General features: G+C 57.9%; 90 protein-coding genes and 1 pseudogene. 58 read left to right on the forward strand and 33 right to left on the reverse strand.

The window, feature by feature from the left end; all coding sequences use genetic code 11:
* The 9 genes from CO666_RS24150 to traI form a co-directional block, all read right to left on the reverse strand.
* The coding region (locus CO666_RS24150; protein WP_097614687.1) for a VirB8/TrbF family protein at positions 1-461 on the reverse strand (461 nt) is incomplete at its 3' end.
* 20 nt (positions 462-481) lie between these two features.
* Positions 482-1,663 (reverse strand): P-type conjugative transfer protein TrbL, encoded by a 1,182-nt coding sequence (trbL, locus tag CO666_RS24155; RefSeq protein ID WP_097614688.1) that lies wholly within the window; start codon positions 1,661-1,663, stop codon positions 482-484.
* The gene (trbK, locus tag CO666_RS24160) at positions 1,657-1,857 is read right to left on the reverse strand and encodes an entry exclusion protein TrbK (RefSeq protein ID WP_097614689.1); all 201 of its coding nucleotides are present in this window, start codon (positions 1,855-1,857) and stop codon (positions 1,657-1,659) included. The genes trbL and trbK overlap by 7 nt, the downstream gene beginning before the upstream one ends.
* Positions 1,854-2,654 (reverse strand): P-type conjugative transfer protein TrbJ, encoded by an 801-nt coding sequence (gene trbJ / locus CO666_RS24165; RefSeq protein WP_097614690.1) that lies wholly within the window; start codon positions 2,652-2,654, stop codon positions 1,854-1,856. Before trbJ ends, trbK begins: the two co-directional genes overlap by 4 nt.
* Positions 2,632-5,082 (reverse strand): conjugal transfer protein TrbE, encoded by a 2,451-nt coding sequence (locus tag CO666_RS24170; RefSeq protein ID WP_097614691.1) that lies wholly within the window; start codon positions 5,080-5,082, stop codon positions 2,632-2,634. Before CO666_RS24170 ends, trbJ begins: the two co-directional genes overlap by 23 nt.
* A gap of 10 nt (positions 5,083-5,092) precedes the next feature.
* A complete protein-coding gene (locus CO666_RS24175) occupies positions 5,093-5,392 on the reverse strand; it encodes a conjugal transfer protein TrbD (RefSeq protein ID WP_097614692.1) in 300 nt (99 codons plus the stop codon).
* Positions 5,385-5,768, reverse strand: coding sequence for a TrbC/VirB2 family protein (locus CO666_RS24180; RefSeq protein WP_097614693.1), 384 nt, complete (start codon positions 5,766-5,768; stop codon positions 5,385-5,387). Before CO666_RS24180 ends, CO666_RS24175 begins: the two co-directional genes overlap by 8 nt.
* On the reverse strand, positions 5,758-6,735 hold the full coding sequence (gene trbB, locus CO666_RS24185) for a P-type conjugative transfer ATPase TrbB (RefSeq protein ID WP_097614694.1): 978 nt from the start codon (positions 6,733-6,735) through the stop codon (positions 5,758-5,760). The genes CO666_RS24180 and trbB overlap by 11 nt, the downstream gene beginning before the upstream one ends.
* A gap of 10 nt (positions 6,736-6,745) precedes the next feature.
* Positions 6,746-7,369 carry an acyl-homoserine-lactone synthase gene (gene traI / locus CO666_RS24190; protein WP_126910758.1) on the reverse strand — a complete coding sequence of 208 codons (624 nt, stop codon included), beginning with the start codon at positions 7,367-7,369 and terminating at the stop codon, positions 6,746-6,748.
* A gap of 380 nt (positions 7,370-7,749) precedes the next feature.
* Here traI and repA point away from each other — a divergent pair, with 380 nt between their 5' ends.
* The 5 genes from repA to CO666_RS34255 all read left to right on the forward strand — a co-directional run bounded on the left by repA (position 7,750) and on the right by CO666_RS34255 (position 17,116).
* Entirely contained in the window at positions 7,750-8,946 is a 1,197-nt protein-coding gene (repA, locus tag CO666_RS24195; RefSeq protein ID WP_097614695.1) for a plasmid partitioning protein RepA, read from the forward strand.
* Between the two features lie 123 nt (positions 8,947-9,069).
* Complete coding sequence (gene repB, locus CO666_RS24200; protein ID WP_097614696.1) at positions 9,070-10,029, forward strand: plasmid partitioning protein RepB; 960 nt, start codon at positions 9,070-9,072, stop codon at positions 10,027-10,029.
* Between the two features lie 173 nt (positions 10,030-10,202).
* Positions 10,203-11,420 (forward strand): plasmid replication protein RepC, encoded by a 1,218-nt coding sequence (gene repC, locus CO666_RS24205; RefSeq protein WP_097614697.1) that lies wholly within the window; start codon positions 10,203-10,205, stop codon positions 11,418-11,420.
* 338 nt (positions 11,421-11,758) lie between these two features.
* Positions 11,759-13,126 (forward strand): hypothetical protein, encoded by a 1,368-nt coding sequence (locus CO666_RS24210; RefSeq protein WP_097614698.1) that lies wholly within the window; start codon positions 11,759-11,761, stop codon positions 13,124-13,126.
* A 192-nt stretch (positions 13,127-13,318) separates the two neighbouring features.
* Positions 13,319-17,116, forward strand: coding sequence for an nSTAND3 domain-containing NTPase (locus tag CO666_RS34255; protein WP_097614699.1), 3,798 nt, complete (start codon positions 13,319-13,321; stop codon positions 17,114-17,116).
* Between the two features lie 18 nt (positions 17,117-17,134).
* On the opposite strand, the gene CO666_RS24220 is transcribed toward CO666_RS34255, so the two are convergent.
* A complete protein-coding gene (locus tag CO666_RS24220) occupies positions 17,135-18,286 on the reverse strand; it encodes a site-specific integrase (RefSeq protein WP_425352433.1) in 1,152 nt (383 codons plus the stop codon).
* Positions 18,287-18,473: 187 nt separating this feature from the next.
* Between CO666_RS24220 and CO666_RS24225 the strand changes: the two genes are divergently transcribed.
* A complete protein-coding gene (locus CO666_RS24225; RefSeq protein WP_097614700.1) occupies positions 18,474-19,598 on the forward strand; it encodes an RHE_PE00001 family protein in 1,125 nt (374 codons plus the stop codon).
* A gap of 126 nt (positions 19,599-19,724) precedes the next feature.
* Here CO666_RS24225 and CO666_RS24230 read toward each other — a convergent pair whose 3' ends face one another.
* From CO666_RS24230 to CO666_RS24260, 7 genes are all read right to left on the reverse strand, one after another.
* Positions 19,725-20,462: a DCL family protein gene (locus tag CO666_RS24230; RefSeq protein WP_097614701.1), complete on the reverse strand. Its 738-nt coding sequence runs from the start codon at positions 20,460-20,462 to the stop codon at positions 19,725-19,727.
* Between the two features lie 2 nt (positions 20,463-20,464).
* On the reverse strand, positions 20,465-23,068 hold the full coding sequence (locus tag CO666_RS24235) for a DEAD/DEAH box helicase (RefSeq protein ID WP_097614702.1): 2,604 nt from the start codon (positions 23,066-23,068) through the stop codon (positions 20,465-20,467).
* The gene (locus CO666_RS24240) at positions 23,065-24,009 is read right to left on the reverse strand and encodes a HamA C-terminal domain-containing protein (protein ID WP_097614703.1); all 945 of its coding nucleotides are present in this window, start codon (positions 24,007-24,009) and stop codon (positions 23,065-23,067) included. Before CO666_RS24240 ends, CO666_RS24235 begins: the two co-directional genes overlap by 4 nt.
* Before the next feature lie 322 nt (positions 24,010-24,331).
* Positions 24,332-24,844 (reverse strand): hypothetical protein, encoded by a 513-nt coding sequence (locus tag CO666_RS24245; protein ID WP_097614704.1) that lies wholly within the window; start codon positions 24,842-24,844, stop codon positions 24,332-24,334.
* A 151-nt stretch (positions 24,845-24,995) separates the two neighbouring features.
* Complete coding sequence (locus CO666_RS24250) at positions 24,996-25,475, reverse strand: hypothetical protein (protein ID WP_097614705.1); 480 nt, start codon at positions 25,473-25,475, stop codon at positions 24,996-24,998.
* A 5-nt stretch (positions 25,476-25,480) separates the two neighbouring features.
* Entirely contained in the window at positions 25,481-26,386 is a 906-nt protein-coding gene (locus CO666_RS24255; RefSeq protein WP_097614706.1) for an ImmA/IrrE family metallo-endopeptidase, read from the reverse strand.
* A 1-nt stretch (position 26,387) separates the two neighbouring features.
* Entirely contained in the window at positions 26,388-26,711 is a 324-nt protein-coding gene (locus CO666_RS24260) for a helix-turn-helix domain-containing protein (protein ID WP_097614707.1), read from the reverse strand.
* 177 nt (positions 26,712-26,888) lie between these two features.
* Between CO666_RS24260 and CO666_RS24265 the strand changes: the two genes are divergently transcribed.
* The 8 genes and pseudogenes from CO666_RS24265 (at position 26,889) to CO666_RS24295 (ending at position 36,591) form a co-directional block, all read left to right on the forward strand.
* Complete coding sequence (locus tag CO666_RS24265; protein ID WP_097614708.1) at positions 26,889-28,085, forward strand: nucleotidyltransferase domain-containing protein; 1,197 nt, start codon at positions 26,889-26,891, stop codon at positions 28,083-28,085.
* A 3-nt stretch (positions 28,086-28,088) separates the two neighbouring features.
* Positions 28,089-28,580 (forward strand): type II CBASS E2 protein, encoded by a 492-nt coding sequence (locus CO666_RS24270; protein WP_097614709.1) that lies wholly within the window; start codon positions 28,089-28,091, stop codon positions 28,578-28,580.
* Entirely contained in the window at positions 28,581-29,132 is a 552-nt protein-coding gene (locus CO666_RS34620; RefSeq protein WP_245436842.1) for an HNH endonuclease signature motif containing protein, read from the forward strand. It abuts the gene before it with no gap.
* Positions 29,133-29,144: 12 nt separating this feature from the next.
* Positions 29,145-29,708: pseudogene (locus tag CO666_RS34625) on the forward strand (SAVED domain-containing protein); the annotation flags it as partial.
* Between the two features lie 102 nt (positions 29,709-29,810).
* Positions 29,811-30,983 (forward strand): DUF2235 domain-containing protein, encoded by a 1,173-nt coding sequence (locus CO666_RS24280; RefSeq protein WP_342588132.1) that lies wholly within the window; start codon positions 29,811-29,813, stop codon positions 30,981-30,983.
* A 152-nt stretch (positions 30,984-31,135) separates the two neighbouring features.
* Positions 31,136-32,527: an AAA family ATPase gene (locus tag CO666_RS24285; protein ID WP_097614710.1), complete on the forward strand. Its 1,392-nt coding sequence runs from the start codon at positions 31,136-31,138 to the stop codon at positions 32,525-32,527.
* The gene (locus tag CO666_RS24290) at positions 32,524-33,354 is read left to right on the forward strand and encodes an HNH endonuclease family protein (protein WP_097614711.1); all 831 of its coding nucleotides are present in this window, start codon (positions 32,524-32,526) and stop codon (positions 33,352-33,354) included. Before CO666_RS24285 ends, CO666_RS24290 begins: the two co-directional genes overlap by 4 nt.
* A 162-nt stretch (positions 33,355-33,516) precedes the next feature.
* On the forward strand, positions 33,517-36,591 hold the full coding sequence (locus CO666_RS24295; protein ID WP_245436843.1) for a DEAD/DEAH box helicase: 3,075 nt from the start codon (positions 33,517-33,519) through the stop codon (positions 36,589-36,591).
* A gap of 130 nt (positions 36,592-36,721) precedes the next feature.
* Here CO666_RS24295 and CO666_RS24300 read toward each other — a convergent pair whose 3' ends face one another.
* Together CO666_RS24300 and CO666_RS24305 are read right to left on the reverse strand one after the other, a co-directional pair.
* Complete coding sequence (locus CO666_RS24300) at positions 36,722-37,954, reverse strand: endonuclease/exonuclease/phosphatase family protein (RefSeq protein WP_097614712.1); 1,233 nt, start codon at positions 37,952-37,954, stop codon at positions 36,722-36,724.
* A gap of 144 nt (positions 37,955-38,098) precedes the next feature.
* Positions 38,099-38,689: an SOS response-associated peptidase gene (locus tag CO666_RS24305; protein ID WP_097614713.1), complete on the reverse strand. Its 591-nt coding sequence runs from the start codon at positions 38,687-38,689 to the stop codon at positions 38,099-38,101.
* Positions 38,690-38,745: 56 nt separating this feature from the next.
* Between CO666_RS24305 and CO666_RS24310 the strand changes: the two genes are divergently transcribed.
* Positions 38,746-39,243: an SOS response-associated peptidase family protein gene (locus CO666_RS24310; protein ID WP_164740518.1), complete on the forward strand. Its 498-nt coding sequence runs from the start codon at positions 38,746-38,748 to the stop codon at positions 39,241-39,243.
* Here CO666_RS24310 and dinB read toward each other — a convergent pair.
* Positions 39,240-40,328 carry a DNA polymerase IV gene (gene dinB, locus CO666_RS24315; RefSeq protein WP_097614767.1) on the reverse strand — a complete coding sequence of 363 codons (1,089 nt, stop codon included), beginning with the start codon at positions 40,326-40,328 and terminating at the stop codon, positions 39,240-39,242. The genes CO666_RS24310 and dinB overlap by 4 nt on opposite strands.
* A 178-nt stretch (positions 40,329-40,506) precedes the next feature.
* Between dinB and CO666_RS24320 the strand changes: the two genes are divergently transcribed.
* The 4 genes from CO666_RS24320 to CO666_RS24335 are packed head-to-tail and all read left to right on the forward strand — an operon-like array spanning position 40,507 to position 44,880.
* Positions 40,507-40,815 carry a hypothetical protein gene (locus CO666_RS24320; protein WP_097614714.1) on the forward strand — a complete coding sequence of 103 codons (309 nt, stop codon included), beginning with the start codon at positions 40,507-40,509 and terminating at the stop codon, positions 40,813-40,815.
* A 2-nt stretch (positions 40,816-40,817) separates the two neighbouring features.
* Positions 40,818-43,454 carry a DNA ligase D gene (gene ligD, locus CO666_RS24325; protein ID WP_097614715.1) on the forward strand — a complete coding sequence of 879 codons (2,637 nt, stop codon included), beginning with the start codon at positions 40,818-40,820 and terminating at the stop codon, positions 43,452-43,454.
* Positions 43,455-43,475: 21 nt separating this feature from the next.
* On the forward strand, positions 43,476-44,396 hold the full coding sequence (locus CO666_RS24330) for a hypothetical protein (RefSeq protein ID WP_097614716.1): 921 nt from the start codon (positions 43,476-43,478) through the stop codon (positions 44,394-44,396).
* A complete protein-coding gene (locus CO666_RS24335) occupies positions 44,371-44,880 on the forward strand; it encodes a DUF4334 domain-containing protein (protein WP_164740517.1) in 510 nt (169 codons plus the stop codon). Before CO666_RS24330 ends, CO666_RS24335 begins: the two co-directional genes overlap by 26 nt.
* 134 nt (positions 44,881-45,014) lie before the next feature.
* Here the strand turns inward: CO666_RS24335 and ligD (CO666_RS24340) are convergent, their stop codons facing one another.
* The 3 genes from ligD (CO666_RS24340) to ku (CO666_RS24350) are packed head-to-tail and all read right to left on the reverse strand — an operon-like array spanning position 45,015 to position 47,779.
* Positions 45,015-46,058, reverse strand: a complete 1,044-nt coding sequence (ligD, locus tag CO666_RS24340; RefSeq protein ID WP_097614717.1) for a non-homologous end-joining DNA ligase — start codon at positions 46,056-46,058, stop codon at positions 45,015-45,017.
* A complete protein-coding gene (ku, locus tag CO666_RS24345; RefSeq protein ID WP_097614718.1) occupies positions 46,055-46,864 on the reverse strand; it encodes a non-homologous end joining protein Ku in 810 nt (269 codons plus the stop codon). Before ku (CO666_RS24345) ends, ligD (CO666_RS24340) begins: the two co-directional genes overlap by 4 nt.
* 15 nt (positions 46,865-46,879) lie before the next feature.
* Positions 46,880-47,779: a non-homologous end joining protein Ku gene (gene ku / locus CO666_RS24350; RefSeq protein ID WP_097614719.1), complete on the reverse strand. Its 900-nt coding sequence runs from the start codon at positions 47,777-47,779 to the stop codon at positions 46,880-46,882.
* 199 nt (positions 47,780-47,978) lie between these two features.
* Between ku (CO666_RS24350) and CO666_RS24355 the strand changes: the two genes are divergently transcribed.
* The 4 genes from CO666_RS24355 (at position 47,979) to CO666_RS24370 (ending at position 53,859) form a co-directional block, all read left to right on the forward strand.
* Entirely contained in the window at positions 47,979-48,155 is a 177-nt protein-coding gene (locus CO666_RS24355) for a hypothetical protein (protein ID WP_097614720.1), read from the forward strand.
* Between the two features lie 244 nt (positions 48,156-48,399).
* Complete coding sequence (locus CO666_RS24360; RefSeq protein ID WP_097614721.1) at positions 48,400-49,161, forward strand: ImuA family protein; 762 nt, start codon at positions 48,400-48,402, stop codon at positions 49,159-49,161.
* Complete coding sequence (locus CO666_RS24365; RefSeq protein ID WP_164740516.1) at positions 49,082-50,596, forward strand: Y-family DNA polymerase; 1,515 nt, start codon at positions 49,082-49,084, stop codon at positions 50,594-50,596. The genes CO666_RS24360 and CO666_RS24365 overlap by 80 nt, the downstream gene beginning before the upstream one ends.
* The gene (locus CO666_RS24370) at positions 50,596-53,859 is read left to right on the forward strand and encodes an error-prone DNA polymerase (protein ID WP_097614722.1); all 3,264 of its coding nucleotides are present in this window, start codon (positions 50,596-50,598) and stop codon (positions 53,857-53,859) included. Before CO666_RS24365 ends, CO666_RS24370 begins: the two co-directional genes overlap by 1 nt.
* A gap of 90 nt (positions 53,860-53,949) precedes the next feature.
* On the opposite strand, the gene CO666_RS24375 is transcribed toward CO666_RS24370, so the two are convergent.
* Positions 53,950-54,753: an HpcH/HpaI aldolase/citrate lyase family protein gene (locus CO666_RS24375; RefSeq protein WP_097614723.1), complete on the reverse strand. Its 804-nt coding sequence runs from the start codon at positions 54,751-54,753 to the stop codon at positions 53,950-53,952.
* A 479-nt stretch (positions 54,754-55,232) separates the two neighbouring features.
* On the opposite strand from CO666_RS24375, the gene CO666_RS24380 reads away from it, so the two are divergent.
* A complete protein-coding gene (locus CO666_RS24380) occupies positions 55,233-56,402 on the forward strand; it encodes an ABC transporter substrate-binding protein (RefSeq protein WP_097614724.1) in 1,170 nt (389 codons plus the stop codon).
* Between the two features lie 45 nt (positions 56,403-56,447).
* On the opposite strand, the gene CO666_RS34915 is transcribed toward CO666_RS24380, so the two are convergent.
* Entirely contained in the window at positions 56,448-56,579 is a 132-nt protein-coding gene (locus CO666_RS34915) for a hypothetical protein (protein WP_280951824.1), read from the reverse strand.
* 268 nt (positions 56,580-56,847) lie between these two features.
* On the opposite strand from CO666_RS34915, the gene CO666_RS24385 reads away from it, so the two are divergent.
* The 5 genes from CO666_RS24385 to CO666_RS24405 all read left to right on the forward strand — a co-directional run bounded on the left by CO666_RS24385 (position 56,848) and on the right by CO666_RS24405 (position 62,915).
* Positions 56,848-58,305: an aldehyde dehydrogenase family protein gene (locus CO666_RS24385; RefSeq protein WP_097614725.1), complete on the forward strand. Its 1,458-nt coding sequence runs from the start codon at positions 56,848-56,850 to the stop codon at positions 58,303-58,305.
* Positions 58,306-58,488: 183 nt separating this feature from the next.
* A complete protein-coding gene (locus CO666_RS24390) occupies positions 58,489-59,445 on the forward strand; it encodes a LysR family transcriptional regulator (protein WP_097614726.1) in 957 nt (318 codons plus the stop codon).
* Between the two features lie 328 nt (positions 59,446-59,773).
* Positions 59,774-60,523: an SDR family oxidoreductase gene (locus CO666_RS24395; RefSeq protein WP_097614727.1), complete on the forward strand. Its 750-nt coding sequence runs from the start codon at positions 59,774-59,776 to the stop codon at positions 60,521-60,523.
* Positions 60,524-60,707: 184 nt separating this feature from the next.
* Entirely contained in the window at positions 60,708-62,423 is a 1,716-nt protein-coding gene (locus CO666_RS24400) for a GMC family oxidoreductase (RefSeq protein ID WP_210202065.1), read from the forward strand.
* A gap of 66 nt (positions 62,424-62,489) precedes the next feature.
* A complete protein-coding gene (locus CO666_RS24405) occupies positions 62,490-62,915 on the forward strand; it encodes a c-type cytochrome (RefSeq protein ID WP_097614771.1) in 426 nt (141 codons plus the stop codon).
* 87 nt (positions 62,916-63,002) lie between these two features.
* Here the strand turns inward: CO666_RS24405 and CO666_RS24410 are convergent, their stop codons facing one another.
* On the reverse strand, positions 63,003-64,514 hold the full coding sequence (locus CO666_RS24410) for a citrate lyase subunit alpha (RefSeq protein WP_097614728.1): 1,512 nt from the start codon (positions 64,512-64,514) through the stop codon (positions 63,003-63,005).
* Positions 64,515-64,793: 279 nt separating this feature from the next.
* Between CO666_RS24410 and CO666_RS24415 the strand changes: the two genes are divergently transcribed.
* A complete protein-coding gene (locus CO666_RS24415) occupies positions 64,794-66,248 on the forward strand; it encodes an aldehyde dehydrogenase family protein (protein ID WP_097614729.1) in 1,455 nt (484 codons plus the stop codon).
* A 109-nt stretch (positions 66,249-66,357) separates the two neighbouring features.
* Here the strand turns inward: CO666_RS24415 and CO666_RS24420 are convergent, their stop codons facing one another.
* On the reverse strand, positions 66,358-67,866 hold the full coding sequence (locus CO666_RS24420; protein WP_210202066.1) for a fumarate hydratase: 1,509 nt from the start codon (positions 67,864-67,866) through the stop codon (positions 66,358-66,360).
* 192 nt (positions 67,867-68,058) lie between these two features.
* Here CO666_RS24420 and CO666_RS24425 point away from each other — a divergent pair, with 192 nt between their 5' ends.
* Complete coding sequence (locus tag CO666_RS24425) at positions 68,059-69,204, forward strand: CaiB/BaiF CoA transferase family protein (RefSeq protein ID WP_097614730.1); 1,146 nt, start codon at positions 68,059-68,061, stop codon at positions 69,202-69,204.
* A gap of 277 nt (positions 69,205-69,481) precedes the next feature.
* Here the strand turns inward: CO666_RS24425 and CO666_RS24430 are convergent, their stop codons facing one another.
* The 5 genes from CO666_RS24430 to CO666_RS24450 all read right to left on the reverse strand — a co-directional run bounded on the left by CO666_RS24430 (position 69,482) and on the right by CO666_RS24450 (position 74,802).
* Positions 69,482-70,357, reverse strand: coding sequence for an N-acyl homoserine lactonase family protein (locus CO666_RS24430; protein WP_245436844.1), 876 nt, complete (start codon positions 70,355-70,357; stop codon positions 69,482-69,484).
* A 14-nt stretch (positions 70,358-70,371) separates the two neighbouring features.
* A complete protein-coding gene (locus CO666_RS24435) occupies positions 70,372-70,854 on the reverse strand; it encodes a hypothetical protein (protein WP_097614732.1) in 483 nt (160 codons plus the stop codon).
* On the reverse strand, positions 70,851-72,494 hold the full coding sequence (locus CO666_RS24440; protein WP_199287297.1) for a GMC family oxidoreductase: 1,644 nt from the start codon (positions 72,492-72,494) through the stop codon (positions 70,851-70,853). The genes CO666_RS24435 and CO666_RS24440 overlap by 4 nt, the downstream gene beginning before the upstream one ends.
* A gap of 101 nt (positions 72,495-72,595) precedes the next feature.
* Positions 72,596-73,702 carry an NAD(P)-dependent alcohol dehydrogenase gene (locus CO666_RS24445; RefSeq protein ID WP_097614734.1) on the reverse strand — a complete coding sequence of 369 codons (1,107 nt, stop codon included), beginning with the start codon at positions 73,700-73,702 and terminating at the stop codon, positions 72,596-72,598.
* A 473-nt stretch (positions 73,703-74,175) separates the two neighbouring features.
* Complete coding sequence (locus tag CO666_RS24450; RefSeq protein ID WP_097614735.1) at positions 74,176-74,802, reverse strand: 2,3-bisphosphoglycerate-dependent phosphoglycerate mutase; 627 nt, start codon at positions 74,800-74,802, stop codon at positions 74,176-74,178.
* Between the two features lie 274 nt (positions 74,803-75,076).
* Between CO666_RS24450 and CO666_RS24455 the strand changes: the two genes are divergently transcribed.
* The 22 genes from CO666_RS24455 (at position 75,077) to CO666_RS24565 (ending at position 102,625) form a co-directional block, all read left to right on the forward strand.
* Positions 75,077-76,165 carry a substrate-binding domain-containing protein gene (locus tag CO666_RS24455; RefSeq protein WP_097614736.1) on the forward strand — a complete coding sequence of 363 codons (1,089 nt, stop codon included), beginning with the start codon at positions 75,077-75,079 and terminating at the stop codon, positions 76,163-76,165.
* Between the two features lie 55 nt (positions 76,166-76,220).
* A complete protein-coding gene (locus tag CO666_RS24460; protein ID WP_179869753.1) occupies positions 76,221-77,750 on the forward strand; it encodes a sugar ABC transporter ATP-binding protein in 1,530 nt (509 codons plus the stop codon).
* Positions 77,751-77,760: 10 nt separating this feature from the next.
* Positions 77,761-78,702, forward strand: a complete 942-nt coding sequence (locus tag CO666_RS24465) for an ABC transporter permease (protein WP_097614738.1) — start codon at positions 77,761-77,763, stop codon at positions 78,700-78,702.
* A gap of 5 nt (positions 78,703-78,707) precedes the next feature.
* Entirely contained in the window at positions 78,708-79,706 is a 999-nt protein-coding gene (locus tag CO666_RS24470; protein ID WP_097614739.1) for an ABC transporter permease, read from the forward strand.
* Positions 79,707-79,770: 64 nt separating this feature from the next.
* Positions 79,771-80,874 (forward strand): NAD(P)-dependent alcohol dehydrogenase, encoded by a 1,104-nt coding sequence (locus tag CO666_RS24475; RefSeq protein WP_097614740.1) that lies wholly within the window; start codon positions 79,771-79,773, stop codon positions 80,872-80,874.
* Positions 80,875-80,886: 12 nt separating this feature from the next.
* Complete coding sequence (locus CO666_RS24480; RefSeq protein ID WP_097614741.1) at positions 80,887-81,195, forward strand: putative quinol monooxygenase; 309 nt, start codon at positions 80,887-80,889, stop codon at positions 81,193-81,195.
* Between the two features lie 205 nt (positions 81,196-81,400).
* Positions 81,401-82,666, forward strand: coding sequence for an NAD(P)/FAD-dependent oxidoreductase (locus tag CO666_RS24485; RefSeq protein ID WP_097614742.1), 1,266 nt, complete (start codon positions 81,401-81,403; stop codon positions 82,664-82,666).
* A gap of 285 nt (positions 82,667-82,951) precedes the next feature.
* Positions 82,952-83,629, forward strand: a complete 678-nt coding sequence (locus tag CO666_RS24490) for a GntR family transcriptional regulator (protein WP_097614743.1) — start codon at positions 82,952-82,954, stop codon at positions 83,627-83,629.
* A gap of 88 nt (positions 83,630-83,717) precedes the next feature.
* On the forward strand, positions 83,718-84,602 hold the full coding sequence (locus tag CO666_RS24495) for an NAD(P)-dependent oxidoreductase (RefSeq protein ID WP_280951825.1): 885 nt from the start codon (positions 83,718-83,720) through the stop codon (positions 84,600-84,602).
* Positions 84,603-84,691: 89 nt separating this feature from the next.
* Positions 84,692-85,120, forward strand: coding sequence for a carboxymuconolactone decarboxylase family protein (locus tag CO666_RS24500; protein ID WP_199287295.1), 429 nt, complete (start codon positions 84,692-84,694; stop codon positions 85,118-85,120).
* An 80-nt stretch (positions 85,121-85,200) separates the two neighbouring features.
* Entirely contained in the window at positions 85,201-85,584 is a 384-nt protein-coding gene (locus CO666_RS24505; protein WP_097614745.1) for a hypothetical protein, read from the forward strand.
* A complete protein-coding gene (locus tag CO666_RS24510; protein WP_097614746.1) occupies positions 85,581-86,477 on the forward strand; it encodes an alpha/beta fold hydrolase in 897 nt (298 codons plus the stop codon). Before CO666_RS24505 ends, CO666_RS24510 begins: the two co-directional genes overlap by 4 nt.
* Before the next feature lie 24 nt (positions 86,478-86,501).
* Positions 86,502-87,668 carry an ABC transporter substrate-binding protein gene (locus CO666_RS24515; RefSeq protein WP_097614747.1) on the forward strand — a complete coding sequence of 389 codons (1,167 nt, stop codon included), beginning with the start codon at positions 86,502-86,504 and terminating at the stop codon, positions 87,666-87,668.
* Positions 87,669-87,759: 91 nt separating this feature from the next.
* Positions 87,760-89,316, forward strand: a complete 1,557-nt coding sequence (locus CO666_RS24520; RefSeq protein WP_097614748.1) for a sugar ABC transporter ATP-binding protein — start codon at positions 87,760-87,762, stop codon at positions 89,314-89,316.
* Positions 89,316-90,287 (forward strand): ABC transporter permease, encoded by a 972-nt coding sequence (locus CO666_RS24525; RefSeq protein ID WP_179869754.1) that lies wholly within the window; start codon positions 89,316-89,318, stop codon positions 90,285-90,287. Before CO666_RS24520 ends, CO666_RS24525 begins: the two co-directional genes overlap by 1 nt.
* 13 nt (positions 90,288-90,300) lie before the next feature.
* Entirely contained in the window at positions 90,301-91,320 is a 1,020-nt protein-coding gene (locus tag CO666_RS24530; protein ID WP_097614750.1) for an ABC transporter permease, read from the forward strand.
* A 23-nt stretch (positions 91,321-91,343) separates the two neighbouring features.
* Entirely contained in the window at positions 91,344-92,831 is a 1,488-nt protein-coding gene (locus CO666_RS24535) for an NAD-dependent succinate-semialdehyde dehydrogenase (protein ID WP_097614751.1), read from the forward strand.
* A gap of 54 nt (positions 92,832-92,885) precedes the next feature.
* Positions 92,886-94,295, forward strand: a complete 1,410-nt coding sequence (locus tag CO666_RS24540) for a methyl-accepting chemotaxis protein (protein ID WP_126910755.1) — start codon at positions 92,886-92,888, stop codon at positions 94,293-94,295.
* 537 nt (positions 94,296-94,832) lie between these two features.
* Positions 94,833-95,594, forward strand: a complete 762-nt coding sequence (locus CO666_RS24550; RefSeq protein WP_164740515.1) for an SDR family oxidoreductase — start codon at positions 94,833-94,835, stop codon at positions 95,592-95,594.
* A 183-nt stretch (positions 95,595-95,777) separates the two neighbouring features.
* Positions 95,778-98,294 (forward strand): methyl-accepting chemotaxis protein, encoded by a 2,517-nt coding sequence (locus CO666_RS24555; protein WP_097614754.1) that lies wholly within the window; start codon positions 95,778-95,780, stop codon positions 98,292-98,294.
* 227 nt (positions 98,295-98,521) lie between these two features.
* Entirely contained in the window at positions 98,522-99,676 is a 1,155-nt protein-coding gene (locus CO666_RS24560; protein WP_245436850.1) for an ABC transporter substrate-binding protein, read from the forward strand.
* Between the two features lie 390 nt (positions 99,677-100,066).
* Positions 100,067-102,625, forward strand: a complete 2,559-nt coding sequence (locus CO666_RS24565; protein ID WP_097614756.1) for a sensor domain-containing protein — start codon at positions 100,067-100,069, stop codon at positions 102,623-102,625.
* Positions 102,626-103,049: 424 nt separating this feature from the next.
* Here CO666_RS24565 and CO666_RS24570 read toward each other — a convergent pair whose 3' ends face one another.
* On the reverse strand, positions 103,050-104,102 hold the full coding sequence (locus CO666_RS24570) for a helix-turn-helix transcriptional regulator (RefSeq protein WP_245436847.1): 1,053 nt from the start codon (positions 104,100-104,102) through the stop codon (positions 103,050-103,052).
* A gap of 144 nt (positions 104,103-104,246) precedes the next feature.
* On the opposite strand from CO666_RS24570, the gene CO666_RS24575 reads away from it, so the two are divergent.
* The 5 genes from CO666_RS24575 to CO666_RS24595 all read left to right on the forward strand — a co-directional run bounded on the left by CO666_RS24575 (position 104,247) and on the right by CO666_RS24595 (position 109,248).
* On the forward strand, positions 104,247-105,140 hold the full coding sequence (locus tag CO666_RS24575; RefSeq protein ID WP_097614758.1) for an MBL fold metallo-hydrolase: 894 nt from the start codon (positions 104,247-104,249) through the stop codon (positions 105,138-105,140).
* A 13-nt stretch (positions 105,141-105,153) separates the two neighbouring features.
* Positions 105,154-106,281, forward strand: a complete 1,128-nt coding sequence (locus CO666_RS24580; protein ID WP_097614759.1) for a zinc-dependent alcohol dehydrogenase family protein — start codon at positions 105,154-105,156, stop codon at positions 106,279-106,281.
* A complete protein-coding gene (locus CO666_RS24585) occupies positions 106,281-107,075 on the forward strand; it encodes an N-acyl homoserine lactonase family protein (protein WP_097614760.1) in 795 nt (264 codons plus the stop codon). Before CO666_RS24580 ends, CO666_RS24585 begins: the two co-directional genes overlap by 1 nt.
* 120 nt (positions 107,076-107,195) lie before the next feature.
* The gene (locus tag CO666_RS24590; RefSeq protein ID WP_097614761.1) at positions 107,196-107,885 is read left to right on the forward strand and encodes a GntR family transcriptional regulator; all 690 of its coding nucleotides are present in this window, start codon (positions 107,196-107,198) and stop codon (positions 107,883-107,885) included.
* Positions 107,886-108,015: 130 nt separating this feature from the next.
* Positions 108,016-109,248 (forward strand): alpha/beta fold hydrolase, encoded by a 1,233-nt coding sequence (locus tag CO666_RS24595; protein WP_097614762.1) that lies wholly within the window; start codon positions 108,016-108,018, stop codon positions 109,246-109,248.
* Positions 109,249-109,486 lie beyond the last annotated feature (238 nt).

Genomic DNA, 109,486 nt, shown 5'->3' on the forward strand with positions numbered 1-109,486 from the left:
TTTACCTCAATCGCAATCGTCGAAGACTTCGCCTTTTCGAACGGTGAATTACCTCGGAACCAAGCGTTGACCTTCTCGGTCGACGGATCGGAGGTGCGAAGAAGCGCATAGGTGCGGTCGATATATTGCTTCTGCACCACCGCATCCGGCGTGATCGAGCGAAAGCTGGTGACGAAATTGCCGAGTGTGGCGCGAACCACGCGGACATCGGCATATTCGATCTGTTCCGGGAAGCCCGCCGTGACCGCCGTCCCTAGCTTGTCGACCTCAACGATATAAGGCACGAGCTTGACCTGCGTGCTCAGGTACATCGCGTAGCTGAAGCCGATGACGGCCATCGCCAAGCCGAGAATGCCGACGATCCGCCATGCGGAAGCAGCCTTCACATAGGTGCCGTAGCGCTCGTTCCATTCCTGACGGGCGGCAAGATACGGATTATCAGGGGCGCGGTTCGCTGCCATTTATTCTTCCCTTGTCTCGATTACGGTGTGTCGTTGCGTTCCGGAGGAGGCTTCGGTCCGCTATGACCGCTGCGCTGTTCATCGAGCTTGGCGTTGGCCAGTCCAAGAATGGACCCCGCATAGGCACCGGGAGAGCCGATTGCCTTTTCCTTGACGGCCGATCCGGCTGCTTGCGCGCCGGAACTGAAGCTTGCGCCTATTCCCCGCAGGGCAGCACCGGCGACGGATGAACCGCCGGCGCGTGCGGCTTGGGCCGCCGCAAAACCCGCGCCGGCAGCGCCGGCGGCGAGGAAGCCGGCGCCTGCGGCGAATGACGCCGCCTGTCCGCCGTGGCGGATCGCTTCCATGCCACCGGTGACGGAGGCACCCTGCACGACACCCTGGATAATGTTCGGCACATACATGGCGATGATGAAGACCACGACGGAAATACCGGCGATGGCCAAGGTGGTGACAAACTGGTCGGAGGATGCCGTCGGAGCATTGGCCAGACCCAATAGGACCTGTGACCCAATCTTTGCGATCATCACCAGCGCCATCAGTTTCATGCCGACGCCGAAGGCGTAGACAAGATAGCGAACAGCAAAGTCTTTGGTGAAGGAGGAACCGCCCAGGCCGAGCATGATCATGCCGGCGAGCAGGCCGACATACATCTCAACCATCACCGAAACAAAAATCGCCGCAACCAGTGAAAAGCAGATGACGACGACACCCATTGCCAGCACCGCGGCAATCGCCAGCGTATTGTCCTCGAATACGCCGAACTGCGCCTGTTGCGACATTTGCGAGGCGACGCGGATGCCGGCATCGAACACTTCAGCGGGCGAGGCTGAACCGCCGCCGGCACCAATCTGGAAAAGACTATCGACCACCGCCCGGGCAAAGGTCGGACCTTGGGTCAGAACGAATGCGAAGAACCCGACGAACATGATCCGCCGCACCAGCTCCGCAAACCAGCTATCCAGCGAGGCTGACTGAATCGCCAGCCAGACGGCGGCAATGCCGATCTCGATCGTTGCGAGGATCCAGAACAGGGATTTCGCCGCATCCATGATGGTGGTCTCCCAGCCCTTCGCGGCGGAGGAGACCTGGTTTTCCAGTTCCGTGAGGACCTGCCCCTCCTGCGCAAATGCGGGAGCAGCATAGGCGAGGAAGAACAGACCAGTTATCAGGAGTGAACGTGCGACAGCGGGCTTCACCATCTCGGGCGCATCTCCTGACCATCCTTGATCGGCGGCAGCTCCTTATTCGAGCCGAAGAACTTCTCCCGGGCTGAGCGCTGCTCCTCGGTAAGCGCAGGTTTTCCGCCGTCGCTGGATTTGACGATCAGCACTGTGGCCGCAGCGGATGCCGCGGCGACAGCAAGCGCCAAGGCAATCAGGACGGAGCGGCTCACCAGCGCGGCTCCATTTTCTGACCTTCCGGAACGCTCTTGACCTCGGCATTGAAGAATTTCTCCCGCCGGGCCTGCGCCAGGTCCTTGTCGGTCTGTTCCGTCTGCAGCCAGGTTCCCATCATCGTCATCTGTTGGGAGACGAGACCGCGAAGCTTCTGCATCTGTGCGACTTGCTGGGCGGCGATCTCGTGCCCGACCTGCAAAGCCTTCATCTGCCCGTCCGCCGTTTCGGACATCGACCGCAGCGAGGACATCGTGTCTTCCTCGCTATCGAACTGGTCGGCCGTGAGGCTCGCCGCTTTCAGCGAGCTGGCGATGGTGTCACGGTTGGTGTTCGACCAGGATTGATAGGTCGAGGAGAACGTCGTTTTATCAGGCAAGTTAGTCTTGAGATCGGCGTAGCTCTGAAAGCGCTGCTGAAGAACGTCGTCAGCGTTGCCCATCGAAAATGAGATACTCTGACCCTGGTCGACGATACTGCGCAGCTGGTTGAGATCGCTTTCGACCTGCCCCCAGACATGATCGGGTAGCTGCGAGGTGTTTTGCAGCATGTTCTCGTAGATCTTGAGCTGATTCTGGATCTGCTCCGCAAGCTGGCTGATCTGCGTCAACTGATTGTCGACCTGGATGCCGGAGCTCTTCATGAGGTCCACGAGTTGCGCATTGTTGGCGAGTTGCGTCCATTCTGTCGCGGCGCCGGTGGCTGTGCCGGCTTGCACTGAGCCTGCAGCTCCGATCGTGAGAGCCGCGGCCGCTGCCAAGCAGGCGATCCATCTATTTGAGTAGCGATGCGGCATCGTGAACTCCTCTCGTTTCAAGCCAGTGGATCGGCCAGTCGCGGCCATGTTCGGATTTCAGCGCGCGGATGCGCTTGAGGTCGTCCTTGCCCGACGCGCCGACAAAGCTCAGCGCGACCGGCCCAAGCGACATGTCGAAGAGCCGCCGGCCTTCCGGCGTGGCGACGTAGTATTCGCGTTTGGGGCTTGCGTTCGCGACGATCTCGATCTGGCGCTCGTTGAACCCTATTCGCTCATAAAATTCCCGCGTTCCCGGCTCGCGAGCGGCGCCATTCGGGAGGCAAATCTTGGTCGGGCAGGATTCCTTCAGCACGTCGATAATCCCGGACCGTTCGGCATCAGAGATCGATTGGGTCGCGAGAACGACCGCGCAATTCGCCTTGCGCAACACCTTGAGCCATTCCCTGATCTTGCTGCGGAAAACCGGGTGGCCAAGCATCAGCCACGCCTCGTCGAGGACGATCAGGCTGGGCGACCCATCCAAACGCTTCTCGATCCGTCGGAACAGATAGGTCAGCACTGGCACGAGATTGCGCTCACCCATGTTCATCAGCTGCTCGATCTCGAAGGTCTGGAAGGCGCCGAGTGTGAGGCCGTCCTCTTCCGCATCCAGGAGCTGGCCCATCGGGCCATCGACGGTGTAGTGATGCAGCGCGTCCTTGATCTCGCGCAGCTGCACGCCGCTGACGAAATCCGAGAGCGAGCGGCCGGAGGCGCTCGCCATCAGCCCGATCTGCCGAGAAATGGCGTTGCGATGATCGGGGGTTATGGTTACGCCCTGCAGACCGACCAGCATCTCGATCCACTCGGTCGCCCAAGCCCGGTCGGCATCACTTTTGAGATCAGAGAGCGGGCAGAAGGCCAAGGCCCTCCCCTCTTCCGGATTGTCGCCGCCGATCTCATAGTGATCACCACCGGCTGCGAGCGTCAGGGGCAGAAGTGAACTGCCTTTGTCAAAGGCGAAGATCTGCGCTTTTTTGTACCGGCGAAACTGTGCGGCGATCAGGGCAAGCAGCGTCGATTTGCCCGAACCGGTCGGCCCGAAGATAAGGCAATGACCCACGTCATCGACGTGCAGGTTTAGGCGGAACGCTGTCGAGCCGGTCGCAACCTGCATCAGGGGCGGGGAATTCGCCGGGTAAAAGGGGCATGGCGCGACTGGGTTTCCGGCCCAGACCGAGTTCAGCGGAATCAAGTCGGCGAGATTGCTGGTGTTGATCAGCGGCTCACGGATGTTGCAATACCAGTTTCCCGGCAAGCTGCCGAGATAGGCATCGGTGGCGTTCAGCGTTTCGATCCGCGCCCCAAAGCCTTCCGCCTGGATCAGCCGCCGGATCGCTTCGGCCTTCTCCTGCAGGGCTTCGCGATCGTTGTCGAATAACACGACGACCGGTGTGTAATATCCATAGGCAACCAGCTGCGATGAGGCCTGCGCGATGGCGTCCTCGGTCTCGGCGACCATGGTCATCGCGTCCTGGTCGACGGATCGACTTTGTGTCTGAAATATCTGGTCGAAGAACGGCCGGACCTTCTGCTGCCATTTCTTGCGTGTGCGTTCGAGCTTCTGTCGGGCCTCCTCGGCATCAAGGAAGATGAAACGTGACGACCACCGATAGGTGAGCGGCATCAGGTCAAGACTGTTCAGAATGCCCGGCCAGCTTTCAGCCGGCAGACCGTCGATCGCGACGACGCCGAGAAAGCGATTTTCGACCTTCGGCGTCAGTCCGTGTTCAAGCTCCGCCGTGGCGATCCAGTCGAGATACATCGGAACATCGGGAAGCCTGATTGGATGGTTCTCGCCGGTAATGCAGAAGCGGGCGAACTGAAGCAGTTCGTCATATCGGGCAATTCGCTCCCCTCCCCTTTCGACCGTTTCTCGGGTTTCCATTCGCCGGATCGAAAGTGTGTTGGCAAAATACTGCTCAAGCTCTCGCACCGCGTTCTTGAACACGAAGAGCACCGTGTCGGCGTAGGATTTCTTCCGGCTCTCCTCGTCCGAATAGATGTATTTGCTGAGCGCAGTTTTCTTGGATTCAAGCGGCCGGTAGGTCAGGATCAGCGCATGCTTGCTCTCGAAATGCCCCTGCTCGCGGGCAAAATGCGCCCGACGCTCGGCATCGATTGCGCGGGTGACCGGGTCGGGGAAATGGCAACGCTCTTTTGATGGATAGTCGACCGTCGGAATGCGGATGGCGTCGACCTGGATCATCCAACCGCTTCCAAGCCGCGACAGAATGGTGTTGATCTGCCTCGACAGTTCGTTGCGCTCGAGGTCGGTCGCACTTTCAGAATCCGGACCGGCGAAATACCAGCCGGCCATCAGGCTGCCGTCCTTCAAGAGAAGGACACCATTGTCGACAAGGCCGGCATAGGGAACGAGATCGGCAAAGGATGGGCCGGTCACCCGGAACCGCTTGAGAGCTACCATGGTCGTCTCCTCAATACCGGCGCCACGGCGACGTGGTCGCCTTGTAGGTGGGCTTGTAGGAAATGTGCCTGATATAGACCTGCCGCATGAACGGGTCGGACTTCGCCATCATCCTGAGAAGCCCGACGATCACGATCCAGACGGCGATCCCGAAGAGCGCTGAATAAACGGTCAACACCACGAAGATCAGGATGACGGCAGCGAGACCGGTTAGCAGCACCAGTTCCCTGTCGGCGCCCATCAGCAGGTTCGGTCGCGAAAGTGCGCGGTGGATGCGGTTACGCCGCAGGTCGGCGAGGGACTCAGCCATGAATGCCCTCTCCTCTTCCGTTCGAGCCAATTGACGTGACATGCTCGTCTGTCAGCCCTATCGAGGCGCCGGTTGCGCCGAACAGGCCGACGATGTTGGTGGCGCCGAGCAGGATGCCGGCGACGAGAACGACATAGACAAGCCGCCGGGCGAAATCGTTCAGCTCACCGCCGAAGATGAGCATGCCGCCAGCGATGGCGACTGCTGCAAGTGCGATTGCGCCCGCAACCGGGCCGGTGATCGACTCCTGGATTTGCTGCAACGGTCCTTCCCATGGAAGACTGCCGCCAGAAGTGGCGAGCGCGGGGGCGACCGAGGCAAATACGATGGGCGCCGCAAGGAGCGCGATGGCGATGAGGGCATGCTTACGCGACATGGCGCGTCTCCTGTTCTTCCGTGAGCTGATCGGATTCGGTCTCGTATTGGCCATTGACGAACCGCTCGACCTGGATGACGTCGCGAACCCGCCGTCCGCGCGACGTCCGTTCGATCGAGATGATCAGGTCCACGGCCTCTCCGATCACCTCGTGCATCGGTTGCTGGCTTGCCTCAGCCGTCAGCTGTTCAAGACGGCGCAGCGCCGACATGGCCGTGTTCGAGTGAATGGTCGCCACGCCACCGGGATGACCGGTGTTCCAGGCCTTGAGCAACGTCAGGGCGGCGCCGTCCCGGACTTCGCCGACGACGATCCTGTCGGGACGCAGTCGCATGGTGCTCTTCAAGAGCCGCGCCATGTCGACGGTATCGCTGGTATGGAGGAGAACGGCGTTCTCGGCAGTGCATTGGATTTCGGCGGTGTCCTCGAGAATGACGAGGCGATCGTCCGGGGCGGATTTGACGATCTCGTCGATCACGGCATTCGCAAGCGTCGTCTTGCCCGAGCCCGTTCCCCCGGAAATGATGATATTGAGCCTCGCGGAAATCGCGCTGCGGATCGTCGCGGCCTGAAATTCGGTCATCACGCCGGTCCGGACGTAGTCTTCGAGCGGAATGAGGCGTGATGCCCTGCGCCGGATCGTGAAAGCAGGCCTGGCGACCACGGGAGGCAACAGTCCCTCGAAGCGGTGACCGCCGATCGGCAACTCGCCAGAAATGATCGGCTGTTCGGTGTCGACTTCGGACTGAAGCGCGTGCGCTACCGTGCCGATCACCATTTCGGCTGCGGCCGAGGACATTTCGCCAGCGGGCGCAACGCCATGTCCGAGGCGTTCGATGAATAGCTTTCCATCCGGATTGAGCATGATCTCGACGACTGTTGCATCGTCCAGCGCCACGCAGAGCTGGTCACCGAGCGCTTCCTGAAGTTTGCGGACAAGCCGGGGATGAGAGCGAAGCTGGTTCACGGATTTCTCCTTACGCTGCCTGGCTGAGAGGGGTGATTTGGGAGTGGTAGTTGGAGGGTCGGAGCTGCTGGAACGTGCCGTCATCGGCAGGCAGGATGCCCGCCACGGCCATCGTCACACCGATCTTCTTGGGTTCGCCTAACCGCTGCAATGGCCATCCAACGCGCGCGAGAATTCGCTCAAAGCGCAGGTCGGTCACCGTGACGATCTCCGTGAAGCCGTTCGCCACGCACCACTCTATGATGCCTGCGAACATGGTCAGGGTCGCCTCATGCACCGCGCCGTCTCCCCTACCCTCTCCGAGGGTCGTATCGACGCAGAAGCGAGAACTCTCGATCATCGCGGCATGGCCGTTGAGTTGACCGCCGGGGAGAAGCGACGGGAAAACATCTGCCACCATTGTCGGACCAAGCGTAGGCAGGAGCCTCGCGCACCCGGCCAGTTGGCCGGTCTCTGCGACGGCGAGAACATAGGTTGGTCGAAGCGCGTCGAAACTATCCGACTCACATCCCGCCGTCACGTCGACTTCCCAACCCAGGCGATCGGAAAAGACCCGCGCCCGAAGCTGGTAGTGTGTGTGGAGGAGGTGCGCCTCTTGGATCGTCTGGGCCGTTGAGAGGGCGAGAACCCGCATGTATTTCTCCGTCGTTGTTAGACGGCGGAGAAATCAGCACAGATCTGGATGGGCGGGCAGTTGTAGGATCCTACAAACTGGTTCGAGGTGAGTCGCGGAGCTTGCTCCCCGTTGCGGGTCGCGAAATTCCTGTGTTCGACATCGGTGCGTCAGGCGGGCGTTGTAGGATTCACAGTAGATCATACAGCGAACAAATCGGCGCGTTGAGGCCCTTAACTATCAGTAAATGTTGCAAAAAGCTTTTTTCGGGGTGCGCTTTTCGATTGCGCCGTTAATAGTCCGTTAACTTTAAATTTCTTGCAAAGCTCAGTGGAATCGGGTGTCCTATCCACGGTAAAACGCTGTGTTTACGAAAATTTCCGTGTGTACGAGAGGACGTCGTGGAGAATCCCGCCAAGCTTCAGAAGGCTATTCATAAACTGATAGCGGCTCACGCGCGAGATCTGTCAGGCGCGTTGCACGAGCATCGCGTAAAGCTGTACCCGCCGGAAGCTCGCAAGACGCTGCGGTCCTTCTCATCAACAGAAGCCGCTAAGCTCATCGGCGTGAATGACGGATACCTTCGACATCTCTCACTTGATGGCAAGGGGCCGCAGCCTGAGGTGGGCGCCAACGGTCGTCGCTCGTACTCAGTGGAAACCATCCAGGCTCTTCGCGAGTATCTGGACGAAAACGGCAAGGGCGACCGGCGCTATTCACCCCGGCGCGGTGGACGAGAGCACCTGCAGGTCATCACTGCGGTCAATTTCAAGGGCGGATCCGGAAAGACAACGACGGCAGCTCACCTCGCTCAATACCTCGCGCTCAACGGTTATCGGGTGCTGGCGATTGATCTCGACCCCCAGGCGAGCATGTCCGCGCTTCACGGTTTTCAACCGGAGTTCGACGTCAAGGACAACGAGACCCTCTACGGCGCCGTGAGATACGACGAGGAACGCCGGCCGCTGAAGGACGTCATCAAGAAGACGTACTTCACGAACCTCGACTTGGTTCCCGGCAATCTCGAGCTGATGGAGTTCGAGCACGATACCGCGAAGGTGCTTGGCTCGAATGATCGCAAAAACATCTTTTTCACACGCATGGATGACGCGATCGCATCGGTGGCGGACGACTATGACGTCGTCGTCGTGGACTGCCCTCCCCAGCTTGGCTTTCTGACGATCTCGGCGCTTTGTGCTGCCACAGCCGTGCTCGTCACCGTTCATCCCCAGATGCTCGACGTCATGTCGATGTGCCAGTTTCTTCTCATGACGTCCGAGCTGCTCAGTGTCGTTGCAGATGCCGGCGGGAGCATGAACTACGATTGGATGCGCTACCTCGTAACGCGCTACGAGCCCGGCGATGGTCCGCAAAACCAGATGGTCTCGTTCATGCGAACGATGTTCGGTGACCATGTTCTGAACCACCCTATGCTAAAGAGCACGGCAATTTCGGACGCCGGCATCACCAAGCAGACGCTTTATGAGGTCAGTCGCGATCAGTTCACTCGGGCGACTTACGACCGAGCGATGGAGTCGCTCGACAACGTCAACAACGAGATCGAGCAGCTCATACAATCCTCATGGAGGCGTAAATGATGCCCGCGTCGTGCTCTAAAAATTGCTTGCCGGTAGAAAAGTTGCCAGCCGGAAACTTTCTGCAAGTCGATCAAAAAACGCCCATTGAGCTCGCGTTTGACGCGGACAAAAGAGGAGCGGCAAATGGCTAGGAAGCATCTTCTTTCAGACCTTGCGCCACAAAAGTTGCCAGCCGGAAACTCAGAGAATGCGGCAGGCCTCGATAGTCCCACTCCCCAGTATGCGCCGCGAGGCGCGATTGGCGCCGTTTCGAGATCGATTGAGCTCCTGAAGTCCCAATCGCTCACCGAGCTTGATCCGGATTTGATCGACGCGCCATCAGTGACGGATCGCCTCGATGAGGACGGCGAACAGTTTGAGGAATTCGCTCGCAACATTCGAGAGAACGGTCAGCAAGTTCCGATCCTAGTGCGACCGCACCCCTTGATCGAAGGGCGGTATCAGATCGCCTATGGCCGCAGGCGCTTGCGTGCGGTCAAAGCAGCTGGACTCCAGATCAAAGCAGCAATCCGGAATTTGACCGACGACGAGTTGGTGCTCGCCCAAGGTCAGGAAAATAGCGCTCGTCAGGATCTCTCGTTCATCGAGCGAGCCTTATACGCCGCTGAACTCGAAGCGAATGGCTTTCAGCGCACGGTTATCATGGCCGCTCTCGCTGTCGATAAGAGCAATCTTTCTCGCCTCATCCAGGCGGCAACGCAATTGCCAGCAGACGTGATCCGAGCAATCGGCGCCGCGCCAAAGACGGGCCGTGACCGCTGGTATGAGCTTGCGACGCGGCTGGGTAGCGAGGGAGCGCTTGTTAAGGCTCGCGCGTTGCTCTCAGAAGCCTCCGTCAAATCGCTGACGTCGGATGAGCGTTTCGCCCGCGTCTTCGCCGCCGCCACGCCAAAGCAACGGAAGAAAGAAAAGCCCCAAGCTGAAATTTGGCAAGCGGACGATGGCGTTAAGGCCGCGAGTTTCCGTCAGGACAAACGAACACTCACATTGATGATCGACAAAAAGGCCGCGCCGGAGTTTGGCGACTACCTGATGTCGGTTCTCCCCGAAATCTACGCTTCGTTCAAAAAGACGAAGCAGTAGGTGAATCGCGACTAGGAAAGGATCGATAGAGCAAAGAAAAAGCCCTCCGAAACAGTGTTCCAGAAGGCCTCTCTCAGTTTGGTCGCTTAGAGAATCGCACTTCCCGGAATCACAGTCAAGAGTCAACGCCACACCGGCGTAGCCTTTTCTTTGCCTTGTGAAAGGTGAGGAACATGGAAACGGGATATATAACGACGCCTTTTGGGCGGCGGCCGATGACGCTTGCCATGGTGAGGCGTCAGGTGACGACGGAGCAGGCCGCAGCGGCAAGCTCCGTCGACAAATGGCGCGTGTTTCGCGACGTAGGTGACGCCCGCTCGCGTCTTGGCCTCCAGGATCGGGCACTTGCGGTCTTGAACGCGCTCCTGTCATTCTTCCCTGCTGTCGAGCTGAGCAGCGAGAAGAACCTGATTGTCTTTCCTTCGAACGCCCAGCTATCGGCACGGGCAAACGGGATCGCCGGGACGACGCTACGCAAGTGCCTTGGGATGCTTGTGGAGGCCGGCATCATCATCCGCAAGGATAGTCCCAACGGCAAGCGCTATGCTCGAAAGGGCGATGAGGGTGACATCGAGGACGCGTACGGTTTCAGCCTTGCACCTCTCATCGCGCGGGCGAGCGAGTTTGCTGCCCTGGCGCAGGATGTTGCTGCCGAGCAGCGTCGGTTCCGTATTGCGAAGGACCGCCTCACGATCGTCAGACGGGATGTCCGCAAGCTCATCACTGTGGGAATGGAAGAGAAGCTGGCTGGCGATTGGGCGGCTGCGGAGGCCTGCTTCATTGAGATTGTGGGAAGGTTTGCACGTCGACCGACATTGCCGGATTTGATCGCAAGCCTCGATGAGATGAGCCTCCTGCATGAAGAGGTCTCCAGGATGCTGGAAACACAAGAAAAAATCGAAAAAAACGATGGCAATGACATCGCATTCGGATGCCACATACAGAATTCAAATACCGAATCTTGCAATGAACTTGAACCTCGCTTCGAAAAGAAGCAGGGCGAGAAGTCAGTGCCAACCAAGCGAACGGAGCGGAAAGGCGAACCGGAGGCTTTCCCGTTGTCAATGGTGCTACGCGCCTGCCCTGAAATTGGAAGTTTTGGGCCAGGCGGATCAATTGGAAGCTGGCGGGAGATGATGTCGGCCGCGGTCACTATCCGGTCTATGCTTGGTGTGAGTCCGTCGGCCTACGAAGACGCCTGTGAGGTGATGGGCCAAGCGGCTGCAGCGATCGCAATCGCCTGCATTTACGAGCGGGCGGGCCATATCAACTCGGCTGGAGGCTATCTGCGAGATCTGACCGCGAAGGCGCGGCGCGGCGAGTTTTCGCTCGGGCCTATGCTTTTTGCGCTTCTAAGGGCGAACTCCAGGCCGGTGCGAGCGTCGGCATAAGTACGTTGCCGAGGTTCAAGTTGTTGATATTCCGACGTAAACCTGAAAAGTTTCCGGCTGGCAACTTTAGGCGACCGACCGTAACGCACTATTCTAGTGCGCTGGCGATGACAGCCCGTCGAGAAAATCAACGACCTAATTTAGGGCCGCAGTGCTCGCTGTGATCTTCTGGTAAGTCTTGTTCAATGCCCTGGCTTAGTTGCGCAATTGAGACGCAATGACGGCTTGCGCAAGGTACGTTCGGATTAAACGTTGATTGACGATCTTTTGAAGGACCGGACGCTTCGGGTGGCAACCCTTTTGCAACCCATATAGAAAAACCGCAACCGGAGGATCAGATGCAGGTGGATGACGTTTTCGAGCTGGTTGAGAATGAACGACGACTCAATGCGCTAAAGCTGAAGGAGGCAAAACGCCGGGAACGCTGGCCGAAATCGGCAGCTGGCGTTGAGACGACGGAAGAGATTGAAAAGTTCGGCGACGTGTTGTCCAGCCTTTCGAAAGAGCTTCTCAGCTGGGGCGTCGGCAATGGACTTCACGACAGCCTCACTGAGACCAGCAAGTCGATGCTCGGTCAGATCTCTTCCAAAATCTGGCGTCGGCATTTTAGCGAGGCGCTCAAACTCGCCCAAGATATTCCGCGGCGTTGGCAGGTGCGCGAAAATGAATTTGAGCACATGGTTCAATCTATCGAACAATCGCGCTTCAGATCCCAGCGTGCCCTGTTTTCATTCCGCCCGAGTGCTGCGATCACGTCCACGATCGGGCGCTGGTTTGAAATCGAGCCGCATGGAGCGACCCCTGCTGATCTGATGCGCCAATGTCTCGACAAGGCGAGAAAGCTCCCGTCCTGGACCCCTCACGCCGCCGCCATCCTGTACTGGCTGGGGCACAAGGCGGAACATGACGTTATCAATCAACTGCCGGCCGCTCCCGATGAGCCGATCTTTAATGCGGACGTGGTTGCGTCCTTGAAGTCGACGGCCCAACGCGAGGGCAGGGGCCTGGCGCGGGCTCTCGGATACGATTCTGAGTATCCGATCGAGATTGGCGTCCTGGAAACGGAAAAAGTGGTTGTCGAGCCGAACACCGGGGCCGACTTCATCATTGTTGCTTATCTGGGGTTGGAGGACGGAGATTCCATTGTCAGTGCCGCCGTTGTTCAAGGCAAGATGGAATTGGAGGACACACCATTTGTAACCAACATTCATCGCCATGCGAAAGGTTTTGGGCGGAACCATCAAATCAGGGCTTTGACCGCTGAAAATCGGGATGGCTACTACCTTATTTATCCGAGAGATGTCCACAGCCGTCCTATGGCGGTGGTTCCCGGCCATACGCTTTTGCGGGAGGTTCGCCGGCTCAACCGCGGCCGATCGATTGAAGCTTTGACGGAATCGAAATGTAACGTGCGCTACGATGATTCGTCGGTTGATTTGGCCACCTTCTTGGGAAAGGTGCTGATCCAGCCACGGAATCGACATTCATCAATCGGCGCTGCGCTCTGCGCCATTGGCGCTCCGACCGCCGAGCGAGGTTCAGCATGGGTGGATGTTCAAGACTTGCTTGCAACGAGGCTGGTATTGATCGAGATCGGCGGACGTGTCCCCCAACGAGGACTTGATTATCTTGAAGCGCTTGGTTTCCGACGAGCGCCTGAGCAAAAAGCGAGCTATGAAGACATCTGGAACGGGCTCGGAGATTGAAGGCGGCGAGTGCCTGAGCGTTTCTCCGCAGAATTGGCCCGAAATCGCCGGCAATTTGGTGATTTGCAAAGCTAAGGCAATCTACTCTCGATATGGGAGGGAGACTTGTCAGTCTTAATTGATTTTCTTATAGAATACAGCCACTTATGCTTTTGATTATAAGAAATTCGTGCGCAAAATGGGAGCGCCACGTTGTCGATCAATATCACAGGGCCAAAGAAGTATGACTTTCAAGATATTGCCTGCGTAGCGCTCGGTCTGCAAGCAATCAGTCGCCCCGGCGGGGAGTTTCTGATCGAGCCTAACGGCGGTGAAGACTGCGAAATTCGATGTGACGGCAGAATTGTCGAGATACAGGTAAAGGGCGCTGGCGGGAAGTTCGGTCTCAAGGAACTCGCAGAATACCTTAGTCACCCGGGCAACAAAGTTGCCAATAACACACTGCTGGAAAGACTGCTCGCAGACAAAGCCCGTTTTGTTGTGCTGGTCCTGTCGAGCCGGTGTGACGATGCAACGTCGGTCTTGGTCGAAGGGCTCGGCTGGAGAGAAAAAGAGCGCGGCCAGTCGCTCAACAAGGCTGATGCCAAGACACTGCTCGCAGCCTACGCCAAGCCATCTGGCGAACGAAATCCCAGCAAGCTGACGGAGGAGCGCGACCGACACAGGGCGGCGGTGGCAGCGACACTCACGCCCGAGAAACTGGTCGAGGCAATGCGACGTGTTGCGCTGGTCGAACGCCTGGATGAAGTGGCAGTGACATCTGTTTGCGAGGATCTCCTCGTTCGCGCCCATGACGTACCGGGGGATCGGACGGGGGACACGATCCATCGGCTCAGGGAGGTCATCAAGGACGCAAAGGGCAACTCCGAAAACGTGCTGCCTCAGATCCAGGAAGTGCTTGATCAGTCGTCTCATGGCTCGCTCTCGCCCGAGGACTACGTCGAGCGCGGCAGCGAGACGGTCTGGCAGGAGACACTTTCCCAAAGGAAAGTGCTGTTGCTGACGGGAAGACCAAGAACCGGCAAGTCGAATGCCGCGCGTTTCATCGCCGCCAGATTTCAGAAGCTTGGCTACACTGTCCGGGTCCTTTCCGAAGTCAAGGAAGCCGAGCGGTTCCTAAGCGAACCCGGCCGTTCCAACCGACTTGCCGTGCTCGACGACCCGCTCGGCGGCACGCACACGGAGCCGGAATTCATCAGGCTATACCAGCAACTGGAAGACCTGATCGCCCACCTCCGACACGATAGACGGCTGATCGTGGCCCAGTCACAGGAACAGCTGTTCGCAGCGACGAATGCAAGCGATGTGGGCATGCTGGCGGTTGACGGACACCCCTGGCATGATCTCAGCCAGTCTGTAGTTACGTTCTCTGCGAAAATCTGGTCGCAACAGGTTGCCCAGGCAGCGGTGCCCGCCGAACTCGCGCAGTTCGTCGATCACGTACTGTTGTCTGGTAAACTCAATCTGGATGCCGGGAGTATCCGGCACTTGGCTCGCCACCACGGAAAGATCCGTGCGCCATTCACAGTCGATCAATTGGAGCGAATAGCACATGAGCGCGCTTCGGCATTGGCGGACATCTGGCGGAGCGAAGGGCTTCAGCCATTGGCAAGGAGCCTCGCGATCGGGACCAACGCGATGGTACCCATCGCGGAGACCGAGTTGGCGTTCCTGCTTGGCAAAGGCGGCGACAGGCTTCCCGGCATGCCGGATTCGCAATTCACGATAACGAGTATCGGCGGTGGTTCGCCTGAGCCGTCAGTCGATCCGGACTATGAGGAAGAACCAACGCTGGATCAGGTCGAGCTTGCTGGTCTTGATTCACTAGAGATGCGCCGCCTGATCAGCTATCCCGGTTTGCACCAACTGAATTTCTCGCATCCCTATTACCGGGCGGCCGGGGAGGCGTCAGCACAGGTTTCGACACAGAAGCAGGCAGACGAGGCTCTTTCAGTATTAGAAAGGGCGCTGTTTTGCAGAAGGGGATCAACGTCGAAGGCCGCTGCTCGAAACCTCGACTGGATGCACGACCGATTGAAAGGATCGCAAAGGCGCGATGCTATTCCTGGACTGGCCGAAAGAGGCCTGAAAAGCTATTTTCCGGCAACGCGCGACCTCTGCTACGCATTTCTGCTTCGCCATCTACCAGAACTTCCGCGAGAGTTTCAAAGCCACCTGCCAGACTGGGTCATAGCGATACGAAGGCGCGATGTATCGGAGATGATGTGGCAGGACGATGAAGCACGTCTTCCAATCGGGCGCACGATTAGTGGACTGGAGCGGATGGAAGCGTTCCTGTCCGCACCCGAGCGTGGAGACGTTCTGACCGAACTCGGTCTGCTTGAATCCTCCGAGGAAACCTATCTTGGCCCACAGGGCGCCTGTCGAGCCGTTACCTTCTACAAAGGCGAGCCGGCCGCGCTCGGCCCTCAGGCAATGGCTCGCCTCCTCAACTACGGCGAAGGCTTCATCCGCGCCGCTGCGGCTAAGATATGGCTCTCGGTCGACCGTGCAGAGGATGAGGATATCCTTCGGAAGCTGAAGGCAGATCGACACCCGGCAGTCGCGTCGGCAATACTCGACGGGGCGGTGAGAGGTTGGAGCACGCTACCTCAAGCAAGAAAATCGCGTTTGATCGACATTATAGGGGCTCAAGCAGCTGAGCCGGCCGCAGCCGCTGCCATGATGCCCAGCCTCATAAGATTCGATCGCATCGAATATTCTGGGCCTGGGCGGGCATGGGACCTGTTTGCCGGGGTCATGCCGATCGCACTCGACGCGCTACCCGCGGGTGTAGAATTCACCGAAGCGCGCCTGTTCAACGTCGTCATGGAATCGCGCGGCAAGATCGCCCCTAAACTCCTGGTCCGCATCTGCGACAGCTGGCTGCATTGGCTCGAAAAGGTCACCGCGGAGGGGCTTGTCCCGGATGATTTCACATTAGGTTTTGCCGATTTGCTCCTCGACGCCACGCGCGGGAATCCTGAGATGCGAGAGGGCCGGCTTGCTCGCGCTCTAGCGCTTCCGGGCAGCACCGCGCCTTACGCTATCATCGGAGATTTAGTTGATCATTGGGACGTACTGACTGATGCGGAACGCAGTCTCGTCGTCAGCATGCTTGGAGCGTCGCGCTCTGATACGATCTGGCTGAAGGCTTCGGTTCTGACATCGCCTAACGTTCCGAGGGATCTTGAGCAGCTTCTCTTGCCTGTCGGAGTTGCTCTCAATGGGCCAACTCTCGCACTCGTGACAGGGCTCGCAGACGACCTGTTGGCAGCCTGTGTCCAGGCATTCACCGGCCAGCCGCCACGGCTCTGGAATCGGGCCCACAGGGGCGCTGACGTATGGCAGCCTGTCGTCGACTTGATCGTTCGGCAGCCGCGTCATCCACTATTCGGGATTGCCTGGGAGGCAATCTCGGGCGGTGGTAGAGGCGACCAGGTCCGTCAAATCGTTCTTGAGTGTGGTCCCTCGAATGCTGAGCTATTTCTTGACTTGCTACTCAGGCATAAGTTGAGCCGCGTTGGCGACTTCATGCCGGAAGCTTGGGCCGCAGTGTTGGACCAGGCACCGGATCGTGAAACACGGACCGAGTGGTTATGCCGTGCGCTCATCTATTCTACCGCAATTCTCGACGACCTGAGAGATCTTGATTTGTGGTTGCTAAGCGAGGACGACAAGCGAATAGCGTTGCATTTTCTTGAACCGGACATCGAGTCCATCATGGCCGCAAATGAAATATCGGACGGGCACGAGCCACACTCCGGGATGAACAGGTTGCTCGAGCAATTCAAGAAAGAGCCTCCCAGGCTGCATGGCACCTACGGGCGAATCCAGAGAATCGTTCGACAAGAGCTCGACGATGATCACCCATTGTATGAAGCCCTCGAGGCGTGGCGTCTTCGTAGTCTGAAGCTCGCCGAGGCGCTAAAGACGCACCTGCTAGGCGACAACAAGGCCGCGGAACCCAAGGGGTGGATCGAACCCTGAAGCGGGTCGCATCTTCGTTCACGCTTCGAGGAGACGAGCCGCTCTGCTGCTGCGATGGCTGGCGCTGTTATAATAGCTTGAAGCCTGCTGCATTGAACGGTGGCGGGACTGCTCCATAGCTTCAAGTAACGGAATACCCTGGTTCGCGGCTTCGGTGATGTACCCTGACCGCAATCCATGTGCCGAGAACTCCGTTGCGTCCAATCCCGCCATCGCCGCCCGCTGCTTGATGATGGCATTGACCGACTGCGGATCGAGCGTCCGCTTCGAAACCGTTCCCCAGCGCCCGATCCCCCGGAACACGCTGCCCCTGTCGATCTTGGCGGCCGTCATCCATGCGTTCAGCGCCTCCACCGGTCGGCCGGTCAGATAGACGACGTCATCCTGCTCGCCGGTGGACGTCTTGGTGCGGCCAAGATGGATGGCGAGCGAGGGGAGGGGAGGGCCGTCGCCTGCTTCGATGGGAGGCTCGACGGAGAGTTGCTCGCGGCGGAGGCCGGCGATCTCGCTGCGCCGGCGGCCGCCGGAGGCAAAGGCGACCATCAGGATGGCCCGATCCCGGACGTCGCGCAAGCTGCCCGTCGCGCAGGTGGCCAGCAGCTTGGCCAGCACGTCGCCGGTCACCGCCTTGGCGCTCTTGCGAAGACGTTGCCTTGGCGCGGCTCGGATCGCCAGCCGAATGGCTGATTTGAGGGGAGGGGAGGCGAAGGCACCATCGAGGCCGCGCCATTTGGTCAGCGTCGACCAGTTCGCCAGCCGCCGGCGTACCGTCGCCGGCGCATGCGGGCCGACGGTTTTCAGAAACCCTTGGCTTCGAAGGTTTTGGTCGACGGCGGCCGGCATGCCGTGATCGGCATCGGTTTCGCGGCGCTGCGGATCCCAGAGGTGATGGGCGACGAATTTCAGCAGCAGCGCCTCGGGCGCCGGCCAGGGCAGCGAGCGTCCGGTCGCCGCCAGCCCCCAGGCTTCGAGATAGGCCAGGTCCGACGTCAGTGCCCTGAGCGTATTGTCGCCCATGCCCTGGTTGACGAGATGGCGCAGCGTCTCGACATCCTGGTCGGTCAAAAGCTCGGCGAGTTCATCGCGGCGCTCAAGCGGTAGCACGGAAGCGATCGTATCGAGTTCCTCTGCGCGGCGATCGACCGCTGATTTTTGATTGGACGACGCCAAAGCCAGCTCCAAAACGATTGTCCGAACGACGCTGCAGCCGTCCACTGATATAGTTTTCTGATTTGCGCCTCGAAATCAATCTACCATCGATAAGCGGTGGTTATCGATGGTAGAAAACCGAACTAGAAATCATACGCAGTGAGGAACCAAAACTTTTTAATAGAGTTCGTTTAGCAAATCATTTACCATGATTTCAATGTCTTATGATTTTTCGAAGTTGCCCATTCGGAGCCTGATTGGCCCCGCGTTTGAAGCGGGTGTCGCCTTGGCGCGGCTCGACGAGCGTGTCGCCCGCTCGCCGGTCGGGCAGGGTTTGATCGAGCGCACCCATTTCGCCGACGCCTGCGCCTCGCTGTGGATCGACGGCGAACTCGTCCATCTGGAAGACCTCGTCCTGCACGATGCCACGAAAGATATTCGCACGCCAACCCATGAGTTGACAATCGCCCGCGACGTGTTGCGCAGCCGCCGGCGCATCGCTACGCAGCCGCGGGGCTGGGCGTTATCATCCGACGGCATTCGCACGCTGCGTAAGACGTCGGATATCACGTCGACTGACACTGACGAGACGGAGGCGGCCGGTGCCATCCGGCGCGCGCTCGATCCGGAAGGGGAGGGGGAAGACGCCGAGGAAGGCGACACTCTTCCCGGTGTCGACTATGCTGCCATCGATGCGCTGCTGGCCCGCTCCGAAGCTGCGATCGCGGAAGCAAAAGCGCCCGGCCGGGCTCCGGCCGATCCGATGATCTACGATCTCGACTGGGACGAGGACGCGCGGCTCGACGAATGGCGTGGCGTGCTGCGGCAGGCGCAAGATCTGCCGGCGCTGCTGCAGGCCATCGTCGCCCTCGATGCCTGGAACGAGTTGGCGGTGCTGCAGCATGCGCCCTGGCTCGGCCGGCTTTTTGCCGCCTCGATCCTACGCCAGGCCGGCGTCACCAGCGGCGCCCACCTTGCGGCGATCAATCTCGGCCTCAAAACCATTCCTGTCGATCGGCGCAGGCATCGGGATCGCGAGACCCGGCTGCTCGCCATCGCACACGGTTTTCTGGCGGCCGCTGAGATCGGACTAAAGGAGCACGACCGACTGGCGTTGGCCCGCACGATGATGGAGCGCAAACTGGAGGGGCGCCGGACCTCGTCAAGACTGCCGGAGCTGATCGAGCTGGTCATGGCGAAACCGCTGGTGTCGGCCGGCATGGTGGCCGAGAGGCTTGAGGTCACGCCGCAGGCGGCGCGGCGGATCGTCAGCGAGCTGGGAGTACGCGAGATGACGGGGAGGGGGAGGTTTCGCGCTTGGGGCGTGATGTAAGACCAGCTTCAATCGTGAAGGAGGTCCTATCATATGGGACGCCAGATCCCAACGCGGTCATTGGTGCGGCCGCGTCGGTGCTTGCACAGCAAAGATTTTGCGAGGTGCAATACACAATGTAGTCAGTCACTTGAAGCGTAACGGCCGCTTCACAGTGAGAGCCGATGTCGCGCTGACGGGTGGTCTCGACTTCGCAACGATGCGCAATACGGCTGCATCGTGGTGAAAGTTCCTGAATTCGACAGCATGTGCGTCATCGGAGAAATGGGTGGACAGCTGAGCATCCTTCGAAGCAGTAAGTGTGTCGGCCGGAAACTCATGCTCCCATCCTTTCAACTTGCGAAAGCTGTTAACGATGGCTCCGAACGGAGGGGTGGCGTGATTGAGATTGGCATCGGCATAGACGACAAGCTTGCCCGTGATATCGCATTCGATTTCGCCATCGGCGTTCGCGAAATGGTCGAATTGATGCTGCTTCATGCGCAGGAGATCACGCGACACCGCGTTATGGCAGGCGTCGCAAAATTCCTGAGACTGGGACTTCGGGCTCCCATCCACTGCCTTCACATAGCTGAAATCGGTTGCGGTAGTGTCAGATCGCACGACCCAGAAGCCTGGGCTAGACCATCCGTCGCCTTTGTTCAGTCGACGTTCAAACCTTTCGATCCCCGGTCCAATCTTTGGTGCGTCGTCGGCTATCAACACATCGAATCGCTCCAGCAGTGCGGAGAGATCGCTGTGGTCATCATAGTCGGTGACAATGTCGCCATCTTCGTACCTCGCCAGCATGTCCTTGAAATGCTGCTTGGCCGCCAGTTTCGTTTTCCAAATTCGACCGTTCGACAATTCGACAGGCTTGGCCATAATTACCCTCCGAAGGAACCGTGCGCTAGCACTCTCTCGCGAACTTCACGGACAACAATCGTCGGCAGACCAATGCTGTCCAGCTGATCCCGACGTTCAGTCACCCACCGGATGCAGCCTTCCTCGTCGAGTCCATCGAGAGCGATGATCTCGTAAAGAGCCACGGCGCTGATACGGGACATCCCAAGCTCCATGAGAGACCGCATCGTGATTGAGGTCACACCGAATTCCAGCGCGACGCCGATATCTAGGTCATCATCGATTAGATCTTCTCGCCCAATCTCTCGCAGATGCTGGTTTATGACATCCACGTAGGCGGAGAAGTATCGAGGCGCTAGAAAACGGGCGGAACTTTCGATCAATTCAAGCGTGTCACGGATGACCTTTGCAATGTCAAAGGCTGTACCCCGGCGCTGCAGATATTCAATCCGCTTCCGGATGATGGTTGGCAACGAGAATCCCTTCATCCACTCAAGGACGATAAGTGCGTGAAGCGGGATGAGCGTGGTGGGGAGGAAAACGGGAAGCACTTGCTCGTTCACCCGCTCCATAATCTTTGAGAAGCGGGCGTAGGCGTCGTCGCTTTCGGACGGAGCCAGCAACAAATCCTCTGGTGGACCCGGATAGGCCCTGAAATAACCTAGAAGACGTTCGAGACCGAACAGGCTGACACCAGGATTACGGGAGCCGATCTGAGCGCTGACACTCATACCGGCGGTCGCTTCGCTGAGGACTTGTTCCAGTTTGCGCAAGTCCTCTTCACTTTTGCGCCTGGCCCAAGGCGCTGTAGCGAAAGACCGTTCGCGCATGAAGGTGGTGGTCAGATATGCGCTGACCTGCTCGAACGCCCTGACCTGGTTGGGTTCAGGCGAGCTTGTGATTGGCCTGCTCGCAATATAGTTCATCAGCTCATCGAGTTTCGACAGCGCTGTATCGGTCTCGCGACGTATTGGGTAACGCGTTCGTTGAGGTACGCCCGTTGGCCAGATCGCATCATCGGATGCATCGATGCAAATGATGTTGCCCTGAAATTCATCCCCCCAGCGTCCTGCCCGCCCCGCCAAATTCCAGAAGTCCTGAGGCTCCATGGGTGTGGACTTGCCCTTTTTCGGTCCACGGACCACGATTGTTCTGCACGACAGATTCACCCCCTCTATCAGGGTGGAGGTGCACACGAGAAACTTCAGCTTTCCCTTTCTGAAGAGGCGTTCGATTTCTAACCTGATCAGAGAGGGCATGTTGCCGTAGTGGAATGCCACACCGCGCTCAACCAGAGGCGCAAGCATGTAATTCTTGTGCACGCATTTGCGAGCAAGGTCGGCCAGATCGACTAACTCCTGGTCGACCTCACCTGTAGTCCCCGTGAGTTGGCTGATCAGCAAGGCGACCTCTTCCGCATCTGCGGCGCCGTTGGCATAGACAAGGGTGCCCCCACGTTCGCCCACAGCAGCTGCAATGAATGCGAGTCGCTTTTTCATTGTGTTCGGCTTGCTCGCCAAGGTCAAAGTGCCGATCGGCAGATATTCGTCCCCGTGGCGAAACTGCAGCGCCCATTTGGTTGGCTTCGCCGGAACCTGATGGGCGACGATGATGTTCTGAAGAACTGTAGCAACGTCGCTGTCCACGGCCCGCTTCGGAGTCGTTTGCGGCGCATCGTCGAGAAGAACTTCCGGGTTTTGCGTCGCCGGGCTCACGAAGGCGACACGTAAGTCCGGACTCGAGCGCAGCAGACGTTCGATGGCGTCTTGCAGAATGACCCCCCGCTGCGGATCGCCAATCTTGTGGGCCTCATCGACAACGACAAGGTCGATATCGAGCTGCTCCTTCATGAGGTTGGCAAGGAGATGAAGCCTCTCCTGCGTGAACACGAACACGCACTTCGTGGAGTCCTTTATCGCGGCGCTGTATTTCTGCGTCGACGGCAGTGAGGTGACTTCTGCATCAAGGCCTGACTGGGAAATGATTTCCGTGAGCGAAGCTTCTATTTCCGACACGAGGGCGCGGGTGGGTGCCAGATAGACGGCGCGCTTGACCTTACCGGCACCCAGTGAGTCAACAAGCCACTTGAGAACCAGAAAGGTCTTGCCGGAGGCAGTCGGCGCAGATGCGGACAACCACGTCCGAGCCTCGGCCGCCGCCGTCCAAAACTTCAACTGGAATTCGTTCACAGCCAGGCGATCGCCACTCGCCTCGAGCAGAACCGAACTTTCCAACAGGCGTCGCTGATCCTCCATGCGCAGTGCAATCCCCAACCTCGAGGCCAGATTGGGCCGCACACGCCCGCGTTGCTCCGCGAGGGCCGCGGAGCGGTGGTTCGACAGTTTGTCGAATAGAACAGCGGCAGCATCCCTAATCGGTTCAGATGTGGGAAGCAGCGTCGCGCCCGTCGCGATGCGTAAACTCGCCTCCTTGTGGGCTCTCTTGTCCGATCTGGCAAGAATACTGGCCGCAAGCATCAGACGGGGCCAATCAAATGCTATGTTTTCGAGCGATGGGTCTTTGGTGACGTTGTCGAGTTCGAGTAGCGCTGTGACGACGCCTAGTTGCTGAAGCTCGCGATGCAAGGATGTCTCGAAGAGCCAATTCTGAAGTTCGTTTTCGGTCATGACTGCCCCATAGCCTCTAGGAATGCCTCGCGGAATTTGTCAACCGATGGCAAGGGGATGCAAAGGAAGTGTATATCGAGATGTTCAAGCTTCTCGGCGACAAGGCGGCGTCCAACAGCCGTCGTCCAATTTTCCAGACCGATTTTGGCCGCCGCTGCCATGTCCTCCAGCACACCCCTGGTATCGCTCGCGGGATAAAAGTCGCCGTCGAATCCAACAAGTGCGACGCCACAATATTCTATCCTGTTTGAAAGGGGCGATGTCGTGTCGAAGTAGCGCTTGAATGCTTCAGAAAGGCGCGGATCGCCTAGATCTGCTTTGTCGCTGAGGAGCAGCAGATCCCGCTCACGCGACGAGCCTTCGTGATCCTCTTCGAGAAGAAATGGGGCGAGCGATTTGAGGCAGTCCCGGATGGCGTCAGTCGGATCACCGTACACCTTCGATTCCCCCCAATACAACTTCAGCCTGCCGTCGTCGGTAACGGCTGCATAGACACCGTCGGCGCCGTGGTAGTGCATGCGCGTATCTGTCTTCAGATCCATCTTGCACAGCACATGCGGGAGCCCGAGGAAACGCTCCGCCAGGAGAAACAAAAGCATTTCGCCACCCTCACCGGTGGTGGCCAGGTCAGTAAAGACTCCCCGCGCCTCCTGATGAAGCTTTGAAATCGCCGAGGTAGAGCGGAACCGCGCGTCGCGCTCCCTTGCTTCTTCGATGCGCTTTCGGGGGATCGCGTAGTCGGCGGCCGCATTGCGCATAAATTCGGCGAGGCGCTTAACTTTGACCCTTCCGTTTGCGTCTGTCGTAAGACAGTGGCAATGCACTGTGACTTTGTGCCCCTCGATTTCAATGTCGCGTTCCACGAGATGCAAATGAACGCCCAGTTCTTCAGGGTCACCCGACAATATTGCGTCGAGCTCCTCACCTGTAATCTCTGCCATACAATAGAGCCCCCAGAATCACCCGGACTTATATTGAAATTGCGTGAGTGGGTTCGCAAGCCAGAGGCGAGCAAATGCCAAGTGTTCGCTCCTCCAATTCTGTGAAGTTTACCTCTTTGCGTCTGTTCAGATGCCGGTTGCATGCCAATCCAATAATCTGCAGGCCAGCCGCAGTCGCTCAGGGAGGCCAACCCGGGCAGAGGGTGGATTGGGATGCGGACCTTCGAAAACTACAGCCTGGACGTGGCACGCGTATTCATAAGGTCGCTAAGGTGACAACGCCGCCTAGAACCTGCGAGACTTAAGAGCAGCGATGCAAACATTACCTCCCCCCAAGCAAATCTCTTTGGGGGACGTTTTCCATTTCGAACTTGCGGCGTGCCGCATCCTCAAGAGTCTCGTCTGGCGCTTGCATATAGGGGCGCAGCTCCTCGACCATCTGCCTGAATTTTTCGTTCTTTGACCGAACGTCGGTATCTTCTTTCTCCCGTGCGGACAGCCAGGTATCCGCTTCCTGAAAGGTGGCTTTGGTCGTGTCTCGCTTCTTGCCTCGTCCAGTGGTTATCATCGCCGGTATGCCCGAGTAATGACCGAATAAACTCGTTTGGCCTATCAGCGCCAAGCTGAGGCGCTTCCGCCCACTGACATCATGGATTAGTTTTCGAAGCGTCAGGTCGATCAACTGGTCCGCGGCCTCGGAAATTTTGTCACCCAGGTTCGAACGAACACGGGCGATCGCGTCGTCGATTGGAACTTCGCCATCGTTTCGTTCGCGGCGAAGATCGAGAACTATTGCGTCGATGTCATCACGTAGATCGGTCAGTTTCACCGTCATTTCCGGTCCGCTCCTCGAAACAATTCAGGCTGCAAGGCAAAAACGAATCTCTACTTATGGTAATATTCGCGAGCAATTCTTCGGAAAGCGCAAGATATTTTTGAAGGAGCGTCGCTTCCCTCACATTGCGGTAGACTCATTCCCCGGTGAGTCAGCGAGACTGATGCGCTCCCCGGCGCTGGACAATCGTTTGATTCAAAATTCGACGGTTGATTTTCTGCTTCCAGTTCAGCTGAGCCGGCGAGAGCTTCCGCTTGAGTTTTGTTTGTTTGAGAAACCGATATTCTTTCTCGTCGTAGAGATATCCCATTCGATACGCGTGCTCGATTAGGTCATCGTTGGCATTGGCGGATGGCTCTGCCTGTATACGCTTCAATCCTTCAAAGAGGCTGCCGGTGTCGATTCCGACAAAGCGATTTATACAGACGTTCCCAACGTAAGTTGTCGATCCGTTGTAGCGATTTCGGATGTAGCAATGCTCTAGAATGTCCTGACCGCAAGGGCATTGATCGAATTCCTCGCTGATCTCGACTCCAACCAACTGCCATTCAAGGCGAGCCGTTTCGAACACCTTCGAAACCGACAAAGGGAGGATATGCGCTTTCAGGCGTTCAAAGTTGTGGCTTTCCATAGAGATTAGCCTTTTTGATATTTTTCCTGCTGAGCACGCCAGCGGTCGCGAGCCGTCATGTCCTCTCTTTCTTCCTGTTCCTCGTCGCATTCCTCGTGCCAGAGCATGATCAGCGCATAGCCATTCTTCTGAAGACAGACTTGTTCGCTGAGTGTCGGAGCGCGTTGCCCGCGCGGCACATCAATCCAGAGGTCCGGCAGTCTTTCGTTGATCTCGCTGGGAGTGCCGACCCGAAGATTTGTTCGATAGAACAACGAACCTTGTGGAACTGGCTTGCTTCGGCTTGCTGTGATGAACGGAAAGCGCTTCCGATTATGATATATCCGGCCGACTTTCCCATCCTTCACAATGATGAAGGCCAAGGATTCAGGGTGATAGTCGGCATATGCTCGCGCCATGGCTTCCTTGCTGACCTGAAACTCCTCAGCAAGCTGGAAAACATGCTCAAGGCTTGGCGACGGTTGCTTCCTAAAACATTCGCGAAGTTTCGGCGGCGGCATCAAGATCAGTGAAGAGAAGCGGTTCGCCTCAACCTCCATCTTTGCGCGCCGGTCGCCCTCTTTCGCGGATAGTGTTTGCAGATCCTGCCTTGAACAAAGGAATCGGCCGTCCTCGTCCGGCACATGATTGGCAATCAAGAAGTGCCCGAGCTCATGGCCGATCGTAAAGCGACGGCGCGTCTGGTTCACACCGCGCTTCACCAAGATGATTCCGCAGCTCCGATTGCTGTCGGTGATCAATCCGCCCTCGAAGCCCTCGGTTTCAAGTTCAGCTATCTCCTCGATCTCAAGCTGCAGCGCCAGCTCTTCGATTGGGACAGGCACTCGAAAATTGGGTTCATGCTTCAGGATGAGACTGACGAGCCCTTCGGGTGATCCGGTGTCAGCTAGATCCATCCGCATGACGCTCATGTCATTTTTCCTTCGGAACCTTGAGCCGATCCATCAACATCTGGATTGTTTCCCGGTCTTGTGGGGTGAGCGTTTTGAGGTCTCGGTACATGGCAACGAGCGCGGGATCCTCATTCGCGCCTTCCGGGTTTTCCCCGACAAGATCAGCGATCGAAACTCGAAAATGCGTGGCAAGCTTGGTGAGAAGCTCGATTGATGGATTGGTGCTGCGGCCCGTCTCCAGGTCATAGACGTGGGTCTTTGATGCTCCGATAGCATCAGCCACATCCTGCAACGATTGCCGGTTTTTCCCTCTTAGTTCTTTGAGCTTGGCAGCCAAAGACATCCTCAAATCACTCCCTGGAATCGCCTAAGGCGCGTGCACTCTCGCGCCGCGCCGTTCGATTTATCTGTACGAAACCATAGCACAGGGATTGACAGAATCAAGCGTTAGATTTATCTGTACGAAATGATAGGTGCGAATCTTACGTCATCGACCCCTTTACGGGGACTGGAGGCACGAATGCTTCATAATCAACGACTTGTTCTGCGTGACGGCATGCTCATCAGTGCGCTTGAGCGGATGTGCGCCACACTTGAAATCTCGCAGTCCCAATCCACTCTTGCGCAGGAACGCTACGAAGGCGTCGGGGGATGGCTCGCAGAGTCGGAAGACCCGCTGTTGAAGGCGATCGGAATTTTTCTTCAGGGCTCGACCGCCATCGGAACAACCGTGAAGCCGATCGGCAGCAATGAGCATGATGTCGACCTGGTGGCGCATGTTCCAGGTCTGGGTATTTGGGTGGAGCCGGCCACGCTGAAGAAGGCGATCGGTGATCGCCTGAGGGAGAATGGCCATTACAAGCCATTGCTCGTCGAGATGGGCCGCTGCTGGCGGTTGGTCTATGCCAACGAATTCCACCTGGATATTACGCCATCGATTCCCAATCGTGATTGCAATATGGGCGGCGAGTTTGTTCCAGACCGCGCTCTCAAGGTTTGGAAGCCTTCAAACCCGAAAGGCTACAAGGCGCTTTTCCTGGAAAGAGTAAAACTGGTGCCCCGGTTTCGGGTGATGGAAGGCCTTCAGGTGGAGGATCGGGCGCGTGCCAGCGTGGAGCCCTATCCCGAGCAGGGTCACTTCAAAGGCATTTTGCAGCGGATCGTGCAGATTCTTAAGAGGCACCGAGACGTCTTTATTCTGGCAAACGACCTCGATACGTCTCAGTCGCCCATTTCCGTTCTTGTCACGACCCTAGCCTCCCAGAGCTATGAATATTGCGCGCGAACCAACGTCTACGACAGCCAACTGGATTTGCTGGTCGATGTGATCCGGCGCATGCCGGATTTCATCGAGACTCGTATCGTCAACGGCCGAACGAACTGGTTCGTATGGAACGAGACCACCAAGGGCGAGAACTTTGCCGAGAAATGGAACGGCGATCCCAAACGCGCCGAGGTGTTCTATTCGTGGCACGCCCGTGTGCTCGATGACGTCAGTCGACTGAGGAATGTTGAGGGACTGGACGGCCTGAAGCAGCGTCTTTCGGATAGCTTTGGGCCGGCTCCGGCAAAAGCCGTTATGGACTCCATAACCGACGAGATCTCGCTGTCGCGTCGAAACGGCTTGCTCACCGCCGCACCGCGTGTCGGGCTCCTGACAGGCGTCGCTTCGGCAACCGCCACGCCGGTGCGGGCAAACACATTCTTCGGCAGATAGCTCATGCGCTTTTCCGAGCCGAAGCCCCTAACCGCCGCGCAACAGTTCCTTCTTCTCAAAAAGAACCCGCTGTCGGCTGGCGACGGTATCCTCGGCTCAGGTTGCTTTGAATGGCGTTTCCGCGCCACGCCGACCCCGTTGTCCCGCATATACGAAGCACGCTTGGGATTTGCGGCTGACCGATCGCCTCGGGTCTACATTGAAAACCCGGACCTCGTGCTGCTCGCAGGTGGAAGGAAACTTCCTCATGTCTACGAGCAGAGCCCTACGCGCCTGTGTCTTTACCTGCCCCGAACATACGAATGGCAGCCTTGGATGAGGTTGGATCAGACGATCGTTCCTTGGACGTCGCTGTGGCTGTTTTACTTTGAGGATTGGCTAAGCGAGGGCGAATGGCGAGGTGGAGGAGAGCATCCCGATCCACATGACGTCGAGCGCCGCGTTAGTCGGAGCCGTTTGCAGCGCCGGCATCCCCTTCGCGAAAGGATTGAGTAAATGGCGAAGACGAAAGTCGATCAGAAGACGCAAAGGGCGCTTTGGGCGCGTGCCGCCGGCCGCTGCCAATATCGTGGCTGCAACTGTGAGCTGATCGGAGAGCTGCTGTCCGGCAAGGAGGACAAGATGTTCGGCTTTGTCGCGCACATTGTTGCCGACTCACCGAACGGCGCGCGCGGACATCCGACCAGGTCCGCCCTTCTCGCAAAAGACATTTCAAATCTCATGTTGCTCTGCGCAAAACACCATCGTCTCATCGATGACGAAGCAGCTCTTGATCATCCGGAGGAGCTTCTCCAGCGTATGAAGGACGAGCATGAACGGCGGGTGCGTATCGCAGCTAGTATTCAGCCGGACCGGGCATCACATGTGATCCGTTTCGGCGCGAATATCGGTATGAACGAGGCGCTCGTCGCAAAGGATGACATTTTTGGCTCCATGCAGCCTGATCGCTCACCGGCATCCTTCGACACGATCGATCTGGAGATGCTTGGCCTTTCGCTCGACGATGCCGACGCGCAGTATTGGCAGGTTCAGCAGACGAACCTATAGCGGCAATTTGCTGAAAAGATCCGGGGCCGGATCGAACGGCAGCAGATCACGCATGCAAGTGTTTTCGCGCTTGCGCCCCAGCCGCTCCTGATCGAACTGGGAAGGCAGCTTTGCGACATTCTGCCCGCCGCGATTCATCAACGACATAGAGAGCCAGCAACATGGAGATGGCAGAGCGACACCGCTCCGATGGAGTTCCACGTCGAGGCGCCGGCGGAGGTTCATCCTACGGTGGCTCTGATCTTGGGGTTGAGCGCCACGATATCAAAAGACCGGATCGTTTCCGTTTTGGGGCAGGATGTTTCGGTTTGGTCGATCACTGCGGCGTCGCCGCACAACGACATCATGAGGAGCGTCGAAGACCTCTCGCATTTTCGCCGGGAGTTGAGACGGCTTTTTGACAGGATAAAGTCGGTGCACGGCGAAGGAGCAAAGATAAATCTTTTTCCGGCCCTGCCCGTTTCGGCGGCGGTGGAAGTGGGGCGTGTTTGGATGCCAAAAGCTGATCTGCCTATGAACGTGTTCGATCAACATCGCAAAATCGGCGGCTTTGTTTCGGCTCTTTGGATCCAGTGACTTGCCGCTGAAGCCTACCAAAACAAGCTTCATCGAGCATACGCGAGCCGATTGAAGTGGTTGCTATCTGTGGTAGGCTCTTGACCGGGCGAGGGGAGATTAATGGTGCCGAAGAATATCGTCGTCTGCTGTGACGGAACTGGCAACGAAATCGGCGTGAACATGTCCAATGTTCTCAAGCTATATAGGATGCTTGAGAAGGACGACGGGCAACTCGTGTACTACGACCCCGGCGTTGGAACGTTGGGTCAACGAAAGACGTGGGGGAGAATTAGCCAGAACGCAAAAGGGGTTCTGGGCCTTGCCACAGGGTATGGCCTGGACGACGATGTGTTGGGTGCTTATCGCTTTTTGGCTGAACATTACAGAGAAGGCGACCAGGTGTTTCTTTTCGGCTTCAGCCGCGGCTCTTACAGCGTCCGTGTCCTTGCTGGTTTTATTCACCTCCTCGGTCTCTTGCGCTCAGACCAGCTGAACTACGTCGGCTATGCGTTCGCCGCTTATAAGCGCGCCGCTATGGATGGAGAGGATCTATCGGTAGCTTGGCACTTTCGAAGAATTGTCGGTGGACGAACCGTACCGATCAAGTTCCTTGGCGTTTGGGATACCGTTGCATCCGTCATTGTGCCGCGACCTGATCGCTTCTACATCCCCAGCTTGGAGACGCTGCCCTATACGCTTCAAAACCCTAGTGTCGAAGTCTTCCGTCAAGCAATCGCCATCGATGAATTTCGTCGGATGTTCCGATTGCGGAGATGGAAGGAGAACCAGGAATTCAAGCCCAATCGCTTTTCGACGTCAGAGCCTCGAAACCAGGACAGCCGACAGGTTTGGTTCGCGGGCTGTCACTCCGACATCGGCGGCGGCTATCCGGAAAATGAGAGCGGGCTGTCAAAGTATCCGCTTCGCTGGATGATCCAGCAAGCCAATCCGCACGGACTGAGTGTGAATGCATCCATGTTCAATCATCTTGTGGAAGGAAAGGCGAGGGGCGGCAGTGAGCATGAGTACGCGGAGCCAAACGCAACAGGGGAGTTGCACGTATCAGCAACCAGAGCCTGGCGTATTCTCGAGTGGATGCCGAAGAAAGTGAAATGGCGAGAATGGCCAAAGCGCAAGGGCCTGCTCGGCTACTACCTCCCCCACTACGAGCCGAGGTTCATTCCTGAAGGAGCAAGGATTCACGAGTCTGCGCTCCGACGGAAGGAAGTAGTTTCGTCGTACAATCCGGAAAATCTGCCGGAAATCTTCGAGGTGGAGCATGACCCCCCTTGAGATCTTGAATGACTCTTTAAGGATAGACGATCGATTGTTCCGAAGTCCATTGTTCTAGGCGGTTACGGGGTACATGAGTTAACGTCGCGAAACTCAGCCCCGTCAATTGGCGGATACCAAGCCGCCATATCGGTAATGAGGAGGACGCTTGCATGTTCCTACGTCGACTGCGTCTGAAAAATCTCCGCTCCATTGCAGAGCTCGACATGCAATTTGTCCAGTCGAGCGGTGATGTTCGCCCTTGGACCTTTGTCTTGGGAGAAAATGGTGCGGGCAAGAGTACAATTCTTCGCGCCTTGGCGCTTGTCACCGCGGGAGGGGAGGCGCTCCCCGAAATTATCGGTGATCCCGACACTTGGATACGTGTTGGAAGTGACGCCGCTACAATCGAACTCGACTATGCCACGGCGGAAAATCAACCACGATATGGTCAGCTCATATTGCGGCGCGGCGAAGGTGTCCGGAAACTTCTAGAGGCAAATGCTGAAACTCTCGAGCAGATCGATGCAGCGCTTGCCCATGCTACCCGGAATTATTTCGTAGTTGGTTATGGCGTCTCGCGCCGCCGGTCCGCCGAGCCGATCAGCTGGTCCGGGATGGGAGGGAGCTATAGGAACAATCGAGCCCAAAGCGTAGCAACGCTTTTTTCCCCTGACGCAACACTTATTTCTATCGAACAATGGGCTCTCGATCTCGACTATCGTCGTGGAGCGCAAGGGCTTCGGCCTGTTAGAAAGGCGCTCGACACGCTTTTGGCTGACGCCAAGTTTGACAGCATTGACAAGGAGCGCCGCCAGCTTCTGTTCCAAACGCCTGACGGAGTTCTACCGCTCTCGCAGCTCAGCGACGGCTATCAGGCAATGACTGCCTGGTGCGGCGACGTGTTGTTTAGGATCACCGAGACCTTTGCAGATCGCGCTGATCCGCTGAGTGCACGGGGTGTTCTACTCATCGATGAGCTTGACTTGCACCTTCATCCGATATGGCAGCGTCAACTGGTCAGCTTCATCAAGCGCACGCTTCCTAATTTTCAAGTCGTAGCTACCACTCATTCCCCCCTAACAGTGCACCAGGCAGGGGAGGGCGAACTCTTTGTCCTAAAGCGCCCGGAGCGGGGCAGCGCGGCCTCATCTTTGACGCAGTTTGAAGGCGCGCCGAATAAGCTCATGCTGCATCAGCTGATTCAGAGCCCGATTTTTGGTCTCGATACCCTCGACTCGCCACAGGTAGCAAGTCTTCGTCGAGAGTTGCGATCGCTCAAAGGCGTTTCGGAAGAGGCTCCGGCAGATGGCGGGCGAACAGTGGCTTCTGAAACGGCAGCAAGTCCTCGACCGACATCGCAGGCCGCACGATCAAAACGAGTGAAACAGATAGAGACCGAGCTTGCCACTGTTCCTACCTGGAGCGAGGTCCCGGAGTATCTGCAATCGACAAACGATCTCCTGCGTCAAATATCGGAAGAATTATCGACGGGTCCCGGGCCCGCGCGTGGATCTAAAAGGTTAAGAAAGCCGCGGTCGATTGGCAATGGAGGCGAGTTGTGATCCGGCTGACGCGCCTCCGCACCGCAACTGGACTGCCGCGAGACTTCACGGGCGCGCGTCTGCTCGAAAAGCATCAGGACTTGGTGACCCGCTTTTTCTCCGGACAAGTGGATCCGCCAATCAAATGGACATCGTCCAAATGGAAGTCAGCAAAAAAACGACTGAAGTTCGAGACCGGGGGTAAATGCGCATACTGCGAGGCATCAACTGATGTTGTCGCGCATGGTGACGTCGAACATTTCAGGCCGAAGTCCACGTATTGGTGGCTGGCATATGACTTTGACAATTATGTTTTTGCTTGCCAGATCTGCAACCAGATCTACAAGGGGGACAATTTTCCGATCTCTGGGCACCGACTCGAATCACCTCTCATGCCCAATGCTCAACCGGCCGACGCTCAGTTGATGCAGCTCGTCCAAAGCCTGGTCCGTGATGTCACATCGACAAACGACGAGGAACTGGTTGCTCTCTGGGGGGCGGAGGACGCGGATCTAATCCATCCTTACATCGAAGATCCGTCGGCCCTTCTGACCTATGAGGCCGATGATACCAATCGAGAAGTTTGGATCCGAGCCGGCGCGGGGCTCCGCGCGGCTCGTGCACACGATGCGGCAATCAAGTTCCTGGGGTTGAATCGTGAAGAGCTGCTTCGGCTGCGCTACGAGCAACTCGAAATCCTCCGGATTTTCAAACTGAGTTTCGACGAACCTCGGATTTCAGACGGCACGAAGGCAACAATTCGAGCAAAATTCGATGAGATGAGCCGCCCAGCTTATCCCTTTGCGGGACTGAACCGCTTCTTCCTCCGTCAGTGGAACTTGACGTGACGCTCACTAGAAATTTGTTTCCCTGCCATTCGCTCTGATGAGTCGATGCCAGGCCGACGCGAACTGTAGAAGTATTGACAACGTGCTCTTCCCAAATACACGTTATCAATACTACCATCGATTGCGAATGAGTGATTTGCTTTGGTTGATGGAGGGCGGCTGGTGGCGATCGAAGATCTTATTGTTGCGGATCTGGCGCTTTGGCCACACCAGCGCGACGCGGTTACACGAGCAGAAAAATATTTCGAATCTGAAAGCCCGCGTGGTTGTCTCATCCAGATGCCGACGGGAACCGGCAAGACGGGTGTCATGGCGGTCATCGCTGGTAGACGGTCGTTCGAAAGAGCGGTCTTGGTGGTTTGCCCGTCATCTGCATTGGTCGAGCAACTGATCGGACAATTTCAAGGACGCTTCTGGGACAAGATTGGCGCGGATGACGTTTGGAAGCCACATCGTGTTTTGCGTGTTTTGCCCAGTGAGATTGACGAGCTTGCCGAGGCTTTGAAGGCCTACGCCAGTCAAAGAGTCATTATTGTCGCAACGATTCAGGCAATCCAACAGACGGAGGCTGATGGAAATATCGGAAAACTTCATGGTCTTGTGGGAACGATCCTCTTTGATGAAGGGCATCGCGAACCGGCTCCGTCGTGGGCGAACGTTATTCGTGGTTTTAGCGTTCCGACTGTCCTCTTCAGTGCGACGCCGTTCCGCGGCGATATGAAGATCTTCGACGTAGATGACGCTCATATACATTTTCTGTCCTTCGAGGAGGCCGTTGAAGATGGACTCATTCGAGGTGTCGAAATTGTTGAAGCGGCCCTACCGTTGGACCCCGGTGAATTTGCCGTCGAGCTTGTCGCCCGCGTCGATGCATTGGTCGCCGATGGCCGATTTGCTGCCAGCAACAAGGTAATTGTCCGCTGCGCAAGTGAGGAATCCGTCACGGAAATGCACCAAGCTATCAAGACGGCGCTCGTGGGCCGTCCGGATGGGGTGCTTGCCGTTCATAACAATTTCCGAACCAACGCGTTGGACGGAATTTACGATTCCGTGCCGAAGGGTCTAGATGGGCGAGCCGAGCGATTCCTAGTGCACCAGTACATGCTCATAGAGGGAATTGACGATCCGAACTGTACAATCCTGGCGCTGTATGAGCCCTTCTCGAATACCCGCATGCTTGTGCAGCAGGTTGGCAGGTTAATCCGCCACCCCGGACCGATCGGTGAACAGGTCCCACGCGCCTATGTTCTGTCACCTCTGGGCTCGGAAGTGGAGGACGACTGGTGCAGTTTCCTGAAATACGACACGGCGTGCCGTGACAATGGCGGAAAGCCGTTCATCCGCAATGACGGTAAGGTCCTCGAGGACCTCGTTAAAGCGCTGCCTGAACTAGATTATGTCGCCGGAAAATTCAGATCTCGGATAGACTTGGACAGTGCCGATATTCACAACGACCTGCGCTTTCCGAGCGCTGCGGTCGCGTTTTCCGTACTACCCGACCTAAATATGGACGAGCTTCAAAAGCACGTAACGGCCGAGCTTGCTGCGGAGGATCGCCACCAAGCCATCGTCGGCACAACACCAGATGGGCATTGTCGCTACCACTTGACACTGCGGCTCACACCTTCGCCATTCCTTTCCGGTTATCTATTCCACGCCCCCAGCCTCGAGGCAACGATTTATGCCAAATGCGCAGGGCGCCTGTTTTTCTATGATAGCGCCGGCCTCTGGATCAATGAAGTTGAGGGCATTGGACCCAGGATCAATTCGAAGTCTCTTCGTCCCCTTCTTCCCGAAGGAAGCGAAAATTCCATCTCATTCCTCAACGTGAAGAACACAGATCTCGGTCCTCTCTCGCTGCGATCACGAAGTCTTTCGGCTCGTTCGCTCGAGCGGTCTGGCGTGTTCATGGGGGAGCATCTGAACGTAGTTACTCGGGCAACGGGCTCCATTACTGCCGGTTCGGATGCCACACGGAAACGACGGGCAGTTGGTTTTTCCCGCTCACGTGTTCGCGACGGCAAGGGCACTGACTTGACCGCCGAGGAGTTTGCTGATTGGTGCGCCGAGGTGAACCAGGAGCTCGATGCCGCAGCCGAGGCAGCAACGATTTTTTCGCGGTTCGCGGCTCCTGCAGATGTTCCGGCGGATACTTCGCCAATTAACATTCTCATCGATATGCTGGAGGTCGGAGGGCTGTTCACCTCTTCCGGCCGCAGGAATTCCGAGATTCAAACGGAAGACCTTTGTGTCGATGTCCAGCAGGACACCGACCCCAAGGCACCCGGCCGGTTTCGGTTTACGTTGCGAGTTGATGAAACCGATCATTTGGTGTGGATCGACTGGGTGCCCAAGAAGCGCAAATACTGGCTCACTTCGCCTGGACTAAGCAAGATCAAGTCCAAGGAAAATGAAAGGATTTCGCTGACCCGTCGGTTGAATCAACTTCAACCGTTCCGCATTATTACAGCTGATCTAAAACACACCTACGTAAACGGCGATTTCTACGCTCTTGATCTGGATCTCGCGAACGCCCGCGGTGCCGGCGGGCTTGTACTCGATCTGCTGACGCCAGTTGTAGGCTTGGATGCCATTGGTTCTGAGAAGGGTGAGATCCGCAACGGACATTTCGATGACTGGGAGGGCGGATCATTGTTCAGTTTCATCGACAGGGCCCTCAATCCGGGGGGCGGCCCCGCGTCACTTGGAGAGCCTTTCCCGGATCTGGTTTGCGATGACCTTCAGGATGAGGTTGGGGATTTCATCGGCGTTGACGAACGAGCAGCGAGTCCGCGTGTCGCCCTGATCGTGGCAAAGTGGAAGAAGGGCAGTCCGGGGGTGTCGGCGTCAGCCTTTTACGACGTTTGTGCGCAAGGCGTGAAGAACCTGGCCTACATGAAAAGCGATGGTAATCCGCTTCCGGGACCTCAGACCAGGTTCGACGGTAACTGGCGCCTGAGTGCGAATGGCCTGACACAGACCATCAATCGACGCCGCCACGGCCGCTCTTCCAAGGCCTTCCGCGCCGCATTTCAGCGAATGCGAACTGCCCCATCCACCGAGCGTTCCATCTGGTTAGTCTGCTCCGGCGGCATGCTCTCGTTGGAAAAGCTCAAGACGGAGTTCGCAAAGCCGCATCCTGAGCCGCACGTGCTCCAGTTTTACCACTTGGTTGTATCGACGTATTCGGCTTGCCAGTCCGTTGGGGTGCAGCTTCGCATATTTTGTGCTGAATGAAGATGACGGTTTTCCGCTGCTTCTAGCTAACATGAGCGGCATTCTGCCTTGACCGCTTCCAACTCAACACCTGGGTGGCGGTTCGAAGTCCTTCAGATCGGGCCAGTGTTCTGCTCGGCACCAGCGAGCGTCAAAAATTCAGCCGCGCGATCATCGGGCAATGATCCGAAATCGCCAGCATCTGATCTTTGCCGTTCGGGGTGCCTGCTTTGTTGCCACCCAGGTTTCCAATGCTCAGATGCTCGGCCGGTCCATCGCTCTTGATCCCGGGGCCGACGAGTATGTGATCAAGGCCCACCGGATTGCGGCATCCGAGATAATTGTCTGATGCCAGCAGCTGCGTTTCGGGCGTGGTCAGGTCGCGGATTTCGGCTTGGGTGCAGAGTGCCTGCCCAGCGTCGCTGATCTGGCAGTGCTCATCAAGGATCATGAGATTGGCGGTCGCCGGCTGACCGTCTGCGATCTCTTCAATGAGCGACCGAGACAGCACTCCCGCCGGCCGCGGCGTCGAGGTTCCGCTGGCGTCGGTCCTGGCCGGTCGCTGGTCGCGGAGCTCGTGCCAGACGTTGCGGTTGAAATCCCCGAGGAGGACGATCTTGGCACCGTCGGCTGCCGCGCGCTCGACCCAGCTTTCGATTGGATCGATCTGCTGCTGCAGGATTACGCAGTCCTTGTCTGATCCCTCCAGATTTCCACCGTCGAACGGCGATACGCAGCCGGACTTGAGGTGGACATCCATGATGCGAAGCAGTTTCCCATCAATCTTCAGCGTGAGCGCAAGACCCGGCCGTGGCCGCTTGTCGTCTGGGTTGGCAGGCAGGCTGAGCGCGTCCTCGATGGCGCAGGTGACCTTCTCGCCCAGCGTCTTCTTCCAGGCGATGACCAGGCGCTGCACCTTGTAGCCCGTCACCGGACAGAAATCGTAATCGGCGCCGCCATTCGGAAGCACTTCCCTGACGGACTGCTCGCCGCTGACTTCCTGGAAGGCGATGATGTCGGCAGGAAGAGACCGTGAGATGAAATTCGCGATCTGCTCCTGCCGCTTGCGGTAGGCGTCGAGATTGACGCGAACGGTTCCGCCGGCAAAGTAGACATTGCAAACCGGCAAGCGGCTGACGTCCCAGCCCTCGATCTTGAAGGCGTCGATGTCCCAACCTGGCTTGAAGCCGGCCTCCTGAGATGGTTTGAATTTGCCGGTGGCGGGATCTTCGACATAGTTCTTCGAACATTCGCCGATCCAGTGCTGCACGGTCTCCAGGTCCATGTGCCAGCCGAGGTTCCAGGTGGCGATGGTGACTTGGCTGGCCATCGCATCGGCCCATCCGCAAAGAACAAAAAGGCATGCTGCCAGATACCGGATCATCGGCGTCTCCCTCGCCCCAAAGTTGATTGTGGCGAGTGAATTACAATTCGCTAATCCGCGCAAGAGTTCCGCGAGCGCACAGCAGATATTTTCGATCATTCTCTCGATCTACAGCGGTTCAGGCGCGCTCGGACGTCCTTTGGTTCAGCCGACCTGCTCCACGGAGAGCGCCCCGGCAGGAAGGGGCTTGACCAACGACTTCGCCGGGACGGCGGGATCCAGCCAATCTGCCCAAGCGCCGCGTTCCAGGATGACGATCTGCCGATCGTGATAGGGCGCGATGTCCGGGCCCGGCTCCGTTGTCAGCATGGTGAACGCCTGGCCGACCTCCGGCGTTTCTCGCCAGATGCCGGCAATGCAGAAGATCGGCTCGTCCTTCCTGGTGAACAGCCACTTATCCTTGCGCTTTTTCTTCGGGTCCTTCGGGTCGGTGAATTCATAAAATCCGTCGGCGATAATCAGGCAGCGGTTGGAGGTGAACTCGCGCCCCTCCGACCGGAAATTGTACACCGGCCGCTTGTTCGGCCCCGGCCAGCTCCAGCGCCGCTGCACGAGTTCAGCCTCATCGCGGACGCCGTCGATCGACCTGACGATGGGGCCGACATCGGTGATCTTGATGTCCTCACGCGGTTCGAGGTTCGGTATGCCTTCGCCAAAGCGGATCTTGATCTTCAGATCGGCGAAATCCTTCGCGATCGAGGCAGCATCTACCATCAGCCGATAATCATTGCACATGCATCCCCCATGTCAGATTGGTTGCTTCGAAAATATGTTCCTGATATGTTCTATCTATGATGAGCGCGAAGGTTTTCCAGTCCGACGCCCCGCTCGACGAGCGCCGCGTCATCATAAGGCGCCATGATGGCGATGTGGAGATGGTGGAGCTGCTATGGGGGCTACGCCCCCGCGACGGCGGTCCTCGCGCCGTCAACGTCGTTCGATCGGAGGGAAGGACCTTTCCCACCCACCGCTGCCTGGTGCCGGCGTCAGAGTTCCGCCACAAGAGCTTCAGCTTTTCGCTCGCCAATGGCGACTGGTTCTATTTCGCGGGGATCTGGCGGCAGGCGTCTGAGGATTGGCCGGAGGCCTACGCGATCCTGACGATCGAGGCGAATGCCGATATCGCGCCCTATCACGACCGGCAGATGGCTGTGCTGACACGCGACCAGCGCATGGCGTGGCTCGACGGCCTTCCGGCCGAAGACGAAATCCTGCGGCCGCTGCCGGCGGGGACATTCCGGGTGAAGCGCCACGCGGGCGGGCGTGCTCAGCCGATGCTGGCGGTCTAAAGTGCCAAGCGCAACTGCGGCTCTGTTCCAGAAGTTTGCCGCTCCAGAGAGGACAGGGTGACGCCGAGCAGGCGGATGCCTTTTCGCGGCGGAAAGATTGGCGAAAGCAGCAGGCTGACTATTTCTTCGAGATCGGCGATCGCCGGCAGAGGTGCTACAACGGTCTTGCTGCGGGTGATCTGGGTGAAGTCGGCATATTTGACCTTCAGCGTCACGGTCTTGGCGCCGATCCCATTGGCCTCGCAGTAACCCCAGACCTTTTCGATCAGCGGCTGGAGCCCTTCGCGAGCCGGCTCATAGGCATGGAGGTCCTGCGAAAACGTATCTTCCGCGCCGACCGACTTGCGCACCCTGTTCGGCTTGACCTGGCGCTCGTCGATGCCGCGGGCGATGCCGTAGAAATATGGTCCCGACTTGCCAAAATGCTCCACCAGGAATTCGAGCGTCTGCTGCTTGAGATCGGCGCCGGTCTCAATTCCGAGCCGGTGCATCTTCTCGGCCGTCGCCGGCCCGACGCCATGGAATTTCTTGACGGGCAGGGCTTCGACGAACGCCGGGCCGTTCTTCGGCGTAATGACGGCCTGGCCATTCGGCTTGTTCAGGTCGCTCGCCATCTTGGCCAGGAACTTGTTGTAGGAAATCCCCGCCGACGCGTTGAGGCCGGTGACCTGCTTGATCTTTGCCCGGATCTCCTGCGCAATCTCGGTGGCGATCTCCATGCCTTTGAGATTTTGCGTGACATCGAGATAGGCCTCGTCGAGCGAGAGCGGCTCGATCATCGGCGTGTATTCGGCGAAGATCTCCCGGATCTGCTGGGACACCGCCTTATAGACATCGAAGCGTGGCGGCACGAAAATCAGCTCCGGGCATTTACGCTTGGCGGTCACCGATGGCATCGCCGAGTGGACGCCAAATTTGCGGGCCTCATAGCTCGCTGCCGCCACCACGCCGCGCGCCGCCGACCCGCCGACGGCAATCGGCTTGCCGCGCAGTTCCGGGTTATCCCGCTGCTCGACCGAGGCGTAATAAGCATCCATGTCGATGTGAACGATTTTTCGGACGGGGGGTGAGCTCATGTCGTTCATGGCGGTTTCAGCGATCGCGATGACATCGGCATCTGAAAATTTGCGCCGAAACAAAAAGGGAACATAGCAGCCTTCGCCGCGATATCAACCGATTCCGTGGCGCCTTGGCGCCGCAGTCGAAACTACCAGCCGCCGGAGGCGTTCTGATCCTGTAGAAATCAACATCAGGAGAAGCCCCATGGCTGATGACAGCACCACGACGATCCGAGCCACTTTTGAGACACGCGAAGCGGCCGATCTCGCCGTCGAACACCTCGTTCAGCAGCACGGGATTTCGAGGCCTGATATCTTCATCCAGTCGGCGACCGATCGCAACACGGCCGGCTCGGTGCCATCGGGCGGGGATGCCGCGCATGAGGAGGGTGCTCGCCGCGACGCGCCCCTCGAAGGCCAGATCGAGGTCTCAGCGGATATCGCATCCAGCCAGTTCGCCGCCGTCCAGCGCAGTCTCGGGCATGCCGGCGCGCTGCGTGTATCGAGCCGCTAAGCATGGCCGACAACCTTTCGAAATACCGCGCCAAGCGCGATTTCCAGAAGACCAGCGAACCGAGCGGTGAGACGCATGTCAAACCATCGAACCGCCGGCGGTTCGTCATCCAGAAGCACGATGCGACCCGGCTTCACTATGACCTGAGGCTCGAGCTCGACGGCGTGTTCAAGTCCTGGGCGGTGACCAAGGGACCCTCACTCGATCCGCACGACAAGCGGTTGGCCGTCGAGGTCGAGGATCACCCGCTCGACTACGGCGATTTCGAAGGCACGATCCCCAAGGGCCAGTACGGCGGCGGCACGGTGATGTTGTGGGACCGCGGCTATTGGGAGCCGGAAGGCAGGAAGTCACCGGAGGAGGCTCTGAGGAAGGGCGATTTCAAGTTCACGCTCGAAGGTAAGCGTCTCCACGGCAGTTTCGTCCTGGTCCGGATGCGCAACGATCGTGACGGCGGCAAACGGACCAACTGGCTGCTGATCAAGCATCACGACGATCATTCCGTCGAGGAGAATGGCGCGGCGATCCTGGAGGAGAATGCGACGTCGGTCGCCTCCGGCCGCAGCATGGAGCAGATCGCCGAGGGCAAGGGCCGCAAGCCGCGCCCGTTCATGATGGCGAATGCGGACGTCGAGGCGGACGCGGTCTGGGACAGCAAGCATGGTCTGGCGGCTGATGAGCGTAAGAAGAAGTACCGCAACCAAGTCGCGACCTCGACCGCCGTCGATCTGCCGGATTTCATTGATCCGCAACTCTGCGAGAAGGTTGCCCGGCCGCCAGCCGGCGACGATTGGCTGCACGAAATCAAGTTCGATGGCTATCGCATCCAGATGCGCGTTGCCGATGGCGTCGCGACGCTGAAAACGCGCAAGGGTCTCGACTGGACGGCGAAATATCCTGAGATCGCCGACGCAGCGTCCGAACTCCCCGACTGCATCATCGACGGCGAGATCTGCGCGCTCGACGAAAACGGCGCACCGGATTTTGCGGCGCTGCAGGCAGCGCTGTCGGAAGGCAGGACCGGCGATCTTGTCTATTTCGCCTTCGACCTGCTGTTCGACGACGGCGAGGACCTGCGGTCCATGCGTCTGATCGACCGTAAGGAGCGGCTGCAAAACCTTCTCAGCGATGCCGGCCGCGATCCCCGCATCCGCTATGTCGAACACTTCGAGTCAGGTGGTGACGCCGTGCTCCGCTCCGCCTGCAAGCTGCATCTTGAAGGCGTCATCTCGAAGCAGATGGATGCGCCCTATCAATCCGGCCGCACCGACACCTGGGCGAAGTCGAAATGCCGCGCTGGCCACGAGGTGGTGATCGGCGGCTACGCCAAGACCAATGGCAAATTCCGGTCTCTCCTCGTCGGCGTCCACCGTGGGGATCACTTCGTCTATGTCGGCCGTGTCGGCACGGGCTACGGCGCCAAGAAAGTCGAGACGCTGCTTCCGAAGCTGAAGGCGCTCGAGACGGCGAGATCGCCGTTCACCGGGATCGGCGCGCCGAAAAAGCAGACCGAGGTTGTCTGGGTGAAGCCCCAGCTCGTCGCCGAAATAGAATTTGAAGGCTGGACCACGGATGGCCTCGTCCGCCAGGCCGCCTTCAAGGGGTTGCGCGAGGACAAGCCGGCAAAAGACGTTGAGGCCGAGAAGCCGGCATCGGCCGCCAAAACCGATACGGCTCAACCTGCGCGAACTGCCAAGGCCAGACCCACCCGCCGCAAAGGTGCCAAGGCAGAGGTGTTGGGTGTGCTGATTTCCAATCCCGACAAACCGCTCTGGCCGGACGCTGGCGATGGTGAGCCGGTCACCAAGGAAGATCTGGCGCGCTATCATGAGGCTGTTGGCGGCTGGCTCATCGAGCATATCAAGGGTCGGCCCTGTTCGATTATTCGCGCGCCCGACGGTATCGGTGGAGAGCAGTTCTTCCAGCGCCACGCGATGCCCGGTACCTCGAACCTCCTCGAACTGGTGAAGGTCTTCGGCGACAAGAAGCCTTACCTCCAGATCGATCGGGTTGAGGGACTGGCGGCGATCGCCCAGATCGGCGGCGTTGAGCTGCATCCGTGGAATTGCGAGCCCGGCAAGCCGGAAGTCCCCGGCCGGCTGGTGTTCGACCTCGATCCTGGCCCCGACGTGCCGTTTTCAACTGTCGTTGCGACCGCGCGCGAGATGCGCGACCGTCTCGATGAGCTCGGTCTCGTCAGTTTCTGCAAGACCACCGGCGGCAAAGGACTGCATGTCGTCACGCCGCTTGCCGTCAATAAGCGCGAGCCGCTCAGCTGGGCAGAAGCGAAGGGTTTCGCCCATGACGTCTGTCAGCAGATGGCGCGCGACAATCCCGATCTCTATCTCATCAAGATGACCAAGAGCCTTCGGGGCGGCAGGATCTTTCTCGACTATCTCCGCAACGATCGCATGGCGACGGCCGTGGCGCCGCTGTCGCCACGGGCTCGGCCCGGCGCCACCGTGTCGATGCCGCTCACCTGGACGCAGGTGAAGTCCGATCTCGACCCGAAGCGATTTACGGTCCGCACCGTGCCGGCGCTGCTTGCGAAAACCTCCGCCTGGCAGGACTATTGTGATGGTGAGCGTCCGCTCGAGCCGGCAATCAAGCGGCTTGGAAAATCAAGGCGGGCAGCGTGACGAAGGGTAGGCTTCCAGGAGATGCCACACCGACCAACAAACGAGGACACGTTCGAGCGACCCTCGCGTGAGGGGGCAACGACCGACTTGCCGCATGACCGGATAACGGTCGAGCTGTTTCGGCAGGCGTTCCCGCGCGCACGGTGGAGCGACCGCCTGAACGCCTGGTTCGTGCCCGGCCGCACCGCGGGGAAGCGTATCGGCCGCTGGATGGCGGAGAGGGAGGCAGAGGCCGACAGGTTCGCCGACGAGAGGGGCAGGGATGCCTTTGCCTTTGAGCCGATCGACAGCCGGTATCTTGAGGCCGCGCCGGCGTTCCTCCAGATCCGCACACCCTTTTCGCGCACTGTCGTCAACGAGATCCGGGAAATTCCCTATGCGCGCTGGGACGATGATCGTCGCCTCTGGACCGTGCCCTATCGCTCGCTCGAGGAACTGCGGCAGCGCTGGCCGGCGATCGAGGCGGCGGCCGAACGGAATGAGCCGGAAGCACGGCGGGCGCGGCGCGAGGCCACCAAGGGGACGGACGAAGACGAGACGTCCAAGGCGAGAACCAGGGAGCGGCGGCGCAGGCGTTATCCGGTCCCCGCCGATGATGCCCCGCCAATCGATCGCGCGATCGGCACCCATGTCGGCGTCGTCTTCTTCACTGGCACGGACGGCGAATTGGCTGACAGAGCGACAATCGACGCCTTCTACTTTCCTGCGGAAAACGGCGAGGAATATGTCTGGGCGTCCTGGCGGTCGGGCTCTTTGGAAGAATTGGTCACGACCTGGCCGGCGCGGACGCCACCGGATCAGCACGAACTCGATCGCGGTTGGTGGATGCCGACGCTTGAGGAATTGCGTATCGCCCGGCGCGACGCCAAATCCAGGCGGCGGGCCAAAGAGCGCAGGGATAAGGACAAGTCATCCGGTGAGAGAACAGCAGACCACCCTTGAGGCGTTTCGACGCCTGCCGCCGGTCGAGCCGCGTGACCTCGTCGGGCTATGGAAAGGGCGCGGCGTTCCGGCCGGACATCCGTTCGACGGTGTGCTCGAAAATCTCGGCTGGTTCGGCAAGCGGTTTACCCCCGACATGCGGGCCGACGCCTTGCTGTTTCGCGCGGGCGAGCGTCGGCTCGTCGCCATCGATCCGAAATGGATACCGCTCCCGCTGGCCCTTCGTTTCCATGGACTCGGCAGGACGCGCATCGCCCGCAACCTGTTTTTCTATCTCCAGCGCCGGCTGCGGGCGAGGGGGCCGGTTGCCTCGCTGAAGACCATGGTATTCGGCGGGGTGGAGAGCGCGGCGATGGTCTATGATCACCAGCCGATTGTCGATCATTTCCGCCGTATCGATGATCGCAGGGTGATGGGGACGATGGTGATCAGAAGCGACGAGCGTTTCTATTTCTTCGAACTCGAACGTGTCGACGAGCCTTGAAAACCCGCGATCCCCACATCATCTATCGTCCATCACCCGTTTTGACGATTGCCCTGTCGAGCAGCCTGTCTGCCTCGTGCGATTGTCCGGGTCGGACAGGGCGCTCCTCGAAAGGGTCGAGCGCCCTTTCCATTTCAGCCGGCCGGCTTCTCAGTCATGTCGAAGACAGCGGCATTGTCCTGGATCTCGCGCAGGCCTTTGTAGGATGCGTGCCGCAAATTGCCCTCGTGAGTCCACCCGCGAAACTCGATCTCGGCAATCAATGTCGGCTGGGCGAAGACCAGGTTCTTGCCCTTGAGCGCTACCGCCGGCCGTTTGGTCTTCAGCTTGTCGAGCGTGGTGCGCAGGTACTCGGCATCCTTGGTGTTGAAGCCGGTACCGACCGACCCGACGTAGACCCAGTCATGCCCTCTGCGGCCGGCAAGAAGCAGGCTGCCGATGCCGCCGCGCGCGACGGTCGACTGCTCATAGCCGACGATCATGAAGCTTTCGCTCTCGACGCATTTGATCTTCAGCCAGTCGCCGGTGCGGCCCGGGCGGTAGGGTCGGTCCCGGTGCTTGGCGATAATGCCTTCGAGCCCCATCGAGCAGGCGTTCTCCAGGAGCACGGCGCCGTCGCCGTACACTTCCTCCGACAGCTGAATCGCGCCGGTGGCGCCATCGAGGAAGTCCTCAAGCAGGTGCCGGCGGACGGCGAGTTCGGATCCCGTCAGGTCATGACCGTCGAAATACAAGAGGTCAAAAGCGAAGAACACCGACTCCGTCGACGTGCGCTTGCCCCCGCGGCCGCCAAGCGAGCGCTGCAGCGCCCCGAAATCCGATCGGCCCTTGTCATCCAGCACAACTGCCTCGCCATCGAGGATAGCGGTTCCGACACCGAGCTTTTTCGCGGCCTCGGCGATCGCCGGAAAGCGGTGGGTCCAATCATGGCCGCCGCGGGTGATGATCCGAACGCCCTTGGGCTCGATGTGGATCGCCAGCCGATAGCCGTCCCACTTCACCTCGAACGCCCAATCCGGACCTTTGGGCGGGTGGGTCTTCAGCAGCGCCAGGCAGGGTTCGATCCTGTCGGGCATCGGATCGAGGGGAAGATTGGGTTGCGCCGGATCGCGCGGCCGGGCGGGCTTCGATTTGAGAAACTGCTCGTCCTGCAGCAGTGGTTTGGCGCGTCGGCTCATCGGCCGGCCCGTTTCTCGGCAGCGACCGACTTCTTCAGGGCATCCATGATATTTACGACATTGTTCGACGGAGCCGACGGTGCGGACTTGCCCTTGCTTGTCGATGGCTTCTTCAGTGTCTTCTTCTTGGCGGCGATGATGTCGAGCAGCCGCTCCTGGACCGGGTCGGCGACCATTTTCGGGTTCCAGTCCTTCGTCTGCTTTTTGATCAGTTGCTGGACCAGCGGCATCATGTCCGAGTCGGCTTCCTCGTCGCCGATAGCTTCGAAATAGCTGTCTTCATCGCGAACTTCATCACCATAACGCAGCGTCCAGAGCACGATACCCTTGCCGCGTGGCTCGAGCATGACGGCGCGCTCACGCCGCGAGATCACCAGCCGGGATATGCCGACCATGTTCTGGGCTTCCATCGCGTCTCGGATGACCGAAAATGCCTCCTGCCCGACGGGATCGTTCGGAGAGAGATAATAGGGCGTGTCGAGCCAGATCCACTCTATGCTGTCGCGCGGCGTGAAGGTGGAAATGTCGATGGTCTTCGTGCTCTCCAGCGCCACGTTCTCGAGCTCCTCGTCTTCGAGAATGACGTATTCGTCCTCGCCGCGCTGATAGCCTTTGACCTCGTCCCCTTCCTTGACCGGCTTGCCGGTAACGGAGTCCACATACTGGCTGACCACGCGGTTCTGGGTCTGGCGATTGAGCGTATGGAAGCGGACCTTCTCGCTTTCGGAGGTGGCCGGCATCATCTGCACCGGGCAGGTGACGAGCGACAGTTTGAGGTAGCCTCTCCAATACGGACGCAGAGCCATGGCGGCATCCTCCCGTCAACCTGCGCGCCGGGTCGGCGGTGCCGCGGGCTGTTTCGATTTCGCGGCGGCTTTTGCGGCCTTCTGGCGGCCGGCCCCGCGGTTGGCGTTAGCAGCAGTGCGCTTCGGCTTCGTCGCCTTGGCGCCGATGCCGGCACTTTCCCTGAGCGCCTGCAGGAGATCGCTGGGCTTGGAGGCGACCGGAGCCTTCTTCTTCGGCAGCGCGCGACCCTCGATCTTGGCTTTCACCAGTTCGGCGACGGCGGCCTCATAGCGATCGTCGAACGTGCTGGCGTCGAAGCTGCCCTTCTTGGTGCCGATGATGTGTTCGGCGAGTTCGAGCATTTCGCCTCCGATCTTCAGATCCGGCATGTCGTCGAATGCCTTGTCGGACGAGCGGACCTCGTAGTCGAAGTTCAGCGTCGAGGCGATCAAGCCCTTGCCGTGCGCCCGGATGAGGACGGTGCGCATCCGGCGGAAGAGCACGGTCTGGGCGATTGCCGCTACCCCTTCCTTTTTCATGCCGTCGCGCAAGAGCAGGAAGGCATCCGTGCCCATCTTGTCGGGCGCCAAGTAATAGGGCTTGTCGAAATAGGTGGTGTCGATCTGCGAGCAGGGAATGAAGGCCTCGATCTTCAGGGTCTTGTTGCTTTCGGGCACTGCCGCAGCGACCTCCTCGGGCTCAAGCACGATATATTGGCCGTTCTCGATTTCGTAGCCTTTCACCTGGTCCTCGCGCTCGACCGGATCGCCGGTCTCGCTGTCGACGAACTCCCGTCTGACGCGGTTGCCGGTCTTGCGATTAAGCGTGTTGAAGGCGATGCGCTCCGAGGAAGAGGCGGCGGTATAGAGCGCCACCGGACAGGAGACCTCTCCGAACTTGATATACCCCTTCCAATTGGCTCTTGGACCCGCCATGACACCGACACTCCGCACGCAACTCAAGCGATTCAAGTGATTCGGCGGCGAATCGTTCCGAGTCGAAACGAATCATTTTTCAATGACTTAGCTCTATTCGGATGCGCGTTTTGCGAGTCCCGCCTAGATTCCTGATTCCATGCATCTTTTAGCGTCGGCGCGCGTTTTCTGGATGGAACAACCTGCAAGGAGTCCTGCCATGAGCAAGCGTGAACTGATCGATACCGGCACCGATAAGCGCTATGTCCGTCGCGACAAGCAAGGCAGGTTCAAGGAGAGCGACGATGTCTCGCGGTCGCTGTCGGCCGATGTCCGTCGCGACGCCAAACGCGAAGCGAAACCGGGCCAGGGCGATAAGGGCGACCGTAAGCACTGAATTCAAAGACGTGCCAGCACAAGCGCCGACGTTCGGTCCTCGATCGTCGATGCGCTTTCGCTGACGCATGCAAAAAAATTCCCAACCCGGTCATCAAATTGAATCCGTTCATGGAATCCGTCAGGCCCGCACCTACGCTGAACTTGAGCGCGCCGGGTGCGCATTGACTCGTTTTCGCTTTAAGAACAAATAGAGAACATAATTCCATTTCTCAAGTCGAAAACGGGTTGCCGTAAAGGAGATCATGACCACAGCCGCCGCCAGTTCGAACTCCGTTCTCAACGATCTGCGCGAGAAAATCGCCAGCTTGGAAGGAGCCGGCTTGCGCTCTCGCAGTGCGCTGCCATTCGGGGTTGGTGCGATCGATGCGCAGCTGCCGGGCGGCGGATTGGCCTATGGCGCGCTGCACGAAGTGGCAGGCGGTGGAAACGGCGCGATCGACGGGGCGGCTGCCGCTCTCTTCATCGGCGGCATTGCTGCCCGCACCACCGGCAAGGTCGTCTGGTGTCTCACCCGCTTCGATCTCTTCTTTCCGGCGCTCGCCCAGGCCGGGCTTCATCCTGACCGCGTCATTTTCGTCGAGTGCGACAAGGAAGAGACGGTGCTCGCCAGCTTCGAGGAGGCACTGCGGTATGGCGGCCTTGGCGCCGTCGTCGCCGAACTGGTGCGCCTGCCGATGACGGCATCGCGCCGTCTGCAGCTGGCTGCAGAGAAATCCGGGACATTGGGCCTGGTGATCCGCCGCTGGCGCCGGCAGACGGAAGCCTCGGACTTCGGCATGCCGACGGCCGCGGCGACCCGGTGGCGCATTTCGGTGCTGCCGTCCGAGCCTCTTCCGGTTCCGGGTGTGGGGCGCGCGCGATGGCTGGCGGAACTTATGAGGGTCAGAGCAGGGGAGGGAGGCGATTTCATTATCGGAGCATGTGATGGCCAGGGTCGTATCTGTCTTTCTTCCGACACTGCCGACCGACCGGATCAGGCGGGCCGATCCTTCGCTACCGGTTGAAACGCCGCTGGTGGTGATCGCCAGGAGTGGTTCGAAGCGATGGATTGCCGCGGCTGATCAGGCAGCGACCAAACTCGGCCTTCGTCTTGGCACGCCGGCGGCCAAGGCGCAGGCATTGGTCCAAGGCCTGATGATGATCGATGCGGATCCGGCGGCCGACCTCGCGGCGCTGGAACGGCTGACGCTCTGGGCCTTGTCGCAATATTCGCCTGTCGTCGCCATGGATGCTCCCGACGGCATCGTCATGGACACGGAGGGCGCCGACCATCTTCAGGGTGGCGAAGAGCTGATGCTGTCGGGTCTCGTCAATCGCTTGCGCGGTCGGGGTCTCGCAGCGCGAGCGGCGATCGCCGATACTTGGGGTGCAGCGCACGCGCTCGCCCGGACCACGGATCGCGAGACGATGATAATCCCGCGCGGCCAAACGGCCCGGGCGGTGAACCGCTTGCCCTTGTCGTCGCTGCGACTGCAGGGGGAAACTGTGGCCAGCCTCCGCACCCTCGGCTTTGCCACCGTCGGCGATCTCGCCGCCACTCCACGTGCGCCGCTGATCCTACGCTTCGGGCCGGAAGTTGCACGGCGTCTCGACCAGGTGTTCGGCCGACTTGCCGAGCCGATCGATCCGATCCGTCCGGCGGAACTTGTCGAGGTACAAAAATCCTTCGCCGAGCCGATCGGTGCGCCGGAGACGATCGAGAAATACGTCACCCGCCTGGTGCGCCAACTCTGTCTGGAGCTCGAGACGCGCGGGCTCGGCGTTCGACGCGCTGACCTCATCGTCCACCGCGTCGATAACACCATGCAGGCGCTCCGGGCCGGCACGGCCAAGCCGGTCCGCGATATCGCCTGGTTGACCAAACTCCTCCGCGATCGCATCGAGAGGATCGAGCCTGGCTTCGGCATTGAGAAGCTCAGCCTGGCGGCGATCATCGCCGAACCACTGATCGAGACTCAGTCGGCATCCTCGCTGATCGAAGAGCAGATCACCGACGTGACGCCGCTCATCGATGTCCTCGGCAACCGCGGTGGCCAGCGGATTTTCCGTGTCGCCCCCGTCGCAAGCGATGTTCCGGAGCGCAGCGTCCAGCGGATCGCCCCGACAGCCGACGAGGACGGCGCCACCTGGCCGCTGCATTGGCTGCGTCCGCCCCGGCTTCTGGCGCGGCCGGAACCGATCGAGGTGATTGCGCTCTTGCCGGATCATCCGCCGGTCTCCTTTACCTGGCGCGGGAAGCGGCGCCGGGTAAAGCGTGCCGACGGCCCGGAGCGAATTTTTGGAGAATGGTGGCAGCGCAGTTCCGAATGGATCGCAGTGCGGGACTACTTCCTCGTCGAGGATGATGCCGGTGAGCGCTTCTGGATTTTTCGATCCGGTGATGGTGTCGATGCGGACACCGGATCGCACACATGGTTCCTGCACGGAGTGTTTGCGTGATGCGCTACGCCGAGCTTCAGGTCACCACACACTTCTCGTTCCTCCGCGGCGCAAGCTCGGCCGAGGAACTGTTCGCGACCGCAAAGCTCATGGGCATCGAAGCGCTCGGCGTCGTCGACCGCAACAGCCTGGCCGGCATCGTCCGGGCGCTGGAGGCGTCGCGCGCCACCGGCCTCAGACTCGTCGTCGGCTGCCGGCTCGATCTCCAAGACGGGATGTCGATCCTCGTCTATCCCACAGATCGCGCCGCCTATTCGCGGCTGACACGGCTGCTGACCTTGGGGAAGAGCCGGGGAGGGAAGGCGAAGTGCATCCTGCATCTTGATGACGTGGCGCTCTATTCCGAAGGCCTTATCGGCGTTCTCGTGCCGGATATGCCGGACGACGCCTGCGCCGTACAGCTCAGGAAGATGGCCGAGGTCTTTGGCGACCGCGCCTATGTCGCGCTCTGCCTGCGCCGGCGCCCGAATGATCAGCTTCGACTGCATGAGCTGTCGAACCTGGCGGTCAAGCAGCGGATAAAGACAGTCGTCACCAACGATGTGCTGTTTCATGAACCCGGTCGGCGCCAGCTGCAGGACGTCGTCACCTGCATCAGGACCCGTTCCACCATCGACGATGTCGGCTTCGAGCGTGAGCGGCACGCCGATCGATTTCTCAAGCCGCCGGAAGAAATGGCTCGCCTCTTCCCCCGCTATCCGGAAGCCCTGGCGCGGACCATGGAGATCGTCGAGCGCTGCAGGTTCTCACTCGAGGAACTCGTCTATCAGTATCCCGAGGAGGCGCTGATTCCTGGCATGACAGCGCAGCAGTCGCTTGAGCATTACACCTGGGAAGGCGTCAGCACACGTTATCCCGAAGGTCTGCCTGATCATGTCGAGAAGACCATCCACCATGAGCTCGCTCTGATCGAGACGATGCGCTACGCACCCTATTTCCTGACCGTCTTTTCGATCGTCCGGTTCGCCCGATCGCAGGGCATTCTCTGCCAGGGCAGGGGATCGGCCGCCAATTCCGCCGTCTGCTATGTGCTCGGCGTCACCTCGATCGACCCGGACACCAATGATCTGTTGTTTGAGCGGTTTGTCAGCCAAGAGCGTGACGAGCCGCCCGACATCGATGTCGACTTCGAGCACGAGCGGCGCGAGGAGGTGATCCAGTGGATCTACAAGACCTACGGCCACGACAAGGCGGCGCTTTGCTCGACCGTCACCCGCTATCGCGCCAAGGGCGCCATTCGCGACGTCGGCAAGGCGCTGGGCCTGCCCGAGGATCTGATCAAGGCGCTCTCCTCCGGCATTTGGTCCTGGTCGGAGGAGGTGGGCGGGCAACATGTGCGCGACCTCGGCCTCAATCCGGACGATCGGCGTCTCGCTTTGACCTTGAGACTCGCCCGGCAACTGATGGGCGCGCCGCGCCATCTCGGTCAGCACCCCGGTGGATTCGTGTTGACGCACGAACGTCTCGACGACCTGGTGCCGATCGAGCCCGCGACTATGGTCGACCGGCAGGTGATCGAATGGGAAAAGGACGATGTCGAAGCTTTGAAAATGATGAAGGTCGACGTGCTGGCGCTCGGCATGCTGACCTGCATGGCCAAGGCCTTCGCGCTGATCGGCAAGCATAAAGACCAGGATCTCGACCTCGCCACCATCCCGCAGGAGGATCCGGCGACCTATGCGATGATCCGAAGGGCCGACACGCTCGGCACCTTCCAGATCGAATCTCGCGCCCAGATGTCCATGCTGCCGCGCATGAAACCGAGGACCTTCTACGATCTCGTCATCCAGGTGGCGATCGTCCGCCCCGGCCCGATCCAGGGTGACATGGTGCATCCGTATCTGCGCCGGCGCGAAGGCAAGGAGAAGGTCGAATATCCGACACCCGAACTGGAGGCGGTCCTTCACAAGACCCTTGGCGTGCCGCTGTTTCAGGAGTCCGCGATGAAGGTGGCGATGGTCTGCGCCGGGTTTACCGGCGGCGAAGCCGACCAGCTCCGCAAATCGATGGCGACCTTCAAGTTCACGGGCGGCGTTTCGAGGTTCCAGGACAAGCTTGTGAACGGGATGATCAAGAACGGATATTCGAAGGAGTTTGCGGAGAAGACATTTTCGCAATTGGAAGGCTTCGGCTCCTACGGCTTCCCCGAAAGCCATGCCGCCTCCTTCGCCCTGATCGCCTACGCCTCGAACTATGTGAAATGCCATTTTCCGGAGGTCTTCTGCACGGCGCTCCTGAATTCGCAGCCGATGGGATTTTACGCCCCGGCGCAGATCGTCGCCGACGCCAGGAAGCACCGCGTCGAAGTCCGGCCCGTCTGCATCAACCGCTCGCGCTGGGACTGCACGCTGGAGAGGATCCATGACACCGACCGGCATGCCGTTCGCCTCGGCATGCGCCAGGTGCGCGGATTGGCGACCGCCGACGCGGCGCGCATCGTCGCCGCTCGCGCCGACGAGCCCTTCGCATCCGTCGACGACATGTGGCGGCGCTCGGGTGTACCCGTCGCCTCGCTCGTCGAGCTTGCCGAAGCCGATGCCTTCCTGCCATCCCTCTGTCTCGAGAGGCGTGATGCGCTCTGGGCAATCAAGGCGCTACGCGACGAGCCGCTGCCGCTGTTTAGCGCTGCGGCGGAGCGGGAGGCCCGGGCGATCGCCGAGCAGCAGGAGCCGGACGTCGAGCTCAAGCAGATGACCGAGGGTCACAACGTCGTCGAGGACTACAGCCACACGGGTCTTACGCTTCGCCAGCACCCTTTGTGTTTCCTGCGAAGCGACCTCGTGAAGCGTCGGATCGTCACCTGTGCCGAGGCGATGACAGCGCGTGACGGGCAATGGCTGATGGCGGCCGGCTTGGTGCTGGTGCGCCAGCGGCCGGGCTCGGCCAAGGGCGTGATGTTCGTTACCGTGGAGGACGAGACCGGTGTGGCGAATGTCGTCGTATGGCCAAATGTCTTCGACCGGTCGCGCCGGGTGGTGCTCGGCGCCAGCATGATGGCGATCAACGGCAGGATCCAGCGGGAAGGCGAGGTGGTCCATCTCGTCGCGCAGCAGCTGTTCGATCTCTCGACCGATCTGTCGAGCCTTGCCGAGCGCGATGGGGCGTTCCGGCCGCCGACCGGCCGCGGCGACGAGTTCGCGCATGGCACCCCCGGGAGTCCGGATTCCCGCGAGCGGCTGGTGCCGGGTGTCCGGCCGCGGGATCTATTCGTGCCGGATCTTCATATCGACACGCTGAAAATCAAGAGCCGGAATTTTCAGTAGGGGAGAGTTCGAATGGCGATCACTAATCGTCAGGGGAGAACACATCATCGGTGGACGACTATTCCGCCATCAGTTTGCAGATCCCCGCTATCAGTCACCGTCCATCGCTGGTACGAGCGCTAGAATACTCCGCGCGCGGTTACGGACCGGTTCGTCGACCATGCTGCCGTCGACCGATGCAGCGCCGTCTGCTGATGTAAGGACACGGCGTGCCCAGGCAACTTCCTGCTCGGACGGCAGAAAGGCATTTTTGACAACCGACACTTGCTTGGGATGGATACACAGCTTGCCAGTCATGCCGAGAGACCGGGCATGCTCTGCGTCATCACGACTGAAAGCGTCGTCGTCCAGTTGCAATGTGACGCCGTCGATGGGGGCGGTGATAGACGCCAAGCGCGATGCGAGTACCAGTTCCAGGCGGACAGGTAGAAGGTTTTCACGCAGATGGACCATGCCGATATCGACACAGAAATCCACCGATCCGAAAGCGAGGCGCCGCACGCAGGGTGTGGCTGCAAGCATTCTTGCAGAGGCCAGTCCCTGGGCGGTTTCTATCAGCGCGATGAGGGGAACCCCAACCGCATCTCCCACAGATTGGACTGCCGAGGGGTCGCCTGATTTAGGCAGCATGACGGCCGCTGGCGCAAGCGCGGCGACCGCCGCTACATCAGATACGTGCCACGGCGTTCCGTGGGCGTTGATCCGGACGATAATCGGTAGATCAGTGAATTCGGCAGTCAAGGATGCGCGTGCAAATTCCTTCCTCTCGACGGCAACCGCATCTTCAAGGTCAAGAATTACGGCGTCGGCCCCTGACGAGGCAGCCTTGCCAAACCGCTCAGGTCGATCCGCCGGGACGAATAATGGCGCCCGAATTGTTGAAAGGTTCACCATTGTGCGCGCGCTTCCGTCGTTATTGGGCCGTCGGCGCAGCGGTTTCATAGCCGTATGCCGTCGCCGTCCTGACTGCGTTTATTGTAAAATCGTCGATGTGGAATGGTGGGGCGAAACTCTGGAGGTCAAATTGCCGGGCACCGTCCGCAAATGTAAGTAGTGAACGAACTAGCATCGATGTCTGCCCTGGAAAGCGTACATCTCTCATGCCGGAGAACTTTGCTCGGAAAAAATTGACCGATCGCATTGTGTTGATCCTTTGGCCGGGTTGCGCCCTGTCAGGTTCGCTCAGCCAGCTGGAGAGGCATTGCCGAATACTTATTTGACACAGTCACCAGTGTAAACGCGCATAGGCAGCAATAAGATATAGCTAGATCCTATAGCCACGATATGATCGACGTGGCTCCCCTAGCCGAGGCGGTCGAGGCATTCTCAATGCCGGATATTACGGTAGAGGGAGGACGACCGTGTTAGACTCGATGAAAGGCCTTATTTTCGTTGCTGCGCTGGCGACTGCCAGCTTTGCGACGCCTGCTCTGTCCGAGGATAAATCCTCTGCAGTCAGCCAACTTCCGGCAGATCTTCAGGAAGCCTATGTCGGAGTAGATCCGGAGCAGCCGATCGGCGACTCCGCCTACAGGGACTACAAGCCCAAGAACGGCCCTCCGTGGAAGATCGGATACGCCAGCTCTTACTCTGGCAATACCTGGCGCGCCGAAGGCATGAAACGTCTTATGGAGAAGCTGCTGCCGGAGTACAAGAAGGCCGGTTTGGTCAGCGAAGTGATGGTAACGCAATCTGACCTCAAGGACGCTGTTCAAATCCAGCAGATACGCCAGCTGGTCGATCAAGGTGCCAACGCAATCATTGTTTGCTGCTCAAATCCGGTAGCTTTGAATGGCGCTGTCGAGTATGCCTACAAAAACGGCGCCGTCGTCTTTTCGTATTCCGGTTATCTGACGTCTGACAAGGCTCTGAGCGCCTCTGCGAATTACGCCCAAGGCGGTTATGAAATCGCGAAAGCACTGATCGAGGAGGTTGGCAGCAAGGGCAATTTCTTGCTTGTATCCGGCATCGCCGGCGCGGCCTCGTCCGAGAGCTTCGACACCGGTGCAAGACGTGCCTTAAGCGAATTTCCTGACGCAAGGTTGGCCGGTCAGGTTTTCGGCAACTGGACTGATCAGGTCGCGCAGACCGAAGTACAGAAGTTTCTCGCCACCCATCCAGGCGAGATTGATGGCATCATCGCGCAAGGTTCCCAAGAGACAGGTATTTTGAAGGCCGTGCTGCAGTCTGGACGCGACGTAATGCCTATTTCGTTGGCTGGTTCCGCCGGCGCAGCCTGCTATCTGAAGCAGCATCCCGGCTGGATCAGCCATGCCTTTCAGATCTGGCCTCCAGGTGACGAGATGGAGCTGGGGTTTAACGCGGTTATCCGTACGCTCCAAGGGCAGGGACCGATCATTCAGTCAATCCTTCGCCCCGTCTATCGCGTGTCAGCGGAAGATTATGTGAAGAGCCTGCCCGAAGACTGCTCCGTGGACTCTACGGACTATATCCAGCCCGGGATAGAAACATGGTTCCCGAGCGAGCGCGCCGACGGTTATTTCCTTCGCCCGGCCGACCCACTCGCCGCTCCCGCTAAATAAACGCCTCTTGTGATGCGGCGCTCCAGCTGTCTGGGGCGCCGAGATTCAGTAGAAAGACTTTCGATACCAGAATTCCGGGTCTGGGTTTAACCAATACCATCTGCGGTCCTGTCTGCCGTCGTGATCGACATGCTTCTGCTTGCTGTCGTCGGTGGTGGCTTTGTCGGTGTGGAACATGCCAGTCTCGTCACTGCGGTGGCTGACCTGGCGATCATTGGGAACTCGCTTCAGGGCGGTTCCGGGAGGTATGGCGCATCGACCATCGGCTTGTGTTCGTGCAAAAGCGTTCCTCATTTCTGATAGGGATGGGGCTCAGCTACGGCTCGCAACAAAGCATCTTTGGTCTGCTGATCCGGCGATAGTTGCGCTGCATGCGCGGGCGCCGCTCGTTCGCTACGAGATCTGACAATGATCCACGACTTGAAATGAAAAAGGGAGAAGAGGCATGAATACTCACACATATACAAACCAGTTGAAGATCGACTTCGATGGTCCTTACCTGATGACCATCGGCGGCCGACTTGTCGACGCGCCGAACACATTCGAGGTCCACAATCCGGCAACCGGCGCCGTCGTCGCGAATGCGCCCGAAGCTTCGCGCGAGCAGGTCGATGAGGCTATCGCGGCTGCGAAGGAGGCCCAGCCCGGTTGGGCCGCCTTAAGCTGGGAGGAACGTCGGGATTACATAACGGCCTATGCGGATGCATTGGATGCCAACAAGGAAAGCATCATCACACTGCTGACGACGGAGCAAGGCAAGCCGCGGCATTCCATGGCCACCACTGAGGTGGACTATGCGATCTTTTGGGTGCGTGAGGTTGCCAAGCGCGCACTCCACGAAGAGATCATTGAGGATACTCCAGATCATGTCGTCAAAATCGTGCGTTCGCCGCTCGGCGTCGTAGGTGCCATCACGCCGTGGAACTTCCCGATCTTGCTCGGCCTCTGGAAGCTGGCACCGTGCCTGATCACCGGCAACACCATAGTTATCAAGCCCTCTCCCTTCACCCCGTTGGGTACACTCCGCTTCGGTGAAATCGCGCAGAAAATCTTCCCGAAGGGCGTTGTCAACGTCGTATCGGGCGGCAACGAACAAGGCGTCTGGCTAACGGATCATCCTTCCGTGTCAAAAATATCGTTCACGGGCTCGACGGCAACGGGCAAGAAAGTTATGTCGGCCGCCGCGCTTTCGAACTTGAAGCGCGTCACGCTAGAGCTCGGCGGAAACGATCCGGCGATCGTCATGCCCGGTACGGACTACAAGGCGCTGATACCGACCTTGTTCGATGCGGCCTTCGGCAACTCTGGGCAATGGTGCATTGCGGTCAAGCGTCTCTACGTCCACGAGTCTCTTTACAAGGATTTTCTGAAAGACTTCGTGGAATACGCCTCTGCGAAAGTCGTCGGAAACGGAATGGATCCTAGGACTGACCTAGGGCCGATTCAAAACAGAATGCAGTACAACAAGCTTCTGAACCTGTTCGCAGACGTCAAGTCCAAGGGTTACAAGGTCCCCCTCGGCGGAACGATTGATGAAAGCCTCCCCGGCAATTTCGTTCCCATCACGATCGTCGACAATCCCCCGCGCGAAAGCCGCATCGTTCGTGAAGAACCCTTCGGTCCGATCCTTCCTATCATTTCATGGAGCGATCTCGACGAAGTCATTCAGGACGCTAACAATACCGAGTTTGGTCTGGCGGCATCGGTGTGGGGACCTGATCGAGATGAAGCGATCCGTGTCGCTCATCGCATCGAGGCGGGTACGGTCTGGGTCAACGAAATCCACATTCACGGCATCGACATCCCTTTCGGCGGCCATAAGCAGTCTGGAATGGGAGTCGAGAACGGACGGGAAGGTCTCGAAGAGTTTACCAACGCCAAGACATACATGTTCAGGAAGTGAGTTTTCCCGCAGCAGCGCAAGCAATGAGGGTTTGACGGGAGGCGATCCGGTCGGCTCCCTATCGCTTTGACAAACTGACAGTCTGGTCACAGGCTGTTCAGATCGCTTCGCGACACACACGATTACTGGCCGACGCGGCGTTATTGACTTAAGAGAAATCAATAGCGGACTTGGGAGGTAGTTGTGGACGTTCGTCAACTGAAATATCTCATTGCGATTGCCGAAAAGCGATCCTTCGCGGCAGCTGCCGAAGCGCTCGGCATGGCTCAGCCGTCACTGTCGGTTCAGATGAAAAATCTGGAGCACCGTCTGGGGACCGAACTCTTCGTGCGTTCTCCGCGAGGGGTGACGTTGAATGAAGCGGGAGAGGTCCTGCTCCTGCATGCCGGTCAGATTCTCCATGCTGTTGAGGTGGCCACGAATGAGGTCCGCGAGGCCGGACGAAACCCGTCCGGCCCCGTCATTTTCGGGTTTCCTTCTTCCGCCTCGATGGTGCTGTCCGTTCCCTTGGCGGAAACGATCAGGCTCGAATATCCAGACATCAGGCTTCGTGCAGTCGACGCTATGAGCGGGTTCATCAAGGAGTGGCTGGAGGAGGAAACAATTGATCTAGCGCTTCTTTACGAGACGAGCGGCCTGGCTAATGCTGAGGTGAGGACTCTGCTTCACGAGGAGCTGTATTTTTATGCCGCGCCGGATTTGTGGCCATTCGACAGCAGCCTGGCTCAACCGGTGACGCTTTCCAGCATCCAAAACATCGAGTTGGTCCTACCCTCGAAATCGCATGGCTTGCGGATGCTCATCGATCAGCACTGTAAGCAGGCTGGTGTCACGCTCAATATCGTCGTGGAGATGGACTCTCTTTCCCAGATCAAGTCGCTCGTTTCCAGGGGCAGCGCGTGCACTATCCTCGCACCCGCCGCAGCTAACGATAGCGAGACGCGTGGAGAATTGATCGGCGCGCCAATCGTAGATCCGGTTATATCGCGACCTGTTTATCTTGTCCGAAACCCGAAACGGATGCGGACAAAGGCATCGGCAGTCGTCGAGAAAGCCACAATCGACGTTGTGCGCGAACTCGTCGAACGAAATATTTGGCGCGGCAGGCTGGACGCTGGTGCGTTGCTCGAAGGGCAATAGCCTCTGCCTATATCGGATATTGTCATACTCTAATTGTCGGGTATCCCATTCTTGGTCTAGTTTTCGGTGGTAGGCGGAGGCTTGTGGGTCGAGGGGGAGGTTAGCCTCGGGCATATATCTCGGCTTTGAGCTCAAGGCTCGAGGCGATCATATCATCTAATAATTACGACATCGGCGAGCGGTGGGCGGAACGTCAGGAGCTCAGGGTTGATACTGGCATCCGCTTCGCCAAAGGCTTTTGTTCTGCACTCGAAGCGCGGAGTCGCGCTTGAGCAGATAAAGTGATGCGGTTGCCGGCAATGGCTCGCAACGAACCCGGATAGAGAACATGCGTTTGAGAGATAAGACAGCATTGGTGACCGGCGCGGCATCCGGATTCGGCAGAGCAATAGCTCGCCGCTTTGCAGCCGAAGGGGCGAACGTCGCGATCGTGGATCTTAACAGTCCGGCCGCTCAGACCGTTGCGGCGGATATCGGCGGTTCGGCTATGGCCGTGAAATGTGACGTATCGAAGGGCGATCAAGTTGCCGAAGCGGTTGCTGCGGTGATCGACCGCTTCGGAAAAGTCGACATAGTGGTCAATAATGCAGGCTGGAGTCACAAGAACCAGCCTCTGATGGAGGTGGACTTCGCAGCATTCAAGCGGGTCTACGAGATCAATGTCGATTCCATCTTCCATGCGACAAAGGCGGTTGTCCCGCATTGGCGAACAATCGGCGGCGGTGTGATGATCAACGTGGGGAGCACCGCCGGTATTCGCCCTCGTCCGGGGCTGAGTTGGTACAACAGCTCAAAAGGTGCTGTGAACTTGATGACGAAGACGCTGGCTGTCGAGCTTGCCCCCGACGGTATCAGGGTTTGCGGATTGGCCCCAGTCATGGGCGCAACGGCTCTGCTGGAGACGTTTATGGGCCTGCCGGATACGCCCGAGAACCGATCTAAGTTCCTCGCTTCAATTCCGCTCGGCCGTCTCTGCGAGCCGGAGGACATGGCAAATGCTGCACTATATCTCGCATCCGACGAAGCCTCGTTCATAACTGGCGTCATCCTGGAGGTCGATGGTGGCAGAACAATTTAGGGACCAGGCGTCATAGCGGATCACCCGCAGGGGAAGTGCCGAACGTAAGGCTGCGAGCGCGGCTGACCGAGCACAACACACGACACGGCGGATCTAACATTCATCCACGGGAGCGATCGCGCCCCTGGTGTGGAGGATATTGCTGTTCGCAACATGAGCACAGGACATCTTTGGGAGGTGTATGATGTCGTACTTTAAATCCGAATTGGACGGCCAGTTAGAGCGGACCGTTGTTGACTACAATCGTGGTACACTGAGCCGTCGCGACTTCATGAGAAAAGCGATGGCGTTGGGTGTCACGGCCGGCCTCGCCGGTGCACTCGCGACGTCGTGGTCGGGTAAGGCGATCGCTCAATCGACGAAGACGGCCGCGAAACCCGAAGGAACATACGATTATATCGTTATCGGTTCGGGATCTGCAGGTGCTGCCTGCGCGCATCAGCTTGCAAAAAGCGGCGCAAGCGTATTGGTCCTCGAAGCTGGACGAGCCGACGATCTCGAGGAGGTCCACGATAGTCGATTGTGGGCTGCGGCGCTGGGCACTGACGCAACGAAGTGGTTTGAAACCACCCACCAGAAGTATGCGGACAACCGTACGCATCTCTGGCCCCGCGGGAATGTCCTTGGAGGAACGTCCTGTCTGAATGCAATGATTTTCGCCCGTGGCCATTCCTCCGACTATGATAGTTGGGCCTACGAGGGCAACACCGGCTGGTCGTTCAAAGATGTGCTGCCCCATTTCATGGCGCTGGAAACTTACGAGCCCGGCGGTGAAAATCGCGGGAAAAGCGGACCCTTGTTTGTCTCTCAACCTGCGGATGGCAAGAAGCATCCGGGCGCTCAGGCGTTCATGAATGCTTGCTCAGATCTTGGATACGTGGAAACGAAGAGCATCAATTCAGACCGCATGTCGGGCCAGGCATGGGTCGATTTCAATATCAAGGACCAACGCCGCCAGTCATCCGCCGTTTCGTTTCTTTATCCGATCCGCGAGCAGAAGAACGTCACAATCCTGGTGGAGGCGCCTGTCATCAAGATCAATTTGACTGGCACCAAGTGCACGGGCGTAACCTACTTGCATGATGAGACGCCCGTGACTGTCAACGTGTCGCGTGAGGTCGTGGTGTCCGCCGGAGCAATTGACACGCCAAAGCTGCTCATGCTTTCGGGAATTGGCATCGCCGGTGATCTAAAAGCACTCGGGATCGAGACGGTTGCTGACCTCCAGGTCGGCGTTGGTCTCCAGGACCATATTCTCGGGGCAGGACCGAACTGGGAAACCAAAGGGCCGCTGCCGGTGTCCAACTATAATCATTCCGAAGTCTACATGTGGGAGCGCTCCGACAGCCGTTTGCCAGCTCCAGACACGACAGTGCTCTACGTCTCGGTTCCTTTCGCCTCGACGGGGCACAAGCTCGACTACAAGGATGGCTATTGCGTTCTGTCCGGCGTGAACCGTCCTCATTCACGAGGCTGGCTTAAGCTCCGATCGGCAGACGCCATGGATGCGCCGATAATTGAAGCCAACTACCTCAAGGAAGAGCAAGACTGGAGAGCGTACAAGTGGTCGACGGAGCTTGCCCGTGAAATCGGCAATAGCGACGCCTACAAGGATGTCCGCAAGCGCGAGGCTCTCGTGCCAGTGAGTGGCAGGATGAATGATGCGGAGATGCGGCAATATCTCGCCAAGTCGGTGAATACTTTCTTCCATCCAACCTCGACATGCCGCATGGGTGTCGGCGATGGCGCCGTGGTTGATCCTGAACTGCGCGTCTACGGCATTGAGGGCCTGCGCATCGCCGACGCCTCAATTATGCCGTCCATCACGACATCCAACACAAATTGCCCGTCGATGATGATCGGGTGGAAGTGCGGAGACATGATGGTCAAGTCGGCATAGACCCGAGAGAAGCCGCAGGGACGAGGGGTCTCATGCGGCTTTCCTTCCACAAGGAGACACACTTTGGTGACGAAGTCTGCATGGTCGCTATGGATCGGCCTGGCGATATCATTAGGGTCTGGCCCGACGTTCGCTGGGGATATTGCAAAGGGGGAGAAGTTGTTCGGAAACTGTCTTGCGTGCCACAGGCTCCAAGGCGATGACGGGACGACCATCCGCAAGGGCGGGCGAGCCGGTCCGAACCTCTTCGGAGTGGTCGGTCGCCTTGCCGGAAGCGCACCGAGTTATGAATACAGTGAGGGACTTCAAGCCCTCCAAAAAAGTGGCCAGGTTTGGTCGAAGGAATCCCTTACCGCGTTCGTCGTCAACCCGAACGATTTCCTGAGCGTACAGCTCGGGCCAGGTCATACGAGCAAAATGCCCTTCGCCCTCCCGGACGGGGCAGCCGACATCGCGGAATATCTCGCAAACGTCGCCACGATCGGGAGATAAGGCAAGCCGGCCGCCGAAGCATTAACAAACGGAAGTTTTCTCGGATCGGCTAAGAGGCGTGCGGGGCCAATTTTTCCCGCGTGCCTATCAGGCCCAGTCCAGTATCCGGCCGCCTCTATGCTCAACGAACAGAGTCGGTGCCTCCGCCATCGGTACCGGTTTGGAAGTGGCGAGATCTTCAGCCATTTTTTGCAACGCCTTGATATCGAACATAGGCAGACCGGACCGGCGAAGGTCCTCAACGAGGTCTTGTCGCGCGGGATTCACAGCAATTCCGACGTCAGTCACGATTGCATCAATGTGTTCGCCCTCCGTGCAGACAGTCCTCACGGAGGGTACGATCTTTGCGAAGCCGCCTCCCGTGAGCTCTGTGGTGACGATGCTTAACTTGGCACCTTGGGCGGTATCCGGATGTCCGCCCGGTCCGCCGAGGATGCGGCCGTTCGCACCGTTCACGACATTAACGTTGAAGGCGCAGTCGACCTCCGCTGCGCCTAGCAGCATAACGGAAAGCCCGTTGACGACTGGTGAGGGATGAATTGGGCTTGCATATTCGGCAGCGGTCATCATTCGATGCCTTGGGTGCACGGCCGACGATGCCACTGCGGCGCTATCAAAACATTGAACGTCCCTGATCTCCTCAAAAAGTCCATTCTGGAGCATCGCGACATGTGCGCCGGTAATTCCCCCTGACATGAAAGATCCACAAACACCGGCCTGTGACATTCGTTCCCCAATGATCGGCACCGCGGCTAGCGAATATCCCCCTGCACCGCTTTGGAGTGAAATGCCCTGCTTCAGCAACCCAGAGGCTTCTATGAAATCGGCCGTTAGACTGGCAATCTTTCGAGCAGTTGGTGATAAGGATGGTATTGTCGTGCCCGAAGAAATCCCGCTCACTAGACCGGGACTGTCGTATTGCACAACAGCATCAACGAAATGAGCGGGGATGTCGATCAGCGCCAACGGGGCGTTTCTCAGTTCATGAGCGACCACAATTGTGGTGCGCGCGTAAGCGGCGTCGACTGCCGCATATCCGAGTGGGCCACAGGCCGCTGCTCCGATCCTGCCGGTCGCGTTACCGTCACGGGTTGCGAGCGAGGCGCCAACGAACGCAACGTCAATTTTTAGCTGATGAGACGAGATCGCTCGCGCTCTACCCCCGTGCGATTGAAGCAGGGCAACGCCCTGGAGCTTACCTTCGCGGATCACCTCCGCCACGGGCCCTCGAATATAATCCGTGATGACGTTCGCGACGGTGCCGTCCTCGATCAATGAGGCCAATGGCGCGTGAGTATTAAAAATGGAACTCGCCGCAATTGTCAGCCCCTTGATGCGGCGCCGGCTCGCAATCGAAAGAACAGCGTTCAGCAGCCGGTCCCCGTCGCGATAATGATGGTGGAAGGAGAGCGTCTGACCATGCGTGATTGAGAAAGCATCAAACGCAGCCTCAAGGGTGCGGAGACTTATGCAAGAGCTGCTACGGTCCCTCTGCTTGCCTTCTCTGATGTCGGCATCTGGCCCAGTCACCGGGAAAAGCGCTCCGAGAGGTGATGTGATGGGCCAGCGGGTCAGACTTAGTCTTGCTGTATTGGACATGGGTATCTCGTGGTGCTGATAAACTCGGTCTCATCATTCCTCTGCGGCAGCAGCTGTGCCTCTCGTCTGTAAAAGGATCGGCACATAACTTCGCGCCCGCTTGCCCGGACAGGCTTGGCGCGAAAGCCAACGAATGCGGTCCAGCACGTAGCAGTTTGGTGACCGCCACGAAAGAATGGGTCTGAAAGGTATAGGAGGAAGCTATAACCGGCCTCAGCATGATGTATTTGCGACGCAGGAAAGCAGAACCTAGTTTGAATCCGTAGCAAGGAATTTACTATGGCAAACACCGACCTGATACTTCCCAAGGCAATGAACCTCATCGGAAACAAGTGGCTTCCCGCCTCCGGTGGGAGGGAGATCGATGTCGTGTCGCCGATCGACGGGGCGATTTTTACAACGATCGCAGACAGCAGCGCCGAGGATGTAGAGCGTGCGATCACCGCGGCTCGTGCGGCGTTCGACGGAGGTGAATGGTCGAAAGCTACTGCCACCGAGCGCGGGCGGTTGTTGGTGGAACTATCGCGCCGGATCCTCTCAGAGAGCGAGGCCCTTGCGCGTCTCGAATCCCGCGACAACGGCAAACCGATCAAGCAGGCTCTGGCCGATATGGTCGTCACCGCTCGGTATTTCGAGTTTTATGGTTCCGCTGCCGACAAGGTACATGGTGAGGTCATTCCCTTCCTGAACGGCTACAATGTCGAGGTCCATCGCGAGCCGTATGGCGTAACGGGGCATATCATCCCTTGGAACTATCCCGCCCAAATGGTCGGGCGCTCGGTGGCCCCGTCGCTCGCGATGGGCAATGCAGCGGTTCTAAAGCCTGCCGAGGATGCTTGCCTTACGGCATTGCGTATCGGCGAAATGGCGGTCGAGGTCGGCTTCCCTGCCGGGGCGATCAACATCGTCACGGGACGCGGTCAGGTCGCCGGAGCCGCACTCTCCTCGAGCAGGAATATCGACTTTATTGCTTTCACCGGCTCGCCTGAGGTGGGTGTTCAGATCCAGACTATGGCGGCGCGCAATTTTATAGGGTGCACATTAGAGCTCGGCGGTAAATCACCGCAGATCGTGTTCGACGATGCTAACCTCGATGCGGCACTACCCGTGCTCGTCAATGCCATCATTCAAAATGGCGGACAAACCTGCTCGGCCGGCGCGCGAGTGTTGGTGCAGAGGGGCGTGTATGATCGAGTAGCAGCCGAACTCAAAGCTCGCTTCGAAGCGATCCAGGCGTCCGATTCAGGCGAAGATTCAATTCTGGGCCCACTCATTTCCGCCAGGCAGAAGAAGCGGGTGGAAAGCTATATTACGGAAGCGGATGCCCCGTTGCTGGCGCGTGGCGGAATACGCCCGGGCGTACCGACTGACGGCTACTACGTTGCGCCCGCGCTCTTTGGCCCTTGCGACCCATATTCCAGGATCGCTCAAGAGGAGGTCTTCGGACCTGTCCTGTGCATGATCCCCTTTGACGACGAGGCCTCCGCCATCGAAATCGCTAATTGCACGGAATACGGTCTGGTTGCGTCGATTTGGACCGCCGATGGTGGACGCCAGAAACGGGTCGCAAAGAAACTCAAATGCGGGCAAGTCTTCATCAATGGATACGGCGCTGGCGGAGGGGTGGAACTGCCCTTCGGAGGATATCGAAAATCCGGCCATGGTCGAGAGAAGGGGTTTGCAGCACTGCACGAATTCTCGACGATCAAAACCGTCGTTCATAATCACGGCTGAACTTGTCGTCCTTCGCCACAATGCTCTGCGCCCGACGGTGCGGGGCAGGCAAGCGGAAAGATATGCCCGGCGACTCCCCGTGCCGGCCGCAAAACGAAGCGTAAGGAAATTAATGCGCCCATTGCCTGGGGCCGATTTCATGGATCGAGTTGCCGCGTGTATCCACGCCGACGATAACCGGCATATCCTGCACTTCAATCTGATAAATGGCTTCCATCCCCAGATCTTCGTAGGCGATGACTTTAGCAGCCTTGATGGCCTTTGCAACGAGATAGGCAGCTCCGCCAACCGCGACGAGATAAAGGGCTCCATGCTCGCGTATAGCATCTATGGCTACCCGTCCGCGTTCGGCTTTCCCGATCATGATCTTCAATCCGCTAGCGGCAAGCAAAGGGGGTGTGAACATGTCCATGCGCGTTGATGTTGTAGGGCCGGCGGGACCTATCACCTCGCCGTCTACAGCATCGACAGGACCGACATAGTAGATGGCGCGGCCAGCGAGATCGACGGGCAGAGGTTGCCCGTCGGAGATTGCCTGAACCATGCGTTTGTGCGCGGCGTCCCGACCGGTGAAAAGCGTCCCCGACAGCAACAGAACCTCGCCCGGTCGAACCTCAGTCAAGACCTCTGCGTCAAGATTGTCGAGATCGATTGGCCGACCCATCGGTCTGTCGAGGTCGTTGAATTTTGGCCAAAGCGACAATGGTGGTGGGACCAGGCTCGCGGGGCCGGATCCATCGAGGACGAAATGCACATGACGGGTGGCCGCACAATTCGGTACCAGCGCGACCGGCAGGGACGCGGCATGGGTCGGGAAGGACTCGACCTTGACGTCGAGAACGGTGACCAATCCGCCTAGTCCTTGCGCGCCGATACCCAGCGCGTTGATTTTGTCAAAGAGTTCGAGCCGCAACGCTTCCTCAGCGGTGGCCGGACCGCGCGCTTTCAATTCGAATATGTCGATCGGATCGTTGAGGACCCGTTTCGCCATCACCATCGCCTTGTCGACAGTCCCTCCCACTCCGATGCCGAGGATTCCCGGAGGACACCAGCCAGCCCCCAGCTTCTTCACAGTGTCGACGACCCAATCGGCCACCGAATCTGACGGGTTCAGCACCGTGAACCTCGCTTTGTTCTCCGAGCCGCCACCCTTCGCTGAGACAGTTACCGAAACCTTGTCTCCCGCTACCAGTTCGGTTTGGAGCATGGCGGGGGTATTATCCCCTGTGTTCTTGCGCATACCGAGTGGATCGGAAACTACCGATGCTCGAAGAGGATTGGCAGTTAAACGGTATGCGCGCCTGGTGGCTTCGTCAGCCATCTCCTGCAAAGAGCGCTTCCAGTCGGTTCGCGCCTCGACGCCTACATTGATAAAAACGTTAGCGCTGCCGGTGTCTTGGCACATCGGTCGATGGCCGATCGCCGCCATCCGGGAGTTTACCAGTATCTGCCGAATGGCGTTGCGTGCTGCTGCGCTCGACTCGCCCTCGTACGCTGCTGTGAGTGCCGTGACGAAATCGCCGGGGTGATAGTAGGAGATATATTGCAGCGCGTCGGCAATACTGTCGATCAGATCGACCTCACGAATGATGTGCACTTCGGAATTCTCCCACTCCATGCGATTGCGCGCCTTCCGGTGCCATTACAGCCAAGTGCCAAGATGCCCATGGTCCGAACAGCCTTGTTTTACAATACCCTGCCGCGCTCCAGGGTTGGCATAGAATATAACTATAGGCTCTCAACAATCTGGTTATTTCCACTTGGTGTCAGTCTTCGGCATGTTCAGGCAAGTGGAGCCGGAGGAGCGCGCATGTCCTGTGATCTTGGGGGTCTTTTGGTAGTCTCGCTGGAACAGGCGGTGGCCGCCCCCTACCTTTCTGGGAAATTGGCAGAGGCTGGCGCACGCGTCATCAAGGTCGAGCGTCGCGAAGGCGACTTCGCCAGGAACTATGACCACCTCGTCCATGGAGAAAGCGCATACTTTGTATGGCTTAATCGTGGGAAGGAATCGATCGCGCTCGACCTCAACGAGCCTACCGACAAGATGGTTATGCAGAAAATCATCGACGAGGCTGATGTCTTCATTCAGAATCTGGCGCCAGGCGCAATCGACAGACTCGGATTTGGAGCGGGCCGGTTGCGCGCACTCCGTCCTTCCCTTATCACCGTTTCGATCTCCGGTTACGGTGATGAGGGGCCGTATCGCAATCGAAAGGCCTATGACCTGTTGGTTCAAGCGGAGAGTGGTCTCTCCGCGATCACCGGTAACACCCACGGCTCCGCACGGGTCGGGGTCTCTGTCTGTGACATAGCGTGCGGCATGACGGCGCATCAAGCCGTTCTGCAGGCGCTTTACGCTCGGCAGAAATCCGGAGAGGGCAGGCATATCAGCGTTAGCCTGTTCCACTCGCTCGCTGACTGGATGAATGTCCCCTATATGCAGCACTACTACGGAGGCGTCTCCCCCGACCGCGCGGGATTGAGCCACCCGACGATCGCGCCTTATGGTGCGTATGCTGGCGGTGACAAGCGACAAGTCCTGTTCTCTATTCAAAACGAGCGTGAGTGGCTTAATTTCTGCGAGCATGTTTTGAACGATCTCAGCGTTGCCAAAGATGTGCGGTTTATGAACAATTCTTCGCGTGTCGCGAACCGCAGGGACTTGGACGCGATCATCAATGATTCAATTTCGCGCTACAACCGAGAAGAACTCATCTCGAAGCTTGACCTAGCGGGGATCGCAAATGGTCGAGTGAGTTCCATGGAGGACATTGCTCACCATCCCCAAAACCGTTTCGTCGACGCTGAGACGCCGACAGGTCCAGTGCGCCTCTTCGCGCCGGGGGCGACGGTTAACGGGGAGAGTCCTCGGTTTGGCCGTGTCCCTGCAATAGACGAGCACGGCGCAGCAATTCGCGCCGAGTTTTCGGGCGAAAAAGCGATTGCAGTGACGTAGCCCGATAAGTATCGGCGAGCTAATCCTGAACTGCGCGTTGCAAGCGTGGGCACGCCTCATCTGTGCGACCAGAAAAACCTTGGCATGAATGCCCTTTCGACAGCACCCGCAAAAGGTCGACTGACTGATCTTGGCCCGACGCGCGGCCCCTATCAGGGCGTGGGCATCACGATCAGACCCGGCATCCGCTTCGCAGAATGCGATGTGCAATTTTATCGAGTGAGACCGTATTGTCATTGGCGGCCTCACCCCGGGGTCGCCTTGGGAGGGCGTAGCTTTATACGTAAGACTGTTGACCCTCTCCGAGCGCAACCTCGATCAGATAATGCCCGTTCTTCGTCGTCCTGCTCGGATACATCTTCGTCATCCCGGGCTCATGCGGTGTCAGAACCCTCTCGATTTCAAAGTTGACGGTTTTCAGGATTTCGTGTGTTGCGAAAAGCAGATTCGTCTGGCTGCCGAAAGCGAGGCCGACCGGAAGGTAGACGGGATCCTCCGGATTGCCGCCATGCATGTTGTCGTGACGGTAGAGCAGGTCGCCGGTGTAAGTGTAGACATCATCGCTCGAGGTCTTTCCGTCGTTTCGAATGATGACGTACTGCGATGCCGCAGTATGGGTATCGCGCGCGACCCTGACGTCGATCCCCGGGAAAAGGTTGTCGACGTTGCCGTCGATGCCCCGCATGCGTCCCTCACGGGCCAACTGGACGGCGTAAAGCATGTCTCCGGTGTCGGTGGCGGTCAGCAGCCACCTGAAACGGCGGTCAAGCGCCATGATCGAAACCCAGGCGGCAAGTTCGTCTTGCTGGATATGGAAAGTCGCGTTAGGGAACAGCTCAAGGCCGCCCATGTGGTCGAAATGCGCGTGCGTCAGGATGACGTCAGTGATCTCCTCGGGAGAGCATCCGACCTCCGCGAGGACGTCCTTGGGCGGAAACCAGTTCTGGACGTTGAAGCGGTCCATGAATTCCTCGCCATGGGACGCGTAGTTGACGCCGCAGTCCAGGAGGATCGTCTTCCCGTGCCCCTTGAGGAGCGTATAGCAGTAGGGAAGTTTCTCGGTGCCCATGTTGTGGCGGCCATAGACCAGCGAGCTGGTCGGCGCGTCGGGCACCCACGCGAATTCGAGCATCCAGATTGAGTAGTCCGACAAGGTATCCTCCCGTTTCAGTTTGCTGTTTGATGAAGCGCGCAGCACGAATGCTCGAAATCGACGACTTCGAACCCCGGTAGGCATATCGAGGCGCTGCGTAGTTCTTCCCAGCCAGCCCGCAGCGGGGCGAGGGGATCGCGGGCACCCGCGGACCCCGAGAGCGTTGAGTCGATGTCCCTCAGCGCGATGGCGAGTAGTCCGCCCGCCTTTCCGAGATGGCGATGGAAATGCCGCGACCGAGGCGTCGGAACGAGACCCCGGAATTCGTCGTTCCCGGCCTTCACGAGAGCGGCCGCGGCCCTATGGACGTCCATATCGAGTACGTGCCTGGACTTCGTTATAGCCAAAAGAACGAGCAGGCCCGCCATGCGGTTGGCCGCGCCGTGAAGGCTTTCGAAGCATGGCTGCGCCGAGACGGAATACGAGGCGGTTTTCTCGTCCAAGACCTCGACGACCCGCATCGGGGAAAATCGTATCTGCGTGTCGACGCTCTTCATGCCGCACGCTCGCCCTGGGTCTCTATCGCGGCTGCCGTCCTGCCGAGAATGAGATCGGCGGCTTTCTCCGCGATCATCAAGGTGGACGCATTCGTGTTCGCCGAAGGCATCGACGGCATGATCGAGGCATCGCATACCCTGAGGCCCGCCAATCCGTGGACTCTAAGCTCGGCGTCGACGACTGTTCCCGGAGACGAGCGGGGACCCATCCGGGCGGTCCCGATCATGTGATAGACCGTCGTGCCTTTCTGACGCGCGAAATCCAGCAACTCGTCATCGCTTTCGAGATTGGGTGTCGGCGAGGTCTCCGCCTCGACGTAGCGGTCGAGCGCGCGGGACCGGAACAGTCGCCGCGCCAGCCGCATCCCGCCGATCAGCGCCAACTGATCAGTCTCGCTCGTCAGGTAGTTCGGCTGGATCGCCGGCGCTTCGAAGACGTCCGACGACGTGACGTGGCAAAAACCGAGGCTTTCCGGCCGCTCCTGCCATATGCCAAGGGTCAGTCCCGGATGCTTGTCGAGAAGCCCGACCACCCCTTCGCGGAAGCTCGCCGGGGCGCAGGCGAATTCGAGATCGGGCCGCGAGAGGGAGGGATCGGATTTCCAGAAGATGTGGACAAGCGAAGGACTGACGGCGAGGATACTGGGCCTCCCGAGCGCCCAACGCGCGATTTGGCCAAGAAGGGCAGGTCCTTGGGCGACGTCGTTGATCGTCTTCGAACCCGTGACCTTCGCGACCATGCGCACCGCGTAGTGGTCCCGGAGATTGTTTCCTACGCCCGCCAACTCATGGAATATCCCGATCCCGGCTCGGCCGAGGACGTCGGCTGGTCCGATGCCCGAAAGCTGGAGAAGCTTGGGGGTGTTCAGCGCGCCAGCGGTTAGAATGACTTCCCTTGAAGCACGGACTTCTCGATGCGAGCCGCCGGGACCGCCCGCCACATAGGCGATCCCGACCGCCTTGGTACCTTCGAAGAGGATCGATGTTGCCTGGCAATTCGTGCGAACATCGACATTGCCGCGCTTGATCGCCTTGCTGAGGAAGGCCGTCGCGGAACTGTGTCGGAACCCTTTGTAGATCGTTCTCTGGAAAAATCCCGCGCCGTCCTGCTTTGCGCCGTTGTAGTCTGGATTTCGGGGGATACCCAGTTCGACGGCGGCGTCGATGAGCGCGTCACTCACGGGATGCTGCCAGTCGAGATCGGTGATCGGCAATTCGCCGTTGCGGCCGCGATAGCGTTCGTCTCCGTGTCCGATACGTCGTTCCGAGCGCTTGAAATAAGGGAGGATTTCTTCGTAGCTCCATCCGGGGTTTCCTCCTGCTGCCCAGTTGTCGTAGTCGACAGCTTGGCCCCGGACGTAGTTGAGGCCGTTAATGGAACTCGATCCGCCGAGAACGCGCCCTTGCGGCAGGGAGAAACTGCGGTTGTTGGTGCCCGGGTTCGGCTCGGACATGAAGTTCCAGGTCAGCTTCTTGCTGTAAATGTTCTTGATGTATCCAGCGGGGATGTGGATCATTGGATTGATGTCCTTGGGGCCAGCCTCCAGCAGGCAGACCTTGAATCCCGCCTCGCTGAGGCGGTTCGTGATGACGCATCCCGACGTCCCGCCTCCGACGACGACAAAGTCGAACGTCTCCATTTCGTCTCGCGCGTTTGCCATCACTCCTCCAAGTGCAAAAAGCATCCCCGTGACCGCGACGTCGCCGCGGCCATTTCAGTCGTCCATAGAAGGTTGAAGCCTCAGTGCTTCATGCGCAGGATGGGCTTGATGACCTTCCCGCTTTCGGAGTCGGCCATCGCCTGGTTGATATCGTCCAGGTCATAGAACTGCACGAGCTTGTCGAACGGGAAGCGGCCCTGTTGCCAGTATTCGATCAACTGCGGCACGAACTCCGAGGGAACGCTCTGGCCCTCCACGACACCGACCAGCGTTCGTCCGAAGAGGAAGCTGCCGATGTCGATAACGCCTTCCGTCCCAAGGGCCGAAGACCCTACAAGGCCGCACGTTCCCGGCGTGCCAAGGCAATCTACCGCCTGGCGGAATACCCTCGGAGAACTCGTGCATTCCAGGCTGAAGTCGACCCCAGCGGGAACGATCTTCTTGATGGCATTCACGCTATCCACCTTGCGGGCGTTGACAGTGTGGGTCGCGCCTAGTTCGACGGCGAGTTCAAGGCGCTCGTCGTTGAGATCGACAACGATGATCGTGGCACACCCGGCTATCTTGGCGGCCATGGCGGCGGCCATGCCGACCGCGCCAGCGCCGAAGATCGCGATGGATGATCCTTCCTGTGGTTTCAGGCAATTCAGTACTGCGCCTGCACCCGTCTGAAGACCGCACCCCAGAGGGCCTATCAACTCGAGAGGGACATCCTTCGAAATCTTGACCGCGTTGCGCTCGGAGGCGATGGCGTAGGTGGCGAAAGACGACTGCTCGAAAAAGCAACCGCTGATCTGGGTGCCGTGCGAATCATGTATTGGGCAGGAGCCGTCCGGGCGAGTGCCGCGGAAGTTCCTACCGAAGAAGTCCTCGCAATAGTAGGGCGTGCCACCGAGGCATTTCTCGCATTTGCCACAATAGGCGTAGCTCAGGGCCACGTGGTCTCCGGGGACAAGACTCTTGACGCCGCTGCCTACCGCTTCGACGATGCCTGCACCTTCGTGGCCGAGAACGACGGGCTGCGGCACGTCGTACCCTTGGTCTCGAACCACCATGTCGGTGTGGCATACGCCGGATGCGACGATGCGCACGAGGATTTCGTCTGCCCGTGGCTCATCGATGCCTATGCACTCCAAGACAAGAGGTTTCGATTTCTCGCGCGAAATCGCGGCATACGCTTGTTTCATTAGAATCCTCCTCCCATGCGCCTCGTGCGCAAATTGAGGGCGAACCTAAGTCATCTTCAGACAATCAGTCAATTAGTTTGTTTTCCAATGCCATGCATCACGCTCTGCTAGGGCGAAAACCATGAGTGAAATCCGGCTAAGTAATTGTAGAAAACGGATTAACTAGGGTTTCGGTGAAGCATTCGAGAGACACCGAATAATTCGGCAGCTTCATTTGTGTTGACAGATTGCCTGACGAAGAACCGCTTTCTTCGCTGAAAGCTTTTTGCGTCCACAAGTGCCGCGGTCACGCAATCTGTCCGGCGACATTCTTGGACCGGTGGCGTCGAGCGGTTCAAACAGGACGCGTTGGTGCGCCGGATGATGGTTCCACGATGTGGAACCCGCCTTGTTCCAACATGGATAGTTTCAAGACGAGAGGAGGCGTGGTTATGACTAAGATCCAAAAGACTATGTCGCCGCTCTTTTCCGGATCAGCGCTCCTCTCGCGAAAGAATTGCCTTTTCGATTACGGACAAATCGTGGGTCAAGCGGTAGATGGTTGGCATGGCAGTTGGTATCTCAAGAGCGAGCATCTGCTCGATCGAAAGCTTTTCGATCACGTGGCAAATCGTCCTCATAGTGTTGCCGTGCGAAACCAACAATACGGACTTGCCCCGCAACAGCGCAGGCAGGACCTCGCAGATGATAAACGGCAAAACCCTGGCGCTGGTATCACGGATACTCTCGCCGCCCGGCGGAGGCACGAGGTAGGAGCGACGCCACAGACGCACGAGGTCAGGGCCCCATTTTTCTCTGGCGTCATCCTTATTCAATCCGGTTAGTTCACCGTAGTCACGCTCGTTGAGAGCGTCACTACGCATCGGGGTGACCGGCGTGTCGTTGGTTTCCGACAAAATTATCCGGCATGTCTCGACGGCGCGGCTCAGGTTTGAGCTGAACGCTTTATCGAAACGCAGGCCGCGATCACCCAGCATCATGCCAGCTAACCGACTTTCCTCCAGCCCAAGGCGGGTAAGGGGCTCGTCCCTCCAGCCGGTGAATTCGTTCCGTTCGTTGCCGGAACTCTGTCCGTGACGGACGACAACAAGTGTAGACAAGGATGCTCTCCAACCAAACCCGAGAACTCAAACTTTGTCTGATTGACTGCGTCAAGAGATAAAATCACAGAATGCCGATATAAATAAAAACGATAGGTGCTATAGGCTAACCCTGTGGGCTATAACCTCCGCAGTTCATTGACAGATTGTCTGATGATTTATATCGATGCGTTTCCCCGCTCTGAGGAGAGTTCGGCAACGACAGGAGAGGACGGGGTTCTCGCGCAAGCAGACAATGTTCGCCGCTCATAGCGGTTTTGAGGAGGAGAATTCCATGAAAAGACGTACTTTCCTGCAGGCCAGTGGGGCACTTGCCCTAGCCGGGACTTTCGGAGGACCGAGTATTCTTCATGCGCAGGACGCCATCAGCCTACTTCCCGATACTTTCCCTTCGGAGGGCAACAACCCGATCGTTGAAGCTGGCAAGTTCGCCAGGTCCGGACCCTGGAAAATCGGACACAGCCACTACGGTCTGGCTGGCTCGACCCACACCTACCAGACGGCCTTCGAGGCCGAATACGAGATCAGCAAGAACAAGGGCAGTGTTGCGGACTACCAGTTCCGTAGCGCTGATCTCAACGCTTCCAAGCAGGTCGCAGACATCGAGGACCTTATCGCGCAGAAGGTGGACGCGATCATCATTGCGCCGCTGACGACGGGTTCCGCCGTCGAAGGCATCAGAAAGGCAAAGGCCGCCGGCATTCCGACCGTAGTCTACCTCGGCCGCGTCGACACCGAGGACTTCACGGTTCAGGTGCAGGGCGATGACTTTTACTTTGGTCGAGTGATGGCGCAGTTCCTGGTCGACAAGCTCGGCAACCAGGGCAAGGTGTGGGTGTTGCGCGGCATTGCCGGGCATCCGATCGATGCCGATCGCTATGCAGGCGCTATGGAGGTCTTCAGCAAGTCGGGCCTCCAGATCACGTCGACACAGCACGGTAGCTGGTCCTACGAAGACTCCAAAAAGATCGCCGAAAACCTTTACCTGTCTGATCCGGATGTCGCGGGCGTTTGGACCGACGGTGCGAACATGTCTCTCGGCGTGCTCGACGCTTTGCAGGAGGCAGGCGCGTCCACTATTCCCCCCATCACCGGGGAGGCTCTCAACGGCTGGATGCGTCGCTGGAACGACGAGAAGCTTTCCTCCATCGGCCCGATTTGCCCTCCCGCGCTGTCAACGGCCGCGCTGCGCGCATCCTTCGCCCTCCTCGAAGGCAAGCCGATCCAGCGTAATTGGACCAATCGTCCCAAGCCAATCGTCGACGAGAATCTCTCGCAATTCTACCGCGCCGATCTTACGGACGCCTACTGGGCACCAACCGAAATGCCGAACGAGAAGCTCCTCGAATACTTCAAGGCCTGACAAAACGGGGCGCGGGGAAACCGCGCCCGCATCTCTCTCGAAGATGGAAATATTCATGAGCTTGCTTGTCGAGATGGTCGGCATCGACAAATCGTTCGGTGCCACGAAAGTTCTTTCAGATGTCCAGTTCTCGCTCGAACGCGGATCCGTGCACGCCCTGATGGGCGAGAACGGCGCGGGCAAATCCACGCTGATGCGTATCCTCGCGGGCGTTTACCCGCCGACGGCCGGAAGCATCCGCCTGCGTGACGAGGAAGTGAGCTTCAAGTCGCCCAAAGAGGCTCGTCTGGCGGGTGTCTCCACGGTCTTCCAAGAATTTGCGCTCATCCCGAACCTTACCGTTGCCGAGAACATGTTTCTCGGACACGAACCGCGCCGCAAGGACGGCTCGATCGACAGCGATGAAGTCGTCCGCAGGTCCCGCGAACTTCTCGGGGACGTCTTTCCCCAGCTCGAAGCGACGGCGATCGTCGACACGCTTACAGTCGCCCAGCAGCAGGCGGTAGAAATCGCAAAGGGCCTAACGTCGAACGCGGATGTTTTCATCTTCGACGAACCCACGGCAGCCTTGAACTCGACCGATGTCGCGCATCTTTTCAAGGTTATCCGCGACCTCAAGGCCAAAGGGAAAGCGGTCGTCTACATCTCGCATCGCATGAACGAGGTTTTCGAGCTCTGCGACACCATCACCGTCATGAAGGACGGGGCCTGGGTAACGACCGCAAAGGCGCAGGACTTCAATCTCCACTCGCTCGTCGCGACGATGGTCGGACGCGAGCTTCAGAATTTTTTTCCGCGGCGGTCGCGCGAGACCGGAGAGCCCATGTTCGAGGTCTCGCACCTCAAACTGCATGACGGCGGCGCGACGGTCGGCTTCGCTGTGCGGAAGGGCGAAATCATCGGACTGGCCGGTCTCGAAGGACAGGGGCAGCGCGAGATCATGCGCTCGGTCGTCGGCGTCGAGACGGCGAGGGCAGTGACCGTTCGCCGCAGAAGAAGCGACGCCAGCATGAGCGCCGTAAACGTGACTTCAGGTTTTTCGAACGCAATCGCCGCCGGGATCGGCTTCATTCCGGAAGACCGGAAGCAGGAGGGCCTGTTTCTCCGGCTCCCGATCTACGACAACATTGCTCTTGGAAAACAACTCAACCGCAACATGGCAAGCGTCGCCTGGCGGTCGGTTTCCAAGGTTCGCGAAATCATAAAATCCCTGCGCGTCGCCGCAGCCGACCCCGGCGCTCCTGTCGGCAAGCTGTCCGGCGGCAATCAGCAGAAAGTCCTGCTCGGCCGCTGGCTTCTATCCGGCGTCGATATCCTGGTGATCGAAGAGCCTACACGCGGCGTCGATGTCGGCGCAAAGGCGGAAATCTATCGGTTGCTCCGCGACTTCAGCGACCGTGGAGGTGCCGTGATCGTCTCGTCGCGCGAGCATTCCGAACTTATCGGCCTCTGCGACACCATCCTGGTCGTCCACAACCGGAGAATCGTCGGGAAAATGCCGGCGGCGGACGCGACCGAGGAAAGCATTCTTGGAACCGCACTCGGTTCCAGCTCCGCGGACGATCCGCGCGCGGCGGTTCATTGAGGAGGAACCCATGAATACTGTGACGAGCTTTCTCAAGGTCCCGTACCGGGCGGGTGCAATCCGTCTCTCGATCGGAACGCTGCTGGTCATGCTGATCGGGTCGGTGATCCTTCTGCCCGGATTCCTTGCTTCCGAAAACCTTTCGAACCTGCTGGCCCAGTCAACGGTGCTTGTCATATCGGCGCTGGGTCAGACGTTCGTGATCCTGACCGGTGGTCTCGACGTTTCGGTTGGATCGATCATCAGCGTCACCACGACGATCATGACGCTCGACCTGCCGGAAATAGTTCGTGTGCTTCTCTGTATTGCGGTGGCCGTCGCCTTTGGCCTCGCAAACGGTTACGGGGTGGCACGCCTGAACGTTCACCCGATTATCATGACGCTCGCGACGATGGGTATCGGTCAGGGGCTCGCCCTAATCATCCTTCCCATCCCCGGCGGTCGTGTCCCCGAATGGTTGTCCGCATCCGTGGCCGGAGCGATCGGGCCGATACCGAATTCCTTTTTCTGGCTGATCGCCGCGTCCTGCGCCGCGTCCTGGCTTCTCTATCGCAGGCCCTTCGGTCTCTATCTCTTCGCCTCCGGCGGCAACGATTTCAATGCCCGCATGAACGGTGTCCCGGTAGAGCGCACGGTCATCAAAGCCTACGTGCTGTCGGCACTCTTCGCATGCGCCGCCGGGATGTTTCTCGCAGGGAGGCTTGCGTCGGGCGACCCAAAGGGCGGTGCCACGTTCGGCATCGAGTCCGTCACGGCGGCGGCACTCGGCGGCGTCCATCTCGCTGGCGGGATCGGCAGCATCCTCGGCACCGTCGTCGGAGCGGCCATCTTGGGCATCGTCAACAACGTGATGAACCTCGCGAACGTTTCGGCCTTCCTCCAGTCGGTCGTCAAGGGCTTGCTGCTCCTTGCGCTCGTCGTCTCGCAGCGGCGCAAGACAATCGGACTTTGAAAGAGATGGACTTCTCGATGACAACGACAGAAACCAAACTCGAGACACCACCGCGTACCATCAATGTCAAGCGTGCGATCCCATGGGTGCTTGGCCTGCCGCCAGCATATTACGTCCTCGCGATCCTGATCGCGATCGCTCCTCTGGTCAGCGCGACGCTCGTCAACCCGAACTACTGGTTCGTGATCCTCAAGCAGTCGGCACCGCTTGGCATCGCCGTTTTGGCGCAGTCATTGGTAATGCGAGTTCGCTCCATCGACCTTTCCGTCAGTGGCGTGTTCGCCTTCGCAATCTACCTCGCCAGCTCGGGCTTTTTGAACAGCTATCCGTCTTATGTCACGGTTCTGATGCCGATCGTCGTCGGCCTCGCAGTCGGCCTGATCAACGGTGTCCTTGTAGCCTACATCCGCGCTTCGGCCGTCATTTCGACGCTTAGCGTCTCCGCAATCCTCATCGGCGTCGTGCAGTACATGAGCGCCGGTCGCGCGCCTGGGTCGACGCCGAGCTGGTTACGGGTCCTGACGAGCGGAAACATCCACGGACTTTCGTATTCGGTGATCGTCTGGATCGGTGTGTCTGTCCTCGTCGCGCTCGCGTTCCGCTTCCTGATCGTCGGCTGTTATTTCCGTGCCGTCGGCGACAACCCCCGCGCGGCGGAAACGACGGGCATCCCACTTTCTCGGACGATCTTTGTATCCCATACGCTGGCGGGAGTCCTGACAGGCATCGCCGCCCTGGTACAAGTCTCCGCACTCGCCGTCGGAACGATCAAGCCCGGGTTCGATACTTTCATGAACGCGCTTGCCGCGACGATTCTCGGGGGTGTCACGTTCGGAGTGGACAGGGGCGGTGTATCTGGCCCGTTTGTCGCGGTGGTCGCGTTCAGCTTTCTGTTCGCCATGCTGACGGTCTTCGGCATCCAGGAGCCGGGGAAGCTGATCGTACAGGGCGGGATCATCGCGCTCGCTGCGATCATCTACGGATCGCGCGCTGGGCGGGTCTGACTTCAGTCGGGTCCGGCCGGCTTCCAATTTCAGCCGCAGTCGCGGAAGAACTCAGGAGAAGAAAATGGTGAAGATCACAGCGGCCGTCGCCGTCAAGCCCAAGGCACCCTTGGAGTTCCGCGAGCTGGAGCTGGCCGATCCCGAAGGAAACGAGATTCTGGTACGCACAGTCGCGACGGGCATCTGCCATACAGACCTCCTTCTTCGGGACGGGATCTTCGGGCCGCCGGCGCCGGTCATTCCGGGGCACGAAGGGGTAGGCGTCGTCGAAGCGATTGGTGCCGACGTGCAAAGCCTAAAAGTCGGCGATCACGTTGCCCTCAGCCAGAGCTCGTGCGGCTTCTGCGCCGACTGCCGCCGCTCGCACCCGATGAACTGCCAGAACTACACGCAGTACAACCTGACCGGACTTAGGCCGAACGGGAAAAAGGCGTTGCTCTGCGACGAGGTCGGTATCGGAAGCAACTTCGTCGGCCAGTCCTCTTTCGCCACCCATATCCTCGCGACCGAGAACAACGCCGCCCTTCTCCCCAAGGAAAACTTCGATCTGATGAACGCTGCGCCGCTTGGGTGCGGCATGGCGACAGGTGCTGGAACCGTCATTAACGCCATGAAGCCGGAGATAGGTTCCACTATCGCGATCTTCGGGGCAGGGGCGGTCGGCATGGCAGCCGTCATGGCGGCAAAGGTCCGTCGCTGCAGCAAGATCATTATCGTCGACCTGCACCAGCAGCGGCTGGACATGGCCAAGGAGCTGGGAGCCACCCACACGATCAACGGCAAGGACACCGACGTCGTGGAGCAAATCCACTCTCTGACGAACGGTGGAGCCGATTTCGCGATCGACGCCGTCGGGATCATCCCCGTCATCCTGAATTCGATCAAATGCACGAGGGCGGGCGGGCACGTCGCGCTTCTCGGCCTCGACGCGCTCGGCAAGGACATTCCGATCCCGCTCGACCTCATGGTGTTCAATCGCAAAATCCAGGGCGCGATCCTCGGCGATCAAATCCCGCAGCTATTCATCCCGCAGATGGTCGAGCTAAACCAGGCCGGCCTTTTCCCCTTCCAAAAGCTGATCACCAAATACCCGTTTGAAAAGATCAACGAGGCGATCGATGACGCGGAAGCCGGCCGGGTGATCAAGCCAGTCATCGTCTTCAATTAGGAGCAATTTCGCATGACCAGCAAGACAGAGGAACAACACCTCATCGTCGAATTCAAGACGACGACGCAGAACAGGGACCGCGTGAAGGAGCTCCTCCAGGACTTCATCGGTCCGGCGCGCGAAGAAACTGGCTGCCTGTACTATGATCTCTACCAGCGCGCCGACGATCCGAACACGTTCTTCATCCTGGACGGTTGGGCGAACGAAACGGCCGCGGCGGGACACGGCGAGCATCCGAACGTCAAGCGCGTCCTCGAGCCCCTTCTCCCGCTCTTGGTCAGCCCGCCATCGATCATCGTCACCAACCGCATCAGCGACTGAGCAAGTAGTAATGAAAAGCGCGCAAAATCAATCATCCAGAGGCTATCGAGCTCTAAGTCTTGGCGCCTTGAGCCTAGTTAGGGCCTCGATGACAATAGCGCTGTTCGCTCCTCCAACGACCCCAACATTGACAGATTGTCTGACAGAATCTACGTAGACGCTTCGCACTGTGGATTTGGCGCGGTAGGTTTCTGAGGAGGGCAGCATGACTAAACATCGCGTGGTTGTCGTCGGGGGGGGATTCGGCGGATTGCAGTTCGCCAAAGACATGAAACACCCCGACGCTACGATTACTATCGTGGATCGCCGTAACCATCACCTCTTTCAGCCGTTGCTGTATCAGGTAGCGACGACGGTGCTGGCCACCTCAGAAATCGCTTGGCCGATCCGCTCCCTGTTCCGTGGAAGACCCGACATATCCACCATATTGGGCGAGGTCATAGACGTGGACCTTGAGAAAAACCTTGTTCTCCTGAAAGACGGAAACACGCTTCCTTTCGATACGCTGATTCTCGCGACGGGGGCCCGCCATGCCTACTTCGGCCGCGACGATTGGGAACCCCATGCACCTGGACTGAAAGCCTTAGAAGACGCGACCACAATAAGGCGACGGCTTCTCCTCGCCTTCGAGCGAGCGGAGGTCGAGAAGGATCCCGAGACAAGGCAAGCCCTGCTGACATTCAGCATCATCGGAGCAGGACCCACTGGAGTCGAATTGGCCGGCATCATCGCTCAGCTTGCTCACAAGACTTTGGTGAAGGAATTTAGGAATATCGACACGCGCACGGCAAGGATCCTCCTCATCGAAGCAGGGTCGCGTGTTCTACCCGTCTTTCCGACGCAACTTTCCGAGTACGCTGCAAAAGCGCTCACGAGAATGGGCGTTGAGGTTCGAACGGGTGATCCTGTTACTGCCTGTGATGAACGCGGCGTCACAATAGCCGAGAATTTCGTACCTAGCCGCACTGTTATCTGGGCGGCCGGAGTGCAGGCCTCGAAGGCCGCTGCTTGGCTCAATGCACCGTCTGATCGTGCTGGGCGCGTTCAGGTCCAATCCGATCTGACTGTTTTGGGAAAACCCAATATCTTCGTAATCGGAGATACGGCATCGGTGACTATCGAGGAGGGAAAGACGGTTCCTGGTATTGCTCCTGCGGCGAAGCAACAGGGGAAGTACGTCGCAAAGGTTGTGATGGCCCGGTTGGCGGGGCGGTCATCCCCAGGTCCTTTTAGATATCGACATCTCGGGAATCTGGCCACCATCGGCCCCAGTGCAGCGGTTATCCACTTCGGACGCCTTCAAATGAAGGGCTGGCTCGCATGGTGGATATGGGGTCTGGCACACATATATTTTCTAATCGGAACTCGTAGCCGGGTGGCAGTGGCTCTCAGTTGGCTGTGGGTGTTTCTGTCCGGTCATCACTCCGCTCGACTGATTACTCAAAAGGAGACTTTAAAGGACGAGGTATAGGAAGGCACGTAGGACGACGCGCTTCGAGATTGACAGATTATCAGACAATAACGTACCCTTGACGCGCGGTTTTGCCAGACTGGAGTAGCCGCACGGTTGCATCGGAAGAAGGGGCGTGTGGATACCAGTTCATTCATCGAGATTGCACTCGGACCGCCATCACAGCACGCTGCTCTAGATGCTTGAACTCACCAAGTCTCAGACAATCCGATTGATAAATCGGTTTAGACCAGCCATATGTAGTCGAGAATCCGGGTTTGCCGGAATCCTTCAGCGGGATGAGCAATGGATACCGAACTTCAGATACCGAAAGTCAGCGCATCGCTCCGGATGCAGGTTGAGGAAAAGTTGCGCCAGGCGATAGCAACAGGTCGTTTCAAACCCGGCCAACGGCTGGTCGAACGCGAGCTTTGCGAGATGCTAGGCGTCGGGCGAACCTCGGTCCGAGAAGCGCTTCGGCAGCTTGAAGCAGAGGGGCTAATTACGAGCTATCCGCATAAAGGCCCTGTCGTCAGCACAATAACTTACGAGGAAGCGCAACAACTCTATGCGGTGAGGGCTCTGCTTGAAAGCTTCGCTGGCCAGCAGTTCGCCGAAAACGGTAGCGCCCAGGACATTGCGACCTTAGAAGCTGCCGTGGTCGAGTTCGAGGCAGCAGCTGATAGCGGGATTGGAAGCCGGCTGATCGAGGCGAAGAACGCATTCTATGACTGCCTAATGGACGGGAGCAAGAACCTGTTCGTTAGACAAATGCTCGTTTCGCTCCACAACAGGATCAACCTCCTCCGAATGACCTCCATGACTCAGCCCGGTCGCTTGAGACACAGCATCGCGGAAATAAAGGAAATTTCCAACGCTATCAGCAATCGTAATGGTCCTGTCGCGGCTGCGGCGTGCAAGCATCATATCGATATGGCTGCAAAGGTAGCGCTCGAATATCTGCGAAAGAATTCCACGCAATAGCATTTTAAGATTGACAGATTGTCTGATAATTTGTTTTAGTCCGGTTTAATAGCTGCAGCGATGCCTGCCTATTCCATCGGAGGAAAAATTGTCAGACTCTCAAAAAACACGCGTTGCGTTCATTGGCTTGGGCGCGATGGGCCAGCCTATGGCCGAGCATCTCATTAAGTCGAACTATGATGTTCGAGGGTTCGACCTGTCAAAAGATGCCCGCGATGCCTTGGCTTCACGGGGCGGCTTTCCGGCCGAGTCCGCAGCGATCGCGATGGCGGATGCCGACATAGCAATCACGATGCTTCCCAACGGCAAGATCGTTCAAGATGCGCTTTTCTCGGGCGATGCTTGGAAGGGCCTGAAACCGGGAGCTCTTGTCATTGACATGAGTTCATCAGCGCCCACGGACACGCGCGACCTCGCCGAGCGCCTTACAGCGGTCGGTTTGAGGCTTGTAGATGCGCCGGTTTCTGGCGGTGTCAAACGAGCTGTGGCGGGAACGCTGACCATCATGGCTGGTGGAGCCGAAGCAGACATCACCGAAGTTTCGACCCTTTTCGACGCGATTGGGGGCCAAGTTTTCCGTACTGGGGGCGTTGGTTCCGGACACGCCATGAAAGCGATCAACAACTTCGTATCTGGCGCTGGGGTACTGGCTGCTATTGAAGGTGTTCTGCTTGCGCGGAGCTTCGGACTTGACGCGAACACGGTGGTGGACGTGCTCAATTCCTCTTCCGGAAAGAACAACGCGACCGAGGTAAAGATGAAGCAATTCATCCTATCGGAGACGTTTGGGTCCGGATTCGCCCTTGGCCTTATGGCGAAAGACATCCGCATTGCCGCGGATCTGGCCAAGAGCCTGGACCTCAACCTCGATACGCTCGCAGAGACTGCGGATACATGGGACGCGGCCAAAAACGCCCTCGGTCCCTCCGAAGATCACACGGCGATCATTAAGTATCTGAACAATCGCAATTAGCGAAGAGATCTGGGCTAAGCCAAAAAATTGGTTGACAGATCGTCAGACAATCTGTCAATATTGCCTTCATCAATCTAGGGAGCTTTAATATGAGTGTCAGCAAAGCGGCTACGGTTAACACCGTCGGAGGCGAACGCGAGATGCCTTCTGAAGAGTTCGAGCGCGGGCTGAAGACCCGTCGAGAAGTCATGGGGGATTCGTACGTTGATGCCGCACTTGGCAAGGCCACCGAATTCACATGGCCCATGCAGGAGCTCGTCACTGAGTATTGCTGGGACAACATCTGGAACCGACCCGGTCTCGACCGTCGGTCCCGGTCGATCCTAAACTTGGGCATGATCTCGGTGTTGAACAGGCCGCATGAACTGCGCGGACATATCAGGGGCGCCATCAATAACGGTCTGACCAAGGAGGAGATCCAGGAAATCTTCCTTCAAGTCGCGATCTATGTCGGTGTTCCTGCCGGGATCGACAGCTTCCGCCATGCACAGGAAGTGTTCAACGAAATGAACATCTGACACACGCGCCGACCAGGAGGTGGTCGGCGATCTTCAATCGCGCGGTGTCTTCCGCGTTTTTAATAGGGGAGGAGCCAATCGTGGCCATAGATCTCGAGAAATTCACAAAACTTGCGCATGAGGACTTCGAGTTCAAGCGCGAGACCCGTTATCTCAACGGCATCATCAAGTGCGAATTCTCCACGCGCACAGTCGCTCTTCATTTTGAGGACGGCAAAATGGTGAAGGTCGAGGAAGCAGCCTACGACGACGACAAGTGCAAGATCGTTGTGCGAGGAACGGCCGAGCAGTGGGAAGCTCTACTGCAACACAAGCCGTTGCCATTCTACCAGTGCCTGCAGTCTTCGAACATCAAGCACGGTCTTCACCTCAGCAACACCAACGAAACCTTCGCGTATCTGCCTGCGCTCAACCGCATGACAACGCTGATGCGCAATGCTCGTCCCGAAGGAGTGGCAGCATGACCAAGCACGATCCAATCACTGGCCGCTACGTCTATCTCACCATCGAAGACATCGAATACCGCGTCTATTACGAAGAAGCAGGGCAAGGCATCCCTCTTCTCGTCGGCCACACGGCGGGTTCGGACGGTCGCCAGTACAGACACGCGCTGTGCGATGAGCAGGTCACGAAAGACTTCCGCGTCATTGCCTTTGACTTGCCGTATCACGGCAAGTCCCTTCCACCCCACGGAGTGCGCTGGTGGGAGAAGGAATACAACATGACCAAGAAGTTCATGATGGACTTTCAACTGGAACTGTCCAAGGCGCTCGGCTTGGATCGACCCGTCTATATGGGCAGCTCAATGGGCGGCCATCTCGCCATAGATCTGGCTTCGAACTATCCGGACAATTTCCGTGCGACGATCTCAGTCGAGGGCGCGCTACGCTCAGCGGCAGAATACGTTGAAGTCGGCATGGCCGGCATCCGCAAGGAGTTCGACAACCCGAACGTCAACCGCACGTCGATTGGCGCAGCAATGATGCTCAACATCTCCCCGTATTCTCCGGAGGCCAACGTCCGCGAAATTCAGTGGGAATACAGCTGCGGCGGCCCCGGAATCTTCGCCGGCGACCTCTACTATTATTACTACGACCACAATGTGTCCCCGGAAGAGGCGAGCCGGATCGATACGTCCAAATGCATGCTGTACTTCCTCACCGGTGAGTACGATCCCAACACGTCCCCCGCCGACACCAAGATCGCAGCCGATCTCGTCAAGGGAAGCAAGTTCTGGACGATGGAAAAGCTGGGGCATTTCCCAGTCACCGAAGACTACACGGAATTCCGAAAGTACCTGCTGCCGATCCTTGAGGAAATTCGGCAGGCATCCGAAACCCGGGCGAAAGTCGCCTAACGGGGGTATTGGGAGGAGACCATCATGAAAAACATTTTGAAGGGAACTCTGACGGCGCTGATTTCGATCGGCGCCCTCGCAAACGCCGCTTACGCCGACGGCGTTGACCAATTGCCCGCAAGCGAGAAGAAGATCTACGAAGTCGTTGATCCCCAGATCCCGCTCGGAGCAAGTGCCTATAAGAATTTTAAGCCCAAGAAGGGCCCTCCGTGGAAGATTGGTTACGCAAGTAGCTACGCTGGAAACACCTGGCGCGCAGCAGCTCTCGACGCCGTCATGAACGACCTCCTTCCGCGTTCAAAAGTGGCCGGACTGGTATCGGAAGTGGTTGTCACCCAGTCCGACCTTAAGGATGCGGTTCAGATTCAGCAGATGCGGCAGATGGTCGACGATGGCGTAGACGCCATCATCATCTGCTGCTCGAACGTCACGGCCCTGAATCAGACGATCGAATACGCCTACAAGGCCGGCGTCCCAGTCTTTTCGTTCTCGGGCTACGTGACGTCTCCGTATGCCATCAATGGCGCGGCTAACCATGCGCAAGGTGGCGGCGAGATGGCCACGTGGCTCGCGGAAAAGATCGGGAAGAAGGGTAACGTCCTCCTTGTATCGGGTATCCCCGGCTTTGCGTCGTCCGATAGCTTCGACAAGGCTGCAAAGGAAGCGCTCGCAAAGTATCCTGACATTAAAATTGTAGGCGAAGTTGCTGGCAAATGGACGGACCAGGTTGCGCAGGTCGAAGTGCAAAAATTCCTCGCGACCAATCCCACACCCGTTGACGGCATCCTGACCCAGGGAGCTCAAGAAAACGGCGTCCTCAACGCGATGCTCCAGTCCGGACGCGACATGATCCCGATCACACTGGGTGGTGAGGCCTCCGCGGCATGCTACTGGCGCAATAATCCGGATTGGGTTGATGCGAGCTTCCACATCTGGCCGCCGCGCCGCGAAATGCAACAGATGTGGGAAATTATGCTTCGCACTTTGCAAGGACAAGGGCCGAAGGTTCAATCGTTCCTTCGTCCAGTACTTCCTTACACCATTGACGATGTCCGCGCAGCAATCCCAGAGAATTGCGATCTGAACTCGACCGACTTCGTCGAACCCACGGCGGACGGTTGGTTCCCGGCCGCAGTCGCTGACCAATATTTCGAGCATCCTGCCGATCCTTGGAAGGCAGCAACCAAGTAAGACAGCTCCGCCTGGCGGCACAGTCGCCGGGCGGTACCATTCCCATTAGAGGGAAGCCGCATTTCGCGGACGTTGCGGGTGGAGGTCAGCAGTGAATAGAGAGATTACAATCAGGTTGGCCGATGTTGCCAAGTCTTTCGGCGAAACGAAGGCGCTCAAAAAGTGCGACTTCGAGGCGCACGCGGGAGAGGTGCACGCAATCGTCGGCGAGAATGGTAGCGGTAAGAGCACGATGGCCAAGATTATGTCCGGCGTCCTGCATCCCGATTCCGGAACAGTCTCGATCCTGGGCGAGAAGGTCAATTCTCCGATCGATGCCAAGAAAATCGGACTGACCACGATTTTCCAAGAGGTGCTTGTCGCAGACGAGGCAAGCGTTTTCGAAAACCTCTTCGTGGGTCGCGACGGCGTGTTCAAATCGCAGTCCGGCGGCGGAGACCGACGCGCCGAAGCAAACGAAATTTTGACCAGGCTGGTAGGAAAGTCTGTCGATCTCGACCAGATGGTCGGGGGCCTTCCTCTTAGCATCAAGCAGTGGATCGTCATTGCCCGCGCGATGCTCCGCAGGCCGCGGGTGCTGATCCTTGACGAGTCTTCGGCAGCGCTCGATCTTGATTCAACTATTCGTCTACATGAGGAGATCGATCGCCTCCGCCGGGAAGGGGCAACAGTCCTGATCGTGACGCATCGGATCGCCGAACTCGTGCGTATAGCAGATCGGGCGACCATTCTGCGAGATGGGGTCACCGTCGGAACACTGCAGAAACATGAGATTACAGAGGAAAACCTTCTGTCGATGATGACACCTCCGGACCGTCGCGCGAGCGACGTGAAGGAATACGCGTCAAAAAACAGAGCGATTGCAGAAGTCTCTGTCATGACCGCAAAGAACATGGTCGCCCAGAGGACATCCGCGCCATTCGATTTCGATCTACCAAAGGGATCGATCGTTGGAGTGGCCGGCCTGGACGGACAAGGTCAGGATGCGTTCGTTCGCGCCCTTGTCGGCATAATGCGGCCATTCGGAGGCGATGTGCTGGTGCGTTCCGCCGAAACAGGCAAAATGGTCGAGATCGCAACTCTCGAAGATGCGGCCAGCGCAGGCATATCTTACGTGTCCGGCGACCGTAAGCGCGAGGGTATTTTCCCGCAGCAGAGTATCTTCGAAAACCTGGCGATCGGTGTTTACAGGAAGAACCTGGGTCCGATGGGCATCATCAGGAAGCCCACGCTCAAGCCGATGTTCAAGCGCGAGGTTGACCGTCTGCGGATCAAGATCGGCAGTCCCTCGAACAAGATCACCTCTCTTTCTGGTGGGAACCAACAGAAGGTCCTAATCGGACGCGCCTTCGCCAACGATCCGCAGGTAATCGTTCTCAATGATCCGGCGCGAGGTGTCGACCTAGGCACCAAGCGTGACCTTTACAGGGAACTTCGCGCCTTCGTCGAGAAGGGAGGCAGCGTCATCTACCTCTCCAGCGAAATCGAGGAATTTATCGGATTCGCAGATCGGGTCGATGTCTTCTTCGCGGGACGATTGTTCCGCTCTCTGTCGGGCGACCATATCGCAGAGGAACCAATCCTCGCCGCGATGTTCGGAAAGTCTGAGAATGCCTCGGTGGAATTCGATCTGGAAAGGAGCGCGTGATGTCAGTCAGCGCATTACGTCAAATCACGCACGATCGCTCGTTGTTCGTTCCTGCTGGGCTTTTTGTGGTCTTGCTCGTGGCAGTCGCACTCCGCGGCCATGGCCTATTTACAAACAATGGCCTGGCCGGCGCAATCCTTGTTGCGACGCCGTTGATACTGACGGCTCTGGCCATCACGCCGATCGTGATGGCTGGACGAGGAGCGGTTGATCTTTCAGTGGGACCATTGCTGGGTTTCATCAATGTCACACTTATCACTTGGTTGGTCGGAAACGGCATAACTAATCCGGTCGCGATCATCGGCTGGGCCGTTGGCCTCGGGGCGGTATTCCAGTTGATCCAGGCGCTTGTGATCATCTACGTCCGCGTTGCGCCGATCATCGTTACGCTTTCTGGCTTCCTTGTGCTTTCAGGGCTGAATCTCATGGTGATGTCACGCCCAGGCGGCGTTGCGCCAGACTGGATGCTGACCTGGGGCGCAGGTACGAGCGTGTTTTCGCCGGTGCTGCTGCTGCTGGTAGCTGCGTACGCCCTCTGGGGTGTTCTCAGGTCTACTATGTTCTACCGAAATCTTCGGATGACAGGTGCTGACGAGCGAATGGCTTATACGAGCGGCGTTCAGGTGGACGTGATCCGAATAATCGCTCATGTCGTCGGCGGTGCCTTCGCGGGCCTTGCTGCCCTCAGCTACACGGCTCTGATTTCGTCAGGCGATCCGACCCAGGGGAGCACCTACACTCTTCAAGCGGTGACTGCGCTGGTGCTTGGAGGTGCGAGCCTTTCCGGCGGCCGAGGCGGTGCACTTGGATCGACGCTCGGCGCAATCAACATGTTTCTTATCTCTTATCTCCTCTCCACGTTCAACTTCGGCACGGTGTCCGGTTTTGTCACCCAGATGGCGTTTGGCCTCATCCTAATTGGGTCACTTTTAGTGAACGTCTTCGTCATTAGCCGACGCTCAGTTGCTTGAAGGAGCAAGGAAAATGGTCACAACGGTCATGAATTCAGAAATCAGTGAGATCGGGCGGTCGAACGCACTTCGCACACACAAGAGCATCTGGATCGGGTTCGCTCTTCTCGCCTGCCTGCTTGCTCTCGGCGCGCTACTTGTGCCCGGTTTCGTTTCTTCTCAAAACGCGCGATCTATCCTGTTGCTCGCCGCCTTTCTGGGGCTTGCTTCAGTAGGTCAAACACTATGTGCGCTTGTCGGCGCCTTGGACCTCTCAATTCCCTACATAATCGGCGGCGCGAATATTTTGCTCCCAAGTCTCATGGTAGCTGGTCTCCCAGCTCCGGTAGCAATGGCCGTCGTCCTTGTGCTTGGTGCTCTTGTCGGCGCCGCCAACGGTGCCCTGAGCTTCAAGCTGCAGGGCCAAGCGCTCATTATGTCCTTGGGCGTCGGTTTCGCTGCGGTAGGCGCCGTTCAGATTTATACCTCCTTAGGGTCGCAATTCGGTGGCACCGTCTTTGCTCCGGTCCCTGTCTGGCTCCGAAACCTCTCGGCCTTTAATGGCAAGTTCTTTGGCCTGCCATTTCCTCCTGTCATTGTCATTTGGGCAGTGGTAGCCGTCATGCTCGGCTGGTTGATGTACAATACGTGGTTCGGGCGCAGCATCTACGCCATCGGCGGTAGCAGGACCGCTGCGGCCCGTCTTGGGATCTCTGAGTTCAAGGTTTGGACTGTGATCCACAGCGCCAGCGGTGCGATGTCTGCTATTACGGGCATGCTCCTGCTTGGCTTCTCCGGCGGCGGCTTCGTCGGTGTGGGCGATCCCTATCTGTTTACCACGGTGGCGGCCGTGGTCATTGGCGGCACGTCTCTGCTGGGTGGTGCGGGCGGCTACGGTGCAACGGTTCTCGGTGTTCTGGTCCTGACCGTTCTGACCTCGCTCCTCGTCGGGCTTGGGCTGGGTTTTCCTGCACAACAGGCCGTTGTCGGCCTTCTGATCGTGCCGATGGTCGCAATCTACGCGCGCACGCCACATATCCGCAATCAGATTTGAACGCAGTATCGAAAGGAATATCGATGACTATCTCCAGCACGCTTCTTGGTCGCTTGAAGGATCCGTCTCTGGTACGCGAAGAAATGCTGGTAGGGGGGCAGTGGCTGAAGAATGGAGAAGGCGACAACCAGATCGAAGTCCGTAACCCGTCCACCGGAGACGTGCTTGCGACGTTGCCAAGCGCTGGACTTCAAGATGTCCGGTCCGCAATCAACGCAGCGAAGATCGCCCAAAAAAAATGGGCGAGCCGTTCGGGCAAAGATCGCGCCGGCATCATGCGCAAGTTCTTCGATCTCGTTACCGCAAACACCGACGATCTTGCAGTTATCCTGACATCAGAAATGGGCAAGCCGCTCGCTGAGGCGCGAGGCGAAGTTTCCTATGGCGCCTCGTACATCGAATGGTTTGGGGAAGAGGCAAAACGAGTATATGGCGACACAATACCAGGTCACCAAGCCGACAAGCGTCTCATGGTAATCAAGCAGCCCGTTGGCGTTGTCGCAGCGATCGCACCATGGAATTTTCCTTCGGCCATGGTTTGTCGCAAGATAGCGCCCGCTTTGGCTTCCGGCTGCGCGATCATCTTCAAGCCTGCTGCAGAAACTCCTCTTTCAGCGCTCGCTCTCGCGATCCTCGCTGAGCGAGCAGGTGTTCCGAGCGAACTTTTTAGTGTGCTGCCCACGGACAACGCGCGGATGTTCGGCGAAGAAGTCTGTTCAAATCCGATCGTCAAGAAACTTACATTCACGGGGTCGACGGAAGTTGGTCGCATTCTGATGGCGCAAGGCGCCCAGAAAATCATGAAGTTGAGCCTCGAGCTCGGCGGCAACGCACCCTTTATCGTCTTCGACGACGCCGATCTGGACGAAGCCGTCGAAGGCGCCATGCTCTCCAAGTTCCGCAATGCTGGCCAGACTTGCGTCTGCGCCAACCGCCTCTATGTCCAGAGCGGGATCTACGACCGCTTCGTGCAGAAGCTTGCCGCTCGGGTTTCCGCTCTCAAGGTGTTGGACGGATTTGAGGAAGGCGCGACCATTGGCCCGCTGATCAACGACGATGCGGTCAGCAAGCTCTACAACCATATCGAGGATGCCGTAGGCAAGGGCGCTAAGGTCGTTGTCGGTGGCGACCGCGACGCGCGCGGCGGAACATTTGTTCAGCCAACACTCCTTTCCGGCGCCACCAAGGACATGAAAGTGGCCCGTGAGGAGACATTCGCTCCGCTCGCTCCGGTCTTCAAGTTCGAGACAGCCGACGAGGTCATCGAACTCGCAAACGACACCGAATTCGGCCTAGCAGCATACTTCTACGCCAACGACCTCAGGAATGTCTGGAAGGTTACGGAGGCGCTGGAATACGGCATGGTTGGGGTGAACACGGGCCTTATTTCCACCGAAGTTGCGCCGTTCGGCGGGGTCAAGCAATCTGGCTTCGGCAGGGAAGGGTCGAAATACGGAATGGATGATTTTTTGTCCATGAAATACGTGTGCATGGGCGGTATCGGCGCCTAGGGCAACCAAAGGATTGCGGTTCGGCGACTGGATGCATATCGAGGGGAGGTGGATTTGTTCAACAAAGGCAAGACAGGGGCACTCGCCGAATCGGCTTCGAACACCTCCCAGAAGGCCGACTTGTTTGGGCGTTTCGCTGGAGTCGGTCTCTGGGATGTGTACCTGCCTTCGGCAACGGCCGGGGGACAAGAGCGACATACTTTCTCCGCCGAATTTCGACGTCTATTAGGGTTCCGATCGGAAGCTGATTTTCCAAACGTGGTTTCCTCGTGGGCGACACGCATTCATCCGGATGATTTGGAATTCGTCACCTCCTCGTTCGGGGCGCATCTTGCCGATGCCAGCGGCAAGACATCGTTCGATGTAACGTACAGGCTGGCTACTGCATCGGGTGAGTACCGGTGGTTCCGATCAACTGGCGGAACTGACCGCAGGTCAGACGGTAGTGCATGGGCGGCGGGATCGCTCATCGACATTCACGCTCAAAAGACTCTAGAACTCCAGGTCCAGCAAGATGCCGAGCTGGATAGGAATTTCCTTGAGGCGCTTTCGCGCGCGATGGCGGCGCTTGCCGACGGCGACCTCCTGAACCGCATGCCGGACACAGATCAAAAATTTGAAAAGTCTGCTCAAGACTTCAACAAAGCCGTGTCCTCGCTGGCGTCTGCTTTGGGGAATGTTCTGGAAAGCGCTGAAAAGATAACCGACAAAGCGAGGTCAATAACCGTCGCAGCCAACCGTCTGTCATCACGATCGGAGATACAGGCCGTCAGGGTTGAAGAAAGTGCTGCCGCACTTGGACAGATCAACCAAGCAATTGGAGCCTCTCTGCGTAATACCGAGACCGCAATCGCTGGCATGGCGAAAGCTCAGGAAGAAGCTCAATCGGCAAGCGCAATAGTGCGAGATGCAACCGCTTCGGTGCAAGAGATAGCGACCTCGTCGAATGAGATTTCGGGCATCACATCGATGATCGACGAGATAGCATTTCAGACGAACCTCTTAGCTCTGAACGCTGGCGTCGAGGCCGCAAGAGCCGGCGAGTCCGGGCGCGGGTTCGCGGTGGTGGCAACGGAGGTACGGGCACTCGCGCAACGCTCCGCAGTTGCAGCCAAGAAGATACGGGAGCTCTTGGATCAAGCCTCCAAAGAGGTGGACATTGGCGTCCAAAAGGTCGCGAACGCAGAGAGTTCCCTCCAGAAGATTTCGACGCGCATCGCCGAACTTGTGCAGCTTATTGGATTGATCGCTACGTCGACGAGAGAGCAGGCTTCGGCCGTGCGGCAGCTCAGTGATGCAGTCGCGAGCATCGATGAGGACACGCAGCTCAACGCGACTATGGCATCCGATACGAACAACGCTTGCGCTCAGCTCGATGGCATTGTGGAGCAACTTACCAAAGGGCTTCAGCTATTTCAGGTCAGGAGCAGAGCTATGGATCGTCTGCGCTTGGTTTCCAAGTAAGCAACGCCAAGCACTCGTGTGTATTGCGCGGATAGACCTTGCCACCTGCAGCTATTGAGGGAACGACACATGAGTGAGTTTTTGAAAAACAGCATTATCGTCCCACCGACCTCGACCCTGGAACGCGAGAATGGCGAGTGCCTATCTGAGGGCCAGTCCGCAATAGACGTTGACGCGCTCGACGATGCTGCGCGTGCAAGCGTTGAGGGCCAGACGAATGCCATACGTCCCAGCGAGCCGCGTGTGAAAGCGTAGGTCTCTCCGGAAAGGCACCGATTCCCAGCGACATCCGTGGGCGCTGCCTGGAAGATCCAACTGAGGTACGGCCAGAAAATCGACGCGCGCGCCAAAGACCTCGTGAAGCCGGACGTCGAAAAAACCGATGGATTATCCGTCGATCATCTTTCCATGTCCTCGTGGCTGCTTGGGGTCGGAGAGGCGTGAGAAAACGCAATTTGGAGATAGGTGTGTGCATTCCTCGTTGAGACATGAACGAGTCGCTGGATCTCACGATTTCCCACATGGACCATTTACCGCGTGAAACCAGTATCTCAGACTCACAATGCACGCCGGACGCCGCCGACGGAGGGGTCTATTGAAGGAGGCCAGACCGCTGCCGGCTTTCATGCTAGCAAGGTATGCGTGTTGGTGGGCGCGTCAAACCCGGTCGGTTTCTGTCTTGCGCAGTCTTTCCTCGAAACTGGCTACCGTGTCGCCGTAGGCGACCTCGACCCTTCAGATTTCAGTTCATTAACCGCGGTCTCGGGGACGAATTTGTTTCCGGTTAAGGTCAATTTGAATCGGGACGTGTATGTCAATTCAATGGTCGATCAGGTCTACCTACGCTGGAGCCGGGTCGATATTCTGGTAAACATAGCCTTCCGTCGTCGTGAACTCGCGGATCCGCTTTCCGCTACAGATCTTGGGCTTGATGCCGTTTCCAATCTAATAAGGGTTACAAGTGCTTTCGGCTCCCGGCTCCAGGGAGAGGAACTCGCTGTTGTGAATATCGCATGGTTCGACGAGAAGACGCTGCTAGAGGCCGACCGCGAGGCTGTGCTCCAAGCGGCCTTACGAACTACGACGAGTGCGATGGCGAAGAAGTATTTCAATTTGGGGCTTCGAATAAACGCTGTTCATGCCAGAAATGCGCGTTCTACATCTTGCATTCAAAGTGAGACGCTTAGGACACTTGTTCAAGCTGTCCAATTCCTCGCGAGTTCAGAAATGTCTGGAAAGCTCACCGGGAACGTCTTGGACATCGACCTGAAACCTGAGGATATTCCGTTCCGAGGATAATTCGTAACGATATTAGCTTGTTGTTAACGTTGATAGTTTGAACGTCAATTCGACGTGGAAATCCTAACAGGATGTAAACCAGTTTGCATTTCCGCAGTCGAACATTCTTCCTCTTCGTTTAGGTCGAATAACTAAAATTCCAGAGATGGGTGGCAGTGCCCGCTTTAGTCATCTGGAGGTTTTATGTTCGTCGATCGCTTGCTATCCGCTTTCAGCATTAGAGCGAAAGTCTTATTGGTATTGGTGCCGCTGGTCATGATATTGGCGGCCGTGGGTGTCGTGAGCCTTCAGGCGACCGGTTTGCTGCAATCTCGCCTTCGGCTATCGAGCGAAGTTCTTGAGACTTTGAGCGGATTTCGGGACGTCTCCGAGAGCATGAACCGGTTTTTGGCGCAGAGTTCGACGGAGAACCGTGATGAGGCCCTGGCAAGTCTAAACCGGCAGGGCGCCACGATGCTGTCGCTTCAGGAAGCCGCGGCTGACGTTGGTAGTGACACTCGCGCTCTTGAAAGCAGTGAGTCAGCGATGTCCGCTATTGCTGACAGCATGGACCGCATGTGGTCCCTGCACAACGATGAGCTCTCCATTCGTCATGACCTTACCGCGAACTTGACCGAGATCAAGCGGGTCGCGGCCGACCTCGAGCTGGCCGCGGTTAAAATCCGCGCGCAGGTTCGCAACCAGGAAAACTCTGGCAAAACGATGCTCAGGGAGGCTACCCGCTCAATTGACACGGCGTCAATTATGCAGCGTTTGTCGGAAAACTTGGTGAATCTGCCAGCCGGCGCGATGCAAACCCCCGAGGAACAGCAACAGGCGCTAATGATCAAAAAGGCGATGAAAACTGTCAAGCGAGTCGTTGCAACGGGTGATGATGGACAAGCAGTCGCAAACTTGGAACAGGCAATCTCCAGGATCGTCGCTGGTTCCGGGCTGGATAGCGCTTTCCTTCATAGTCTTGGGATCGATCTTAATGCCTTCGCCCCGCGACTGCGAAATGACGCCATACAGCATATGATCGAGGGAACCCATGCAGTGCGAGCCTTGGATAAGTCATTGGCAGAATCGGAGACGCTCGTTGCGGCAGTGGCATCAGTAAGCCAAGACGCTGATTCGATAGAGATTGAGATAAACAATCTGTTGCGGGCGGCCAGCCCGGAAAATCAAAAGCGGCTCGTTGAGCAACTTACGAAACTGACTCGTGACACCGTAGCGGTTGGAGGCGTAGCCAGTTCATTGCCAGACTTCCACAAAATGGAGGAGATCCTCTTCTTACAGGGGGATGCCATCCAACAGAATACCGAGAAGTTGGTCAAGATCGCGGAAGGGCGGCAGGCGCAGTACGCAGACGCGGATAAGACCGTCCAGTCGATCTGGAAAAATCTCGTGTCGTTCGCGTCCACTCAGGAACATGATGCTCACCGGGAAAGCGATTTCGCCCGACTGTTGTCCACAGCTGCTACCGTCGCGGGTGTTTTGGTCGCCCTCTTGGCTGGCCTTGGCCTGATGGCGACATTGCGCGCACCAATCGAACGGATCGCAAAGCGCATGCAGGGGCTAGCAACCGGCGATCTTCAGTCAGACATCGCTGGCTGCCAGCGAAAAGACGAGATTGGCGATATGGCTCGCGCGCTTGAGGTTTTTCGCGGAAATGCGGTCTCGAAGCTCGAGGTGGAAGCGCGTGCAGAAAACGACCGGAAAATGGCTGATCAGGAGCGGACGGATCGGGAATTTGAACGTGCTCAGCTTGAGAAAGAAGTGTCCAGCGCTGTGCAAACACTCGGGGAGGCACTGTCTCGATTGGCGCGAGGAGACATCTCGCAGACCATCGACCGCCACTTCCATCCCAATCTCGAGCAACTGCGGCGTGACTTCAACCACTCACTGTCGGTCTTAAGGGATACCGTGTCCCATATCGACGAAAACACCCAACAAATCAAATGGGGAACCAATGAACTTTTCAAAGCCTCTGATGATTTGTCGCGCCGGACTGAACGACAAGCTGCGTCTCTCGAAGAAACTGCGGCAGCCGTTGAGCAGGTGACTGCGACTGTGAGGAATTCCTCTGAGAATGCCTGTGAGACACAAGCGTTCGTTTCCGCAGTCAAAGAACATGCCGAGGGCGCGGCCATCATTGTAACTGATGCTATAAACGCCATGGGGAGAATTCAGGATGCATCCTACAAGATCGGTCAGATCATAGGATTGATCGACACGATTGCATTCCAGACAAACCTGCTTGCGCTGAATGCCGGCGTTGAAGCAGCTCGTGCCGGCGATGCTGGAAAAGGCTTCGCGGTAGTCGCACAGGAAGTGCGCGAGCTCGCACAAAGATCGTCAGCCGCAGCGCTAGAGATACGACACTTGATTTCAGAATCTTCGTCAGAGGTGGCCGTCGGTTCAGATTACGTTGGAAAGACCGGGGACGCCCTGCACAGCATTGCGGCATCGATCGTGCAGATTTCTGATCGCATCGACCAGATAGTGAGCTCCAGCCGCGAACAGGCGACTTCACTTGCTGAGATCAATAATAACGTCAATGTCCTTGATCAGGGGACGCAGCAGAATGCAGCCATGGCTGAGCAGACAAACGCTGCAGCGAAGACGCTTTCTGATCAGACTGTCGAACTCAGCGAACGGCTTGCTGGGTTCAAGTTGACAGATCACAGGACGGCTCATCTGGAAAGCCTAGCTGCATAAGGCAGCGTAGTTAGATTCGATGCGTTCCGATGGCGGCCATGCCGCCATCCAATCGAATTCACATACCAAGCGCCCGATTTTTGCTTCGATGCGCCGGTCTCCCTCCTGGTAGCTCTTTGTCGCTCTCCGTCGCGCAGGATTCAGCACGGCCCGGCTCAACCTACGACAATGAGACTATCTTCCAGTGCTCAGACTATGAAAGGTGTCAATCCGTGTGCGTACGTAAATTGATAATTGGATTTTTTCTCGCAGCAACCCTAGCCGTGCCGTTGAAGGCGACGGCTGGCGGGCTTAGTGAACTGCCGCGGGAAGAGCGGAAGACCTACGAGTTATTGGACCCGCGGTTGCCCACAGGAGAGTCGATATTTCGGAATTTTAGAGCAAAGCGAGCGCCACCGTGGAAAATTGGTTATGCCTCGAGCTATGCTGACAACACGTGGCGTGCGAACGTCCTTGATGAGTTTACAAATAAGCTTCTGCCGACTTTCAAGAAGGCTGGGCTGGTATCCGAGCTCGTCGTTACACAGTCCAATCTTGATGATAACGCCCAGATCAACCAAATGCGGCAGATGGTAGATGAGGGTGTCGACGCCATAATCATATGCTGCTCCAACCTTACAGCGCTCAACCCGACGATAGAGTACGCCTATTCGAAAGGCGTACCTGTTATCTCATACTCCGGTTATGTTACGTCGCCGTTCGCAATCAATGCGACAGAGAACAACATGCAAGGCGGTTTTGAGGCGGCAAAGTGGTTGGCTGAAGAGATTGAAGGCAGCGGCAATGTGCTGCTTGTGTCCGGAATCTCTGGCTTCGCCTCCTCAGACAGCTTCAACGTCGGCGCCACAAAGGCCTTGGAGTACTATCCCGAGATCAATGTCGTCGGACAGGTTGACGGGAAGTGGACAGACAGCGTCGCACAATCAGAAGTACAGAAATTCCTCGCCGCTAACCCTGGTCGAATTGACGGTATTATTGTTCAGTCGGGAGCCGAGTCTGGTGTAATTAACGCCGTCCGCCAGTCCGGACGAGAGATAATGCCGATCGTGCTTGGCGGAGAGGCTTCGGCAGCATGTTACTGGCGTAAGAATCCTGACTTTGTAAGTAGGAGCTTTCACTTCTGGCCGCCACGCTCCGAGGCTCGTTTCGTATGGGACGTGATGATGCGCACTCTGGAGGGTCAAGGTCCGAAGATACAGACACTTCTGCGACCGGCAATTCCTTACACGATCGATGATGTAAAAGCGGAACTGCCAACCGATTGCGACCCTAACAGTGAAGATTGGATCGAGCCGAAGGATGCAGCTTGGTGGCCTGCTGCTGCCGCCGCGAAATATTTCGACAATCCAGCAGATCCGCTTTCTTGGAGACCAACCAATTGAGCTTGCATGCTGTGTAGGCGGTGAAACGCTACCCCGCCCCGCCCCGCCCCGCCTCGGGCGAGGTCGGCAAGTGCGGGGAATGCCGCGGGTCGCGTCAGGAGAAATCCCAGAAACGATGCGGTTCCAATCGAGCAACGATGTGCCCTGCAGGGCACTCTCGCCCTGGATGCTGGGCATACTCTCCTGCCACACCCCTCGCGAAGTCGGACAACGTTCTCACTGCGCCAACCAATCCGCACTGCGTAGCGAAAGTTGCGGCTCCGGAAGGGCGGCCGTCCGACCACCACTGCAACAAATTGCGCCTCAAATGACTTGGGCAGCGTTCCCCGGAAGAATTCCTGATGGGATGGATGATGCATCCTATCTTGGTCCTTGGTACGGAGCTTCACGATGAAGTCGCCATTACAACCGCTTGGGCAGTCTTCTTTTTTTGTGGAAAGGCGTGATCGCCAGCGAGACGGAGCGCTGCATCACGATACCTCAACCGACCGAAGAGCGCTTCTTGAAGCGTTGCTCGGCGTGTTGCCCCTTCCGATTTTCTACAAAGATTGGCATGGTCGTTACGTGGGCTGCAACAAAGCGTTCGAAGACCTCCTTGGTTACTCGCGCGACGATATCATCGGGAAAGCGGATCTTGATCTCGGTTCGACGCAACTAGCGGAACTTTATTCTAGCGAGGATAACGCCCTTCTCGAAAGGGGTGGGTCCCAAGTCTCCGAGCGTAAGATCGCCATTGCAAGCGGCGCCGTCCTAGATGTTGTCTGTAACATGGCCGTTTTCAGAGTTGAGGACGACGAGCCCGCCGGTTTGATTGGTGTTATAGTCGACATTACCGAGCACAAGCTGGCCGAGCAGGAGCTCAAGAACGCTCTTGAACTCTCCGAAGGAATCGTCACTGCCATTCCAGATGTTCTCTTCGAGGTGGACGAGGAGGGGCGTTATCTTCAGGTTTGGACCAGAAATCCGGAACTGCTAGCCCAGCAACGGGAGATGCTCCTCGGCAGGACGGTCAACCAGGTTCTCGCGCCTGATCAAGCGGCCATCGCAATGGAGGCGCTTCGAACTGCAAGCAGAGAGGGAGTTGCCTACGGCCGATGCATTTGCGTTTCCTTGCCGAACGGCGAGAGACGGTGGTTCGAACTGTCGGTGGCCAGACGACCGAGCGCCGATCCTGAAGCCGCCACGACGCTCCTGGCATTCTCGCGCGATGTCACCGAACGAAAACAGGCGGAAGACGCCATCAACTCCGTGCGGACGCAACTGCTGAGCGTGCTTCAAACAATTCCTGATATGGTTTGGGTAAAGGACGTGGATGGTGTCCACCTATTGTGCAATCACGCCTTCGAGCGGCTGACTGGGAAGACCGAGGCAGAGGTCGTTGGAAAAACCGACCTCGAGTTGTTCGGGGCTAAAAGAGCTCGGATTTTCCGAAAGTCTGATAAGGCTACAATCGAGGCCGGCGGCATTCTGATGGACGAGGAATGGGTGGTTTCGTCGGAGAACGGTCAATCCATTCTTCTCGAAACACGTAAAGTTGCGGTCCTCGGCGCAGGTGGAGAGGTTACCGGAGTTCTCGGTGTATCTCGCGATGTCACGGAACTGAACGCCTCGCGCGAAAAAATCAAACAGATGGCCTTCTACGATGCGGTGACTTGTTTGCCGAACCGATTGATGTTTAACGATCGATTGCAACAGGTGGTCAGTGCCGTGTCATCGCAAGGTAAGCGTGCCGGGATAATGCTCATTGACATCGACCATTTCAAAGTTGTCAACGATACAATGGGTCACCCGATCGGTGATCAATTACTCTGCCAGGTTGCTGCTCGGCTTAAAGCATCTGTTCGCGACCGCGACACCGTTGCCCGGTTCGGCGGCGACGAATTCGCTATTCTGCTGCCAGAAATCCGGAAAGACGACGACCTCGATCGGGTTGCTTGCGCGATCCTCGAGAGGTTCAAAGATTGTTTCCTGCTGGACGGCAAGGAAGTCTACGTTTCATGCAGCGTAGGTATCGCGATCTCGCCCGACGACAGCACAAATGTCAACGACCTTGTGAAATACGCCGACTCGGCGATGTATTTAGCCAAACGCTCGGGAAGGAACAGTTTTCGCTTCTATTCGAAGGACCTGACCGTGGGCGTGGAGGAGCGCATGCATTTGGAATCTGAATTGCGCCGCGCTATCGAGCGCGAAGAATTGGAGCTGCACTACCAGCCCAAGGTGCTTCTGGTCAGCGGCGCAATGGTTGGTTCGGAAGCGTTGTTGAGATGGTCCCATCCCCAGATGGGCATGATTGCGCCCGCCCGCTTCATTCCGGTCGCTGAGGATACGGGGCTAATCGTTGAACTCGGGCGATGGGTGCTGCGTGAAGCTTGCGAGACAGCGAAGGAACTGAACGCCGATGCCCAGCGACCCCACAAGGTGGCAGTCAATCTTTCGGTTAAGCAATTCCAATGCGCACGGTTGGCAAACTCGATCGCCGAGATTCTCGATGAAACTGGCTGCCGTGCGGAATGGATCGAAATCGAGATCACGGAGAGCCTGCTTCTGGATCGGAACGACAATACTCTGCAGACGCTTCTCAAGCTGCGTCAGATGGGATTTTCAATTGCTATCGATGATTTTGGCACCGGTTATTCGGCGCTCAACTATCTCGCCCGCTTCCCAATCGATACTCTGAAGATTGATCGGTCATTCATAAACAGCTCAGACAAAAGGAACGAGGAGTTGGTCAAGGCAATCCTCTCCATTGCGCAGTGTCTCGGACAGAATGTGGTGGCAGAAGGTGTTGAGACCGCCGAGCAGGCAGCATTCCTAGCGGCGAACGGATGCGGTTCGGCCCAAGGCTTTCTTTACAGCAAGGCCTTACCCAAGAGGGAGTTCGTTGCTCTTTGGGAGAACTCGTGTGCCACCGGCGGCGGTTCAGTTGAAATGAGGCGTTTTGGATGATTGCTAGGTGAACGCCGCCGAACCTCGCGGCAATTCCCATCGTTGGCCAGAGCCAACGGCGAGGCTAGGCCGTGTTTGAACGTTGACCCCGTATCGACTCGATTATCACCCACTCTACGCACTGCGGATCAGCGCTTGGCCCGGCCCGGGCGGCGGCCGGGGTTGTAGACGGCGGCCAAGTGCGGGTGATGGAGAGCAGGTCGCCGATGATGCCGCGGCGGCTCGTGCTGCGTTTGATGGCATTGCCCATGATCTCGTCTCATAGGCGCTGCGCACGCCGAAGAGCTTCAGCGTGCTGATCAGTTCGAGTATCTGCGATCGTTCTCTCAGCTTGCCCTCCTGACGTTGTCACAACGGGCGCAAAAGGCGCAACGTCCACCGGCTCGCTTGTCAACCGAAGCGCGTCGGGAAAGGAGAGCTGTGTCTAGTGCTTCAAGGTCTCCGATGGCAGCTGGCCGAATCGCTTCCTGTATTCGGATGCAAACCTCCCGACATGCGTAAATCCCCATTTAAGGGCTACGCTTGCAACGGAGCGCTTGTAGTCTCCTTCGAGCAACTCGCGGTGTACAGCTACCAGCCGAATCTCCTTCAGGTAAGACATTGGAGTCGTACTCCTAAACTGCCTGAAACCCTCTTGCAAAGTTCGACTGCTCACCCTGGCTGCGACGGCAAGGTCATCGAGCGAAATCGGTTCGGCATAATGCGCATGCATAAAATCGATGGCCCGCTTCACGTGTCGAGGCGCTGGCAACGGGATAGAATGGACCGGTTCATCTGAATAGCGATGCGGAAAGTTCTCAAGAAGTAGGCAGGTCAGCGCGTCTCGAAGGGCGGCGAGAGCCAAGGGCGACTGGCGCAAGAATCCACTTTCCTGGAGACCGGAATGGAGATTCTCGGCCACATGCATCAATGCAAGTCCAGGACCGGTCGATAGGTCGATTTGAGGAAAGAAGTCGACCGTGCCCGTAACGGTTCTGTCGAACATTTGCGTCAAGTGGCGGGTGAATATCGTCTTGTCTATGAACAGCCCTAGATGATGACGCGGACCGGACACCCGAAGGCCGGCTGTAAGCTCGCATTCCAGAATTGTGGCATGCCCAGGCACCGATTCAATAGGTTTACCCACGTAGTCAAAAACGGCACCGCCATGTCTTGGCAGCACAACAAGCATTCTGTCGCTGGGCGCCTCCCGCCTCAAAGTGAGTGCTCCTCGATAGGAGCAATCAGCAACCTCTATTCCCTCCGCAAAAGCGAGCCTGCAGGAATACCCAATTGGAGCGTCACTTTCGACCGTAACCTTCATCAAGGATTTAGGTGTCGACAACATTTCTGAGAGCTCATCCGGGCAAACTCCGCTTCGTGCCGCTCCTTTGACAGGTTCGCTCGGCGAAGCAGGATTCCGGACAAGACTATTCTTCGCATGCCCCAAAAATCTGTTTGACATTATGAACCTCAATAAATCTCCAAGATTTTCCATCGCGCCGCATCCAGTAGGACACGACCGCAATGAAGCGGCGCAATGACCGGGGGAGGCTAAGACCTTTTCCCGCATCTGGATATTTGACAGATTATCATACAATCTGCCAAGAATAATCCGGAGGAACACGAGGGAGGAAATCGGGTGTCTCTTAACAAGCATCACCAAGCGAAGCTTCCGTATTTTTATCCGTTCAAATTTGGCGACGGAAAAATCACAGTTCTATCCGACGGACCGCTGGAGCTAGGCGATCCCGGTACGAACTTCTTAGGTGTGGACGGAGCCACGGTCAGCGGAATGCTAGAGCGCAATTTCCTGCCGACGAACAATGTCGTGCTCGAGCAAAACGTGCCGCTTGTTGAAATAAACGGAAGGACAATTCTGTTTGATACCGGGATGGGTTCTTCCAAGGCGTTTGGGCCTACTACAGGTCGGCTCCTGACAAGTCTCGAAGAAGCGGGCCGAGAGCCGACGGAGATCGACGCCGTGGTTCTGTCGCACGCTCATATCGATCATATCGGTGGTCTATGTGATGCCAATGGAAGGCTAAATTTTCCAAACGCCGAAATCTTTATCAGTGAGCGAGACTTCATCGACTGGACGGACGGATCAAAGATCGACTCTTCGTTCCAATTCCAGATCGATAACGCTCGGCGGAACCTGCTCCCTAACAAGGATCGCATCTCCTTTTTCCAGGATGGCGAAGAGTTCTTACCAGGCGTCCAAGCGATCTCTGCCCCGGGCCACACCCTCGGGCATCATTGCTTCATGCTGCTATCCGGAAACGATCGCCTCTGCTTCCTCGGCGACCTTACACATCACCATATCTTGCTGATGGAAAGGCCGATGATGGAATTCAAATACGACACGGACCCGAAACTGTCAGCCATATCCCGCACCCGCGTGCTTGACATGCTGGCGACGGAACGCGTCGCAGTCATGTCTTACCATTTCGCATGGCCAGGTACTGGGCACGTGGCGCGGAGCGGCAATGGATTTCGCTACATCCCGGCACCAATGCAGTTGCTTGCAATTTAAGGGGACGTCAGAGATGCAAATGCGTTCGGTAATCCTCAGGGAGTCGGGTCTGCCGAAGCCCTATTCTGGTTCGAAACCCCTTGCGATCGAGATCGTGGAACTAACGCCGCCTGGCCCCTCGGAAGTGTTGGTCAAGATCAAGGCTGCCGGCCTCTGCCACTCCGACCTATCCGCAATCAATGGCGACAGACCGCGCCCGCTTCCTGTTGCTCTAGGCCATGAGGCGTCTGGTGTCGTTGAAGCAATCGGTCCGGGCGTTGAGAAAGTCGCTGTCGGTGACCATGTCGTTATGTCATTTCTACCGGTTTGTGGCCATTGTTCATATTGTGCTGAAGGCCGCGCGAGCCTCTGCGAACCAGGCTACCAGGCCAATGCAGCAGGAACGCTTCTATCAGGCAGCAAGCACATCCGCCTGAAAGGATACGAAATCAACCACCATAGTGGGGTTTCTGCGTTTTCCCAATATGCTGTCGTCTCGGAAAGCTCGGTCGTCAAAGTGACCAAGGATATCGGCTTGGTAGAAGCTGCTCTTTTCGGCTGCGCCGTTATGACCGGCGTTGGAGCTGTGATGAACACATGCGAGGTCCGCCCAGGCCAAAGCGTGGCGGTAATCGGGCTCGGCGGGGTCGGCCTTTCCGCGATCCTCGGCGCCGTCGCGAGCGGAGCAAGCGATATCGTGGCAATAGACCTCATTCAAGCCAAGCTGGATCTCGCCAAGGAACTGGGAGCGACGAAAACCTTTCTGGCCACCTCGCCAGACATTGTCGCCCAAGTAAAAAACGCAACAAGCGGAGGGGTAGATTACGCCATTGAGATGGCTGGATCCAAGAAGGCATTCGAACTCGCATATGAGATTACCCGGCGGGGAGGGATGACCGCTACGGCCGGATTGGCCAACGTAAATTCCCGTTTCGAGATTTCGCCTTTGCCGTTGGTCGGAGAAGAGAGAACGATCAAGGGAAGCTATATGGGCTCCTGCGTGCCGTCGCGCGACATACCCCGCTATATCGACCTATACCTTAGAGGTAAGCTGCCAGTGGACAAATTGCTGTCGAGCACCGGCCCCCTTGACGAGATCAACGAAGCTTTCGATCGCCTTGATAGGGCCGAGATCAATCGACACCTGGTCGTGATGGACTAATGGCAAAACGTCCTCTATTAAACGAGTGGAAAGCGCTCGCCATCCATTACGGCACCGCGCAAAGACCAGTGAGCGACCTGGTCCTTGAGATCGATGACGTTCACGACTCCCTATCACGAATCGAATACTTCGTTTGGCTGATCCGTCTCGAAGACCGCCTGATTCTCGTGGACACTGGCTTCAATGCCGACGAGGCTGCGGCCAGGGGGCGAACACTGTTGATCCATCCTGTGGCAGCTCTGAGCGGCCTTGGCATCGAACCCAGCGATATTACTGATGTCGTTGTGACGCACCTGCATTATGATCATGCCGGAAACCTCCCCGCCTTTCCCAACGCGAGTTTTCATATTCAAGACCGGGAAATGGCATATGGAACGGGGCGGTGCATGTGCCATGAGCGAATGCGTAGGCCCTTTGCTGCAGAAGGCGTCGTCGACGCGGTTCGGCTCGTTTTTCAGGCAAGGGTCCGCTTCCATGATGGGGATGGGGAAATAGCTCCTGGTTGCAAGCTGCACCTGATAGGCGGTCACTCGAAGGGTTTGCAGGTTGTTACGGTGGCGACAGGCGGCGCCCTGCTGGTCGTCGCTTCGGACGCGCTTCATTTTCAACGGTATCTGGAAAACGACAACGCGTTTCCGCTATTTGCAGATTATCCAGACGTAATTGAGGGGTACAAGAAGCTGCGTTTGCTCGCTGGGGCGAGCGGCCTGATCATTCCGGGGCATGATCCAGAAGTCCTGCGGAAATTCCCGCCACTTGCGCCCGATATGGAATTCGCCAGAGTTTTGCTCTGACCCTCCAATGAACTGATAAACTTTTTTGCAGTTTTGCAGACAATCGGGCTGTCCTACGAAACCCTCCAGAGATATAGTGCTTCGGTGCCACGCCGGGTTTAATCGACGGATTATGTGTGAATGGGATCGATGGACCTTCAGGTTACGCGTCAAAACGCCTCCTTGCGAATCTTGGTTGAAGACAAGCTCAGGCAGGCAATTTCAAGCGGTCATTTCAAGCCTGGGCAGCGCCTTGTGGAGCGTGAGCTATGTGAAGTGACCGGGGTCGGCCGAACGTCGATTCGTGAAGCTTTGCGCCAGTTGGAAGCCGAAGGTCTGATCACAAGCTACCCTCATCGGGGTCCCGTTGTCAGCACGATAAGTTACGAGGAGGCCGCACAACTCTATAAAGTGCGCGCGCTATTAGAAAGTTTTGCTGGTCAAGAGTTTGCCGAGAACGGGTCAGAGGAAGATATCCACGCTCTTCTCGAGACCGTTGACGAGTTCGAGGCTGCTGCCGCAAGCGGTTCAGGTACGCGGATCATCCAAGCGAAAACCGCCTTTTATGACTGCCTAATGGCGGGTAGCAAGAACCTTTTCGTCAAACAAATGCTCACATCGTTGCATAATCGGGTCACGCTATTGCGGATGACATCGATGACTCAGCCCGGGCGGCTGCCACACAGTGTCGCTGAGATAAAAGAGATCGCCGCGGCTATTGCGCAACGTGATGGCCAAAGAGCCGCTGAACTCTGCAAGCAGCACATCAAGGTAGCGGCTAAGGTGGCACTAGACCACCTGAGCAAAAATCTGAGTGATTCGACAGATTAATCAGCCGAATACGGGCGAATTCGCGCGCCTGCATTGACAGATTGTCTGTGAATCTGCTTATTTCTCCTTCGGGAGGAGAAGACGACCACGGGCGCGCCTCCCCGTCAACACCATTTCGTTAGGAGGACCTATGGCCGCTCATGCAGAGCTGATTAAACGCGTAACGAGAGCGGTTGGAGATCCCGAGCTACCGCGACTGACGCCGGGCCTCACAACACGGATTTCGTTGCAGGTTGGATCACATACCTCGTCGCTCGCTGTTGAAGACGGCGTAGTTGCCATCGATAGCACGTCGGACAATGCTGACGTCACTTTGAGCGCCTCGGAAATCGCTTGGGAGAAAGTGATGCAGGTGCCACCTCCCGCAACCTATCATTCGTTCACTGCCTTTCAGCTAGCGAACCCCGAATTTACCCTATCCGGTACGCCACTAGCGATTGCGCAGGCTCGGCCCGCTCTGGAGCGGCTGTTTGAAATCATTGTGTCATCTCCCGCAATTGTCTCGCCAAAACTCGATCGAAACATAGAGCAGGTCGTTGGGCGCTATAAACAGGTGGAGATCGGTGGTGTAGGGCACGACATCTACTATGAGGAAGCAGGGGCAGGAATTCCAATCCTCTTTCTCCACACAGCAGGCGCCGACGGTCGTCAGTTTCTGCCACAACTTTCCGACATCGGGCTCGCGCGCTCGAACCGATTGATCGCAGTCGATCTTCCGTTTCATGGACGCTCGATGCCGCCATTGACTTGGGACGGGTCGCCTTATCAACTCACCACAGAACTCTACCTTTCCTGGTGCACAGCGATACTAGAGCAAATCGTCGGAGAGAGAGCCATTGTCATCGGAGGGTCAATGGGCGCGGCGATGTGTATGGTCCTGGCTGCGGAGCGGCCCGAAAGGATGCTGGGAGCGGTCGCAATTGAGCCACCTTTCAAGTCAAAAGGGCGTCGCAATCCCTTTCAGCACAACGTCAATGTTCATGGCTCGCTTCACAACTCTGCCTATGTCCGCGGAATCATGAGTCCACTCAGCCCTCAAGCTGAGCGGCGCCGTGCGAGCTGGATCTATTCCCAGGGTGCTCCTGGGGTTTATCCGGGCGACCTTTCCTTCTACAGCGACGAGTTTGACGGCGCCGCCGTTGGTCCGAAGATCGATGCCAAGCGAACGCCGATCGTTCTTCTCTCTGGCACTTACGATTACTCCGCCACCCCTGCCGACGGAGCAAAGCTCGCCGATCTCATTCCCGGAAGCCGTCATGTCGTCATGGAAGGGCTTGGGCACTTTCCGATGTGCGAAAATCCGGACTATTTCCGCGGCTTCTTGGAAGACGCCATTCGGTTTGTCGAAGACAATGCCGACTGAAATTGGACGGCGTGAAGACGCGGCCTCCAGACTGATGACAAACCCCCGGTGGCTTGCCGGGGGTTTCTTGTTCGTTGGGCTACGTACAAGAAATCCGCGCGCGAACAGATTGGGCTTAAGATGGTTAAGCTCGGAGGATCGCCTGCTCCGCAGAATACATGTGTAAGCGACAAGCTGACCCCATCTGGCGTCAGTAGCGTTGGCCGCTGTATTGCGGACAGACGATTCACAAACTGTG

It is taken from the genome of Rhizobium chutanense (assembly GCF_002531935.1).
GTDB classification, from domain to species: domain Bacteria; phylum Pseudomonadota; class Alphaproteobacteria; order Rhizobiales; family Rhizobiaceae; genus Rhizobium; species Rhizobium chutanense.

What these genes read in the sequence shown, in the direction of transcription:
- CO666_RS24320 (WP_097614714.1), top strand. Translation starts at nt 40,507, where the DNA reads ATGGCTGATGACAGCACCACGACGATCCGAGCCACTTTTGAGACACGC.
- CO666_RS24255 (WP_097614706.1), bottom strand. Translation starts at nt 26,386, where the DNA reads ATGAGCGTCATGCGGATGGATCTAGCTGACACCGGATCACCCGAAGGG.
- CO666_RS24210 (WP_097614698.1), top strand. Translation starts at nt 11,759, where the DNA reads ATGCAGGTGGATGACGTTTTCGAGCTGGTTGAGAATGAACGACGACTC.
- CO666_RS24585 (WP_097614760.1), top strand. Translation starts at nt 106,281, where the DNA reads ATGGCAAAACGTCCTCTATTAAACGAGTGGAAAGCGCTCGCCATCCAT.
- CO666_RS24235 (WP_097614702.1), bottom strand. Translation starts at nt 23,068, where the DNA reads ATGACCGAAAACGAACTTCAGAATTGGCTCTTCGAGACATCCTTGCAT.
- CO666_RS24355 (WP_097614720.1), top strand. Translation starts at nt 47,979, where the DNA reads ATGAGCAAGCGTGAACTGATCGATACCGGCACCGATAAGCGCTATGTC.
- CO666_RS24310 (WP_164740518.1), top strand. Translation starts at nt 38,746, where the DNA reads ATGATGAGCGCGAAGGTTTTCCAGTCCGACGCCCCGCTCGACGAGCGC.
- trbL (WP_097614688.1), bottom strand. Translation starts at nt 1,663, where the DNA reads ATGGTGAAGCCCGCTGTCGCACGTTCACTCCTGATAACTGGTCTGTTC.
- CO666_RS24470 (WP_097614739.1), top strand. Translation starts at nt 78,708, where the DNA reads ATGGACTTCTCGATGACAACGACAGAAACCAAACTCGAGACACCACCG.
- CO666_RS24245 (WP_097614704.1), bottom strand. Translation starts at nt 24,844, where the DNA reads ATGACGGTGAAACTGACCGATCTACGTGATGACATCGACGCAATAGTT.
- CO666_RS24420 (WP_210202066.1), bottom strand. Translation starts at nt 67,866, where the DNA reads ATGGAGTGGGAGAATTCCGAAGTGCACATCATTCGTGAGGTCGATCTG.
- ligD (WP_097614715.1), top strand. Translation starts at nt 40,818, where the DNA reads ATGGCCGACAACCTTTCGAAATACCGCGCCAAGCGCGATTTCCAGAAG.
- ku (WP_097614718.1), bottom strand. Translation starts at nt 46,864, where the DNA reads ATGGCTCTGCGTCCGTATTGGAGAGGCTACCTCAAACTGTCGCTCGTC.
- repC (WP_097614697.1), top strand. Translation starts at nt 10,203, where the DNA reads ATGGAAACGGGATATATAACGACGCCTTTTGGGCGGCGGCCGATGACG.
- CO666_RS24490 (WP_097614743.1), top strand. Translation starts at nt 82,952, where the DNA reads ATGGATACCGAACTTCAGATACCGAAAGTCAGCGCATCGCTCCGGATG.
- CO666_RS24440 (WP_199287297.1), bottom strand. Translation starts at nt 72,494, where the DNA reads ATGGAGACGTTCGACTTTGTCGTCGTCGGAGGCGGGACGTCGGGATGC.
- CO666_RS24375 (WP_097614723.1), bottom strand. Translation starts at nt 54,753, where the DNA reads ATGGTGAACCTTTCAACAATTCGGGCGCCATTATTCGTCCCGGCGGAT.
- CO666_RS24435 (WP_097614732.1), bottom strand. Translation starts at nt 70,854, where the DNA reads ATGAAGAGCGTCGACACGCAGATACGATTTTCCCCGATGCGGGTCGTC.
- CO666_RS24555 (WP_097614754.1), top strand. Translation starts at nt 95,778, where the DNA reads ATGTTCGTCGATCGCTTGCTATCCGCTTTCAGCATTAGAGCGAAAGTC.
- CO666_RS24480 (WP_097614741.1), top strand. Translation starts at nt 80,887, where the DNA reads ATGACCAGCAAGACAGAGGAACAACACCTCATCGTCGAATTCAAGACG.
- CO666_RS24260 (WP_097614707.1), bottom strand. Translation starts at nt 26,711, where the DNA reads ATGTCTTTGGCTGCCAAGCTCAAAGAACTAAGAGGGAAAAACCGGCAA.
- CO666_RS24365 (WP_164740516.1), top strand. Translation starts at nt 49,082, where the DNA reads ATGGCCAGGGTCGTATCTGTCTTTCTTCCGACACTGCCGACCGACCGG.
- CO666_RS24400 (WP_210202065.1), top strand. Translation starts at nt 60,708, where the DNA reads ATGTCGTACTTTAAATCCGAATTGGACGGCCAGTTAGAGCGGACCGTT.
- CO666_RS24175 (WP_097614692.1), bottom strand. Translation starts at nt 5,392, where the DNA reads ATGGCTGAGTCCCTCGCCGACCTGCGGCGTAACCGCATCCACCGCGCA.
- CO666_RS24230 (WP_097614701.1), bottom strand. Translation starts at nt 20,462, where the DNA reads ATGGCCAAGCCTGTCGAATTGTCGAACGGTCGAATTTGGAAAACGAAA.
- CO666_RS24380 (WP_097614724.1), top strand. Translation starts at nt 55,233, where the DNA reads ATGAAAGGCCTTATTTTCGTTGCTGCGCTGGCGACTGCCAGCTTTGCG.
- CO666_RS24250 (WP_097614705.1), bottom strand. Translation starts at nt 25,475, where the DNA reads ATGGAAAGCCACAACTTTGAACGCCTGAAAGCGCATATCCTCCCTTTG.
- CO666_RS24515 (WP_097614747.1), top strand. Translation starts at nt 86,502, where the DNA reads ATGAAAAACATTTTGAAGGGAACTCTGACGGCGCTGATTTCGATCGGC.
- CO666_RS24300 (WP_097614712.1), bottom strand. Translation starts at nt 37,954, where the DNA reads ATGATCCGGTATCTGGCAGCATGCCTTTTTGTTCTTTGCGGATGGGCC.
- CO666_RS24170 (WP_097614691.1), bottom strand. Translation starts at nt 5,082, where the DNA reads ATGGTAGCTCTCAAGCGGTTCCGGGTGACCGGCCCATCCTTTGCCGAT.
- CO666_RS24535 (WP_097614751.1), top strand. Translation starts at nt 91,344, where the DNA reads ATGACTATCTCCAGCACGCTTCTTGGTCGCTTGAAGGATCCGTCTCTG.
- CO666_RS24265 (WP_097614708.1), top strand. Translation starts at nt 26,889, where the DNA reads ATGCTTCATAATCAACGACTTGTTCTGCGTGACGGCATGCTCATCAGT.
- CO666_RS24425 (WP_097614730.1), top strand. Translation starts at nt 68,059, where the DNA reads ATGTCCTGTGATCTTGGGGGTCTTTTGGTAGTCTCGCTGGAACAGGCG.
- traI (WP_126910758.1), bottom strand. Translation starts at nt 7,369, where the DNA reads ATGCGGGTTCTCGCCCTCTCAACGGCCCAGACGATCCAAGAGGCGCAC.
- dinB (WP_097614767.1), bottom strand. Translation starts at nt 40,328, where the DNA reads ATGAACGACATGAGCTCACCCCCCGTCCGAAAAATCGTTCACATCGAC.
- CO666_RS24530 (WP_097614750.1), top strand. Translation starts at nt 90,301, where the DNA reads ATGGTCACAACGGTCATGAATTCAGAAATCAGTGAGATCGGGCGGTCG.
- CO666_RS24415 (WP_097614729.1), top strand. Translation starts at nt 64,794, where the DNA reads ATGGCAAACACCGACCTGATACTTCCCAAGGCAATGAACCTCATCGGA.
- CO666_RS24565 (WP_097614756.1), top strand. Translation starts at nt 100,067, where the DNA reads ATGAAGTCGCCATTACAACCGCTTGGGCAGTCTTCTTTTTTTGTGGAA.
- CO666_RS24270 (WP_097614709.1), top strand. Translation starts at nt 28,089, where the DNA reads ATGCGCTTTTCCGAGCCGAAGCCCCTAACCGCCGCGCAACAGTTCCTT.
- CO666_RS24285 (WP_097614710.1), top strand. Translation starts at nt 31,136, where the DNA reads ATGTTCCTACGTCGACTGCGTCTGAAAAATCTCCGCTCCATTGCAGAG.
- ku (WP_097614719.1), bottom strand. Translation starts at nt 47,779, where the DNA reads ATGGCGGGTCCAAGAGCCAATTGGAAGGGGTATATCAAGTTCGGAGAG.
- CO666_RS24445 (WP_097614734.1), bottom strand. Translation starts at nt 73,702, where the DNA reads ATGAAACAAGCGTATGCCGCGATTTCGCGCGAGAAATCGAAACCTCTT.
- CO666_RS24510 (WP_097614746.1), top strand. Translation starts at nt 85,581, where the DNA reads ATGACCAAGCACGATCCAATCACTGGCCGCTACGTCTATCTCACCATC.
- CO666_RS24570 (WP_245436847.1), bottom strand. Translation starts at nt 104,102, where the DNA reads ATGGAAAATCTTGGAGATTTATTGAGGTTCATAATGTCAAACAGATTT.
- CO666_RS24455 (WP_097614736.1), top strand. Translation starts at nt 75,077, where the DNA reads ATGAAAAGACGTACTTTCCTGCAGGCCAGTGGGGCACTTGCCCTAGCC.
- CO666_RS24395 (WP_097614727.1), top strand. Translation starts at nt 59,774, where the DNA reads ATGCGTTTGAGAGATAAGACAGCATTGGTGACCGGCGCGGCATCCGGA.
- CO666_RS24525 (WP_179869754.1), top strand. Translation starts at nt 89,316, where the DNA reads ATGTCAGTCAGCGCATTACGTCAAATCACGCACGATCGCTCGTTGTTC.
- CO666_RS24465 (WP_097614738.1), top strand. Translation starts at nt 77,761, where the DNA reads ATGAATACTGTGACGAGCTTTCTCAAGGTCCCGTACCGGGCGGGTGCA.
- CO666_RS24485 (WP_097614742.1), top strand. Translation starts at nt 81,401, where the DNA reads ATGACTAAACATCGCGTGGTTGTCGTCGGGGGGGGATTCGGCGGATTG.
- CO666_RS24305 (WP_097614713.1), bottom strand. Translation starts at nt 38,689, where the DNA reads ATGTGCAATGATTATCGGCTGATGGTAGATGCTGCCTCGATCGCGAAG.
- CO666_RS24475 (WP_097614740.1), top strand. Translation starts at nt 79,771, where the DNA reads ATGGTGAAGATCACAGCGGCCGTCGCCGTCAAGCCCAAGGCACCCTTG.
- CO666_RS24330 (WP_097614716.1), top strand. Translation starts at nt 43,476, where the DNA reads ATGCCACACCGACCAACAAACGAGGACACGTTCGAGCGACCCTCGCGT.
- CO666_RS24500 (WP_199287295.1), top strand. Translation starts at nt 84,692, where the DNA reads ATGAGTGTCAGCAAAGCGGCTACGGTTAACACCGTCGGAGGCGAACGC.
- CO666_RS24385 (WP_097614725.1), top strand. Translation starts at nt 56,848, where the DNA reads ATGAATACTCACACATATACAAACCAGTTGAAGATCGACTTCGATGGT.
- repB (WP_097614696.1), top strand. Translation starts at nt 9,070, where the DNA reads ATGGCTAGGAAGCATCTTCTTTCAGACCTTGCGCCACAAAAGTTGCCA.
- ligD (WP_097614717.1), bottom strand. Translation starts at nt 46,058, where the DNA reads ATGAGCCGACGCGCCAAACCACTGCTGCAGGACGAGCAGTTTCTCAAA.
- CO666_RS34915 (WP_280951824.1), bottom strand. Translation starts at nt 56,579, where the DNA reads ATGTTCCACACCGACAAAGCCACCACCGACGACAGCAAGCAGAAGCAT.
- CO666_RS24180 (WP_097614693.1), bottom strand. Translation starts at nt 5,768, where the DNA reads ATGTCGCGTAAGCATGCCCTCATCGCCATCGCGCTCCTTGCGGCGCCC.
- CO666_RS24280 (WP_342588132.1), top strand. Translation starts at nt 29,811, where the DNA reads ATGGTGCCGAAGAATATCGTCGTCTGCTGTGACGGAACTGGCAACGAA.
- CO666_RS24595 (WP_097614762.1), top strand. Translation starts at nt 108,016, where the DNA reads ATGGCCGCTCATGCAGAGCTGATTAAACGCGTAACGAGAGCGGTTGGA.
- CO666_RS34620 (WP_245436842.1), top strand. Translation starts at nt 28,581, where the DNA reads ATGGCGAAGACGAAAGTCGATCAGAAGACGCAAAGGGCGCTTTGGGCG.
- CO666_RS24410 (WP_097614728.1), bottom strand. Translation starts at nt 64,514, where the DNA reads ATGTCCAATACAGCAAGACTAAGTCTGACCCGCTGGCCCATCACATCA.
- CO666_RS24590 (WP_097614761.1), top strand. Translation starts at nt 107,196, where the DNA reads ATGGGATCGATGGACCTTCAGGTTACGCGTCAAAACGCCTCCTTGCGA.
- trbJ (WP_097614690.1), bottom strand. Translation starts at nt 2,654, where the DNA reads ATGCCGCATCGCTACTCAAATAGATGGATCGCCTGCTTGGCAGCGGCC.
- CO666_RS24370 (WP_097614722.1), top strand. Translation starts at nt 50,596, where the DNA reads ATGCGCTACGCCGAGCTTCAGGTCACCACACACTTCTCGTTCCTCCGC.
- CO666_RS24360 (WP_097614721.1), top strand. Translation starts at nt 48,400, where the DNA reads ATGACCACAGCCGCCGCCAGTTCGAACTCCGTTCTCAACGATCTGCGC.
- CO666_RS24580 (WP_097614759.1), top strand. Translation starts at nt 105,154, where the DNA reads ATGCAAATGCGTTCGGTAATCCTCAGGGAGTCGGGTCTGCCGAAGCCC.
- CO666_RS24225 (WP_097614700.1), top strand. Translation starts at nt 18,474, where the DNA reads ATGATTTCAATGTCTTATGATTTTTCGAAGTTGCCCATTCGGAGCCTG.
- CO666_RS24240 (WP_097614703.1), bottom strand. Translation starts at nt 24,009, where the DNA reads ATGGCAGAGATTACAGGTGAGGAGCTCGACGCAATATTGTCGGGTGAC.
- CO666_RS24460 (WP_179869753.1), top strand. Translation starts at nt 76,221, where the DNA reads ATGAGCTTGCTTGTCGAGATGGTCGGCATCGACAAATCGTTCGGTGCC.